Annotated in this window: 115 protein-coding genes, 4 tRNA genes and 3 rRNA genes (2 of these 122 running past the window's edge); 43 read left to right on the plus strand and 79 right to left on the minus strand. The window is 65.6% G+C overall.

Going from position 1 to position 111,676, the window contains the following annotated elements:
- The 14 genes from hflX to pbN1_RS05425 form a co-directional block, all read right to left on the minus strand.
- Positions 1 to 350: the 5' portion of a ribosome rescue GTPase HflX gene (gene hflX / locus pbN1_RS05360; protein WP_169201133.1), read on the minus strand. The gene continues 808 nt to the left of window position 1, outside the view; only the first 350 of its 1,158 coding nucleotides appear in the window; it begins with the start codon at positions 348 to 350; its stop codon lies off the left edge, out of view.
- Between the two features lie 44 nt (positions 351 to 394).
- Entirely contained in the window at positions 395 to 640 is a 246-nt protein-coding gene (hfq, locus tag pbN1_RS05365; protein WP_026295813.1) for an RNA chaperone Hfq, read from the minus strand.
- A 92-nt stretch (positions 641 to 732) separates the two neighbouring features.
- On the minus strand, positions 733 to 2,061 hold the full coding sequence (gene der / locus pbN1_RS05370) for a ribosome biogenesis GTPase Der (protein ID WP_169201132.1): 1,329 nt from the start codon (positions 2,059 to 2,061) through the stop codon (positions 733 to 735).
- Between the two features lie 14 nt (positions 2,062 to 2,075).
- Entirely contained in the window at positions 2,076 to 3,218 is a 1,143-nt protein-coding gene (gene bamB, locus pbN1_RS05375; RefSeq protein WP_169201131.1) for an outer membrane protein assembly factor BamB, read from the minus strand.
- A 3-nt stretch (positions 3,219 to 3,221) separates the two neighbouring features.
- A complete protein-coding gene (locus pbN1_RS05380; RefSeq protein ID WP_169201130.1) occupies positions 3,222 to 3,869 on the minus strand; it encodes a tetratricopeptide repeat protein in 648 nt (215 codons plus the stop codon).
- On the minus strand, positions 3,856 to 5,154 hold the full coding sequence (hisS, locus tag pbN1_RS05385) for a histidine--tRNA ligase (RefSeq protein ID WP_169201129.1): 1,299 nt from the start codon (positions 5,152 to 5,154) through the stop codon (positions 3,856 to 3,858). Before hisS ends, pbN1_RS05380 begins: the two co-directional genes overlap by 14 nt.
- 29 nt (positions 5,155 to 5,183) lie before the next feature.
- Positions 5,184 to 6,428 carry a flavodoxin-dependent (E)-4-hydroxy-3-methylbut-2-enyl-diphosphate synthase gene (ispG, locus tag pbN1_RS05390; RefSeq protein ID WP_169201128.1) on the minus strand — a complete coding sequence of 415 codons (1,245 nt, stop codon included), beginning with the start codon at positions 6,426 to 6,428 and terminating at the stop codon, positions 5,184 to 5,186.
- 6 nt (positions 6,429 to 6,434) lie between these two features.
- Positions 6,435 to 7,373, minus strand: a complete 939-nt coding sequence (locus pbN1_RS05395) for a RodZ domain-containing protein (protein ID WP_169201127.1) — start codon at positions 7,371 to 7,373, stop codon at positions 6,435 to 6,437.
- On the minus strand, positions 7,370 to 8,167 hold the full coding sequence (gene pilW, locus pbN1_RS05400) for a type IV pilus biogenesis/stability protein PilW (protein ID WP_169201188.1): 798 nt from the start codon (positions 8,165 to 8,167) through the stop codon (positions 7,370 to 7,372). Before pilW ends, pbN1_RS05395 begins: the two co-directional genes overlap by 4 nt.
- 2 nt (positions 8,168 to 8,169) lie before the next feature.
- On the minus strand, positions 8,170 to 9,300 hold the full coding sequence (gene rlmN, locus pbN1_RS05405) for a dual-specificity RNA methyltransferase RlmN (RefSeq protein WP_169117619.1): 1,131 nt from the start codon (positions 9,298 to 9,300) through the stop codon (positions 8,170 to 8,172).
- 87 nt (positions 9,301 to 9,387) lie between these two features.
- Positions 9,388 to 9,813, minus strand: coding sequence for a nucleoside-diphosphate kinase (gene ndk, locus pbN1_RS05410; RefSeq protein ID WP_169201126.1), 426 nt, complete (start codon positions 9,811 to 9,813; stop codon positions 9,388 to 9,390).
- Positions 9,814 to 9,944: 131 nt separating this feature from the next.
- Positions 9,945 to 10,838, minus strand: a complete 894-nt coding sequence (gene sucD, locus pbN1_RS05415) for a succinate--CoA ligase subunit alpha (protein ID WP_169201125.1) — start codon at positions 10,836 to 10,838, stop codon at positions 9,945 to 9,947.
- A gap of 11 nt (positions 10,839 to 10,849) precedes the next feature.
- Positions 10,850 to 12,010 carry an ADP-forming succinate--CoA ligase subunit beta gene (gene sucC / locus pbN1_RS05420; RefSeq protein WP_169201124.1) on the minus strand — a complete coding sequence of 387 codons (1,161 nt, stop codon included), beginning with the start codon at positions 12,008 to 12,010 and terminating at the stop codon, positions 10,850 to 10,852.
- Between the two features lie 248 nt (positions 12,011 to 12,258).
- A complete protein-coding gene (locus pbN1_RS05425) occupies positions 12,259 to 12,813 on the minus strand; it encodes a DUF2889 domain-containing protein (protein ID WP_169201123.1) in 555 nt (184 codons plus the stop codon).
- A gap of 269 nt (positions 12,814 to 13,082) precedes the next feature.
- Here pbN1_RS05425 and pbN1_RS05430 point away from each other — a divergent pair, with 269 nt between their 5' ends.
- Entirely contained in the window at positions 13,083 to 14,819 is a 1,737-nt protein-coding gene (locus pbN1_RS05430; RefSeq protein ID WP_169201122.1) for a type IV pilus assembly protein FimV, read from the plus strand.
- A 31-nt stretch (positions 14,820 to 14,850) separates the two neighbouring features.
- Here the strand turns inward: pbN1_RS05430 and pbN1_RS05435 are convergent, their stop codons facing one another.
- Positions 14,851 to 15,597: a Nif3-like dinuclear metal center hexameric protein gene (locus tag pbN1_RS05435; RefSeq protein ID WP_169201121.1), complete on the minus strand. Its 747-nt coding sequence runs from the start codon at positions 15,595 to 15,597 to the stop codon at positions 14,851 to 14,853.
- 74 nt (positions 15,598 to 15,671) lie between these two features.
- On the opposite strand from pbN1_RS05435, the gene pbN1_RS05440 reads away from it, so the two are divergent.
- On the plus strand, positions 15,672 to 16,835 hold the full coding sequence (locus tag pbN1_RS05440; protein WP_169201120.1) for a Do family serine endopeptidase: 1,164 nt from the start codon (positions 15,672 to 15,674) through the stop codon (positions 16,833 to 16,835).
- A 31-nt stretch (positions 16,836 to 16,866) separates the two neighbouring features.
- Here pbN1_RS05440 and tatC read toward each other — a convergent pair whose 3' ends face one another.
- The 10 genes from tatC to hisB form a co-directional block, all read right to left on the minus strand.
- Positions 16,867 to 17,658, minus strand: a complete 792-nt coding sequence (tatC, locus tag pbN1_RS05445) for a twin-arginine translocase subunit TatC (RefSeq protein ID WP_169201119.1) — start codon at positions 17,656 to 17,658, stop codon at positions 16,867 to 16,869.
- Entirely contained in the window at positions 17,655 to 18,158 is a 504-nt protein-coding gene (tatB, locus tag pbN1_RS05450; protein ID WP_169117628.1) for a Sec-independent protein translocase protein TatB, read from the minus strand. Before tatB ends, tatC begins: the two co-directional genes overlap by 4 nt.
- A 104-nt stretch (positions 18,159 to 18,262) precedes the next feature.
- Positions 18,263 to 18,493, minus strand: a complete 231-nt coding sequence (gene tatA, locus pbN1_RS05455; RefSeq protein ID WP_169117629.1) for a Sec-independent protein translocase subunit TatA — start codon at positions 18,491 to 18,493, stop codon at positions 18,263 to 18,265.
- An 11-nt stretch (positions 18,494 to 18,504) separates the two neighbouring features.
- A complete protein-coding gene (locus pbN1_RS05460) occupies positions 18,505 to 18,852 on the minus strand; it encodes a histidine triad nucleotide-binding protein (protein WP_169201118.1) in 348 nt (115 codons plus the stop codon).
- Between the two features lie 12 nt (positions 18,853 to 18,864).
- Positions 18,865 to 19,191 (minus strand): phosphoribosyl-ATP diphosphatase, encoded by a 327-nt coding sequence (locus tag pbN1_RS05465; RefSeq protein WP_053420000.1) that lies wholly within the window; start codon positions 19,189 to 19,191, stop codon positions 18,865 to 18,867.
- On the minus strand, positions 19,188 to 19,589 hold the full coding sequence (gene hisI / locus pbN1_RS05470; protein ID WP_169201117.1) for a phosphoribosyl-AMP cyclohydrolase: 402 nt from the start codon (positions 19,587 to 19,589) through the stop codon (positions 19,188 to 19,190). Before hisI ends, pbN1_RS05465 begins: the two co-directional genes overlap by 4 nt.
- A complete protein-coding gene (gene hisF / locus pbN1_RS05475; protein ID WP_169201116.1) occupies positions 19,586 to 20,344 on the minus strand; it encodes an imidazole glycerol phosphate synthase subunit HisF in 759 nt (252 codons plus the stop codon). The genes hisI and hisF overlap by 4 nt, the downstream gene beginning before the upstream one ends.
- Positions 20,344 to 21,093 carry a 1-(5-phosphoribosyl)-5-[(5-phosphoribosylamino)methylideneamino]imidazole-4-carboxamide isomerase gene (gene hisA, locus pbN1_RS05480; protein ID WP_169117633.1) on the minus strand — a complete coding sequence of 250 codons (750 nt, stop codon included), beginning with the start codon at positions 21,091 to 21,093 and terminating at the stop codon, positions 20,344 to 20,346. The genes hisF and hisA overlap by 1 nt, the downstream gene beginning before the upstream one ends.
- A 55-nt stretch (positions 21,094 to 21,148) precedes the next feature.
- On the minus strand, positions 21,149 to 21,787 hold the full coding sequence (gene hisH / locus pbN1_RS05485) for an imidazole glycerol phosphate synthase subunit HisH (protein WP_169117634.1): 639 nt from the start codon (positions 21,785 to 21,787) through the stop codon (positions 21,149 to 21,151).
- A gap of 42 nt (positions 21,788 to 21,829) precedes the next feature.
- A complete protein-coding gene (gene hisB / locus pbN1_RS05490; protein WP_169117635.1) occupies positions 21,830 to 22,417 on the minus strand; it encodes an imidazoleglycerol-phosphate dehydratase HisB in 588 nt (195 codons plus the stop codon).
- Positions 22,418 to 22,595: 178 nt separating this feature from the next.
- Here hisB and hisC point away from each other — a divergent pair, with 178 nt between their 5' ends.
- On the plus strand, positions 22,596 to 23,666 hold the full coding sequence (gene hisC / locus pbN1_RS05495) for a histidinol-phosphate transaminase (protein ID WP_169201115.1): 1,071 nt from the start codon (positions 22,596 to 22,598) through the stop codon (positions 23,664 to 23,666).
- Between the two features lie 107 nt (positions 23,667 to 23,773).
- On the opposite strand, the gene hisD is transcribed toward hisC, so the two are convergent.
- Positions 23,774 to 25,090 carry a histidinol dehydrogenase gene (hisD, locus tag pbN1_RS05500; protein ID WP_169201114.1) on the minus strand — a complete coding sequence of 439 codons (1,317 nt, stop codon included), beginning with the start codon at positions 25,088 to 25,090 and terminating at the stop codon, positions 23,774 to 23,776.
- Complete coding sequence (gene hisG, locus pbN1_RS05505) at positions 25,087 to 25,728, minus strand: ATP phosphoribosyltransferase (protein ID WP_169117638.1); 642 nt, start codon at positions 25,726 to 25,728, stop codon at positions 25,087 to 25,089. The genes hisD and hisG overlap by 4 nt, the downstream gene beginning before the upstream one ends.
- A 133-nt stretch (positions 25,729 to 25,861) precedes the next feature.
- On the opposite strand from hisG, the gene rnk reads away from it, so the two are divergent.
- Positions 25,862 to 26,257: a nucleoside diphosphate kinase regulator gene (gene rnk / locus pbN1_RS05510; RefSeq protein WP_169201113.1), complete on the plus strand. Its 396-nt coding sequence runs from the start codon at positions 25,862 to 25,864 to the stop codon at positions 26,255 to 26,257.
- Positions 26,258 to 26,287: 30 nt separating this feature from the next.
- Here rnk and murA read toward each other — a convergent pair whose 3' ends face one another.
- The 11 genes from murA to pbN1_RS05565 form a co-directional block, all read right to left on the minus strand.
- Positions 26,288 to 27,538 carry a UDP-N-acetylglucosamine 1-carboxyvinyltransferase gene (gene murA, locus pbN1_RS05515; RefSeq protein ID WP_169117640.1) on the minus strand — a complete coding sequence of 417 codons (1,251 nt, stop codon included), beginning with the start codon at positions 27,536 to 27,538 and terminating at the stop codon, positions 26,288 to 26,290.
- An 8-nt stretch (positions 27,539 to 27,546) separates the two neighbouring features.
- On the minus strand, positions 27,547 to 27,804 hold the full coding sequence (locus pbN1_RS05520; RefSeq protein WP_169117641.1) for a BolA family protein: 258 nt from the start codon (positions 27,802 to 27,804) through the stop codon (positions 27,547 to 27,549).
- A gap of 10 nt (positions 27,805 to 27,814) precedes the next feature.
- On the minus strand, positions 27,815 to 28,585 hold the full coding sequence (locus tag pbN1_RS05525) for an ABC transporter permease (protein WP_210147667.1): 771 nt from the start codon (positions 28,583 to 28,585) through the stop codon (positions 27,815 to 27,817).
- Positions 28,578 to 29,474 (minus strand): ABC transporter ATP-binding protein, encoded by an 897-nt coding sequence (locus tag pbN1_RS05530; protein ID WP_169201112.1) that lies wholly within the window; start codon positions 29,472 to 29,474, stop codon positions 28,578 to 28,580. Before pbN1_RS05530 ends, pbN1_RS05525 begins: the two co-directional genes overlap by 8 nt.
- Complete coding sequence (locus pbN1_RS05535) at positions 29,471 to 29,773, minus strand: STAS domain-containing protein (protein WP_169117644.1); 303 nt, start codon at positions 29,771 to 29,773, stop codon at positions 29,471 to 29,473. The genes pbN1_RS05530 and pbN1_RS05535 overlap by 4 nt, the downstream gene beginning before the upstream one ends.
- Positions 29,770 to 30,426 (minus strand): MlaC/ttg2D family ABC transporter substrate-binding protein, encoded by a 657-nt coding sequence (locus pbN1_RS05540; protein ID WP_169117645.1) that lies wholly within the window; start codon positions 30,424 to 30,426, stop codon positions 29,770 to 29,772. The genes pbN1_RS05535 and pbN1_RS05540 overlap by 4 nt, the downstream gene beginning before the upstream one ends.
- Positions 30,427 to 30,432: 6 nt before the next feature.
- Positions 30,433 to 31,272, minus strand: a complete 840-nt coding sequence (locus pbN1_RS05545; RefSeq protein WP_169117646.1) for an MlaA family lipoprotein — start codon at positions 31,270 to 31,272, stop codon at positions 30,433 to 30,435.
- Positions 31,273 to 31,297: 25 nt separating this feature from the next.
- Positions 31,298 to 31,765 (minus strand): outer membrane lipid asymmetry maintenance protein MlaD, encoded by a 468-nt coding sequence (gene mlaD, locus pbN1_RS05550; protein ID WP_169117647.1) that lies wholly within the window; start codon positions 31,763 to 31,765, stop codon positions 31,298 to 31,300.
- Entirely contained in the window at positions 31,762 to 32,556 is a 795-nt protein-coding gene (gene mlaE, locus pbN1_RS05555) for a lipid asymmetry maintenance ABC transporter permease subunit MlaE (protein ID WP_169201111.1), read from the minus strand. Before mlaE ends, mlaD begins: the two co-directional genes overlap by 4 nt.
- A complete protein-coding gene (locus pbN1_RS05560; RefSeq protein WP_425305767.1) occupies positions 32,553 to 33,380 on the minus strand; it encodes an ABC transporter ATP-binding protein in 828 nt (275 codons plus the stop codon). Before pbN1_RS05560 ends, mlaE begins: the two co-directional genes overlap by 4 nt.
- A gap of 148 nt (positions 33,381 to 33,528) precedes the next feature.
- On the minus strand, positions 33,529 to 35,499 hold the full coding sequence (locus pbN1_RS05565) for a monovalent cation:proton antiporter family protein (RefSeq protein WP_169201109.1): 1,971 nt from the start codon (positions 35,497 to 35,499) through the stop codon (positions 33,529 to 33,531).
- Positions 35,500 to 35,648: 149 nt separating this feature from the next.
- On the opposite strand from pbN1_RS05565, the gene pbN1_RS05570 reads away from it, so the two are divergent.
- From pbN1_RS05570 to pbN1_RS05595, 6 genes are all read left to right on the plus strand, one after another.
- A complete protein-coding gene (locus pbN1_RS05570; protein WP_169201108.1) occupies positions 35,649 to 36,644 on the plus strand; it encodes a KpsF/GutQ family sugar-phosphate isomerase in 996 nt (331 codons plus the stop codon).
- On the plus strand, positions 36,644 to 37,165 hold the full coding sequence (locus pbN1_RS05575; RefSeq protein WP_169201107.1) for a KdsC family phosphatase: 522 nt from the start codon (positions 36,644 to 36,646) through the stop codon (positions 37,163 to 37,165). Before pbN1_RS05570 ends, pbN1_RS05575 begins: the two co-directional genes overlap by 1 nt.
- 8 nt (positions 37,166 to 37,173) lie before the next feature.
- A complete protein-coding gene (gene lptC, locus pbN1_RS05580; protein WP_169201106.1) occupies positions 37,174 to 37,755 on the plus strand; it encodes an LPS export ABC transporter periplasmic protein LptC in 582 nt (193 codons plus the stop codon).
- On the plus strand, positions 37,752 to 38,324 hold the full coding sequence (gene lptA, locus pbN1_RS05585) for a lipopolysaccharide transport periplasmic protein LptA (protein WP_169201105.1): 573 nt from the start codon (positions 37,752 to 37,754) through the stop codon (positions 38,322 to 38,324). The genes lptC and lptA overlap by 4 nt, the downstream gene beginning before the upstream one ends.
- Positions 38,325 to 38,374: 50 nt before the next feature.
- The gene (locus pbN1_RS05590; protein ID WP_169201104.1) at positions 38,375 to 39,151 is read left to right on the plus strand and encodes an enoyl-CoA hydratase; all 777 of its coding nucleotides are present in this window, start codon (positions 38,375 to 38,377) and stop codon (positions 39,149 to 39,151) included.
- A gap of 352 nt (positions 39,152 to 39,503) precedes the next feature.
- Positions 39,504 to 40,064 carry a phasin family protein gene (locus pbN1_RS05595; protein WP_169201103.1) on the plus strand — a complete coding sequence of 187 codons (561 nt, stop codon included), beginning with the start codon at positions 39,504 to 39,506 and terminating at the stop codon, positions 40,062 to 40,064.
- Between the two features lie 142 nt (positions 40,065 to 40,206).
- Here the strand turns inward: pbN1_RS05595 and pbN1_RS05600 are convergent, their stop codons facing one another.
- The 9 genes from pbN1_RS05600 to miaB form a co-directional block, all read right to left on the minus strand.
- On the minus strand, positions 40,207 to 40,998 hold the full coding sequence (locus pbN1_RS05600; RefSeq protein ID WP_169201102.1) for a lysophospholipid acyltransferase family protein: 792 nt from the start codon (positions 40,996 to 40,998) through the stop codon (positions 40,207 to 40,209).
- Between the two features lie 8 nt (positions 40,999 to 41,006).
- Entirely contained in the window at positions 41,007 to 41,540 is a 534-nt protein-coding gene (gene gmhB / locus pbN1_RS05605; RefSeq protein ID WP_169201101.1) for a D-glycero-beta-D-manno-heptose 1,7-bisphosphate 7-phosphatase, read from the minus strand.
- 15 nt (positions 41,541 to 41,555) lie between these two features.
- Positions 41,556 to 43,643 (minus strand): glycine--tRNA ligase subunit beta, encoded by a 2,088-nt coding sequence (glyS, locus tag pbN1_RS05610; protein WP_169201100.1) that lies wholly within the window; start codon positions 43,641 to 43,643, stop codon positions 41,556 to 41,558.
- Positions 43,643 to 44,563: a glycine--tRNA ligase subunit alpha gene (glyQ, locus tag pbN1_RS05615; RefSeq protein WP_169201099.1), complete on the minus strand. Its 921-nt coding sequence runs from the start codon at positions 44,561 to 44,563 to the stop codon at positions 43,643 to 43,645. Before glyQ ends, glyS begins: the two co-directional genes overlap by 1 nt.
- 89 nt (positions 44,564 to 44,652) lie before the next feature.
- On the minus strand, positions 44,653 to 46,191 hold the full coding sequence (gene lnt, locus pbN1_RS05620) for an apolipoprotein N-acyltransferase (protein ID WP_169201098.1): 1,539 nt from the start codon (positions 46,189 to 46,191) through the stop codon (positions 44,653 to 44,655).
- Between the two features lie 38 nt (positions 46,192 to 46,229).
- Positions 46,230 to 47,078 carry a CorC family transporter gene (locus tag pbN1_RS05625; RefSeq protein ID WP_210147668.1) on the minus strand — a complete coding sequence of 283 codons (849 nt, stop codon included), beginning with the start codon at positions 47,076 to 47,078 and terminating at the stop codon, positions 46,230 to 46,232.
- Between the two features lie 49 nt (positions 47,079 to 47,127).
- Positions 47,128 to 47,586, minus strand: a complete 459-nt coding sequence (ybeY, locus tag pbN1_RS05630; protein ID WP_244857171.1) for an rRNA maturation RNase YbeY — start codon at positions 47,584 to 47,586, stop codon at positions 47,128 to 47,130.
- A gap of 2 nt (positions 47,587 to 47,588) precedes the next feature.
- On the minus strand, positions 47,589 to 48,560 hold the full coding sequence (locus pbN1_RS05635) for a PhoH family protein (protein ID WP_169201096.1): 972 nt from the start codon (positions 48,558 to 48,560) through the stop codon (positions 47,589 to 47,591).
- Complete coding sequence (gene miaB, locus pbN1_RS05640; protein WP_169201095.1) at positions 48,561 to 49,898, minus strand: tRNA (N6-isopentenyl adenosine(37)-C2)-methylthiotransferase MiaB; 1,338 nt, start codon at positions 49,896 to 49,898, stop codon at positions 48,561 to 48,563.
- A gap of 52 nt (positions 49,899 to 49,950) precedes the next feature.
- Between miaB and pbN1_RS05645 the strand changes: the two genes are divergently transcribed.
- A tRNA-Met gene (locus pbN1_RS05645) sits at positions 49,951 to 50,027 on the plus strand.
- 130 nt (positions 50,028 to 50,157) lie between these two features.
- Here the strand turns inward: pbN1_RS05645 and pbN1_RS05650 are convergent.
- Positions 50,158 to 51,498, minus strand: coding sequence for a Fic family protein (locus tag pbN1_RS05650; protein WP_244857172.1), 1,341 nt, complete (start codon positions 51,496 to 51,498; stop codon positions 50,158 to 50,160).
- A gap of 292 nt (positions 51,499 to 51,790) precedes the next feature.
- Complete coding sequence (locus tag pbN1_RS05655; protein ID WP_169201093.1) at positions 51,791 to 52,696, minus strand: LysR family transcriptional regulator; 906 nt, start codon at positions 52,694 to 52,696, stop codon at positions 51,791 to 51,793.
- Positions 52,697 to 52,849: 153 nt separating this feature from the next.
- Here pbN1_RS05655 and pbN1_RS05660 point away from each other — a divergent pair, with 153 nt between their 5' ends.
- The 4 genes from pbN1_RS05660 (at position 52,850) to maiA (ending at position 56,579) form a co-directional block, all read left to right on the plus strand.
- Positions 52,850 to 53,887 carry a cupin domain-containing protein gene (locus pbN1_RS05660; protein WP_169201092.1) on the plus strand — a complete coding sequence of 346 codons (1,038 nt, stop codon included), beginning with the start codon at positions 52,850 to 52,852 and terminating at the stop codon, positions 53,885 to 53,887.
- A gap of 27 nt (positions 53,888 to 53,914) precedes the next feature.
- Positions 53,915 to 54,625, plus strand: a complete 711-nt coding sequence (locus tag pbN1_RS05665) for a fumarylacetoacetate hydrolase family protein (RefSeq protein WP_169201091.1) — start codon at positions 53,915 to 53,917, stop codon at positions 54,623 to 54,625.
- A 107-nt stretch (positions 54,626 to 54,732) separates the two neighbouring features.
- Positions 54,733 to 55,929 (plus strand): 3-hydroxybenzoate 6-monooxygenase, encoded by a 1,197-nt coding sequence (locus pbN1_RS05670; protein WP_169201090.1) that lies wholly within the window; start codon positions 54,733 to 54,735, stop codon positions 55,927 to 55,929.
- 11 nt (positions 55,930 to 55,940) lie between these two features.
- Entirely contained in the window at positions 55,941 to 56,579 is a 639-nt protein-coding gene (gene maiA, locus pbN1_RS05675) for a maleylacetoacetate isomerase (protein WP_169201089.1), read from the plus strand.
- 63 nt (positions 56,580 to 56,642) lie between these two features.
- Here maiA and pbN1_RS05680 read toward each other — a convergent pair whose 3' ends face one another.
- Both pbN1_RS05680 and pbN1_RS05685 read right to left on the minus strand, forming a co-directional pair.
- The gene (locus pbN1_RS05680) at positions 56,643 to 56,891 is read right to left on the minus strand and encodes a hypothetical protein (protein WP_169201088.1); all 249 of its coding nucleotides are present in this window, start codon (positions 56,889 to 56,891) and stop codon (positions 56,643 to 56,645) included.
- 14 nt (positions 56,892 to 56,905) lie between these two features.
- A complete protein-coding gene (locus pbN1_RS05685; protein WP_244857173.1) occupies positions 56,906 to 57,757 on the minus strand; it encodes a LysR substrate-binding domain-containing protein in 852 nt (283 codons plus the stop codon).
- Between the two features lie 98 nt (positions 57,758 to 57,855).
- Here pbN1_RS05685 and pbN1_RS05690 point away from each other — a divergent pair, with 98 nt between their 5' ends.
- A complete protein-coding gene (locus pbN1_RS05690) occupies positions 57,856 to 59,052 on the plus strand; it encodes a YbfB/YjiJ family MFS transporter (protein ID WP_169201087.1) in 1,197 nt (398 codons plus the stop codon).
- 71 nt (positions 59,053 to 59,123) lie between these two features.
- Here pbN1_RS05690 and pbN1_RS05695 read toward each other — a convergent pair whose 3' ends face one another.
- From pbN1_RS05695 to ftsY, 4 genes are all read right to left on the minus strand, one after another.
- Positions 59,124 to 60,254, minus strand: coding sequence for a radical SAM/SPASM domain-containing protein (locus pbN1_RS05695; protein ID WP_169201086.1), 1,131 nt, complete (start codon positions 60,252 to 60,254; stop codon positions 59,124 to 59,126).
- A 76-nt stretch (positions 60,255 to 60,330) separates the two neighbouring features.
- Positions 60,331 to 61,233, minus strand: coding sequence for a permease-like cell division protein FtsX (ftsX, locus tag pbN1_RS05700; protein ID WP_169201085.1), 903 nt, complete (start codon positions 61,231 to 61,233; stop codon positions 60,331 to 60,333).
- Complete coding sequence (locus tag pbN1_RS05705; RefSeq protein ID WP_169201084.1) at positions 61,230 to 61,892, minus strand: cell division ATP-binding protein FtsE; 663 nt, start codon at positions 61,890 to 61,892, stop codon at positions 61,230 to 61,232. The genes ftsX and pbN1_RS05705 overlap by 4 nt, the downstream gene beginning before the upstream one ends.
- On the minus strand, positions 61,889 to 63,037 hold the full coding sequence (gene ftsY, locus pbN1_RS05710) for a signal recognition particle-docking protein FtsY (protein WP_169201184.1): 1,149 nt from the start codon (positions 63,035 to 63,037) through the stop codon (positions 61,889 to 61,891). The genes pbN1_RS05705 and ftsY overlap by 4 nt, the downstream gene beginning before the upstream one ends.
- A 140-nt stretch (positions 63,038 to 63,177) precedes the next feature.
- Here ftsY and pbN1_RS05715 point away from each other — a divergent pair, with 140 nt between their 5' ends.
- From pbN1_RS05715 to pbN1_RS05735, 5 genes are read left to right on the plus strand one after another with little or no spacing between them, the layout of a single operon-like run.
- Positions 63,178 to 64,551 carry a M16 family metallopeptidase gene (locus tag pbN1_RS05715; RefSeq protein ID WP_169201083.1) on the plus strand — a complete coding sequence of 458 codons (1,374 nt, stop codon included), beginning with the start codon at positions 63,178 to 63,180 and terminating at the stop codon, positions 64,549 to 64,551.
- A 1-nt stretch (position 64,552) separates the two neighbouring features.
- Positions 64,553 to 65,938 carry a M16 family metallopeptidase gene (locus pbN1_RS05720; protein WP_169201082.1) on the plus strand — a complete coding sequence of 462 codons (1,386 nt, stop codon included), beginning with the start codon at positions 64,553 to 64,555 and terminating at the stop codon, positions 65,936 to 65,938.
- Entirely contained in the window at positions 65,935 to 66,474 is a 540-nt protein-coding gene (gene rsmD, locus pbN1_RS05725; RefSeq protein WP_169201081.1) for a 16S rRNA (guanine(966)-N(2))-methyltransferase RsmD, read from the plus strand. Before pbN1_RS05720 ends, rsmD begins: the two co-directional genes overlap by 4 nt.
- Positions 66,471 to 66,962 carry a pantetheine-phosphate adenylyltransferase gene (gene coaD / locus pbN1_RS05730; protein ID WP_169117677.1) on the plus strand — a complete coding sequence of 164 codons (492 nt, stop codon included), beginning with the start codon at positions 66,471 to 66,473 and terminating at the stop codon, positions 66,960 to 66,962. Before rsmD ends, coaD begins: the two co-directional genes overlap by 4 nt.
- A 14-nt stretch (positions 66,963 to 66,976) precedes the next feature.
- The gene (locus pbN1_RS05735) at positions 66,977 to 67,231 is read left to right on the plus strand and encodes a YfhL family 4Fe-4S dicluster ferredoxin (RefSeq protein WP_041645708.1); all 255 of its coding nucleotides are present in this window, start codon (positions 66,977 to 66,979) and stop codon (positions 67,229 to 67,231) included.
- A gap of 80 nt (positions 67,232 to 67,311) precedes the next feature.
- Here pbN1_RS05735 and pbN1_RS05740 read toward each other — a convergent pair whose 3' ends face one another.
- A complete protein-coding gene (locus tag pbN1_RS05740; protein ID WP_210147669.1) occupies positions 67,312 to 69,288 on the minus strand; it encodes a dynamin family protein in 1,977 nt (658 codons plus the stop codon).
- A gap of 154 nt (positions 69,289 to 69,442) precedes the next feature.
- Entirely contained in the window at positions 69,443 to 70,258 is an 816-nt protein-coding gene (gene mutM, locus pbN1_RS05745; RefSeq protein ID WP_169203133.1) for a bifunctional DNA-formamidopyrimidine glycosylase/DNA-(apurinic or apyrimidinic site) lyase, read from the minus strand.
- A 195-nt stretch (positions 70,259 to 70,453) separates the two neighbouring features.
- Between mutM and pbN1_RS05750 the strand changes: the two genes are divergently transcribed.
- The 8 genes from pbN1_RS05750 (at position 70,454) to ychF (ending at position 77,160) form a co-directional block, all read left to right on the plus strand.
- Positions 70,454 to 72,175, plus strand: coding sequence for a tetratricopeptide repeat protein (locus pbN1_RS05750; protein WP_169203134.1), 1,722 nt, complete (start codon positions 70,454 to 70,456; stop codon positions 72,173 to 72,175).
- Complete coding sequence (locus tag pbN1_RS05755) at positions 72,172 to 72,756, plus strand: outer membrane lipoprotein LolB (RefSeq protein WP_211161487.1); 585 nt, start codon at positions 72,172 to 72,174, stop codon at positions 72,754 to 72,756. Before pbN1_RS05750 ends, pbN1_RS05755 begins: the two co-directional genes overlap by 4 nt.
- The gene (gene ispE, locus pbN1_RS05760; protein WP_169203135.1) at positions 72,738 to 73,592 is read left to right on the plus strand and encodes a 4-(cytidine 5'-diphospho)-2-C-methyl-D-erythritol kinase; all 855 of its coding nucleotides are present in this window, start codon (positions 72,738 to 72,740) and stop codon (positions 73,590 to 73,592) included. The genes pbN1_RS05755 and ispE overlap by 19 nt, the downstream gene beginning before the upstream one ends.
- 19 nt (positions 73,593 to 73,611) lie before the next feature.
- Positions 73,612 to 73,688, plus strand: a tRNA-Gln gene (locus pbN1_RS05765).
- A gap of 76 nt (positions 73,689 to 73,764) precedes the next feature.
- A complete protein-coding gene (locus tag pbN1_RS05770) occupies positions 73,765 to 74,715 on the plus strand; it encodes a ribose-phosphate pyrophosphokinase (protein ID WP_169203136.1) in 951 nt (316 codons plus the stop codon).
- Between the two features lie 79 nt (positions 74,716 to 74,794).
- On the plus strand, positions 74,795 to 75,400 hold the full coding sequence (locus pbN1_RS05775) for a 50S ribosomal protein L25/general stress protein Ctc (protein ID WP_169203137.1): 606 nt from the start codon (positions 74,795 to 74,797) through the stop codon (positions 75,398 to 75,400).
- 51 nt (positions 75,401 to 75,451) lie between these two features.
- Positions 75,452 to 76,072, plus strand: coding sequence for an aminoacyl-tRNA hydrolase (gene pth / locus pbN1_RS05780; RefSeq protein ID WP_169203138.1), 621 nt, complete (start codon positions 75,452 to 75,454; stop codon positions 76,070 to 76,072).
- A complete protein-coding gene (ychF, locus tag pbN1_RS05785; protein WP_169203139.1) occupies positions 76,069 to 77,160 on the plus strand; it encodes a redox-regulated ATPase YchF in 1,092 nt (363 codons plus the stop codon). The genes pth and ychF overlap by 4 nt, the downstream gene beginning before the upstream one ends.
- A 143-nt stretch (positions 77,161 to 77,303) precedes the next feature.
- On the opposite strand, the gene pbN1_RS05790 is transcribed toward ychF, so the two are convergent.
- From pbN1_RS05790 to pbN1_RS05805, 4 genes are all read right to left on the minus strand, one after another.
- Positions 77,304 to 78,104 (minus strand): peptidylprolyl isomerase, encoded by an 801-nt coding sequence (locus pbN1_RS05790; protein ID WP_169203140.1) that lies wholly within the window; start codon positions 78,102 to 78,104, stop codon positions 77,304 to 77,306.
- Positions 78,105 to 78,221: 117 nt separating this feature from the next.
- Entirely contained in the window at positions 78,222 to 78,623 is a 402-nt protein-coding gene (locus tag pbN1_RS05795) for a GtrA family protein (protein WP_244857174.1), read from the minus strand.
- Positions 78,620 to 80,266: a glycosyltransferase family 39 protein gene (locus tag pbN1_RS05800; protein ID WP_169203141.1), complete on the minus strand. Its 1,647-nt coding sequence runs from the start codon at positions 80,264 to 80,266 to the stop codon at positions 78,620 to 78,622. The genes pbN1_RS05795 and pbN1_RS05800 overlap by 4 nt, the downstream gene beginning before the upstream one ends.
- The gene (locus tag pbN1_RS05805; RefSeq protein ID WP_244857175.1) at positions 80,263 to 81,294 is read right to left on the minus strand and encodes a glycosyltransferase family 2 protein; all 1,032 of its coding nucleotides are present in this window, start codon (positions 81,292 to 81,294) and stop codon (positions 80,263 to 80,265) included. The genes pbN1_RS05800 and pbN1_RS05805 overlap by 4 nt, the downstream gene beginning before the upstream one ends.
- A 99-nt stretch (positions 81,295 to 81,393) precedes the next feature.
- Between pbN1_RS05805 and pbN1_RS05810 the strand changes: the two genes are divergently transcribed.
- Both pbN1_RS05810 and gluQRS read left to right on the plus strand, forming a co-directional pair.
- Positions 81,394 to 82,302, plus strand: a complete 909-nt coding sequence (locus tag pbN1_RS05810; RefSeq protein WP_169203142.1) for a ChbG/HpnK family deacetylase — start codon at positions 81,394 to 81,396, stop codon at positions 82,300 to 82,302.
- Positions 82,299 to 83,246, plus strand: coding sequence for a tRNA glutamyl-Q(34) synthetase GluQRS (gene gluQRS, locus pbN1_RS05815; protein ID WP_169203143.1), 948 nt, complete (start codon positions 82,299 to 82,301; stop codon positions 83,244 to 83,246). The genes pbN1_RS05810 and gluQRS overlap by 4 nt, the downstream gene beginning before the upstream one ends.
- 50 nt (positions 83,247 to 83,296) lie before the next feature.
- Here the strand turns inward: gluQRS and pbN1_RS05820 are convergent, their stop codons facing one another.
- The 6 genes from pbN1_RS05820 to pbN1_RS05845 all read right to left on the minus strand — a co-directional run bounded on the left by pbN1_RS05820 (position 83,297) and on the right by pbN1_RS05845 (position 88,025).
- On the minus strand, positions 83,297 to 84,007 hold the full coding sequence (locus pbN1_RS05820; RefSeq protein WP_169203144.1) for an SDR family oxidoreductase: 711 nt from the start codon (positions 84,005 to 84,007) through the stop codon (positions 83,297 to 83,299).
- 93 nt (positions 84,008 to 84,100) lie between these two features.
- The gene (locus pbN1_RS05825) at positions 84,101 to 84,334 is read right to left on the minus strand and encodes a DUF2789 domain-containing protein (RefSeq protein ID WP_169203145.1); all 234 of its coding nucleotides are present in this window, start codon (positions 84,332 to 84,334) and stop codon (positions 84,101 to 84,103) included.
- 118 nt (positions 84,335 to 84,452) lie between these two features.
- A complete protein-coding gene (gene clsB, locus pbN1_RS05830; protein WP_169203146.1) occupies positions 84,453 to 85,610 on the minus strand; it encodes a cardiolipin synthase ClsB in 1,158 nt (385 codons plus the stop codon).
- Positions 85,607 to 86,368, minus strand: a complete 762-nt coding sequence (locus pbN1_RS05835; protein ID WP_169203147.1) for an endonuclease/exonuclease/phosphatase family protein — start codon at positions 86,366 to 86,368, stop codon at positions 85,607 to 85,609. The genes clsB and pbN1_RS05835 overlap by 4 nt, the downstream gene beginning before the upstream one ends.
- Positions 86,368 to 87,471: a quinolinate synthase NadA gene (gene nadA, locus pbN1_RS05840; RefSeq protein WP_169203167.1), complete on the minus strand. Its 1,104-nt coding sequence runs from the start codon at positions 87,469 to 87,471 to the stop codon at positions 86,368 to 86,370. Before nadA ends, pbN1_RS05835 begins: the two co-directional genes overlap by 1 nt.
- Before the next feature lie 101 nt (positions 87,472 to 87,572).
- Positions 87,573 to 88,025 carry a rhodanese-like domain-containing protein gene (locus pbN1_RS05845; RefSeq protein WP_169203148.1) on the minus strand — a complete coding sequence of 151 codons (453 nt, stop codon included), beginning with the start codon at positions 88,023 to 88,025 and terminating at the stop codon, positions 87,573 to 87,575.
- 387 nt (positions 88,026 to 88,412) lie between these two features.
- On the opposite strand from pbN1_RS05845, the gene glnA reads away from it, so the two are divergent.
- From glnA to yacG, 11 genes are all read left to right on the plus strand, one after another.
- Positions 88,413 to 89,822 carry a type I glutamate--ammonia ligase gene (gene glnA, locus pbN1_RS05850; RefSeq protein WP_169203149.1) on the plus strand — a complete coding sequence of 470 codons (1,410 nt, stop codon included), beginning with the start codon at positions 88,413 to 88,415 and terminating at the stop codon, positions 89,820 to 89,822.
- Between the two features lie 132 nt (positions 89,823 to 89,954).
- Positions 89,955 to 90,431 carry a DUF4124 domain-containing protein gene (locus tag pbN1_RS05855; RefSeq protein WP_169203150.1) on the plus strand — a complete coding sequence of 159 codons (477 nt, stop codon included), beginning with the start codon at positions 89,955 to 89,957 and terminating at the stop codon, positions 90,429 to 90,431.
- 53 nt (positions 90,432 to 90,484) lie between these two features.
- Positions 90,485 to 91,552 carry a nitrogen regulation protein NR(II) gene (gene glnL / locus pbN1_RS05860; RefSeq protein ID WP_169203151.1) on the plus strand — a complete coding sequence of 356 codons (1,068 nt, stop codon included), beginning with the start codon at positions 90,485 to 90,487 and terminating at the stop codon, positions 91,550 to 91,552.
- Positions 91,553 to 91,595: 43 nt separating this feature from the next.
- A complete protein-coding gene (gene ntrC / locus pbN1_RS05865; RefSeq protein WP_169203152.1) occupies positions 91,596 to 93,023 on the plus strand; it encodes a nitrogen regulation protein NR(I) in 1,428 nt (475 codons plus the stop codon).
- A gap of 103 nt (positions 93,024 to 93,126) precedes the next feature.
- Complete coding sequence (locus tag pbN1_RS05870; RefSeq protein WP_169203153.1) at positions 93,127 to 93,936, plus strand: biotin--[acetyl-CoA-carboxylase] ligase; 810 nt, start codon at positions 93,127 to 93,129, stop codon at positions 93,934 to 93,936.
- Positions 93,933 to 94,661: a type III pantothenate kinase gene (locus tag pbN1_RS05875; RefSeq protein WP_169203154.1), complete on the plus strand. Its 729-nt coding sequence runs from the start codon at positions 93,933 to 93,935 to the stop codon at positions 94,659 to 94,661. Before pbN1_RS05870 ends, pbN1_RS05875 begins: the two co-directional genes overlap by 4 nt.
- A gap of 55 nt (positions 94,662 to 94,716) precedes the next feature.
- The gene (locus pbN1_RS05880; RefSeq protein WP_169203155.1) at positions 94,717 to 96,084 is read left to right on the plus strand and encodes a TrpB-like pyridoxal phosphate-dependent enzyme; all 1,368 of its coding nucleotides are present in this window, start codon (positions 94,717 to 94,719) and stop codon (positions 96,082 to 96,084) included.
- 57 nt (positions 96,085 to 96,141) lie between these two features.
- On the plus strand, positions 96,142 to 96,921 hold the full coding sequence (locus tag pbN1_RS05885; RefSeq protein ID WP_169203156.1) for an SPOR domain-containing protein: 780 nt from the start codon (positions 96,142 to 96,144) through the stop codon (positions 96,919 to 96,921).
- The gene (coaE, locus tag pbN1_RS05890) at positions 96,918 to 97,535 is read left to right on the plus strand and encodes a dephospho-CoA kinase (protein WP_169203157.1); all 618 of its coding nucleotides are present in this window, start codon (positions 96,918 to 96,920) and stop codon (positions 97,533 to 97,535) included. The genes pbN1_RS05885 and coaE overlap by 4 nt, the downstream gene beginning before the upstream one ends.
- A 117-nt stretch (positions 97,536 to 97,652) precedes the next feature.
- Complete coding sequence (gene zapD, locus pbN1_RS05895; RefSeq protein ID WP_169203158.1) at positions 97,653 to 98,408, plus strand: cell division protein ZapD; 756 nt, start codon at positions 97,653 to 97,655, stop codon at positions 98,406 to 98,408.
- 14 nt (positions 98,409 to 98,422) lie between these two features.
- Positions 98,423 to 98,620 carry a DNA gyrase inhibitor YacG gene (gene yacG, locus pbN1_RS05900; RefSeq protein ID WP_169203159.1) on the plus strand — a complete coding sequence of 66 codons (198 nt, stop codon included), beginning with the start codon at positions 98,423 to 98,425 and terminating at the stop codon, positions 98,618 to 98,620.
- On the opposite strand, the gene pbN1_RS05905 is transcribed toward yacG, so the two are convergent.
- The gene (locus pbN1_RS05905; protein ID WP_169203160.1) at positions 98,611 to 99,552 is read right to left on the minus strand and encodes a Nudix family hydrolase; all 942 of its coding nucleotides are present in this window, start codon (positions 99,550 to 99,552) and stop codon (positions 98,611 to 98,613) included. The two genes, yacG and pbN1_RS05905, sit on opposite strands and share 10 nt — an antisense overlap.
- 12 nt (positions 99,553 to 99,564) lie before the next feature.
- On the minus strand, positions 99,565 to 100,425 hold the full coding sequence (locus tag pbN1_RS05910) for an ATP-binding protein (protein ID WP_169203161.1): 861 nt from the start codon (positions 100,423 to 100,425) through the stop codon (positions 99,565 to 99,567).
- A gap of 370 nt (positions 100,426 to 100,795) precedes the next feature.
- Between pbN1_RS05910 and mltA the strand changes: the two genes are divergently transcribed.
- Positions 100,796 to 101,866 (plus strand): murein transglycosylase A, encoded by a 1,071-nt coding sequence (mltA, locus tag pbN1_RS05915; protein WP_244857176.1) that lies wholly within the window; start codon positions 100,796 to 100,798, stop codon positions 101,864 to 101,866.
- 52 nt (positions 101,867 to 101,918) lie between these two features.
- Here the strand turns inward: mltA and pbN1_RS05920 are convergent, their stop codons facing one another.
- The 10 genes from pbN1_RS05920 to rpsR form a co-directional block, all read right to left on the minus strand.
- A complete protein-coding gene (locus pbN1_RS05920; RefSeq protein ID WP_169203163.1) occupies positions 101,919 to 102,641 on the minus strand; it encodes a DsbC family protein in 723 nt (240 codons plus the stop codon).
- 15 nt (positions 102,642 to 102,656) lie between these two features.
- Positions 102,657 to 103,820, minus strand: coding sequence for a UbiH/UbiF family hydroxylase (locus pbN1_RS05925; protein ID WP_169203168.1), 1,164 nt, complete (start codon positions 103,818 to 103,820; stop codon positions 102,657 to 102,659).
- Positions 103,821 to 104,040: 220 nt separating this feature from the next.
- Positions 104,041 to 104,154: ribosomal RNA gene (gene rrf / locus pbN1_RS05930) — 5S ribosomal RNA — on the minus strand.
- An 88-nt stretch (positions 104,155 to 104,242) separates the two neighbouring features.
- Positions 104,243 to 107,128 (minus strand): 23S ribosomal RNA (locus tag pbN1_RS05935).
- Between the two features lie 271 nt (positions 107,129 to 107,399).
- Positions 107,400 to 107,475, minus strand: a tRNA-Ala gene (locus pbN1_RS05940).
- A gap of 11 nt (positions 107,476 to 107,486) precedes the next feature.
- Positions 107,487 to 107,563: transfer RNA gene (locus pbN1_RS05945), tRNA-Ile, on the minus strand.
- A gap of 72 nt (positions 107,564 to 107,635) precedes the next feature.
- A 16S ribosomal RNA gene (locus pbN1_RS05950) occupies positions 107,636 to 109,171 on the minus strand.
- The 16S, 23S and 5S rRNA genes sit together here with 2 tRNA genes alongside, the layout of an rRNA operon.
- A 360-nt stretch (positions 109,172 to 109,531) precedes the next feature.
- Positions 109,532 to 110,929, minus strand: a complete 1,398-nt coding sequence (gene dnaB, locus pbN1_RS05955) for a replicative DNA helicase (RefSeq protein ID WP_210147670.1) — start codon at positions 110,927 to 110,929, stop codon at positions 109,532 to 109,534.
- Positions 110,930 to 111,042: 113 nt separating this feature from the next.
- Positions 111,043 to 111,495 carry a 50S ribosomal protein L9 gene (rplI, locus tag pbN1_RS05960; protein WP_169199725.1) on the minus strand — a complete coding sequence of 151 codons (453 nt, stop codon included), beginning with the start codon at positions 111,493 to 111,495 and terminating at the stop codon, positions 111,043 to 111,045.
- 15 nt (positions 111,496 to 111,510) lie between these two features.
- On the minus strand, positions 111,511 to 111,676 hold the 3' portion of the coding sequence (gene rpsR / locus pbN1_RS05965; protein WP_053421062.1) for a 30S ribosomal protein S18. It continues 110 nt past the right edge of the window; the window shows 166 of its 276 coding nt (coding positions 111-276); its start codon lies beyond the right edge, outside the window; the stop codon is at positions 111,511 to 111,513.

Below are 111,676 nucleotides of genomic sequence, written 5' to 3' on the forward strand. Positions count from 1 at the left end.
CTGCGCGCGCGCTGCGCGAAGATGTCGAGGATCAGCGCGGTGCGGTCGATGACACGACACTCGAGCGAACGCTCGAGGTTGCGCTGCTGTGCCGGCGACAGCGCATGATTGAAAATGACGAGATTGGCGTCATGAACGCGCAACGTCTCGGCAATCTCGTCGACTTTCCCGCGCCCGGCGAACAACGCCGGATCGGGCTTCGCACGCCGCCCGCCGATGACCGCTTCGACACTCGCGCCCGCGCTGACGGCGAGCAGCCTGAGTTCGGAAAGGCGCTCGTCGAGTGCGCCCTGATTCAGATCGAGTTGAACAAGAACGGCCCGCTCACCGGCAGCAGGACGCTCAAACATGGAGACTCGACAAAGCCGGGAATGACCGCTCGATGGGTCGGGGCTCAGCTATTGCCGTCACCCGAATCCTGCTGCTGGATATTGACCGGACGTGCAGGCACGACCGTGGAGATCGCATGCTTGTAGACCATCTGGGTAACGGTGTTCTTCAGCAGAACGACGTATTGGTCGAAGGATTCGATCTGGCCCTGCAGCTTGATGCCATTCACCAGGTAAATCGCGACCGGCACATGCTCCCTGCGCAGGGTATTCAGAAACGGGTCTTGTAGAAGTTGCCCTTTATTGCTCATTTTAAAACCTCGAAACTCTATCTTCTTGTGAATGTAAAGGATTTTATGCTGCGCCGCAATATTGGCGCCGGCACATCCTCCCGGTGCGGAGCCTATTCTTTTCCTATAAACGGATTGTGCGCAGTACGGAATTGTATCCGCAACGGCGTCCCCTGCAGCTTGAACGCCTCCATGAAGGTCCGTTCGAGATAGCGCACGTACGAGGTCGGCACATGATCGAGTGCCGCGCCGTGAATGACGACGACTGGAGGATTGTTGCCGCCCTGGTGCGCATAGCGCATCTTCGGCCGGAAAACACCGTGGCGCGGTGGTGCCTGTTTCGCGAGCGCAGCCTGCATCGTGCGTGTGAGGCGCGGGGTCGACAGGTTGATCATCGCTGCGGCATAGGCCGCGTCGACCGACTTCATGACTGCGGCAACGCCCGCCCCCTTCAGCGCCGAAATGTAGTGAAAGCGTGCGAACGAGAGGAAATTGAGCTTGCGGGCGAGATCCTGCTTGATGAGCTCGCGGCGGTAGTCGTCGACGTCGTCCCATTTATTGACCGCGACGACCAGCGCGCGGCCCGCCTCGAGGATGAATCCCGCGATATGCGCGTCCTGGTCGGAAATGTCCTGCGATGCGTCGAGCACCAGGACGACCACGTTCGCCTGCTCGATCGCCTGCAGCGTCTTGATCACCGAGAACTTCTCGACCGCCTCGAAGACTTTGCCGCGCCGGCGCAGGCCGGCGGTATCGATCAGCGTATAGCGGCGCCCGTCCCGTTCGAACGGGATCGCGATCGCATCGCGTGTCGTGCCCGGCATGTCGAACGCGATGACGCGCTCCTCGCCGAGCAGGCTGTTGACGAAGGTCGACTTGCCGACGTTCGGACGGCCGACGATCGCGATCCGCGGCGTGCGCCCCTCGTCCTCTTCGGGCTCGACATCGGGCGGAAAGGCGCCGAGCACGAGGTCGAGGAGCTGTTTCACGCCCTCGCCATGGGAGGCGGAAACCGGCAGCGGGTCGCCGAGCCCGAGCGCATGGAATTCGGCCGCGACCATCGTCCGCTCCATGCCTTCCGACTTGTTGACGACGAGATAGACCGGGCGCCCGGCGCGGCGCAGGCGTGCGGCGATCTGCTCGTCATGAGGCGTGAGGCCGCTGCGGCCGTCGACCATGAACAGCAGCGCGTCGGCCTCGGCAATCGCCTGCTCGGCCTGCCGCGCCATCTCGTGCATGATGCCGTCCTTGGCCACGGGATCGAAACCGGCCGTGTCGACGACCAGATAATCGCGGTCGCCGACGCGGCCGATGCCGTAGTGGCGGTCGCGCGTCAACCCGGGCTGGTCGGCCACGAGTGCGTCACGGGTTTTCGTCAGCCGGTTGAACAGCGTGGACTTGCCGACATTGGGCCGGCCAACCAGAACTATTGTGGGTTTCAAGCGCTCATTCCCGCCTAGCGGACCTCAAAGACGCGGACGTTGCCGTCACGCGTCTGGATGACAAAACCCTGTGCACCGAAGCGGCGCGGATCGGCAACGATCGCGCTGTCGTCGGCGCGTGCTCGCGCCGCGAAGGCACCGCTCTCGCGGTCGAGCAGGTGCACGTAACCTTCCCTGTCGCCCACGGCGACGAAATTGCCCGCGACAAGCGGGCGCGACACCATTCGCCGCGCCAGCGCATCCTGTTTCCAGGCGCTCGCGCCGCTGCCGGCATCCAGCGCGTGGACCGCGTCCTTGTCGTCCGTGATGTAGACAAAGCGCGTGTCACGGTCCATGCCCGCGCTGCTCGAGAACTCGCGCGACCAGAGCGCGTTGCCGTTGCTCGCGTCGAAGCACGCCGCGCGTCCCTGGTAGGCCACCGCGCACACTTCCCGCCGGCCGAGCACCGGCGTTCCGACGACGTCGGCAACCCGCTCGAGCTCGGTTGCGCCGCGCGGTGTCGCCACCGTCAGCTCCCACATCGGCCCGCCGTTCGCGAGATTGACCGCGACCAGCTTGCCTCCCGGATAGCCGACGATCGCCACGCCGCCTTCGATCGTCATGCCGGCGAAACTGCGCAGCGCCAGCGGCGGCGTCGGCCGCTGGAACACCCAGCGACGACTGCCATCCCGGGCGTCGAGCCCGATCAGGCGGCTGTCCGACGCGCGCACGACCACGACCGCCTCGCCGACCGCGGGCGGGGCGAGGACCTCGACGCCTGCCGGAACTCGCCAGCGCGGCGCGCCGGTGGCGGCGTCGTACGCGACCACTTCGCCGCCGGTCGTCACGACGACGGCCAGGCGGCCGTCGCTGCCGACTCCCGCGGACAGGCGCTTGCCGACCTTCGCCGTCCACACGGCTTTTCCATCCTGGTAGCGCGCGACCGTGCCGTCATGCGCCGCCGCATAGACCTCCTCGCCGACGACGGCCGGCTGGAACACGTACGGTCCCGACGAGCCGATCTTCGCCTGCCACACCGTATGCAGCTCGGCCGAAGGCTTGAAGGCGACGAGTTGGGCCGGCTTGGGCGTCGACGAGGCAAAAGGATTCAGTGACGAGCAGCCGGCGGAAAGCGCGAGCGCGCCCACAAGCAGCAGGGTAACCAGAGGACGCGTCATCGCTCAGCCCTCCAGTGCCTGAAGCTTCACGCGGACCACTTCACGCAGCGTCTCGCCGCCTTCGGTGCCGCCCTGCGCAATCGCGTCCAGCGCACCCTGGTACGCGCTGCGGGCCTCGGCAGGCTTGCCGCTCGCCGCCAGCACGTCGCCGCGCAGATCGGCGAAACGCCCCTTCAGTGCCGCATCCGGCTCGGCTTGCAGCCGGGCGAGCGCATCGGCATGGGCGCCTTCGTCGAGCAACACGCTCGCGAGCCGCAGGCGCGCGATGTCCCGCAGTGCCGGATCGCTGCCGTGTTCCACCAGCCACTCGAGTTGGGCGCGCGCGTTCTTTCCCTCACCGGCGCTGAACTGCACGCCGGCCGACAGCAGCGCAGCCATTTCGGCATAGGCGGTGCCGGAGAATTTTTCGATGATCTGCCCCGCGGCCTCGCGGGCCTTCTGCGCGTCGCCTCGCTCGGCCGCCTGCTGCACGACAAAATACAGCGCGCCGGCCTCGCTCGCCTGCTTGTTCTGGTACCACCCGAAGCCCTGCCAGCCGACCGACGCGAGCGCCGCCGCTACCGCGAGCGTCGTCACGAACTTGCCGTACTGCGCCCACCAGGCCTTCAGCTCGGAAATCTGCTCCTGTTCTTCCAGGTCATAGACTGCCATCTTCTTCCTCATTTTCCGTGAACAGGCATTCGGCCACCGCATTGGCGAGACCGTTGAGCGCGACACGCTGCTGGCCGCCGGGGCCGCGCAACGGCTTGAGGCCGACTTCGCCCGTCGCCGCCTCGTCGTCACCGATCACGACCGCGACCGGTGCCCCGCTTGCGTCCGCTTTCTTCATCTGCGACTTGAAGCTGCCGCCGCCGCAATGCGTCAACACTGCGAAGCCGTGGCTGCGCAGGGCCTCGGCGGCGCGAAACGCGAGGCGCTGCGCCTGCTCGCCGAGATGGACGACGTACACGTCCGGCTGGGCCGGTTCGGCCTCGCCGCCGCTTTCGCGCCACAGCGCGAGGAGCCGCTCGATGCCCATCGCGAAACCGGCCGCCGGCGCCGGACGGCCGCCGAGCTGTTCGACGAGACCGTCGTAGCGGCCGCCCGCGCACACCGTGCCCTGCGCGCCGAGCCGCGTCGTGACCCACTCGAACACGGTACGGTTGTAATAGTCGAGGCCGCGCACGAGCCGGTGGTTGATGCGGTATGGAACGCCGGCGTCCTTGAGCAGCACCTGTACGCCATTGAAGTGCTTCAGCGAGTCCTCGCCGAGGAAATCGAGCAGCTTGGGCGCGTTATCGACGAGGTCCTGCAGTTCGGGGTTCTTGGTGTCGAGGATGCGCAGCGGATTCGTGTGCAGGCGTCGCTTGCCATCGTCGTCGAGGCGCTCGCGATGCCCCTCGAGGTACGTGACGAGTTCCGCCCGGTGGCGCGCCCTCTCGTCCGACGAGCCCAATGAGTTCAGCTCGAGTCTGACGTCCTCGAGCCCGAGGTCGTCCCACAGGCGCGCGCACATCAGGATGTGTTCAGCGTCGATGTCGGGTCCGTCGAAGCCCAGCGCCTCGACACCGATCTGGTGAAACTGGCGGTAGCGCCCTTTCTGCGGCCGCTCGTGGCGGAACATCGGGCCGTGGTAGTAGAGGCGTTGCGCGCCGGCGGACAGCATCTTGTGCTGGATCGCGGCGCGCACGCAGGATGCCGTGCCTTCGGGGCGCAGCGTCAGCTGTTCGCCGTTGAGCGCGTCCTCGAAGGAGTACATCTCCTTCTCGACGATGTCGGTGACTTCGCCGATCGCGCGCTTGAACAGCGGCGTCGGCTCGACGATCGGCATGCGGATCGGCCGGTAGCCGTAGCTGCGCAGCCAGTCCCGGACGATGTCCTCGAAATGCTCCCAGGCTTCGGCCTCGTCGGGCAGGATGTCGTTCATCCCGCGTACGGCCTGCAAGGCCTGAATCATCGGTTTTTTTTCTGTCATAAGCTGACGGTTCAGCCCGCCTTTTTCACGTATCGGGTGGCCACGTAGTCGTCGACGATGGCCTTGAATTCGGTGCCGATATTGTCGCCACGCAGCGTGACGGTTTTCTCGCCATCGACGAACACCGGTGCCGCGGGAGTTTCGCCGGTGCCGGGCAGCGAGATGCCGATGTTGGCGTGCTTGCTCTCGCCCGGCCCATTCACGACGCAGCCCATCACCGCGACGGTCATGTTCTCGACGCCGTCGTACTGCTCGCGCCACACCGGCATCTGGTCCCGCACATAGGACTGGATGCCCGACGCCAGTTCCTGGAAGAAGGTGCTGGTCGTACGCCCGCACCCCGGGCAGGCGATCACCATCGGCGTGAATGCGCGCAGGCCCATCGTCTGCAGGATCTCCTGCGCGACGACGACTTCCTGCGTGCGGCTGCCGTTCGGTTCCGGCGTCAGCGAGATGCGGATCGTGTCACCGATGCCTTCCTGCAGCAGTACCGCGAGCGCCGCGGTCGAGGCGACGATGCCTTTCGAGCCCATTCCCGCCTCGGTCAGCCCGAGGTGCAGCGGATAGTCGCAGCGCGCCGCCAGATCGCGATACACCGCGATCAGGTCCTGCACGCTCGACACTTTCGCCGACAGGATGATGCGGTCGCCCCCGAGCCCATATTCTTCGGCCTTCGCCGCCGATTCCAGCGCCGACACGACGAGGGCTTCGCGCATCACCGCGTTCGCGTCGCGCGGCTGTGCGAGCCTGGCGTTCTGGTCCATGACGCGGGCCAGCACCGACGGATCGAGGCTTCCCCAGTTCACGCCGATGCGCACCGGCTTATCGTAGCGGCACGCGATGTCGACGATCGCCGCGAACTGCGGGTCGCGTTTCGCGCCCGCGCCGACGTTGCCCGGATTGATCCGCAGCTTCGCCAGCGCCTCGGCGCAGGCCGGATGCTCGGCGAGCAGCTTGTGGCCGTTGTAGTGGAAGTCGCCGACGAGCGGCACGTCCACATTGAGCGCCAGCAGGCGGTCGCGGATATGCGGCACGGCCTTCGCGGCCGCCTCGTTGTTGACGGTGATGCGCACGAGCTCGGAGCCGGCGCGGGCGAGCTCGGCGACCTGCATCGCGGTCCCGAGCACGTCGACGGTGTCGGTGTTCGTCATCGACTGCACGACCACCGGTGCGTCGGAACCGATGCTGACCCGCCCCACCCTGACCTGCCGCGTCTTGTGACGGGCGAGTACTCCCGAAGAAGAATTCGTTGCCATTTCAGCTCACTTCACGGTCAGCTTTGCGACGCCGACGCGAATATGGGGAACAAGGTCCAGCGGCTGTCCGCGAAATTCCGTCGTGACCTTGTGCGCGTTGCCGACGACGAGTCCGAACGGCGGCTTGCCCTGGATCGTACGCGTGCTGCCCGCCGCATTGATGCCGGAAAAAATGATCGCGCCCGTCGCGTCACGCACCTCCACCCACGATTCACCGGCGAAACGGAACACGAGGTGCTCCACGCCCGGCAGTTCAGCAGGAACTGTCGTGGCCGCACTGCCTCCCGGAATGGAGGCGGGGGCGACTCCCGGCGAGGCCGCTGCGGCAGGCGCTTGCGGTGGTACATCGTCCGCCGCCACGCCATCCGCCGCCAGCGCAGCCGGCGAAGACACTTGCGGCGCCACGGCGGACTCGGCCGCCGGGGACGGAGGTTCGAGCGGCACCGGCGGCAGCGGCGTCGCCCCCCCTTCGGACGGCGTCAATTCGACCGTTGTGGTATCGGCGTCCGGCATCTGGAACCAGTCGAAAAACCACCCCGCGACGACCACGGCCAGCAAGCCGCCGGCAACCAGCGCCGCCGGCAGACGGGCGGAACGCGCCGCCCTGCCGCTCGGCATCACGCCCTCGGCATTCGACACCGGGGCGAGTTCGACCGGCATCGCAGCGGCGTTTTTTGCGAGGCCGGCGAGCAGCGCGGCCGGGTCGATCCCGAGGTACCGCGCGTAATTGCGCAGGAAGCCGCGAACAAACGCCGGTCCGGGCAGCAGATCGAAGCGCTCGGCTTCCATCGCCTCGATCTGCCTGGAGGTCAGTTTCAATGCGTACGCGACGTCGCCGAGGGTCTCGCCGCGGGCTTCGCGTGCGCGGCGCAGGATCTCTCCGACAGAAGCTGCAGCAGCCGGTTCGACCGGGGTCGCGCCCTCTTCACGATGAACGTCGTTCACTCGTAATTTCCCTGATTCATTGCCCGATGTTCCACGCTGTCGGCAAAACGGCCGCGCAGTTGCGCCGCGTAGCTCGACTCGGCCTCGCGGTTGCCGAGCCTGTGCTCGGTGCGCACACCGAGCCATACGGACTCCGCCGTCGGCTCGCTTTGCTGGTGCAACTGCACGAGATGGTTCCGCGCAAGCTCGTAGGCGCCACCGCGGTAGGCGATCGCGGCAAGGTGGTAGAGCGCCTGCGCGTTGGATGCGTCGAGCTCTATGGCGCGCTGGAACTCGGCCTCGGCCGCGGCCTCGTTGCCGCGCCGCAGGTGGCACAGGCCCGCGTTCGTGTAAGGCCGCGAGGGCGTGCGGTAATACGGGTTGCGCGCGGCGCGCGCGAGCCGTTCGAGCCCTTCCGCTTCCTGCCCCGACACGCACAGGAACCAGCCGTAGCTGTTGTTGAACTCGGGGTCGTTCGGCGCGCTCTGCAGCGCGCGCAGGAAATTGTCGCGCGCCGCGTTCCGGTCGTCGATGAACATATAGACGAGACCCATCAGGTGATACGCCGGCGAGTACGCAGAATCGCTCGCGAGAGCCGCCCGCGCCTCGTCGAGCGCGACCGCGTAGCGCCCGACCTGAAGATACGCCATGCCGAGATCCACGTGGACCTTGGCGCTCGCCGTCGCGGCATTCGTCACCGGCACTTCAGAGACCGGCCGCTCCGCCAGCGGGCGTCCGGCGCCCGATGGCGCCGCGCACGCAGCCAGCCCGAGCACGACAGCGCAGAGGAGCAGCGGCGCCGCGAACCAGCGCATCATCAGCGCCCCTCCATCGACTTCACCAGCCTGACCGTGCGCCGCGACCGGTCCTGCACTTGTCCCGCGAGCTGCCCGCAGGCCGCGTTCACGTCGTCGCCGCGCGTCTTGCGGGTCGTCGTGACGATGCCCGCGTCGATCAGGATCCCGCCAAAGCGCCGGATGCGTTCAGTCGAGGAACGATCGAAGCCGGAATTCGGGAAAGGGTTGAACGGGATCAGGTTGAACTTGCACGGCACGTCGCGCACCAGTTCGACGAGCGCGCGCGCATGCGCGTCCGAGTCATTGATGCCGTCGAGCATGACGTATTCGAAGGTCACGAAGTCGCGCGGCGCCCGTTCGAGGTAGCGCTGGCACGCCGCCATCAGCTGGCGCAACGGATATTTGCGATTGATCGGCACCAGGCGGTCGCGCAACGCATCATCCGGCGCATGCAGCGACACCGCCAGCGCGACCGGACATTCGTCGCGCAGGCGATCCATCGCCGGAACGATTCCCGACGTCGACACCGTCACGCGGCGGCGCGACAGTCCGTATGCGTGATCGTCGAGCATCAGCCGCAGCGCAGTGACGACATTGTCGAAGTTCGCGAGCGGTTCGCCCATCCCCATCATCACGACGTTGCTGATGACACGGCCGTTGTCGGGCTCGCCGTCTCCGTCCTTCGAACCTGCCGGCGACGCGCTGCCGCCGAGGAGCTTGTTCGCGAGCCACAGCTGGCCGATGATCTCGGCCGCCGAGAGGTTGCGGTTGAAGCCCTGCTTGCCGGTCGAGCAGAACGCGCAGTCGAGGGCGCAGCCGGCTTGCGACGAGATGCACAATGTGCCGCGGTTGGTCTCGGGAATGAACACCGCTTCGACCGCGTTCGCGCTGCCGACATCGAGCAGCCATTTGCGCGTCCCGTCGGCCGACACCGAATCGCGGATCGCGCAGGGCGCCCGGATGCAGGCCTCTTCGGCGAGCTTCGCGCGCAGGCTCTTCGCCACGTCGGTCATGTTGCCGAAATCGGTTTCGCCGAAACGGTGCATCCAGCGCATCACCTGACGCGCACGAAAAGGCTTCTCGCCCCGTTCAGCGAACCAGTTGACGAGACCGTCGACGTCGAAATCGAGCAGGTTGACCGGTGTAAGCATCTGTGTCCTGTACAGCTCCCATAATGCAATCGGCCCGCTATCGATGAAGATGCGCGGGCCGATGCGCGGGCTTTCCCCGTGAGGGGTTCAGCGGGTGTACACGTTCATGCCGGGAAAGAAGAAGGCAATCTCGACGGCGGCCGTTTCCGGCGCATCGGAACCATGGACCGCGTTTGCGTCGATGGATTCCGCAAAATCCGCACGAATCGTGCCGGCATCGGCTTTTTTCGGATCGGTGGCGCCCATCAGGTCGCGGTTCTTCGCAATCGCGCTCTCGCCTTCGAGCACCTGGATCATCACCGGGCCGGAAATCATGAAGGACACCAGATCCTTGAAGAACGGGCGCTCCTTGTGCACGGCGTAAAACTGGCCGGCTTCGCGCTCGGACAGATGCACCATCTTCGACGCGATGATCTTCAGGCCTGCATCTTCGAAGCGCTGGTAGATCTTGCCGATCACGTTCTTCGCGACGGCGTCGGGCTTGATGATGGACAGGGTACGTTCAATTGCCATGAAAAACTCCGGATGGACGATAAGCGAAAAAAAGCGCAGCGGAGGATTCTAGCAGTTTTTCCCTGCCGGCTCCCAGCAACGAAAAGCGCCGGTCCAGCCGGCGCTTTTCTACCGCTCGGGGCGAATCGTGCTTACAGCATCGCCTTCAGCAGCTTGGCCATCTCGGACGGATTGCGGGTCACCGTGAAGCCGCATTCTTCCATGATCGCGAGCTTGGCGTCGGCAGTATCCGCGCCACCCGAGATCAGCGCACCGGCGTGGCCCATACGCTTGCCGGCCGGCGCGGTGACGCCGGCGATGAAGCCGACGATCGGCTTCTTCATGTTGGCCTTGCACCACTGCGCCGCTTCCGCCTCGTCCGGCCCGCCGATCTCGCCGATCATGATCACCGCGTCGGTGTCCGGATCGTCGTTGAACATGCGCATCACGTCGATGTGCTTCAGACCGTTGATCGGGTCCCCGCCGATGCCGACTGCTGACGACTGGCCCAGACCGATCTCGGTCAGCTGTGCGACCGCCTCGTAGGTCAGCGTGCCCGAGCGCGACACGACACCGATGCGGCCCTTGCGGTGGATGTGACCGGGCATAATGCCGATCTTGATCTCGTCCGGCGTGATCAGGCCCGGGCAGTTCGGCCCGAGGAGCAGCGTTTCCTTGCCGCCGGCCGCAACCTTGGCCTTCATCCTGTTGCGCACTTCCAGCATGTCACGAACCGGGATGCCTTCGGTGATGCAGATCGCGAGGTCCAGATCCGCTTCGACCGCTTCCCAGATCGCCGCGGCGGCGCCGGCCGGCGGCACGTAGATCACGGAGACGGTCGCGCCCTGAGCTTCCTTCGCTTCCTTGACAGTGGCGTAGATCGGCACGCCTTCGAAATCCTCGCCGGCCTTCTTCGGGTTGACACCGGCGACGAAGCAGTTCGCACCGTTCGCGTATTCGCGGCACTTCGAGGTGTGGAACATCCCGGTCTTGCCGGTGATGCCCTGGGTGATGACCTTGGTGTCTTTATTGATGAGAATCGACATTCGATGGCTCCTTACTTGACGGCAGCGACGATCTTCTCGGCCGCTTCGGCCATCGTATCGGCGGCGATGATCGGCAGACCGGAATCCTTGAGGATCTGCTTGCCGAGGTCCTCGTTCGTGCCTTTCATGCGCACGACGAGCGGCACCGCCAGATGCACTTCGCGCGCGGCGGCGACGACGCCGGCAGCGATCGTGTCGCAGCGCATGATGCCGCCGAAGATGTTGACGAGGATGCCCTTGACCTTCGGGTTCTTGAGCATGATCTTGAAAGCTTCGGTGACCTTCTCGGTCGTCGCACCGCCGCCGACGTCGAGGAAGTTCGCCGGTTCGGCACCGTACAGCTTGATCGTATCCATCGTCGCCATCGCCAGACCGGCGCCGTTCACCAGGCAGCCGATGTTGCCGTCGAGCGAGATGTACGCAAGGTCGAACTTCGAGGCCTCGATTTCGGCCGGATCTTCTTCATCCAGATCACGGAACGCGACGATGTCGGGATGACGGAACAGCGCGTTCGAGTCGAAGTTGAACTTCGCATCGAGCGCCTTGATGTTGCCGTTGCCCTCGAGGATCAGCGGATTGATTTCCGCCAGCGAGGCATCGGTTTCCATGTAGCAGGTGTAGAGCTTCTTGAACGTGTCGACCGCCTTGTCGATCGACGCGTCGGGCACACCGATGCCCTTCGCGAGTTCGGTCGCCTGCGCGTCGGTCAGGCCGACGAGCGGATTCACGAACACCTTGATGATCTTCTCGGGGGTGTTGTGCGCGACCTCCTCGATATCCATGCCGCCTTCGGACGAGGCCATGATCGCCACCGATTGCGTTGCACGGTCGGTCAGCGCCGCGACGTAGTATTCCTTCTTGATGTCTGCGCCTTCCTCGATCAGCAGGCGGCGGACTTTCTGCCCCTCGGGGCCGGTCTGGTGGGTCACCAGTTGCATGCCGAGAATCTCGCCGGCGTGCTGTTGCACTTCATGGATCGACCGCGCGAGCTTCACGCCGCCGCCCTTGCCACGCCCCCCCGCGTGAATCTGGGCCTTCACGACCCAGACCGATCCGCCCAGCTGCTCGGCGGCCTTGACTGCTTCATCCACGGAAAAGCAGGGGATGCCGCGCGGCGTGACGACGCCGTACTTTCTCAACAGCTCTTTTGCCTGATACTCATGAATCTTCATGGTTGCCCTTCGATCGAAGACGCGACGCACAAGCGGCGCGAACAGGTTGATGGGACGCTTCGGAGCTTCGCTCCGCGACGGGCGCCGTCTCCCTCGTCCGACGCACGCCGCTGCCGACCGGACAATGCAGCCCGGCCCCGTCTCATGACTCGCCCCCGAAACGGGCGCGATCGCCGCAAGATCGCGGGATTATAACCGGAATTGCGCAGTGCGGAATTTCAGCCCGGGCTGCCCGTACCCGACAGGGATCACGGGTCGTTCGCCCGCCCCCGATGCCACTTCGGGTAGTACAGGCGCACGGTCTGCGTCGAGGTTTCCAGGGCGTGGCAACGATCGAGCTGGAACGGCTTCTCGTCCCCGTCCTCGTTGTCGCGGCGAAAAGTGGCCAGCGTCTGGATTGCGGCGGTCGGCAGGCTCAGCAGCAGCTCGGTCATGTGGGAGCAGCCGCGGACGTCGCTGAACATCTCGCTGACGGTCCGGCGAAAACCCCGCATCAGGTTCAGCCCGACCAGTTGCCGGTACGCGGGCGCAATGGTGTCGCAGCCCCCCGGGTACGGCACGCTGTCGGAACAGGCTTGCGCGTCGACGATCGTGAAATCGGCGTCGAGGGTAACCCGGACCCTCATCTCGTGGATCGCGTCGCCGGCCCGACGGACACCGGAAGCGAGCACGTAGTCGATCTCTTTCGTGTCCCGCAGGCACGCTTCGAGCTCGAGCATTCCGTCGTCGCGCCGATATCCCTCGACGCTTATCTGGCGCAGATGGACTTTCTGGCGGGGAGCACGCGGAGGAGGAAGAGGCATCTTTACGTACGGTAGCGTATGGGATGTCGATACTACCGTGAATTCCGAAGTCGTGGCTGGAGCGCCAACGTAGAATACGAACCCTGCCAGGCACCGACAACCCCGTCGCGAGGCGGAGAGCCGCAAACCAGATCGGGCGTTTTCCGAATTACTGCACATCCCCTGATGAATGCCCGCTCCCTGAACATGCAGACTGTTTAAAATGGCGCCACGAATTTGACACAAGATGTAACGCCATCCTGGGCCCCTGCGGCGTCGACGAGCCGACAATGAACAGAACCGCACACCTGGCCGCCTCCTTTTCCGTTGTGCTGAGCGTCACGGCGCTCGCGGCATCGCCGGGCATGGCAGCCGTCGCGCTCGGCGAGCCGGTAGCGTTGTCGGCGATCGGAGCACCGCTGCGGGTGGAGATCGCGATCGCTGGCGGGGAGCCGGCGCGCGCGGGCGAATGCCTGAAGCTGACGGCAGGCACGAGCGAAGACGGCGTGCCATGGGTACGGAACGGACGGATAAGCGTCGTCGGCCACGGTCGCGCGGCGCGGATTGTCGTGTCCGGGACGGCACCGGTCGTCGAACCGATCGTGAAACTCGGGATCGAGGATACGTGCGACGCGCACCTGCGTCGCGAATACACGCTGCTCCTGTCCTTCCCCGACTTTCCACCGGAGGCGCCGGCGGTTCCCGCGGGGATCGGACACGGCGCCGAAACGCGCCCGGCGGCGGCGCCAGAGCCCTCCGCCGTCAGGACGAAACCGCGCACCGTCCCGGGCGCCGGCACGTCGTCCGTGCAGCCTGCACGCTCGGCAAGAAAAACAACGCGAGCGCCCGTATCCGCCTTCGTCTCTGCCGCCGAAAGAGAACCGGTGCTCCGGCAAGAAGGTCATCCGCTTCCCCCCGGCACAGAGGTTCGCCATGGAGACGGCTTGCGCCTCAGCAGCGAACTCCCCAAAACGGAGCCGGCCAAGGCGGCAACGGATACCGGGCAGGATCAGTTGCAGCGCGAACAAAGCGCAATCAGCGCGATCGACCGGACGATCGTCGCCCAGCTCGAACTGAACGAACGCATCCGCCGGCTGGAGCAAATCCAGGCGGCGATGATGGAGCGAGTGCGCGCAACTGCGGACCCCGCTTCCCGAACGAGCGCAATCGCCCCCCCCGCAGTGACGCCGCCCGCGATGATGCCCGCCTCGTCATCGCGCGACTGGATCGTTCCGGCGACTGCGCTCGGCACCCTGTTGCTCGCCCTGGCCGGAGGGGGGCTGTGGCTGCGCAGACAGCGGGCGGAGGCCGCAAGCCGGTCCGGCAGGACACCGCTTGCGAACATCCCATCGCCTCCTGCCCTGCACAGGCGACTCGACGCCCCGTCCGCAACACGTGGCACTCCCGCCGCGCCGGCCCCGGCAGTACCGGGATTCCCGCTGTCTGCAGAAACCTCCGTCCCGGCTCGCCCGCCCGTTTCACTATCCGGGGCCCCGCGCCTGGAGCTCCCGGCGGCGGCGCTCCTCGTCGAGGACGATGCGGAAGAGCATGACTCGGCGATCGAGCTGGCTGAAATCATGATGGCTTTCGGCCGCGTGCAAGGGGCGGCCGAGACGCTCGCCGAGTTCATCCAGTCGAACCCGAAGAAAGCCATCACGCCGTGGCTGAAACTGCTCGAGGTGTATCGTGCCGCGGGATTGCGGCCCGAGTTCGACACGCTCGCGCGGCAGCTGAACAAGACGTTCAACGTCAAGGCGGTAACCTGGGACACATTCGACGAGGCGCGCCGGCCCACGAGCACGATCGAACAGATGTCCCACGTCATGAGCCGGATCCAGAACCTGTGGGGGAGTCGCGACTGCCAGGCCTACCTGGAGAACCTGCTCCGCGACAACCGCGACGGCATGCGGGAAGGCTTCCCGCTCAGCGTGATCGACGAGATCCTCGTCCTGGCAGGCGTTCTCGAAGAGCACCTCGGCCCGTATCAGCCGGACGTCCGGGCAAAGGAGCTATCCCTCTCGTCCTGACCCCGTGACCGCTGCGAACGGCGTCCGGCGATCAGACCGGATTGTCGAGATCGGCAAACCGGGCGTCGAGCCCGAAAACCTCGGACAGGTGCTGCGCGAGCGCGTGCACGCCGTAGCGCTCGGTCGCGTGGTGCCCGGCGGCGATGAACGCGACACCGGATTCGCGGGCAACGTGCACCGTCTGCTCGGAGATTTCCCCGGAGACATAGAGATCCGTCCCCGCGGCGATGGCCTCTTCGAAATAACTCTGGGCACCGCCGGTGCACCATGCCACCCGCCGGACGACGCGCTCGGGATCGCCCACCAGCAACGGCTCCCGGCCGAGCCTCGCAGCGAGCGAACGGGCGATATGGCCGGCGCTGTTCGGCTGCATCGGGGTTCCGATCCAGCCCAGCTCCTGATCGCCGAACCGCCCTTCCCCACGCCAGCCCAGCAGCTTGCCCAGTTGAGCGTTGTTGCCCAATTCCGGGTGGGCATCGAGCGGAAGATGATAGGCGAGAAGACTGATATCGTTGCGCAGCAGCCCGGCGAGGCGGCGCTTGCGGATCCCCGTGATGCGGCCGTCCTCGCCGCGCCAGAAGTAGCCATGGTGCACGAGCAGCGCGTCGGCGCCTTCGGCGACCGCCAGATCGACCAGTGCCTGGCTCGCCGTCACCCCGCACAACACCCGTCTCACCTCCGGGCGTCCTTCCACTTGCAATCCGTTTGGGCAATAATCCCTGAATCGCGCGACATCCAGCAGTTCATCCAGATGGGTTTGCAGCTCGATGAGTTGCATGCGGTCTCCGCTCACTGACTTGTCCGATTCCTCCGCGGGTAGCTGTCCGGCCGCTCGCGCATCAGAGCAACATTATGCGCCGCCTGTGGCTGATCTTCGCGCAGGCCGTGACGATCAGCGTCGCGGTGCTGTTTGTCCTCACCACCCTGAAGCCCGAGTGGCTCAAAGGTGCTGCGCCGTCCTCGGTGGTGGAAATCCTCGAAGCACCCGGCGCTGCCTCCGATTCGGTCGTCGTTGCCCCGGGTTCGTATGCAGAAGCCGCCAAACGTTCGATGCCGGCGGTGGTGCACATCTACACGACAAAGGACGTCGAGCGCCCGCGTCATCCGCTTCTCGACGATCCGATCTTTCGTCATTTCTTCGGCGAGCGCCAGGACAACGCGCCGCCACAGCGCGCCTCGGGGCTGGGCTCGGGCGTCGTCGCGAGCCCCGACGGATTCATCCTCACGAACAATCACGTGATCGAGGCCGCGGACGAGATCGAGGTCGCGCTCAACGACGGGCGGAAATTCCCGGCCAAGCTCGTCGGCCGCGACCCGGAGACCGATCTCGCGGTGCTGAAGCTCGAAGACAACGGAAAGCTTCCGGCGATCACCTTTGCAGCCACCGACGCCGTCGAGGTCGGCGACGTCGTGCTCGCGATCGGCAATCCGTTCGGGGTCGGCCAGACGGTGACGATGGGGATCGTTTCGGCGCTCGGCCGCAGCCAGCTCGGGATCAATACGTTCGAGAACTACATCCAGACCGATGCGGCGATCAATCCGGGAAACTCCGGCGGCGCGCTCGTCGACAGCCACGGGAATCTGGTCGGGATCAATACCGCGATCTACTCGCGCTCGGGGGGCTCGCTCGGTATCGGTTTCGCGATACCGGTCTCGATTGCGCGCAACGTCCTCGAGCAGATCGTTTCCACCGGCGAAGTGACGCGCGGCTGGATCGGCGTCGAGATACAGGAAATGACTGCCGAACTGGCCGAATCCTTCGGCCTGCCGAAGGCCGATGGCGCCCTGATCGCCGGGGTGCTGCGCGGCAGCCCCGCCGAACGCGCGGGAATCCGGCCGGGCGACGTGCTGCTCAGCGTCGATGGGACGTCAGTGCACGACCCCAGGGGAATGCTGGAGACCGTCGCGGCCCTGCCCCCGGGACACGAAGCCCGGTTCCGCATCCGTCGCCCGGCCGGCGAAGTCGATCTGAAAGTGCAGGTCGGACGCCGGCCGACACCACCGGCCGAGCGCTGATCCCGCTTGCGCGTCCGGCGGCAGCCCTTGCTTATTTCCTGTCCGGCTCCGGGGCTTCGATGCGATCGAGGCCCGGCTCGACTCGCGCAGGCTCTCCCGTTCCCGCATCGCGCTTGGCGACGAACTTCGCCAGCAGGATCCCGACTTCGTAGAGCAGGCACATCGGCACCGCGAGCATGAACTGCGACACGACATCGGGAGGCGTGATGATCGCCGCGATGACAAACGCGCCGACAATGACGTAGGGTCGGACTTCGCGGAGCTTGGCAATGCTGACCACCCCTGCCTTGACGAGCAGGATCACCGCCACGGGAACTTCGAACGTCAGGCCGAAGGCGATGAACAGGGTCATCACGAACGACAGGTACTGCTCGATATCCGGCGCGGGGACGATGCTCTTCGGCGCGAATTCGGCAATGAACTTGAAGACGGTACCGAACACGAAGAAATAGCAGAAGGCCATGCCGAGCAGAAACAGCAGCGTGCTGCCGAGCACCAGCGGCAGGCCGAGGCGGCGCTCGTGGGCATACAGTCCCGGGGCGATGAACGCCCAGGCCTGATAGAGCACGAAAGGCAGCGCCAGAACGAAAGACACCATCATCGTGACCTTGACCGGCACGAAAAACGGCGTGACCACGCCGGTCGCGATCATGTGCGTGCCTTCCGGCAGCGTATTCATCATCGGCCGGGCAAGCAGGTCGTAGATCTCGCCGGCCCAGGGCATCAGGCAGACAAACACCACGATGACCGCAACCATCGCCCGCAACAGCCGGTCGCGCAGCTCGACGAGATGCGAAATGAAGGTTTCCTGAAGCTCGCTCATGCTTTCTCCGCCCGCTGCCCGGGGACGGCAGCCGGCTCCAGGTCCCTGCCCGCCGAAGCGGAATCACCTTGCGGCGCAAGAGAGACGGGAGCAAGGGTCACCGGCGCTTCCACCGTGTGCGCGACCGGCCGGGTGCCGGAAGCAGCTGCCGGTTCGCCCGCCTCGGACCGATCGGCGACCGGCGCGGGAGCGGCGTCGAGCGTCACCCCGGCTTTCACCTCCGCGACGGTCTCATTCACGTCCGCCTCGATTTTCGCCGCCTCGCCACGCACCGATGATTCCAGTTCGCGTGCCTGTTGTTCGACCTGCTGCTGCAGCGCCTTGAGCTCTTCGAGCTGCATTTCACGCTGAATGTCCGACTTCACGTCCGAGACGTAACGCTGCAGCCGGCCCAGCAGGTGGCCCGCGGTGCGCGCCACCTTCGGCAGGCGCTCCGGGCCGACGACGATCAGCGCCACCACTGCGATGACGACAAGTTCCGAAAAACCGAAATCAAACATGATCTAGCTGGTTGTCCCGCCCGGATGCTTCGCTCGCGGATCGCGCCAAAACGAAGGGGCGCACTGCAGCGGCGCCCCTTTGAGCGGGTAAGTCCCGTGGGAGGTCAGTGGCTGACCTTGTTGTGGCTCTTGTCCGTCGCCTGCGCGTCGAGCGTGTCACCGCCGATCTTCTGCTGCACGTCGTCACCGGACTTTTCGGAATCCCGCATGCCGTCCTTGAAACCCTTGACCGCGCCACCCAGATCCTGGCCCACATTGCGCAGCTTCTTCGTACCGAAGACCAGCACGACGATCACCAGAACGATCAGCCAGTGCCAGATACTGAATGAACCCATTACTTCTCTCCTTAACGCCTCAACATTGCCGGAAGCACCTCCGGGCCGCCCACGATGTGGACGTGCAGATGATACACCTCCTGTCGTCCCACCCGACCCGTGTTGATGATCATTCGAAAGCCGTCGGCGCAACCTAGTTCCCCGGCGATCCGGGCAGATTCGGTCATCAACCGGCCCATCACCGCTGCGTGCTCCGGCCGCAACTCGGCCATCGACGGAATGTGCAGCTTCGGGATCACCAGGAAGTGAACCGGCGCGACAGGATGGATGTCGTGAAATACGAGGATGTCCTCGTCCTCGTGGATCTTCTTCGCCGGGATCTCGCCGGCCACGATCCTGCAGAAAATACAGTCGCTCATGGTTTGTTTGCCTCACGAAGCCGTGCGGGATTTCTTCTCGTCGATGCCAGAGACCCCTTCGCGACGCCGGAACTCCGCGAGCACGTCATCGACCGACAGGCCAAAATGAGTCAGCAGCACCAGCGAGTGGAACCACAGGTCGGTGACTTCCCAGACCACGTGGAGCATGTCCTTGTCCTTGGCTGCCATGATCGTCTCGGCCGCCTCTTCGGCGACCTTCTTGCAGATCGCGTCGGTACCCTTGGCATACAGGCTTGAAACGTAAGACGAATCCGGATCGGCTTTCTTGCGCTCGGCAAGGGTCGCGGCGACTCGGTGCAGCACTTCGATATCGATCATTTGTAGATATCCTTCGGATCTTTGACGACCGGATCGACAGCTTCCCATGAACCGTCGGCCAGGTAGCGCTGGAAAAAACAACTGTGGCGGCCGGTATGGCAGGCGATGCCGCCGACCTGCTCGATCTTCAGGAGGACGACGTCGCTATCGCAGTCGACGCGGATCTCCAGCACTTTCTGAACATGGCCGGACTCCTCGCCCTTGTGCCACAGGCGGCGGCGCGAACGCGACCAGTAGATCGCCTCGCCGGTTTCGGCGGTGCGCTGCAGCGCCTCGCGGTTCATCCATGCGAACATCAGCACATCCCCGGTCGCCGCTTCCTGCGCAATCACCGGCACGAGCCCCTGGTCGTCCCACTGCACCTCGTTGAGCCAGCGTACGGAATTCGGTTTGCTCACAATCTCACCTCGATGCCCCGGCTGCGCATCAGCTCCTTCGCTTCGCGCACCGTATGCTGCCCGAAGTGAAAGATGCTGGCGGCGAGCACCGCATCCGCACGCCCCTCGGAGACGCCCTCGGCGAGATGTTCGAGCGTCCCGACACCGCCGCTGGCGATCACGGGAATCGGCACTGCGTCGGCGACCGCGCGCGTCAGTGCGAGGTCGAAACCGATTTTCGTGCCGTCCCGATCCATGCTGGTGAGCAGGATTTCACCGGCGCCGAGCGCGGCGACCTGCTGCGCCCATTCGACTGCGTCGAGCCCGGTGTTGTTGCGCCCGCCGTGCGTGAACACCTGCCACTTGCCGGGCGCCGTCTGTTTCGCATCGATCGCGACGACGATGCACTGGCTGCCGACCTTGCCGGCGGCCTCGGCGACGACCTGCGGGTTATTCACCGCAGCAGTGTTGATGCTGACCTTGTCGGCGCCGGCGTTCAGCAGCCGGCGCACATCCTCGACGGTGCGCACGCCGCCACCCACCGTCAGCGGGATGAAAACCTGCTCGGCAACCCGTTCGACGACATGCAGGATGATGTCGCGAGCATCCGAGCTGGCAGTGATATCGAGAAAGGTGATCTCGTCGGCACCCTGCTCATCGTAGCGGCGCGCGATTTCGACCGGATCGCCGGCATCGCGCAACTCGACGAAATTCACCCCCTTGACGACGCGCCCCGCACTGACATCGAGACAGGGGATGATGCGTTTGGCAAGCATCAGGCTTCGCCGCCGTTGAGTTCGTCGGCACGCGCCTGTGCGGCGGCAAAATCCAGCGTCCCTTCATAGATGGCACGCCCCGTGATCGCGCCCATCACGCCTTCGGCTTCGACCGCGCACAGCGCGTCGATGTCCGCGATACTGGCAATGCCGCCGCTCGCGATGACCGGAATGCGCAGCGCCTGGGCAAGGCGGACGGTGGCTTCGACATTGACGCCCGAAAGCATGCCGTCGCGGCCGATGTCCGTGTAAATGACCGCTTCGACCCCGTAGTCCTCGTATTTCTTCGCCAGGTCGACGACGTCGTGGCCGGTCATCTTCGACCAGCCGTCGACGGCGACCTTGCCGTCCTTGGCATCCAGGCCGACGATGATGTGACCCGGAAACGCACCGCAGGCGTCATGCAGGAAGCCCGGATTCTTCACCGCGGCAGTGCCGATGATGATGTACGAAATGCCGTTGTCGAGATAATGCTCGATCGTGTCGAGGTCGCGGATGCCTCCGCCGAGTTGCACCGGAATGTCGTCGCCGACCTCATCGACGATCGAACGGATCGCGGCGCCGTTCTTCGGCTTGCCGGCGAACGCACCGTTCAGATCGACCAGGTGCAGGCGTCTCGCCCCCTGCTCGATCCAGTGCCGAGCCATCGCGGCAGGATCCTCGGAAAATACGGTGGCATCGTCCATTTCGCCCTGCTTCAGGCGTACACAATGGCCGTCCTTGAGATCGATAGCGGGAATCAGCAGCATACGGGGGATGGGGTCAATATCAGAAGTGGATGGGAAACGGCAAGGGCCAGACGAGTCAGGGCGCCCAGGAAATGAAATTCGCAAGCATTTTCAGGCCCGCCTGGGCGCTCTTTTCCGGGTGGAACTGAACCGCAAAGATGTTAGCCCGGGCGACTGCACTGGTAAACCTTATCCCGTAGTCGCTTTCGGCGGCGACCAGCGCCGCGTCGGCTGGCGCGACGAAATAGCTATGGACGAAATAGAAACGTTCGTTGTCCGGAATCCCCTCCCACATCGGATGAGGCTTGCGCTGGCGCACTTCGTTCCAGCCCATGTGCGGCACTTTCAGCCGGCTGCCGTCGGCGGCGACCATCTTCGCGTCGGGGAAGCGAACCACGCACCCCGGCAGGATTCCCAGTCCGGGCACGTTGCCTTCCTCGCTGTGCTCGAACAGCATCTGCTGGCCGATGCAGATGCCAAGGAAAGGCTTCGACGCGGCGGCGGCCTTGACCACGTCGCGCAGTCCGCGCAGGTCGAGTTCGCGCATGCAGTCGGGCATCGCGCCCTGCCCGGGGAACACCACTCGTGCGGCGGCGGCCACGACGGCCGGATCGGAGGTCACGACCACCCGCTTGTCGGGCGCTATATGTTCGATCGCCTTGGCAACCGAGCGCAGATTGCCCATGCCATAGTCGATGATGGCTACGTCGCTCATCGCGGAATCGCTCGTATCGTAATCAGATGAATCGGGAAGGAATCAGAGTGCGCCCTTGGTCGAGGGGATCGCTCCCGCCGCACGCTCGTCGCGTTCGGCCGCCATCCGCAACGCACGCCCAAAGGCCTTGAAAATCGTTTCGCACTGGTGGTGGGCATTGTCGCCGCGCAGGTTGTCGATATGCAGCGTCACGCCGGCGTGATTGACGAAACCCTGGAAAAATTCGCGCGCGAGATCGACATCGAAGCTGCCGATCCGCGCCCGCGTGTAGCTGACAAAATAGTGCAACCCGGGGCGTCCGGAAAAATCGACGACAACGCGCGACAGCGCTTCGTCGAGCGGCACGTAGGCGTGACCATAGCGGCGGATACCCCGCTTGTCGCCGAGCGCCTTGGCGAAAGCCTGCCCGAGCGTGATGCCGACATCCTCGACGGTATGATGGTCGTCGATGTGTGTATCGCCTTCGGCCCGGATATCGAGATCGAACGCGCCGTGGCGGGCGATCTGGTCGAGCATGTGATCGAGGAACGGCACTCCGGTGGCGAGAGCGGCCTTGCCGCTGCCATCGAGGTCGACGCGCGCGATGATCCGGGTTTCGAGGGTGTCGCGAGTAACTTCGGCTTGCCGCATGGGAGTGTGAACGATAATGAAAGGATCGGATGCCGGCAGGCATCGTTCTCGCGTCATGATACCATCGCCCGCGAGTCGCGCTGCAATGCTGCCGTTCCGGTACCTGCGCGGGCGCGCGGCATGCGGGGCGCACCAGCGATCCCCGTCCCTTTCCGGTCCGACACACCCTGATCCGCTGATGAGCCAATACTGGAGCGCCGTCGTCCACGGCCTGACCCCTTATGTCCCGGGCGAGCAACCCAAGCTCGCCAACCTGGTCAAGCTCAACACCAACGAGCATCCGTACGGGCCGTCGCCCCGCGCGATCGCGGCGATCCGCGCCGAAGCGTCGGACGCATTGCGGCTCTACCCCGATCCGCGCGCCGACCGGCTGAAGGCGGCGATCGCGGCGCGCTTCGGCGTCGAGCCGCGCGAGGTGTTCGCCGGCAACGGCTCGGACGAAGTGCTCGCGCACGCGTTCATGGCGCTGCTCAAGCACGAGCGTCCGCTCCGCTTTCCGGACATCTCGTACAGCTTCTACCCGGTCTACTGCGGCCTGTACGGCATCGCGTTCGAGACCGTGCCGCTCGACGACAACTTCGCGATCCGCCCGGCCGACTACCTGCCGCACGGCCCGGCCGCCGCCGGCGGCATCATTTTCCCGAACCCGAATGCACCGACCGGCCGGCTGATGCCGCTGGCCGACATCGAACGCATCGTCGCGGGCAATCCGCAGTGCGTCGTCATCATCGACGAAGCATATGTCGACTTCGGCGGCGAATCGGCGATTCCGCTGGTGCGGCACTATCCGAACCTGCTCGTCGTCCAGACGCTGTCGAAATCGCGTTCGCTCGCCGGCCTGCGCGTCGGCTTCGCGGTGGGCCATCCGGACCTGATCGAAGCGCTCGACCGCGTCAAGGACAGCTTCAATTCCTATCCGCTCGACCGGCTCGCGATCGCCGGCGGCGTCGCCGCGATCGAAGACGAAGAGCACTTCCAGCGCACTCGCACGGCGGTGATCGCCACCCGCGACCACCTTTCAGCGGATCTCACGTCGCTCGGCTTCGACGTGCTGCCATCGGCCGCGAACTTCGTGTTCGCCCGACATCCGCGGCGCGATGCCGGGGAACTCGCCGCGGAGCTGCGCCGACGCGCGATCATCGTGCGGCACTTCCGCCAGCCGCGGATCGAGCAGTTCCTGCGGATTACGGTCGGCACCGACGAGCAATGCACCGCGCTCGTCGAGGCGCTGCGCGACATCCTGCAGTAGTTCAACGAGGCGGGGCAAGCGGCCCTGCCGCAGCGCGTTGCCGCTCGCCCCGGAAGCCGGCTTCGAGAGTCGCCGGCCCGGCCGACGGCTTTTGGCCCGCGGTGCGGCTACCGATCGCGCAGCCGCATCTCGGCCGAGCGCGCATGCGCCTGCAGGCCCTCGCCGCGAGCGAGGATCGACGCCACCCGGCCGAGGGTCTGCGCACCGGCTTCCGAAATCTGCACGATGCTGGTGCGCTTCTGGAAATCGTACACGCCGAGCGGCGACGAAAAGCGCGCGCTGCGCATCGTCGGCAGAACGTGGTTCGGTCCGGCGCAGTAATCGCCGAGCGCCTCGACCGACCAGTGCCCGACGAAGATCGCACCGGCATGGCGGATGCAGCCGATCCATGGCTCGGCATCGTCCACCGACAGTTCGAGGTGTTCCGGCGCGATGCGGTTCGCGATCGCGCAGGCTTGTTCGAGGCTGTCGACGTGAATCAGCGCACCGCGGTTCGCGAGCGACGCGGCGATCGTCTCGCGGCGCGGCATCGTCGGCAGCAGGCGATCGATCGATGCGGCAACCGCGTCGATGAAATCCGCGTCCGTGCACAGCAGGATCGACTGCGCGAGTTCGTCGTGCTCAGCCTGCGCGAACAGGTCCATCGCGACCCAGTCGGCGTGGCCGCTGCCGTCCGAGATGATCAGCACTTCAGACGGACCGGCGACCATGTCGATGCCGACGGTGCCGAACACGCGGCGCTTCGCCTCGGCGACATAGGCATTGCCGGGGCCGACGATCTTGTCGACCTGCGGCAGGGTCTGCGTACCGTACGCGAGTGCGGCCACCGCCTGCGCGCCGCCGACCGTGAATACGCGGTCGACGCCGGTAATCGCGGCCGCGGCGAGCACCAGCGGGTTCTTCTCGCCGTTCGGCGTCGGCACGACCATGATCAGCTCGCCGACACCGGCGACCTTGGCCGGAATTGCGTTCATCAACACGGAACTCGGGTACGACGCGCGCCCGCCCGGCACGTACAGGCCGACGCGGTCGAGCGGCGTGACTTTCTGGCCGAGTCGGGTGCCGTCGGCTTCGACGTAATCCCAGGATTCGGCGCGCTGGCGTTCGTGATAGACGCGCACGCGGTCGGCCGCGAGGCGCAGCGCCTCGCGCTGCTCGATGGTGAGACTGTCGAGCGCCGCCTTCAGCTCCGACTTCGGCAGTTCCAGCTGCGCCATCGACTTCACGTCGAGATGATCGAAACGCCGCGTGTATTCGAGCACCGCCGTATCGCCGGTAGTGCGCACTGCGCACAGGATCTCGCTGACCGCAGCGTCGATGCGCGCGTCCGCGCTGCCTTCGAATGCGAGCAGCGCGTCGAGCGTCGTCAGGAATTCGGGTTCGCGCGCGTCGAGGCGGCGGATCGCCGCAGCCGGGGCAGTCATTTCACGGCTCCTGCAAAGGCCTCCAGCAGCGGCTGGATGAGTTCGCGCTTGAGCTTGAGCGAAGCCTGGTTGACGATCAGGCGCGAGCTGATCGGCATGATTTCCTCGACCTCTTCGAGATTGTTCGCGCGCAAGGTACCGCCGCTCGACACGAGGTCGACGATCGCATCGGCGAGGCCAACGAGCGGCGCGAGCTCCATCGAACCGTACAGCTTGATCAGGTCGACGTGCACGCCTTTCGCGGCGAAATGCGCCTTCGCGCTGTTGATGTATTTCGTCGCGACGCGGATCCGGCCGCCGGGTCGGGAAGCCGCAGCGTAATCGAAGCCTTTGCGCGTCGCGACGCACAACCGGCATTTGGCGATATCGAGGTCAAGCGGCTGGTACAGCCCGGCGCCACCGTGCTCAAGAAGGACGTCCTTGCCGGCGATGCCGAGGTCGGCGGCGCCATACTGCACATAGGTCGGCGTGTCGGTCGCGCGTACGATGACGAGGCGCACGTCCGGGCGGTTGGTGTCGATGATCAGCTTGCGCGAGGTTTCCGGATTGTCGGCAGGTACGATGCCGGCCGCCGCGAGCAGCGGTAGCGTTTCCTCGAAGATGCGGCCCTTCGACAGGGCGAGGGTGATGCTGGACACAGACGGCGCCTCGGAAGAAATCGGGCCGACATTGTAACCCGGCACGCCTTCTGTTAGCCTGCAGCGGTTGGCTGAACCGCGCGGCGGTTCGGCCATTTTTACTTTTTCCACCAACGATTTGAGGTGAGATGAGATGAAACCCGAGATCGTGATCTCTTCAAGCGACCTGGAGCGCCTGGAGGGGCTGCTGTTCTCGCCCGCCGCTCGCAACCGTGGCGACCTGAATGGCCTGCGCGATGAACTGGAGCGCGCCGTGGTGCGCGAACCGGAGGAGATGCCGGTCGACGTGATCACGATGAACAGCCGGGCGCGCTTTCGCGAACAACCCAGCGACCGGGAATACGAGCTGACTCTCGTCTATCCGGGCGATGCCGGGCAGGGTCCCGGCAAGGTGTCCGTATTCTCGCCGGCTGGCAGCGCGCTGCTCGGCCTGTCGGTCGGCCAGGCGATCGACTGGAAGACCGACGACGGGCGTTCGATCCACCTCGAAGTGCTCGAAGTCCGACAGCCGGAAGCCGCCGGACACTGAGCTGCCGGGCCGCACCGCCGCGCCTGCCGCTCAGGCGACGCGGCGCACGCGCGCGCCGAGCGCGGCGAGCTTCTCTTCGAGCCGCTCATAGCCGCGGTCGAGGTGGTAGATGCGCTCGATGACCGTTTCGCCCTCGGCGACGAGGCCGGCGATGACGAGGCTCGCCGAGGCGCGCAGGTCGGTCGCCATCACCGTCGCCCCCTGCAGCCGCTCGACCCCCTGCACGACAGCGGTATTGCCGTCGATGCGGATGTCGGCGCCGAGGCGCTGCAACTCGACGGCATGCATGAAGCGGTTCTCGAAGATCGTCTCGCGGATCATCGCCGCCCCGCTGGCGACCGCGTTGATCGCCATGAACTGCGCCTGCATGTCGGTCGGGAACGCCGGGTACGGCGAGGTGCGAATATTCACCGCGGTCAGGCGCGCCGGCGCCTTCAGGCGGATCGCGTCGCGCTCGGCGACGACATCGCAGCCGGCGTCCATCAGCTTGTCGACGACGGCGTCGAGATACGCGGTCGACGTACGGGTCAGGCGGATCTCGCCGCCGGTCGCGGCCGCCGCGCACAGGTAGGTGCCGGTTTCGATGCGATCCGGCATGATGCGGTGCGTCGCGCCGTTGAGGCGCTCGACGCCGCGGATGCGGATCACGTCGGTGCCGGCACCGGAGATGCGCGCTCCCATCGCGACGAGGCAGTTCGCCAGATCGACGACTTCGGGCTCGCGCGCGGCGTTCTCGATCACCGTTTCGCCGTCGGCGAGACAGGCTGCCATCATCAGGTTTTCGGTGCCGGTGACCGTCACCATGTCGGTGAAGAGGCGCGCGCCGCGCAGGCGCGGCACGACCGCGTGCACGTAGCCGTGCTCGACCGTCACCTGCGCACCCATCGCCTGAAGGCCCTTGATGTGCTGGTCCACCGGGCGCGCGCCGATCGCGCAGCCGCCCGGCAGGCTCACGCGCGCCTCGCCGCAGCGCGCGACGAGCGGCCCGAGCACGAGGATCGACGCGCGCATCGTCTTGACCATCTCGTACGGCGCGACCGGATTGTCGATCGCGGACGCGTCGAGCGTGACGGTCGCATTGTCGCGGCTGACCTTGACGCCCATCTGCCCGAGCAGCTTCAGCAGGGTGTCGATGTCGTTCAGCTGCGGCACGTTCGTGAACGTCATCGGCTCACGGGTCAGCAGCGCGGCGCACAGGATCGGCAAGGCCGCGTTCTTCGCGCCGGAAATCGCAGTCTCTCCGGCCAGGCGCACGCCGCCTTCGATCAGTAGCTTGTCCATCGCGTCGCTCAGAACCCGAGTCCGCCGCGCACTTCGGCCCACTTGGCGGGCGTGAAGGTCTGCAGCTGCAGCGCGTGGATCTCGTTGCCCATCAGCTTGCCGAGGGTCGCATACACGGCCTGGTGCTGGCGCACCTTCAGCTTGCCCTCGAATTCGGCGCTGACGACGATGCCGGTGAAGTGGACGCCATCGTCGCCCTGGACTTCGACGAATTCGCAGGGCATGCCCTGCTCGATCAGTCTCTTGATTTCGCTTGCTTCGAACATTTTGATTTCCTCAGGCGCGCAGCTTGTAGCCCCGGGCGAGCATCGCCAGGGTCAGAGCCGCAAGTAACATCAGACAGACACTAACGACACCCAGGCTCAGCCACGGCGACACGTCGGACTGGCCGAAAAAGCCGTAGCGGAAACCGTCGATCATGAAGAAGAACGGGTTGGCGTGGGACACGTCCTGCCACAGTTGCGGCAGGGAATGCAGCGAATAGAACACGCCGGACAGCATCGTCAGCGGCATGATCAGGAAGTTCTGGAAGCCGGCGAGCTGGTCGAATTTGTCGGCCCAGATGCCGGCGATGACGCCGAGCGAAGCGAGGATCGCGCTGCCCATCAGTGCGAACGCCAGCGCCCAGCCCGGCGCGGCGATCGACAGATCGACGAACGGGATCGACACCAGCAGCACGCCGGCGCCGACGAACAGCCCGCGCAGCATCGACGCGATCACGTAGGCGGCATAGAACTCGCGGTACGACAGCGGCGGCAGCAGGACGAAAATGATGTTGCCGGTGATCTTGCTCTGGATCAGCGACGACGAGCTGTTGGCGAACGCGTTCTGCAGCAGCGACATCATCACCAGCCCCGGCACGAGGAACGCCGTGTAGGCGATGTCGCCGTAGACGGTGACGTGGCGGTCGAGCACGTGCGAGAAGATCAGCAGGAACAGCATCGCGTTGATCACCGGCGCCAGGACGGTCTGGAACGCGACTTTCCAGAAGCGCAACACTTCCTTGTACAGCAGCGTGCGAAAACCCGCGAGGCGCGATTCAGGCACGGTGCATGACCTCGACGAAGACCCGTTCGAGATCGGCTTCGCCGAGCTGCATCTCGACGATCCGCCCGCCTGCTTCGCGCAGGCGCGCGAGCGTCGGTTCGAGCTCGTCGTAGGTGTCGAGCGCGAACTCCGCCCAGCCGCCTTCGGCGAGCGCCGCGCCGAGGCCGCTGGCGATTTCGGGACGCTCGAGACGCACGCGCAGCGAATGCGTCGCGAAACGCCGCAGCAGGTTGTCGGTCGTGTCGAGCGCGACGACGCGACCCGCCTTCAGCATCGCGATGCGTCCGCACAGCGCCTCGGCCTCTTCGAGGTAGTGCGTCGTCAGCACGATCGTATGGCCGTCGCGGTTCAGCTTGCGGATGAACTGCCACAGGCCCTGGCGCAGTTCGACGTCCACGCCGGCGGTCGGCTCGTCGAGCACGATCACCGGCGGCCGGTGCACCAGCGCCTGGGCAACCAGCACGCGACGCTTCATGCCCCCCGACAACATGCGCATGTTCGCACCCGCTTTCGCGGTCAGGTCGAGGCTCGCGAGAATCTCGTCGATCCAGTCGTCGTTGTGGCGGATGCCGAAGTAGCCGGACTGGATGCGCAGCAGCTCGCGCACCGTGAAAAACGGATCGAATACCAGCTCCTGCGGCACCACGCCGAGCTTGCGGCGCGCATTGCGGTAATCGGACACGACGTCGTGGCCCATCACTTCGAGCGTGCCGCTGTCGGCGCGCACCAGCCCCGACAGGGACGAGATCAGCGTCGTCTTGCCGGCACCGTTCGGGCCGAGCAGGCCGAAGAACTCGCCGCGGTCGACCTCGAGGTCGACGCCGGCGAGCGCCTGCACGGCGCCATACCGCTTCGTCGCCGAAACAATGCGGATCGCCGGCAGGCTCATTGAGTCGATGCAGCCGGGGCTTGCGCCGGCAACAGCTCGTCGACGCCGTACAGCGCGGCGAGGCTGCGCAATCCCGCGGGGACGCCGCTCAGCGTCATCCGGTGGCTGGCGCCACGGGCCGCCCGCAGCCAGTCAAACAGCAGCGCCAGCGCCGCGGAATCGGCTGCGGTGACGCCGGACAGGTCGACCGTCAGGTCGCCGGCCGCGGCCTTCGCGCGCCCGGCCTGCACGAACCCGTTCACGGTCGTCATCGTCAGCGGTCCGTCGAGCCGCAGCACCCCGGTCACGTTGCCGTTCATGAACGCTCGGCGGGGCCGCTCAGTTCCTGCGTCTTGGCATGCAGGGAACGGATCAGCCCGTCGATGCCGCCAGCGCGGATTTCCTGCGCGAACGTGCCGCGATAATTCGTCACCAGGCTGACGCCGGCGACGACGACGTCGAACACTTTCCAGCCGCGATCGGTCTTTTCGAGCACGTAGTCGATGTTGATCGGCTGCGCCCCGGCCTGGCGGACCTCGGTCTGCACACGCACCGTGGTATCGGCGGCGCCGAACCGCGCCGGCTTGTATTCGATGACCTGGTTGCGGTACTGCGTCAGGGCATTGGAATAGGTGCGGACCAGCAGCGTGCGGAACACGTCGACCAGTTCCTTCTGCTGCTCGGGAGTCGCCTGGCGCCAATCCTTGCCGACGGCGAGCATCGTCATGCGGCGGAAGTTGAAGTGCGGCAGCACTTTTTCCTCGACGAGACTGACGACGCGGCCCGTATCGCCCGCCCGGATCGCGTGGTCGTCGCGAACGATCGCCAGCACGTCGCTGCTCACGTCACGAACCAGCGCGTCGGGAGCAATCAGCGCAGCCGTGGCTCGGGCACCGGGCGGCGTGACGGGGTCGGCCGCCATACTCGCGCCGATCGACAGGAACAGACACAGAGAAAGGAAGAGTTTTTTCATCTTGTATTACCTTGTGGCCGGGCGGTCACCACCGGATCCGGCGCTCGCCTGCTGAAATTCGTCGACATTCGTCGCTGCCGCGACACCCTTGGCGGGCCCATGCGGCGATGCGGCACCGTCACCCCCGTTGAAATCCTCGTATTCCTGCGGCGGGCTCCCGTCATGGACCCGGTAGCGACGCTGCTGCAGGTAGAAGTCGCGCGCATAGGAATACTTGTCGAGGGTGCCTTCTTCGAGCGTCTTGTCGATGCCGAGCAGGTTCGCCCGGCCATGCACGAGACGCAGCACGGTCAGGCTGTTGCGCGCCGCGACGTCGCTCACGCCCCAGACATTGTCGCCGTACAGGTCGATCGGCAGCACGGCGGCGTCGCGCACCGTGCGCGGACCGAAGAACGGCACGACGAAATAGGCGCCTTCGCCGACTCCCCAGCGCCCGAGCGTCTGGCCGAAATCCTCGTCGCTCTTGGGCAGTCCGAACTCCGACGCGACATCGAAGATGCCGAGGATGCCGAGCGTCGAGTTCAGGCCGAACCGGGCACCGTCGGACAGGCCTTCCCTCAACTTGCCCTGCAGCAGGTTATTGACGCCGTTCCAGACGTCGCCGACGTTGCCGAAGAAGTTGCCGACGCCGGTGCGTACGGGCGTCGGCATCGTCGCATCGTAGGCCTCGGCGACCGGCCGGATCGCGGCGCGGTCGACCGTTTCGTTGAAACCGAACATCGCGCGGTTGTAGCGCTCGAGCGGATCGTCCGGATTCGCGACCCGCGTCGTGCAGCCGGCGGCGAGCGTCAGGCAGAGCGCGATCGCCGCGAGCGTCGTGGGCCGGGGGAAGGGATTGTTATTCATTTTTGTTCGATGCAATGCGGCAGGGTCAGTTCGCCGGAGCCTCCGCTGCCTTGTTGAACAGGAATTGCCCGATCAGCTTTTCGAGCACCACGGCGGACTGCGTGATCTGCACGGCCTCCCCGCTCTTCAGCATCTCGACGTCGCCGCCCGGCTCGAGCCCGAGGTATTGCTCGCCGAGCAGCCCGGAAGTCAGGATCGTCGCGATCGTGTCGCGGGGGAATTGAAACCGGGTATCGACCACGAAAGTCACTTCGGCGCGATAGCTGCCGGTATCGAAGCCGATGTTCGTCACGCGCCCGACGACGACCCCCGCGCTCTTCACCGGCGCCCTGACTTTCAGGCCGCCGATGTTGTCGAACTGCGCCTTGAGGACGTAGGACTCGCTGAAATTGGCGCTCGCGAGATTGCCGACCTTCAACGAAAGGAACAGCAACGCAGCCATGCCGATGACGACGAAGAAACCGACCCACAGGTCGAGCGTTGTACGGCTCATGACTGGCCTCTGAACATGAAGGAAGTAAGCACGAAGTCGAGCGCCAGGATCGCCAGCGCGGAACTGACGACGGTGCGGGTGATCGCACGCGAGACACCTTCGGCGGTGGGCGTGCAGTCGTAGCCTTCGAACACCGCGATCAGCGACACCGCGGCACCGAAAACCACGCTCTTGATCACGCCGTTGACGACATCGAAGCGAAAATCGACGGCCGCCTGCATCTGCGACCAGAAAGCGCCTTCATCGACGCCGATCAGCACGACGCCGATCAGCCAGCCGCCGAACACGCCCATCGCGGAAAAAAGCGCGGCGAGCAGCGGCATCGAGATCACGCCGCCCCAGAAGCGCGGCGCGACGACGCGGGCGATCGGATTGACCGCCATCATGTCCATCGCCTTGAGTTGCTCGGTCGCTTTCATCAGGCCGATCTCGGCCGTCACGGCCGAACCGGCGCGACTCGCAAACAACAGCGCGGCGACGACCGGCCCCAGTTCGCGCGTCAGCGACAGGGCCACGAGCACGCCGAGCGCATCGCCGGAGCCGAAACGCTGCAGCGTCTCGTAGCCCTGCAGTCCGAGCACCATGCCGACGAAAAGCCCAGACACGATGATGATCAGCAGCGACAGCACGCCGCTGAAATAGACCTCGCGGATCGTCAGGTGCACGCGTAGCAGCGACTGCCCGGAATACAGCAGCAGCAAGCCGAAGAAGCGCGCCGCGAAACCGAGCCGCCACACTCCGTCGGTGACGGCGCCGCCGAGCCGGCGCACGAGACCCGCCAGGCCGTTCATGCCGCACCCCGCCCCAGCAGGCTGTGCGCAAGAGGCTCGGCCGGATAATGGAACGGCACCGGGCCATCGGCCTCGGCATGGATGAACTGCTGCACGAAAGGGTCGGTCGACGCGCGGATCTCGTCGGGCGTGCCATGCGCGACGATGCGTCCTTCCGAGATGAAATAGACGTAATCGACGATCTGCAGCGATTCGAGGATATCGTGGGTGACCATGATCGTGCTTGCCCCGAGCGCATCGTTGAGCCGGCGGATCAGCTGCCCGATGACCCCCAGCGAGATCGGATCGAGACCGGCGAACGGCTCGTCGTACATGATCAGCATCGGGTCGAGCGCAATCGCGCGCGCAAGCGCGACACGGCGTGCCATGCCGCCCGAGAGCTCCGCGGGCTTCAGCGTCGCCGCACCCCGCAAGCCGACGGCATTGAGCTTCATCAGCACGAGGTCGCGAATCAGTTCGGGCGGCAGGTCGGTATGTTCGCGCAGCGGGAACGCGACGTTGTCGAACACCGACAGGTCGGTGAATAGCGCGCCGAACTGGAACAGCATCCCCATGCGCCGGCGCAGCGCATAGAGCTCGCGGGTCGACAAGCGCGCCAGATTCTGGCCCGCGACGTTCACGATCCCGCCGCTGGCCCGCAACTGCCCGCCGATCAGGCGCAGCAAAGTCGTCTTGCCACAGCCGCTGCCGCCCATGATCGCCACCACCTTCCCGCGCGGGATATCGAGATCGATGCCGCGCAGGATGACCCGCTCGCCGTATGCGAAGCGAACGTCCTGCAACTGCACGAGGGTGGCGGAGGATTCGGATGACAAGCGAGGCAGCCAAAAAAATCTTGTGGAAACACAGACTAACGCATCAGGGACGAGCGGCACTTCACCAAGATCAAGTGCTTCAGCGCATCACCCCGTGCATCGTCAAACGGCGGAGTTTAGCAGAGCACGGACGGCCGCAGGGGCACCCGAGAGGCGCTCAGACCCCTCCGAGCAGGCGGCGCTCGGCCTGTTCGAGATTGGCCTGAATGCCGATCAGGACGACGACATCGCCTTCCTCCAGCTGCGTTTCCGGCCCCGGCGACAGCCCCCGGATGTTCCGCCGGCGCACCGCCGACACGCCCACGCCGAGCTCGCCGAGCCCGATCGCACCGATCGTCATGCCGACTGCGCGGGCGCCGCCCGGCAGCGTCACCGAGCGCAGGCGCGCCTCGTTCGCGTCCGGCCCGTCCGCCGCGTCGCTGGTGCCGTGGAAGAAGCCGCGCATCAACGCGTAGCGCTGGTTGCGGATGTCGCGGATGCGCCGCACGATGCGGTTGAGCGGCACGCCGATCAGCGCCAGCGCATGCGAGGCGAGGATGATGCTGCCTTCGAAAGCCTCCGGCACCACTTCGGTGGCACCTCCTTGCGACAGTCGCGCCATGTCCTTCTCGTCGCTGGCGCGCACAACAATCGGCAGATCCGGCCGCAGCAGGTGGGCGCGATGCATGACCCGCAGCGCAGCTTCGACTTCGCCGAACGAAATCACCAGCGCACTCGCCCGCATGATGCCCGCGGCCATCAGCGTTTCGTGACGCGCCGCATCGCCATACACGACGGTATCGCCGGCCGCACCCGCCTCGCGCACGCGCTCCGGATCGAGATCGAGCGCCACGTAGCTGACGTTTTCCTGCTCCATGAAACGCGCCATGTACTGCCCGCTGCGCCCGTAGCCGCAGACGATGATGTGTTTGCTGGTGTTCATCGTCTGGGCAGCGACGCGCGTCAGCTCCATCGAGCGCAGCAGCCATTCGGAGGCGACGAAACGCAGCACCAGCCTGTCGCTCAGCTGCACGATCAGCGGCGCAACGAGCATCGACAGCACCAGCGCGGCAACCGTGATCTGCAGCAGTGCCTCCGGCATCAGGCTGACATCGTCGATATGCGAGATCAGCACGAAGCCGAACTCGCCGCCGGCGCACAGCCACAGCGCCGTGCGCAGCGCGGTGCCGCTCGACGAACCGAAGGCTCGCGATGCCGCGAAGACGATCGCCCCCTTGAATACCAGCAGCGCCACCAGCAGTCCCAGCACCGCCACCAGGTTCGCCACGATCAGCCTGACGTCGAGGAACATCCCGACGGTGACGAAAAACAGGCCGAGCAGCACGTCGCGAAACGGCTTGATGTCCTCCTCGACCTGGTAGCGGTACTCGGTTTCGGAAATCAGCATGCCCGCCAGGAACGCCCCCAGTGCCAGCGACAATCCCACCGCGGCGGAAAGCCACGCCAGCCCGAGCGTGATCAGCAGCACGTTGAGCATGAAGAGTTCGCCCGAGCGCCGCTGCGCGACGACGGTAAACCACCAACGCATCACGCGCTGGCCGACGACGAGCACCAGCGCGAGCAGCACTGCGGCCTTGAGCGCCGCGATGCCGAGCGTCCCGGCGAGTTCCCCGGCCGGCTGCGACAGCGCGGGGATGAGGATCAGCAGTGGCACGACGGCAATATCCTGGAACAACAGCACACCGATCGTTTCCCTGCCGTGCGGCCGGTCGAGTTCGAGGCGGTCGGACAGCAGCTTCGAGAGGATTGCCGTCGAGGACATCGCGAGCGTCGCGCCGAGCGCGAAGCTCGCCCTCCACCCGAGCCCGAAGATCGCCCCGGCCAGCATCGTAAACAGCAACGATCCGAGCACCTGCGCCGCGCCGAGCCCGAACACGATGCGTTTCATCGCGAACAGCCGCGGCAGCGAGAACTCGAGTCCGATCGAGAACATCAGGAACACCACCCCGAACTCGGCCAGATGGCTCGCGCCGTCCGAGGCTTCGACCAGGTCGAGCGCATGCGGACCGACTCCCGCGCCGACGAGCAGGTATCCGAGCACCGGAGGCAAGCTCAGGCTGCGAAAAACCGCGACCACGACGACGCAGGCCGCCAGGAGCAACAGGACCAGCTCGAGCGTGTTGTGCATGAATGAGGGTGATGGGTGGAATGTGCACGATGCGGGGCCGCTCGGCCCGTCTGCTATACTTCGCAGCTTCGATTTGCGCCGCCGGGCCTGCTGTTCGCCGCCGGTTTTCCGGCCGTCTCGTGCGTCAGAGTGTAACCGCTTCGAACCCTATGAACCCAGTCCCGCCCGCTCTCTCCCATGAAGCCCGCTGCGTCGTGCTCGCCCGCCGGGTGCTGCACATCGAAGCCGCCGCCGTCGCGGCGCTCGCCGAACGTCTCGACGCAGATTTCGAGCGCGCCGTGCAGCTGATCCTGCAGCGCCACGGCCGCGTCATCGTCACGGGCATCGGGAAATCCGGCCACATCGCGCGCAAGCTCGCCGCGACGCTCGCGAGCACCGGCACGCCGGCCTATTTCGTGCATGCGGCGGAAGCGGCGCACGGCGACCTCGGCATGATCACCGCCGAAGACGTCGTCATCGCGCTGTCGAACTCCGGCGCCAGCGAGGAGCTGCTGACGATCGTGCCGCTCGTCAAACGCCAGGGGGCGAAGCTGATCTCGATGACCGGCAAGCCGGATTCGCCGCTCGCGCGCGAGGCCGATGTCCATCTCGACGCCGCGGTCAGCGAGGAAGCCTGTCCGCTGAACCTCGCCCCGACCGCCAGCACCACCGCGGCGCTCGCGCTCGGCGACGCGCTGGCGGTTGCGCTGCTCGATGCGCGCGGCTTCGGCGCGGACGATTTTGCCCGCTCGCATCCGGGCGGCAGCCTCGGCAGGCGCCTGCTCACGCATGTCAGCGACGTGATGCGCGGCGCGGACCGCGTTCCGCAGGTCCCGGAAACCGTCCCGATGACCTCGGCCCTGCTCGAAATGACGCGCGGCGGCATGGGCATGACGGCAGTCGTCGACGCCCGCGGGGCGCCGATCGGCATCTTCACCGACGGCGACCTGCGCCGGGCGCTCGAGCGCGGCTGCGACGCACGCACCGCGACGCTTGCCGAAGTCATGACACGCGCGCCGCGCAGCATCGGCCCGGACGCGCTCGCCGTCGAGGCGGCCGAAATCATGGAACGGCTGCGCATCAGCCAGCTGCTCGTCGTCGGCGCCGACGGCACGCTCGCGGGCGCGCTGACCACCCACGACCTGATGCTCGCGAAGGTGATCTGATGCCGGCCTGCGAAAATGCCTCGCGCATCCGCCTGATGGGCTTCGACGTCGACGGCGTGATGACGGACGGGAGCCTGTATTTCACGCCCAACGGCGAAGAGCTGAAAGTCTTCTCCAGCCTCGACGGCCACGGGCTGAAGATGCTGCAGAGCGCCGGCATCGAAGTTGCGATCATCAGCGGGCGCAGCTCGCGCGCGCTCGAGCTGCGGGCGGCGAACCTCGGCATTCGCGAGTTGCACATGGGCGTCGAGGACAAGCGCGCCTGCCTCGACGCGCTGCTCGCGCGCCGGAACATCCCCGCCAGCGAAGCCGGCTACATGGGCGACGATGTCGTCGACCTGCCGATCCTGCGTGCGTGCGGATTTTCGGCCACCCCGTCCGACGGCCACGAATTCGTCCGACGGCATGTCGGCTACGTCGCGAGCAAACCCGGCGGGCGCGGCGCGGTGCGCGAAGTGTGTGACTACCTGCTGGCCGCACAGGGCAGGCTCGAAGCGATGCTTTCGGCCTATCTCGCCTAAGGCCGGCGATGCGCCCGTCGATCCTGCAACTCTATCCGGTCGTCGCGCTCGTCGTGCTGGCCGGTGCGACCCTGTGGCTCGAGCGGGTCACCCGCGGCGAGGACGGCGCGGTCCGCACCGAACAGCGACGCGACCCGGACTTCATCGCCGAGCAGACGCGGCTGGTCAGTTTCGGCGCCGACGGGCAGCAACGCTACGAACTGCTCGCCGACCGGATCACGAACTACCCTCTGTCGGGCATCACCGAACTCGATCATCCACGGCTGCGCTACGATTCCGAAGGCCGCGAACTGCGCATCACGGCAAAGTCCGGCGAGATTCACGAAGGCGGCAGCGAAGTGCTCCTGAGCGGCGACGTGCGCGTACACCGCGCGGCAACCGTCGGCAGCCCGGCGATGAGTTTCGCTTCCGAGACCCTGAAAGTCTGGCCCGACGACGAGCGCGCCGAAACCAGCGACCCCGTCATCCTCACGCAAGGCAAGACGACCGCGCACGCCGGCGGGCTCAGGTCGGACAACATCTTCGGCACCCTCGACCTGCTCGGCGGGGTCACCGTTCTCATGCCACGCACATCGCGGACCCCACCATGAAGCACGTCCCTGCACTCGCCTTCCTCGCGCTCGGGCTCGTTGCCGCACTGCGGCCGCTGCCGGCGCTGGCGGAACTTGCCGACCGCGAAAAGCCGGTCAACATCGAGGCGAACCACCTGACGGTCGATGACCGCAACAAGGTGCACGTCTTCGAAGGCAACGTCGTCCTCACGCAGGGTTCCCTCGTCATCAAGGGCGATCGGCTCGTCGTGACGCAGGGCCCGGACGGTTTCCAGACCGGTGTGGCCACCGGCAGCGACAAACGGCCCGCGACGTTTCGCCAGAAACGCGAAGGCAGCAACGAGTTCGTCGAAGGCGAGGCCGAACGGATCGAATACGACAGCCGGGCGGAGCGGGCGCGCCTTTTCAATCAGGCGCGTGTCGAATCCGGCGGCGACGAAGTGCGCGGGCATTACATCGAATACGATGCCCTGAGCGAGAAATACTTCGTCACGAACCAGCCGGGCACCAGTTCGGCAACGGCCGGCGACTCACGCGTGCGGGCCGTCATCCAGCCGAAAGGCTCGGCCGCGGAGCCGGGCAACGAAGCGCCGCAAAAACCCCAATAACACCCCAATAACACCCCCAGCAAAGCCTCAATCACCAGGAGATGAGACGCATGAGTTTCCAGAACATCCTCGTTGAAACGCGTGGCCGGGTCGGCCTGATCACCCTTAATCGCCCGAAGGCGATGAACGCGCTCAACGACCAGGTCGTCGATGAAATGTGGGAGGCGCTCGACCACTTCGAGGCCGACGAGGGAATCGGCGCCATTGTCATCACCGGCAGCGAGAAAGCCTTCGCCGCGGGCGCCGATATCGGCGCGATGGCCAACTTTTCGCACATGGACGCCTACAAGGGCGACTACATCACGCGTAACTGGGAACGCGTCAAGACCTGCCGCAAACCGGTCATCGCAGCGGTCGCCGGCTTCGCGCTCGGCGGCGGCTGCGAACTGGCGATGATGTGCGACATGATCATCGCCGCCGACAACGCGAAGTTCGGCCAGCCCGAAATCAAGCTCGGCATCCTGCCCGGCTCGGGCGGCACGCAGCGCCTGCCGCGCGCGATCGGCAAGGCGAAAACGATGGACATGTGCCTCACCGCGCGGCTGATGGGGGCCGAGGAAGCGGAACGTTCGGGACTCGTCGCCCGCGTCGTGCCGACCGACAAACTACTCGATGAAGCGCTCGCGGTCGCCACCGAGATCGCCAACTTCTCGCTGCCGGTCGTGATGATGATCAAGGAATCGGTCAATCGCGCCTTCGAAGGCAGCCTCAATGAAGGCCTGCTGTTCGAGCGCCGCGTTTTCCACGCTGCGTTCGGCCTCGACGATCAGAAGGAAGGGATGGCAGCCTTCGTCGAGAAGCGCAAGCCCGACTTCAAGCACCGCTGACCTTGCCGCACCGCCGCATCCCGTCGGCGGTGCACCATACCCTCATCATTCTCAAGTCACTTTTGCCGTGATGTTGCAATTGCAACATCACTGTAATTTCCGTACCTGCTTTCCGCTCTAAAACTCATCGCATACATTCTGAAACATTATTAAAAAACCGCACCTTGCAGCCATTTTTCGGCCTTGTCCTGACAGCCCTGAAAAATATTCCGTAAGTATTGTGCAGCGCACAAAAAAAACGCTTGACAAGGGGCTCGCCATCCCTATAATCCAAACCATGTTGCGACGCACCAAGCGGACCGAAAGAGTTGCGGAGCAGATCATTGAAACACTACCCTCAGGAGATGAAAAAATGTTTGCTACCCCCGAGCAGTTTGCTGCGACCAACAAAGCCAACGTCGAAACCCTGCTGACCCTGGCCAACAACGTTTTCGCCAGCGCCGAGCGCCTCGCCGCCCTCAACCTGAACACCGCCCGTTCGATCCTCGAAGACAGCATCGCCAATTCGAAGGCCCTGCTCGGCGCGAAGGACGTGCAGGAACTGGTGAGCCTGCAGGCCACCCTGGCCCAGCCGCTGGTCGAAAAGGCCGTCGCCTACAACCGCAGCGTCTACGAGATCGCGTCGCAGGGTCAGGAAGAAGTCTCGAAGCTGGTCGAAACCCAGATCGCCGAACTGAACAAAAACCTGTCGTCGGTGCTCGACAAGGCCGCAAAATCCGCTCCGGCCGGTTCCGACGTTGCCGTTGCCGCCGTCAAGTCCGCGATCGCCGCCGCAAACAGCGCCTATGACAGCGTCAGCAAGGCCGCCAAGCAAGTCGCCGAGATCGCCGAAGCCAACGTGGCTGCCGCGACCAACGCCACCGTGAAGGCCGTCAGCGCCTCCGCGAAGGCTGGCGCCAAGAAGGCCGCCTGATACGCTTCGGCTCACACCGAATCAAAAAAGCCCCGCTCGCGGGGCTTTTTCCATTTCAGCGGCAGGCCGCGGGGGTGTTCACATCAAGCGGGCCGCGACCCGAATGGGGCGCGACCGTCGAAGCGGACTGACCGAGGAAGTTTCAACTCTCGCCAGAGCCCCGGCGCGCCGCTGCGACGACGCCGCTGCCCGGCTCACCGCCGCGTTTCGCGCCGGCTGCATAGTGATGCGGGAACAGCCGGTGCATCTCCGCCTCGATCCACGCCTCGGCACGGGCATTGACCTCGTTCGCGTCGAGCCCCTCGGGTCCGATCGCCGGCCCGATGCTGACGATGATCTCGCCGGGATATTTCAGGAACGCGTTGCGCCGCCAGAACTCGCCGGCGTTGTGGGCCACCGGCACCACCGGCACGCCCGCCTTCTGCGCCAGCCACGCCCCGCCCGGCTTGTAGCGCCGCGTCGTGCCCGGCGCGACGCGCGTCCCCTCGGGGAATACGACAACCCAGAAGCCTTCTGCCAGGCGCGCCCGACCCTGCTCGACGACTTGCGTCAGCGCGTCCTTGCCAGCCGCCCGGTCGATCGCGATTCCCGGAATCTGCGCGAGCCCCCAGCCGAAGAACGGCACCTTCAGCAACTCGCGCTTGAGCACGAAACACAGCGGCGGGAAGATCACCTGCAGCGCCATCGTTTCCCACGCCGACTGGTGCTTCGACAATATCACCGCCGGTCTGGCAGGAATGTTGTCGCGCCCGAGCACGCGGTAGCGAATGCCGAGCAGGTGCCGCACGAACCACATCACGAGCGGCGCCCACGAGGTGATGATGCGATGGCGCACGTGCGGTGGAAGCGGAAACGTCAGCATGCCGAAGATCGCGTAAGGCGGCGTGACGATCGCGAGGACGATCGCAAACAACAGGGAGCGCAGGACGATCACGGTTTTCTTTATGCAGTGAGGTCAGCGACGACCGTGGCGAGATCGGGATAGATCAGCGTTCCTTCGGGCAGCGCAGGATCGTCGCGCGTCTTGAGCCCCTTGCCTGTCAACACGAGGTAAGGCTTGCAGCCGACCTCCAGGCCGGCCTGGAGGTCGCGCAGACTGTCGCCGACCGAGGGCACGCCGGCCAGCGTGACGTTGAAGCGCTCGGCGATCTGCAGGAACAGACCGGGCTTGGGCTTGCGGCAGTTGCACGTGGAGTTCGCCGCATGGGGGCAGAAAAAAATCGCGTCGAGCCGGCCGCCGACCTGCGCAAGGCTCTTGACCATTTTCTCGTTGATCGCGTTGAGCGTGTCCATGCCGAACAGCCCGCGGCCGATGCCCGACTGGTTCGATGCGACGATGACGCGCCAACCCCACTGGTTCAGGCGTGCGATCGCCTCGAGCGAGCCGGGGATCGGCTTCCACTCGTCGGGCGACTTGATGAACTGGTCGGAGTCATAGTTGATGACGCCGTCGCGGTCGAGAATGATCAGTTTCATCGCGATCGGGCGCCTTTACGCGGACAGCCGCGACAGGTCCGCAACCTGGTTCATCAGACTGGCGAGCTGGCGCAGCAGCGCGAGGCGGTTCTGGCGCGTGAGCGGCTCCTCGACCATCACCATGACGTCGTCGAAGAAGGTGTCGACCGCCGCGCGCAGGCCGGCGAGTGCGCACAGCGCATCGGTGTAGTCCTCGTTCGCGACGTGCGAACGCACCAGCGGGGCGACTTCGACGACGGCATGGAACAGCGCCTTCTCGGCCGGCTCCTGCAGCAGCGCGACGTCCGGTTCCGGCAGCTCGTCCTCGGCTTTTTTCAGGATATTGACGATCCGCTTGTTCGCCGCGGCGAGCGCCTCGGCTTCCGGCAGTCCGCGGAACACGCGCACCGCGTCGAGTTTTGCCGGGACGAGGTCCATGCGTGTCGGGCGCAACGCGAGCACCGCGTCGACGACGTCCACCGCATGGCCCGCGTCGCGCAGCAGGTTCTTCAGGCGTTCGAACATGAAGTCCAGAAGCTGCGACTCGAAATCCGTGGCGGTCAGCAGACCCGGCCCGAAGCCTTCTGCGGCATCGGCAACCAGTGCGGCGAGGTCGAGCGGCAGCGGCGTCTCGATCAGGATGCGCAGCACGCCGAGCGCCGCGCGGCGCAGCCCGAACGGGTCTTTGTCGCCGGTCGGCAGCTGGCCGATGCCGAAGAAGCCGACGAGCGCGTCGAGCTTGTCGGCGAGCGCGGCTGCGCACGCGGTGTTGCCCGAGGGCAACACGTCGCCGGCGAAGCGCGGCTGGTAGTGCGACTGGACGGCATCGGCGACGACTTCGCCTTCGCCGTCGTTGAGCGCGTAATAGCGCCCCATGATGCCCTGCAATTCGGGGAACTCGCCGACCATGTCGGTGACGAGATCCGCTTTGGCGAGACGCGCCGCGCGCGAGGCGGCAGTGACGTCGCCGTGCAACCGACCGGCGATCCGCCCGGCGAGGCGATCGAGGCGTTCGACGCGCTCGAACTGGCTGCCGAGCTTGTTGTGGTAGACAACCGGGGCCAGGCGCGGCAGACGGCTCTCGAGCGTGTGCTTGCGGTCCTGCTCGAAGAAGAAGCGCGCATCCGACAGGCGCGGGCGCACGACGCGCTGGTTGCCGGTGACGATGTTCGACGGGTCGGCGAGGCGCATGTTCGAGACGATCAGGAAGCGATTCAGGAGCTTGCCGGCAGCGTCGAACAGCGGAAAGTATTTCTGGTTCGCGCGCATCGTCAGGATCAGGCATTCCTGCGGCACGGCGAGGAACTCGGCTTCGAACTCGCCGGCGTAGACCGTCGGGTGCTCGACGAGTGCGGCGACCTCGTCGAGGAGGTCCGCATATTCGCCGAGGCTCGCGCCCTGCTCCCGCGCGCTCGCGACGAGCTGGCGCTCGATGTCGGCGCGACGTTCGGCGAAGTCCGGGATCACCTTGCCTTCGGCGAGCAGCGTCGGTTCGTAGGCCTCGGCGGTTGCGAGCTCGATCTCGCCGCGGCTCATGAAGCGGTGGCCCATCGTCACACGACCGGCATCGAGGTCGAGCACGCGGCCCGGCACGACACGCGCGCCGTGCAGCATCGCGAGTTTGTGCACCGGCCGGACGAACTGCGCGTCCCCTGCGCCCCAGCGCATCAGCTTCGGAATCGGCAGCGCCCTGACCGCGTCGTGCACGATCGCCGCGAGCACGTCGTCGAGCGCCGCGCCCGGCTCGAGGCGCGTATAGAACAGCGCCTCGGCCTTGCCGTCGACGCGTCGCTCAAAGCTCGCGACGGCCTCCGGCGCGATGCCCTTCGCCTGGAGCTTCTTCAGCAGAGCCGGCGTCGGCCGACCTTCGGCGTCGAGCGCGACCTGCACCGGCATGATCTTTTCGGTGACTTCGCGGGATGGCGCGGCGGTGCGCACGGCCGGCACCGTGATCGCGAGCCGGCGGGGCGCGGCGAACCAGCGGAACGGCTGGTCTTCCGCGACGAGACCGCACGCCTTCAGCCCCTCGTGGATGCGGGTGGCGAAAGTCTCGCCGAGACGCGGCAGCGCCTTCGGCGGCAGCTCTTCGGTCAGCAGTTCGACGAGCAGGGTCGCGGTGGTCATCACGCCACCTCCTGCGAAGGATTCTGATTCAGCATCGGGAAACCCAGACTCTCGCGGGATGCGAAATAGGCCTGCGCGACCGCGCGCGACAGGTTGCGGATGCGGCCGATGTAGGCGGCGCGCTCGGTGACCGAGATTGCGCCGCGCGCGTCGAGCATGTTGAAGCTGTGCGCCGCCTTCAGCACCATCTCGTAGGCCGGCAACGCGAGGCCGGCTTCCATCAGCCGCTTTGCTTCGGCCTCGTAGTTGCCGAACAGCGAGAACAGGAAATCGACGTTCGAATGCTCGAAGTTGTATTTCGACTGCTCGACCTCATTCTGGTGGAACACATCGCCGTAGGTCACTTTCGAGCCGTCCGGATACACCGCCCAGACGAGGTCGTAGACATTCTCGACCCTCTGCAGGTACATCGCGAGCCGTTCGAGGCCGTACGTGATCTCGCCGAGCACCGGCTTGCAATCGAGCCCGCCGACCTGCTGAAAATACGTGAACTGCGTGACTTCCATGCCGTCGAGCCACACTTCCCAGCCGAGCCCCCACGCGCCGAGCGTCGGGTTCTCCCAGTCGTCCTCGACGAAGCGGATGTCGTGCGCATTGGTGTCGATGCCGAGCGCGCGCAGCGAGTCGAGGTACAGCTCCTGGATGTTCAGCGGCGACGGCTTCAGCACGACCTGGAACTGGTAGTAATGCTGCAGCCGGTTCGGGTTCTCGCCGTAGCGCCCATCCTTCGGCCGGCGCGACGGCTGCACGTACGCGGCATTCCACGGTTCCGGGCCGATCGCGCGCAGGAAAGTCGCGGTATGCGAGGTGCCGGCGCCGACTTCGAGATCGTAGGGCTGCAGCAGCACGCAGCCGCGGTCGCCCCAGTACTGCTGGAGCGTCAGGATAACTTGCTGGAACGTGGGTCTATGCGGGGACATGGTCTCGGACGGCAGGGGAGGCGGCCGGCGGGCCGCGCTGCGAACGCAAAGAAGCGGATTTTACTGGCATTCGCCGACACCGGCGACGTTTAGTCTCGTTTGCACGGGAATTGTTGCTGTGCAGCCTGGCCGGACGCCATTTTCGGCGCGTCGACCGGTTGCCGCCGGCGCGCCCCGACAACCCCCGCACCGACCGCGACCAGGGCCAGCAGCAGCGCCGCGCGGTCGCCCCAGCGCGCATACGGCGTCAGCCCTTCATAGCCCTGTACCGGGACGCGCAGCGCCCCTTGCGTGAACGGCGGCAGCACGCCCGAAACGCTGCCATCCGGCCGGACCACCGCGGTCATGCCGGTGTTCGTCGAGCGCAGCATCGGCCGACCGGTTTCGAGCGCCCGCATGCGGGCGATCTGCAGGTGCTGCGGCTGCGCGAACGAATCGCCGTACCACGCGAGGTTCGAGATGTTCAGCATCAGCGACGCTTCCGGCAGGCTGCGGATCAGCTCGCGGCCGAAGAGGTCCTCGTAGCACACGTTGACGGCGACGCGCTGCCCCCCGAGCTTCATCGGCGCCTGGTCCGGCGCGCCGCGCGTCTGGTCGGACATCGGGATATCGACGAGGTCGTAGAACCAGCCGAACAGCGGCGGCGAATATTCGCCGAACGGCACGAGATGGCGCTTCGCGTAGGTCTGGCTCGGGGATGCGCCGACGCTCAGCGCAGCGTTGTAGATGCCGCCCTGCGCATCGCGCAGAAAGACGCCGAGCACGAGATCGCCGCCTCCCGCCCGGGCGTCGCGGGCGAGTTCGTCCAGGTAGCCCGCCGGCAGGCGGTCAGCCAGCAGCGGCAGCGTCGTTTCGGGCAGCACGACGAGATCGGCCGCGTGCTCGCGTGCGAGCCGGGCGTTGGTCTGCAGCCAGTCGGCGAGACGTTCCGGGCGCCACTTCAGCCCCTGCTCGATGTTCGTCTGGATCAGCGCGACCACCACCGGTTCGCCGGCCGGCACCGTCCAGCTCACCTTGCCCAGCTGGTGACCCGCGACACCGACGACGACGATGACGGCCCAACCCGTCGCCGACGGGCCCACCTTCATCCACGCGGTCAACGCGACGAGGGACGCGACGAGCGCGAGCAGCATGCCGACGCCATAGACGCCGAGCACCGGCGCGAAGCTCGCGAGCGGGCTCGGCGGTGTCTGCGAATAGCCGATCGCCAGCCACGGAAAGCCGGTGAAGAGCCACCCGCGCAGCGCCTCGCCGAGCGTCCACAGCCCGGCGAACAGCGCGGCCTGGCGCAACGCAGCGCCGCGGCGAAAATGCACAAAGAGCGCTGCGGCAACCGCCGGAAACAGCGCGAGATAGGCGCAGAACAGCGCGATCGCGAGGCCGGCCAGCGGCACCGGCATGCCGCCGTACCGGTTCAGCGCAACGTACAGCCACGACACGCCGCCAACGAAGGATGCGAACCCCCACGCCCACCCGATCAGGAAGCCTGCGCGAGCGCCACGCACGCCGCGCAGCAGGCGCGTCAGCAGCGCAAGGCTGACCTGCCCGAGCAGGAAATACTCGAACGGCGCGAACGCGAACACTGACACGCCGCCCGCCAGCGCCGCGAGCACCACGATCCGGACCATCAGCGCTCAGCCACCGCGTTTAGTGTGAAACACACGCATCACGCCTGTCTCGCGTCCGCGACCGGCATCGCATGCTCGACGAGCAGCGTATACACCCGCCGGCTGTCCGCGCGCAGCACCTGGAACTTCATGTCTGCGAGGATCACCGTGTCGCCACGCTGCGGCAAGCGGCCCAGGGCGCGGATCACCAGGCCGCCGATCGTGTCGACGTCGGCGTCGCTGAAATTGGTCGCGAAAGCGGTGTTGAAGTCGGCGATCTCGGTCGTCGCCTTGACGCGATAACGCCCGTCCTGCATGAGCCGGATGTTGTCGCCGTCGAGGTCGCTGTCGTATTCGTCCTCGATTTCTCCGACGATCTGCTCGAGCACGTCCTCGATCGTCACGAGCCCCGCGACGCCGCCGTATTCGTCGACGACGATCGCCATGTGATTGCGGCTAACGCGGAAGTCGCGCAACAGCACATTGAGGCGCTTGGTCTCCGGCACGAACACCGCCGGCCGCAACGCATCGCGCAACTCGAACTCCTGCCCGACGAAATAACGCAGCAGGTCCTTCGCGAGAAAGATGCCGACGACGTCGTCCTTGCTTTCACCGACGGTGGGGAAGCGCGAATGGCCGGTCTCGATGACGAAGCTGGCGATCTTGTCCATCGGGTCGTCGACTCCGATCACCTCCATCTGCGAACGCGGGACCATCACGTCGCTGACCTGCAGGTCGGACATCTGCAGCGTGCCCTCGATGATCGAGAGCGCGTCGGCATCGAGCAGGTTGCGTTCGAACGCCGAGTGCAGCAGCGCCATGAGTTCGCCACGGTCTTCGGGCTCGCGCGACAGCAGCGCCGAAAGCCGTTCAAGCAATGTAAGGGGTTTACCGGGGAGACTGTCCATGGAGTCGGTATAGTCGAGAATGCACGCTCAGGCGTAAGGATGGCACGCCTCAGGCGTAAGGGTCCGGATAGCCGAGCGTTGCGAGCACGCGGGTTTCAAGGGCTTCCATTTCCTCGGCCTCGTCGGACGCTTCGTGGTCGAACCCCTGCAGGTGGAGCATGCCGTGCACGATCAGGTGCGCGAAATGGGCCTCGAGCGGCTTGCCCTGCTCGGCCGCCTCGCGCGCGACGACGGGAACGCACAGCACCAGATCGCCGGCCAGCCGCTCGCCTTCGTCGTAGACGAACGTCAGCACGTTGGTCGCGTAATCCTTGCCGCGATAATCCCGATTGAGGCGTCGTCCTTCCGCTTCGCCGACGAGGCGGACGGTCACCTCGGCGTCGCCACGCAAGGCGGCGAGCGCCCAGCGCCGGACGAGCGCGCTGGCGGGCGAACGGGCACGGTTCTCGGCCCCGATCGCCCGTTGCACCGACAGTGCGAGGCGAGACGGCGCAGTTTCGGTGTCCACGCTCACGGTTTGCGAGCGAGCGCAGCCTGGGCGTCGCGCGCGGTCTGGTTGTCGTAGGCCTCGACGATGCGCGCGACCAGCGGATGGCGCACGACGTCTTCCTTCTGGAACTCGGTGAAGGCGATGCCGCGCACCGTCGCGAGCACTTCGCGCGCTTCGAGCAGGCCGCTGCGGTTGCCGCGCGGCAAGTCGATCTGCGTCAGGTCGCCGGTGACGACCGCCTTCGCGCCGATGCCGATGCGCGTCAGGAACATCTTCATCTGCTCGGGCGTCGTGTTCTGCGCCTCGTCGAGGATGATGAAGGCGTGGTTCAGCGTGCGCCCGCGCATGAACGCGAGCGGCGCGATCTCGATGCTGCCGCGTTCGAAGAGCTTGGCGACGCGATCGAAGCCCATCAGGTCGTACAGCGCGTCGTACAGCGGCCGCAGATACGGGTCGACTTTCTGCGCGAGGTCGCCGGGCAGGAAGCCCAGGCGCTCGCCCGCCTCGACCGCGGGGCGCGTCAGGATGATGCGCTCGACCAGCTGGCGCTCGAACGCGTCGACCGCGCTCGCGACTGCGAGATAGGTCTTGCCGGTGCCGGCCGGGCCGATGCCGAACGTGATGTCGTGCGCCTGGATGTTGCGCAGGTAGTCGATCTGACGCGGCGTGCGCCCGTGCAGTTCGGTCTTGCGCGTCAGGAGCGCCGGCGCCGGCTGGTCCGACTGGCGGCGGTTCGCGAGCTCGATCAGCCCGAGTTGGATGTCGTCGACCGAGAGGTGCTCGTCGGCCTGCTCGTAGAACTCGCGCAGCGCCTTCGCCGCGAGTTGCATCTGCGCGGGACTACCCTGCAGCGTGAAACATTCGCCGCGACGCGCGATCGTCACGTCGTACGCCGTTTCGATCTGGCGCAGGTTCTCGTCGAGCGCGCCGCACAGGTTGGCAAGCCGCTCGTTGTCGACCGGCTCGAGGACCACTTCCGTCGGACGCCCCATTCAACTCTCCGTTGTAACGATTTCGCCGCGCAGGCTGTGCGGCAGTGCGGCAGTGATCGTCAGGTCGACGAACTGCCCGATGAGACGCGGATGGCCGACGAAATTGACGACGCGGTTGTTGCCGGTGCGCGCCGCCAGTTCACTCGCGTCCTTGCGCGACAGTCCTTCGACGAGCGCGCGCTCGACCCGCCCGACCATCGCCTGGCTGATCGCCTGCGCCTGTTCGTCGATGCGCTTCTGCAGCCGCGCGAGCCAGCGCAGCTTGGTTTCCTGCGGCACCGGGTCTGCCAGGTCAGATGCCGGGGTGCCGGGCCGCGGGCTATAGACGAAGCTGAACGACGCATCGAAACCGACTTCGTCGATGAGCTTCATCGTCTTCTCGAAATCCTCTTCGGTTTCGCCGGGGAAGCCGACGATGAAGTCCGACGAGAGCGACAGGTCCGGCCGCGCCGCGCGCAGCTTCCTGACCACCGACTTGAACTCCAGCACCGAATAGCCGCGCTTCATCGCCGCGAGGATGCGATCCGACCCCGACTGCACCGGCAGGTGCAGATGGCTGACAAGCTTCGGGGTCTTCGCGTACGCGTCGAACACGCGCTGCGTCATCTCGCGCGGGTGCGAGGTCGTGAACCGCAGGCGCTCGATGCCGGGGATCTCGGCGACGCATTCGAGCAGGAACGCGAAATCGCCCTGCTCGCCGCCGCCGCGCGTGATCTCGCCGCGCCACGCGTTGACGTTCTGCCCGAGCAGCGTGACTTCCCTGACGCCCTGCTCGGCGAGTCCCGCGACTTCGGCGAGCACGTCGTCGAGCGGCCGCGACACTTCCTCGCCGCGCGTATAGGGCACGACGCAGAACGTGCAGTACTTCGAGCAGCCTTCCATGATCGACACGAAGGCACTCGCGCCCTCGACGCGCGCCGGCGGCATGTTGTCGAATTTCTCGATCTCGGGGAACGAGATATCCACCTGCGAGCGGCCGCTGTGGCGGCGTTCGGCGATCAGCTGCGGCAGGCGATGCAGCGTCTGCGGACCGAACACGATGTCGACGTAGGGCGCGCGCGCGACGATCGCATCGCCTTCCTGGCTCGCGACGCAACCGCCGACGCCGATGATCAGGTTCGGGTTCGACTGTTTCAGATGCTTGACGCGACCAAGGTCGTGGAACACGCGCTCCTGCGCCTTCTCGCGTACCGAGCAGGTGTTGAAGAGGATTACGTCCGCCTCTTCCGGGTTGTCGGTCTTCACCAGCTCTTCGCTGGCGCCGAGCACGTCCGCCATTTTGTCGGAATCGTACTCGTTCATCTGGCACCCAAAGGTGCGGATGTAGAGTTTCTTCATCAGCGCGTCTTGACGCCTCGTTTCCCAAACCTATATATTAGCAGGCTCGAGTGGTGATGTAGCTCAGACGGTTAGAGCGATGGATTCATAACCCATAGGTCGGCGGTTCGATTCCGCCCATCACCACCACCAAATTCAAAGGGTTGCAGCGATGCAGCCCTTTTTCATTTCCGATCGGGGTAGCACTGGAGTGCCCACACCGATTTCAACATCAACACTCTACCTGCGACTACTGCCCGAACGGATTCAAATCCGACGGTCAGCGGTTTGCTTTGCTCAGAGATTCAATACGTTTATTCAAGTCCGCGACCGGATAGAAGACGAACGCATTGCCCTGCTTCGCCTTCTCCAGCAAACCGAGGATTTCGAGGTCGAGGAGATCGGCGCGGGCGGTTTGATAGACGACATTGTGCACGCTTTGATGCTTTGCAACGCGGTACGCCTCGCCTGGATGCCTGAGCGCATGGGTCAGCAGGGCAAGCTGCCGGTGGTTCAATGCGCTGCGAAGTATGCCGCCACTCGCCAGCATGTTCGCTGCCTCCTTCTGCTCCTGGGTCTTGCGGGCAAGATACTCGTGCAGCGCAAGTATCGAACGCCGGATGATATCGAGCTGATGCAGAACGAAGTAGGTCGTGTCATTACGGTCGGTTTCGGTGTGCAGGTAGGCCTGCACGTACTGCCGCGGTGCACGTCGCAGGAACTGGGAGATCGACAGGAATTCCATCAGCCAGTATCCGCTGCGCGCCATCGACCAGTAGAAAAGTGCCCGCGCCGTGCGGCCGTTGCCGTCGGCGAAGGGGTGGTCGTAGCCGATCATGAAGTGCAGGAGAATCGCACGGACGACGGGATGAACGAAGGGCGAAGAGTCCTCAGCCGCATTCGCGAAGGCGCACAGGCGTTCAAGGCGCTCCGGCAGTTCCTTGTAGCTCGGCGGTTCGTGCAGCAGCGCACCATCTCGGTTATCGACGACATTCACGTCGTCAGCCACGCGCAGCCGCCCTGCATCGACGGGGTCGTCGAGCGTGTCGCGGGTGAGCATCCGGTGCAGTTCCAGGACACGGTCAGGCGTAATCGGTTCCGAGCGCAGGCTTCGGATGTGCTCCATTGCCTGATAGTTGTTGAAGATCATCGCCTCGCTTCGATCGCGCGGCTGACGCCCCTCCCGCAGCATGGCTTCGGCAACGCGGCGCGTCGTCGAGGCCCCTTCGAGCTGACTGGAGGTAATAGACTCCTCGATCAAGGAGTGCAGGAGATAGCGCTCGCGATTTTCGTGGATCGGCGCCGCCTCCGGTGTGCGTATCTGCCCCGCGGCATCCCGATCGATGTGATGGAGATGGATCAGTACCGGCTCGGGGGTTGCAAGCATGAAGGGGGTGCCGGCCTTGTCGATAAACGGCAGCTTCTGCAGCATTGAACGACGCGCTAACCAGACCGATAGCCACCACTCTTCGGTAGACAGCCCACTGGGCGGATTCCTGTGGCGCAACTCGTCCCAATGGAGGTACTTCCCGTCGGGCAAGGGCGACGTGTGGGTCAGGACGCGAGACAGGCGTTCCGGCCCGACCCGGCTCATCAGCTTCTCGGTACCCGGAGGGTTCATGGGGAGTTTCATGTGTACTAATATTTTTAATAATTAGTACACTTTAGTACACGACAGCCCGAATGCTCCATAGTCGCCTACTAAAAACCAAATAAATTAGTACTCGTTAGTAGACACGCCCCGTGGCGCGATGAGCCCGCTCCGAACCCACCATAAAGCGTGCAGCGCGACGCATATGAATGCATTGGGCTCGCGCACGAAAAGATCATTCAATTCAAGCACGCGGAGCGGTGAAATCCAGCTCTTGTGACCGAGCTGCGGCCGCGAATCGTCGCCCCGCGCACCCGCTTTCTCACGGCGCGAGCGGCGTCGACAGCAGCTCCTGGATCAGCGCGCGCAGCCAGCGGTTGCCTGGATCGTTGTTGTAGCGCTCGTGCCAGTGCTGCTTGACGGCATATTCGGGCAGCGGGAAAGGCACCGGGTACACGCGCAGCCGCTCCTCGTCGGCGAGCAGTTCGCCCAGGCGCTGAGGGATCGTCACGAGCAGCGCGGTGCGCTCGACGACGTAGGCGATGCCGACGAAGCTCGGGATGCGCAGCACGACGCGACGCTTGATGTCCTGGCGCGCGATCTCGCGGTCGATGATCAGGTGGCCGGTGCCGGAAGTGCTGACGACGGCGTGCTCCTCGGCTTCGAACTGCGCCAGCGTCAGGCCGCCGCGAATCCGCGGGTGCGTCGCGCTCGCCATGCAGACGTAGTGCTGCCGGAACAGCGCCTGCTGGTAGAAGCCGGCCTCGAACTGCGGCATGAAGCCGAGCGCGACGTCGACCTCGCCCGACTCGAGCATGCCGGCGGTGTTCGCCGAGAGATTCGCGATGTCGATATGGATGCCGGGCGCGACGGTGCGCAGCCGTTCCCACAGTCGGGGCAGCAGCACGAGCTGGCTGATGTCGGTCATTGCGATGCGGAAAGTGCGGCGAGCCCGCGTCGGATCGAATTCGGCGCGATGACCCGAGGCGGCCGCAACCGCCGCGACGGCAACGCGTATCGGCTCGGCCAGTTCCTCGCCGAGCGGCGTCGGCTCCATGCCCGCCGAGGTGCGCACGAACAGCGGGTCACCGAAATGCTCGCGCAGCTTGCCGAGCGCGATACTCACCGCCGGCTGGCCGAGCCCGAGATTCTCGGCCGCGCGGCTGACGCTGCGCGTCTTGTAGATTTCGTCGAAGACGCTCAACTGACGAATTTCCAGAGTTCCCATGGCTCACTCTATTCCATTTTCGAATGAAAGGCATTCGATACAACGAATGGATTGAATGTCTGCCGTTCAGTACATTTCGCCCATCGATGACAATTTGTTGATATAGGTCAAAAGAAATGATCGAAAATCGATATCCACAGGAGGAGTGCAATCATGTCGGAACTCGGAACCCTTGAAGATCTGCCGCTCGATTACCGGCAGGCGCTGGCCGCGCAGAACCTCGTGCCGCTGTGGCCGAGCCTGCGCGCGGTGCTGCCGCATGGCCAGCCCGGCCCACGCACCCGCGCGACGATGTGGTCGTACGAGAGCCTGCGGCCGCTGCTGATGCAGGCCGGCGAGCTGACGCCGATCGAGAAGGCCGAGCGCCGCGTCCTCGTGCTCGCGAACCCCGGCCACGGCCTCGAGAAGATGCAGGCGAGTTCGAGCATGTATCTCGGCATGCAGCTCCTGCTGCCGGGCGAATGGGCGCCGGCGCACCGGCACACGCCGAACGCGGTGCGCATGATCGTCGAGGGCGAAGGCGCCTACACGACGGTGAATGGCGAGAAATGCCCGATGCAGCGCGGCGACCTGATCCTGACCCCGACCGGGCTGTGGCACGAGCACGGCCACGACGGCGACCAGGCGGTGGTGTGGCTCGACGTGCTCGATCTGCCGCTCGTCTACTATATGGAAGCTTCCTACGCGGTCGAGGGCGAGAAGCAGGACGTCGCACCCGGCCAGCGCGACCGTGAATACCTGCGCGGCGGTGTCGTGCCGAGCCCGGTGTTCACCCGCGGCACGTCGGCCTATCCGATGCTGCGCTACCCGTGGGCCGAAGTCCGTGCAGCGCTCGAAGCGCTCGCCGCTGAGCGTCCCGACATCGACGCGGTGCAGGTCGCGTACGTGAATCCCGAAGACGGCAGCGACTGCCAGAACATCCTCGGTTTTTCGGCACTGATGCTACGCCCGGGCGAGACGCTCGCGCTGCCGCAACGCTCCCCGGCGATGGTGTTTCACGTCATCGAGGGCGGCGCGGCGGTTGCCGCCGACGACGCAAGCTTCACGCTCGCAGACGCCGATACCTGCTGCGTCCCCGGCTTTGCGCGCGTGACGCTGAAGAACCGCTCCACGACCGAACCGGCGTTCATCTTCATCGCCGACGAAAGCCCGTTGCACCGCAAGCTGGGACTCTACGAAGTCCGCGCGTAACCGCCCCCTGCCCCAGGAGAGATCACGATGAACCAGTCCGAATACGTTTTCACCCCGCCGCCGGTCCACTCGCTGCCGATTCGCGACAACGACGCCCGTTTTCCGATCAACCGCCTGTTCTTCGTCGGCCGCAACTATTACGCGCACTCGGTCGAGATGGGGAACCCGGTCAACAAGGCGACCTCCCGACCGTTCTACTTCACCAAGGCACCTTCGACACTGACCGAATCCGGCGCGACCGTCGCGTATCCCCCCGGGACGAAGAACTTCCACTATGAGATGGAACTCGTCGTCGCGATCGGCGCGCCCGGTTTTCGCGTCGCCGAAACCGATGCGGAAAAGCTCATCTACGGCTACGCCTGCGGCCTCGACATGACGCGCCGCGACCTGCAGCTCGTCGCGCGTGAGCAGGGACGCCCGTGGGATCTCGGCAAGGACGTCGAGCAGTCATCGGTCGCCTCCGAAATCGTGCCGAAGGGCGACCTCGGCGTCGTCGCGAAAGGCGCGATCGAGCTCGCAGTCAACGGCCAGACGAAGCAGTCGTCCGACGTGTCGTTGCTGATCTGGAGCATCCCCGAGATCATCGCCGACCTGTCGCAGTTCTATCACCTGCAGCCGGGCGACCTGATCTACACCGGCACGCCCGAAGGCGTCGGCGCAGTCAATCCGGGCGACCGGCTCACCGGGCGGATCGACGGCATCGGCGAAATCAGCCTCGTGATCGGCCAGCCGGAATAAGAGAAAGAGAGCAAAAAGACCGAGAACCGCTTTCGGACCGGGAACAGCCGGACCGGAACCTGCGGGCCGCAGAGAACGGCCCGCGCATCGAGACAGAGGAGACGGACATGAGCGAGCAACTTCCCGTAATCGTTGCCGGCGGCGGCATCGGCGGCCTGGCCGCGGCACTGGCGCTGGTGCGCCAGGGGTTTTCGGTCGAGGTGCTGGAGCAAGCAGCCGAGATCGGCGAGATCGGCGCCGGCATCCAGCTCGGCCCCAACGCGTTCCATGCCTTCGACGCTCTGGGCGTCGGCGACAAGGCGCGCACCCGCGCAGTCTATACGGACGAGATGGTGATGCACGACGCGCTCGATGAGAGCCTCGTTGGCCGCATCCCCACCGGCGAGGCGTTCCGCAAGCGCTTCGGTAATCCCTATGCCGTCATCCATCGCGTCGATGTGCACTTGTCGCTGCTCGAAGGCGCGCAGGAGACCGGCCGCGTCGAATTCCTGACGTCGACCCGCGCCGAGCGCATCGAGCAGGACGACAACGGCGTAACGGTGTTCGACCAGCATGGCAACGCCCACCGCGGTATCGCGCTGATCGGCGCCGACGGCGTGAAGTCGGCGGTGCGCGCGCAGTACGTCAATGACCCGCCACGCGTCACCGGCCACGTGGTCTACCGCGCGGTGATCGACAAGAAGGATTTCCCGGAAAACCTGCAATGGAACGCCGCGAGCATCTGGGTCGGCCCGAACTGCCATCTCGTGCATTACCCGCTGCGCGGCGGCGAGCAGTACAACGTCGTGGTGACCTTCCACAGCCGCCAGCAGGAAGAGTGGGGCGTCACCGAAGGCAGCCGCGAGGAGGTGCAGAGCTATTTCCAGGGCATCTGCCCGAAGGCACGCCAGCTGATCGACCTGCCCAAGAGCTGGAAGCGCTGGGCGACCGCCGACCGCGAGCCGATCGGCCAGTGGTCGTTCGGCCGCGTCACGCTGCTCGGCGATGCGGCGCACCCGACAACGCAATACATGGCCCAGGGCGCGTGCATGGCGCTCGAAGACGCCGTGACGCTCGGCGAAGCGCTGCGTGTCCATGACAATGACTTCATCCGGGCTTTCGACCTGTACCAGCGTTCGCGCGTCGCCCGCACCGCGCGCATCGTGCTGTCGTCGCGCGAGATGGGCCGCATCTACCACGCCAAGGGCGTCGAACGCCTGGTGCGCAACGACCTGTGGAAAGGCCGCACGCCGGAACGCTTCTACGACGCGATGGAGTGGCTGTACGGCTGGAACGTCGATAACTGCCTCGCCGCGACGGCATGAGGGGACCGGCGATGCAACTCTACAACTTCTTCCGCAGCGGCACTTCGCACCGTCTGCGCATTGCGCTGAACCTCAAAGGGCTCGACTACGACTACGTCGCGGTCGACCTGCGCACCGATGAACATCTCGGCGCGCAGTTCACCGCGCTGAACCCGCAAGGGCTGGTGCCGGCGCTCGTCGACGGCGAGCTGACGCTGATCCAGTCGCCGGCGATCATCGAGTGGCTCGAAGAGCGCTACCCGACGCCCGCGCTGCTGCCGTCCGATGTCGACGAGCGGGCGCGCGTGCGCGCACTGGCCGCGATCGTCGGCTGCGACATCCACCCGATCAACAACCGGCGCATCCTCGAATACCTCCGGAAGACCCTTGGCTGCGACGAGGCGGCGGTGTTGCGCTGGTGCGCGACGTGGATCTCGGCCGGTTTCGACGCGCTCGAGGCGCTGCTCGCGGCCGACAAGTCGCGCGGGCAGTTCTGCTTCGGCAATGCGCCGACGCTCGCCGACGTCTATCTGGTGCCGCAAGTCGAGAGCGCGCGTCGCTTCAACGTCGATCTCGGCCCCTACCCGAATATCGTCGCCATCGACCGCCGCTGCGGCGAGTTCGACGCCTTCCGCCGCGCAGCCCCGGCCGTGCAGCCGGACGCGAAATGAAAGTCTGCAAAATCAAACACAATTCTTAATTCAGGATTTTTTCCGACTGCCATGCCGGCATCCTCAAGAAGCTCGAGCAGTTGAACGAACTGCCTGCGCTGCTCGAGCCGGCCGCGCGCGCGGGACATCGCGGCAAACGCGCTGGAATTCTTCCGCGAGGCGATTTTCGAGCACCATCTCGACGAGGAGCGCGAGTTTCTCCCGCTGTCGCAGGCGATCCTCGGCCGCAACGCCAGCCACCTGGCCGCGCTCGGGCTGTCGCTGCACATGCGCCACGCGCTGAAGAAGCCCGTCACTACATTTGAAGCGCATCGGCGCCGCCGACATCAGGGCGCCCCGCCGGCGAGCGCCGCCGCGAGCGTCGTCAGCACCACCTGCGGCGGCGCGTCGCGACGGCGAACCATCCCGGTCGGCACGCGGCCGACGTCCGTCGGCAACGGCTCGATCACGAGTTCGGCGGCGAGCGGCGAGCGCTCGACGACACGCCGCGGCATCAGCGTCCAGCCCAGCCCGACCGACACGCAGCCGAGGATTCCTTCGAGCGTGCCGAATTCCATCACGTCGGCGCACGCCTGCCCGCTCGCACGCTGCCAGGCAAGCGCCCGGGCACGGTACGCGCAGCCTTCACGGAAAATGATCAGCGGCAGCGCCTGCGGGCCGGCGCCGTCGGCGCACACCTGCACGAGTTCCTCGACGACGAGTTCGTCAAACTGAAGATCGGGGTGCTTCACCGGTCCGGCAACGAACGCGCAGTCGAGCTTGTGGTCGAGCACCTTCTCGGTCAGCGCTGCACTGGTGTCCGCCTGCACCCGCAGCTCCAGCCCCGGATGTGCGGCGCGCACGGCCTTCAGCCCCGCGGGCAGGTGCAGCGCGGCGAAAGTCTCCATCGTGCCGATCCGCAATTCCCCCGCGCTCTCGCCGACCTGCCGCATCGCTGCGGTCGTCTGGCGTTCGAGCAGCAGCATCCGGCGCGCGTATTCGAGCAGCACGCGGCCGGACGGCGCGAGCTCGATCCCGCGCCCCTTGCGGAAAAAGAGCTCGGTCCCCAGCTCTTCCTCGAGCCGGCGGATCCGGCTGGTGACGTTCGACTGCACGGTGTTGAGCTTGCGCGACGCAGCGAGGATGCCCCCCTCCTCGACGACGGCCTGGAAGGTCCGCAACGCGACAAGTTCCATCATCTATCTCCAAAATAGAATTTTTCGTTCAGAACAAATCGTTTGTTTCGATAGATTATCCTGTCTATCGTGTCTGATCGGAAGAACTGACGAGCCCCCGGATGAACGAACAGAAAGAACGGATCAAGATTTTATGCGCAGGCATCTTCAGCCTGATTCTCGTGCTCGGTGTCGCGCGTTTCGCGTATACCCCGCTGCTGCCGCTGATGCAGCAGCAGGCGGGGCTCGGGATCGCCGAGGCCGGCTGGCTGGCGGCCGTCAACTACGCCGGCTATCTGTGCGGCGCGGTGCTCGCCGCGATGATCAGCGACCTCGTGCTCAAGGACCGCCTGTACCGGATCGGGATGGTCATCGCAGTCCTGAGCACCGCGATGATGGGCCTGACGACCGACTCCACCGTCTGGGCGGTGTCGCGCTTCGTCGCTGGGCTGAGCAGCGCCGCGGGCATGCTGTTCGGCACCGGGCTGATCCTCAACTGGCTGATCCGTCACAACCATCGCAGCGAACTTGGCATCCACTTCGCCGGAATCGGCCTCGGCATCGCCGGCTGCGCGGCGGCCGTCGCGCTGATGAGTTCGTGGCTCGACTGGCGCGAGCAGTGGTTCGCGTTCACCGCGTTCGGCTGCGTGCTCCTGGTCCCGGCGCTGCGCTGGCTGCCGCCACCCGATCGCAGCGCGGTAACGAAGAGCGGCGAGGTCATGACCGACCGGCCGCCGACTGCGCTGTTCATGCGCCTCTTCATGGTCGCGTACTTCTGCGCGGGGATCGGCTACGTCGTCAGCGCGACCTTCATCGTCGCGATCGTCGACCAGTTGCCGGGACTCGCCGGGCGCGGCACGCTGGTGTTCCTCGCGATCGGCGTCGCCGCGGCGCCGGCCTGCATCGTCTGGGACTTCGTCGCGCGCCGCACCGGGGACCTCAACGCGCTGATCCTCGCGGCGGTGCTGCAGATCGGCGGCATCCTGCTGCCGCTCGCCGGCGGCCTTCCCGCGGCACTCGCCGGCGCACTGCTGTTCGGCGGCACCTTCATCGGCATGGTCAGCCTCGTGCTGACGATGGCCGGCCGCTACTACCCGACGCGACCGGCGAAAATGATGGGCAAAATGACTGTTTCGTACGGCATCGCGCAGATCATCGCCCCGGCGCTGACCGGCTGGCTCGCGGGCTCGCTCGGCAGCTACGCCGCGGGACTGTACCTCGCGGCCGCGGCGATGGTCGTCGGCGTCGTCCTGCTGCTGGTGCTGAAAGCGGTCGAAAGGCGCGAAGCCGCGGGGGCCGTGCCGGCCTTCGAAGCCTGACGCGGGACCGGGCCATTCCGTCCAGCATGCCCCCGGCAGGCTTCGCGAGGCGGCCGAGGCGGCGTACTACGCTACGGCATCACTTCAACGTAGTCGTAGATCTCGCAGTCGGTGATCTCGCGCCGTACCGCAAGCGGTGCGTTCGCGAACCACGCGTGCGGGTTGCGGCGGTCGATCTCGGCGCCCATGAACTTCACGAGTTCGCAGATCGGCTCGACGACCTGCTCGCGGTACGGTGCGTCGTCGAGCACGTAGCCGACGTAGAGGTTCTTCATGCAGTTGCGGCGGCAGAACGCGAGCGCCTCGCACGACTCGCACGGCATCGCCGGCGTCGGCTGCAGCGGGCTCGCCTTCAGCCAGTTCGCGACGAGGTCGCCCTGCTGCATCTCGGGACGGTGCGTCAGGTCCGGGCACGGGAAGATGCGCCCGTCCGGCAGGATGTTGAGGATATGCGTCGACGCGCGGCATTGCGACAGTCCGCTGCACGCTTCGCGAGCGCGCGACGGCAGCACCTTGTTGCGCACGGTGCCCATCAGCGGAATGAACGGGTACAGCGCGGGTGAAGCGAAGAACTTGTCGATCAGCAGCGAGAGCGCTTCCTTCTTGCGGGGCATGGCTTCAGCATCGTAGAAGCCTTCGGCCTGCGTGAACTGCCAATACACGTAGTCGAAGGCCGGCAGCAGGCTGTCGAGCTCGTCGAAGCTGATGTCCGGGTGTCCCCACGTCACGCGCGCGGTCAGCTTGCCGCCGAGCTTCGGCCGGATCTTTTCGATGTTCGCCGTCACCTTGCGATACACGCCGCGGCCACGGTAATGGTCGGTCGTGTGCTCGGCGCCATCGACCGACACGAGCACGTTCGACAGCTTCGTGAGCACCGCCTCCGGCAGCCGGTGCAGCAGCGTGCCGTTGGTCTGCAGCTGGAAGCGGAAGGTCGGGTGGCGTTCCATCAATGCGGCCATGAACGGGATGTTCAGCGTCGGCTCGCCGCCGTAGAACGTGACGTAGATCTCCTTGTCGGCCAGATGCGTCGCGATGAAGGCGTCGAGCGTGTCGAGTGAATACGCGACCTTGCCCTGCGAGCCGAGCACGTCGCCGACCGCAATCGAGCAGTACGAGCACTTCAGGTTGCAGGCGAGCGTCGTGAAGATGTTGAGTTCGACGCGGTTGCCGACGATCGGCCGGCGCAGTTCGGGTGCGTTCATGATTTGTCGTGCGTGAGCTGAGGGAAATGTTTCCGCGGCGGGCGCGGATTATAGCCGCAGCCCGCCGCCAGGAGCCTTACGTCAGGCGTTCGGCAAGATGGCGGCGTACCGAGATCGCGCTGCCGAGCCAGCCGAGGAACGCGGCGAAGCCGAGGATCGCCGCGCTCTCGCGCAGGCCCGGCCCGCTCAGCGTGAACACCGCACCGTAAGTCTCGGCGAGACTCGCAACCGGCCCGCCGAGCGCCTGCACGGTCGCCCACACGGTCGCCAGCGCGACGCCGCCGCCGAGCAGGCCCTGCAAAGTGCCGAACCAGTAGAACGGGCGGCGGATGAAGCGGTCGGTCGCGCCGAGCAGGCGGCTGACGTCGATCTCGTGACGCTGCGTGAGGATCTGCAGCCGGATCGTGTTGAACGTGACGATGACGAGCGCGAAGCCCAGCAGCCCGGCGAGCAGCAGCACCGCGGACTGCCCGAGCCCGAGCAGCGCATGCAGGCGCTTGACCCACGCCGAATCGAGCTGCACGTGGGCGACGCCCGGCCACGCCGCAAAGCGCGCGTGCAGCGCTTCGTACGCCGCCGGATCGTCGCTGCCCGACGTGACGATGAACGCGTCGGGCAGGGGGTTCGACGTCAGGCCGCCGAGCACGTCGCCAAGGCCGCTGTGCTCGAGTTGCCGCAGCGCCTCGTCCTTGGGCACATGGCGGTAGCCGGCGAGCTCGCCGTCGGCGCGCAGCCGCTTCTCGATCGCGGCGATGTCGGCGTCCGACGCGTCCTGCGCCATGAACACGCTGATTTCAGGCGTTCCGGAGACGCCGCGCGCGAGCGACGCGACGTTGTCGAGGAGCAGGTAGCCGGCCGCCGGCAGCGACAGCGCGATGCCGACGACGAGCGCCGACAGCAGCGTTCCTAGCGGTTGCGCGACGAGGCGCCGCAGCGCCAGCGCGAACGCGCGCAGATGCAGCGAAAACCAGTTCATCATGCCGCGGCCTCGATAAGCAGGCCTTTGCCGAGCACGATCCGGCGCGGCTGGTGCTTGGCGAACAGGCGATCGTCATGGGTCGACACGAGCACCGTGACGCCCGCCGCGTTGAAGGACTTGAAGAGGGTCGCGATCTCGGCCGCGTAGGCGGTATCGAGGTGCGCGGTCGGCTCATCGGCGATCAGGATCGAGGGCCGGTTGACGATCGCTCGCGCGATCGCGACCCGCTGCTGCTCGCCGCCGGACAGCCCGGCCGGCATTTCGCGCTCGCGCCCTGCGAGGCCGACGCGGTCGAGCGCAGCGGCGACGCGCTTTGCCGCATCACGCGGCGGATGGCCGGTGATCACAAGCGGCAGCATCACGTTGTCGAACACGTTGCGGTCGTACAGCAGCCGGCTTTCCTGCAGCACGAGCCCGAGATTGCGGCGCAGGTACGGAATCGCGCGCCGCCGCAGGCCGGACACGTCCTGGCCGCTGATGCGCACCGTGCCCGAGGTCGGGCGCTCGATCGCGGCGATCAGTTTCAGCAGCGTGCTCTTGCCCGCGCCGGAGTGCCCGGACAGCACCGCGAGTTCGCCGGCAGGGATCTCGAAGCTCACGCCGGCGAGTGCGGTGTAGCCGCCGGGATAACGCTTCACGACCTCTTCGAAAACGATCATGCCGCGCTGCCGGCTCCGTTCGTATCGAACAGCGCGTCGACGAACTCGCGCGCCTTGAACGGCTGCAGGTCGTCGATCCCTTCGCCGACGCCGATGAAGCGCAGCGGCCGCGGGTACTGCCGTGCGATCGCGGCGACGACTCCGCCTTTCGCGGTGCCGTCGAGCTTCGTGACGACGAGGCCGGTGACGCCGATCGCGCTGTCGAAAGCCTTCACCTGCGCCAGCGCGTTCTGGCCGATGTTGGCGTCGAGAACGAGCAGCACTTCGTGCGGCCCGGTCGGGGAAGCCTTCGCGATGACCCGTTTGACTTTCGCGATCTCGTCCATCAGATGCAGCTGCGTCGGCAGCCGCCCCGCGGTGTCGGCGAGCACGACATCGATGCGGCGTGCCTTGGCCGCGTTGATCGCGTCGAAGATCACCGCCGCCGAGTCGCCGCCGTCCTGCGCGATGACGGTGACGTTGTTGCGCTGACCCCACGTCATCAGCTGTTCGCGCGCCGCGGCGCGAAACGTGTCGCCGGCAGCGAGCAGCACGCTCCTGCCCTGCGCCTGGAAATATTTCGCGAGCTTGCCGATCGAGGTCGTCTTGCCCGAGCCGTTCACGCCGGCGATCATGATGATGTAGGGACTGTGGCCGGACACGTCGAGCGGTTCCTCGAGCGGCAGCAGGATCGCGTGCAACTCGTCGGCGAGCGCCTTCTGCAGCTGGTCGGCAGTCTCGAGCCGGTCGCGCTTCCAGCGCTTGCGCAGTTCGCCGAGCAGGTGCTGCGTCGCCTCGACGCCGCAGTCGGCCATCAGCAGCGTCGCCTCGAGCTCCTCGAGCAGCTCCTCGTCAATCTTGCGCCGGCCGAAGAGGCTCGCGAGCCCCCCGCCGAGCTGCTGGCGGGTACGGCTGAGTCCCGCCTTGAGCCGCTCGGACCACGAACGTTTCGCGGCCGGCCTGGCAATCTCCGCGGCGAGCGGGAGGGGGGCTTCAAAGGGAGCTTCAAAGTCGGGACCGGCTTCGGCCGGTGGCGCCGGCCGCACCGCTTCGGCGATCGGTTCGGCCTGATCGAGCGCGGGCTCCGCGGCCGGGATCTCGCCCGGCTGCGCCTTGTCTTCCACCGCGTTGGGCTTCGCGGGCTTTTTTTTCAGGAAACCAAACATGGACATTCGGGTCTGTTGTGACGTTTGAACTTCGGCGGCGCCGAAGTCCCAATAACGCTAAGATGCGGCTGCACGTTCGAGCGGCGCCGGGTTTCGTCCGGGCCGCGAGCCGCGAATTCTACCAGATGCAGGACATCTCCATGTTTCGCCAGAACTTTCCCCGCATCGCCCTGCTTACCGCCGCGCTGTTCGCCGCGGCCGGGCCGCTTCACGCGAATCCGTTCGAAACGACCCTCGACAACGGCATGCAAATCATCGTCAAGGAAGACCGCCGCGCCCCGTCGGTGGTTCATATGGTGTGGTACGACGTCGGCGCGATGGACGAACCCGAAGGCGTCTCGGGCATCGCGCATCTGCTCGAACACCTGATGTTCAAAGGTACGGAAAAAGTCGGCCCGGGCGAGTTCAACAAGCGCGTCGCGGCGATCGGCGGGCGCGACAACGCCTTCACGTCACGCGACTACACCGCGTATTTCCAGCAGATCCCGCCGGCGCAGCTGGGCGACATGATGATGCTCGAAGCGGACCGGATGGCGAACCTGAAGATCACCGATCCGCTGTTCGCGCCGGAGCTCGACGTCGTCCGGGAAGAACGGCGCCTGCGCACCGAAGACGAACCGCGCGCGCTGGTGCATGAGCAGCTGATGGCCACGGCGTTCCAGGCCAACCCGTATGGCCGTCCGGTCATCGGCTGGATGACCGACCTCGACACGATGACGGCCGAGGACGCGCGCACCTGGCACAAGAGCTGGTACGCACCGAACAACGCGCGCCTCGTCGTCGTCGGCGACGTCGACCACCAGGCGGTGTTCGACCTCGCCCGCCGCCACTACGGCGCGGTGGCCGCGCGCGAACTGCCGAAGCGGCGCATCACTCCCGAACCGGAGCAGCTCGGCCCGCGCCAGAGCGTCGTCAGGGCGCCAGCCGAACTGCCGTACGTCACGCTGGCATGGCGCGCGCCGACGCTGCGCGATCCGGCGAACGACCGTGACGTGTATGCGCTGCAGGTGCTCGCGGCGGTGCTCGACGGCTATGACGGCGCGCGCCTGCCACGCCGGCTGGTGCGCGAGACTCGCGTCGCGGTGTCGGTCGGCGCCGGCTACGACGGCACCGCGCGCGGCCCGTCACTGTTCACGCTCGACGCCGCTCCCGCGGCGGGCAAGACCGTAGCCGACGTCGCCGCGGCGCTGCGCGGCGAGATCGCGCGCATCCAGAAGGAAGGGATCGCCGAGGACGAGCTCGATAGGGTCAAGACGCAGACCATCGCCGGCGAAGTCTACAAGCGCGACTCGCTGATGGGGCAGGCGATGGAGATCGGCTTCCTTGAGGCGAGCGGCCTGTCGTGGCGTGACGAGGCGGCGCTGCTCGAAGGCGTCCGGCGCGTCACCGCCGCCGAGGTCCAGGCGGTCGCGCGCAAATATTTCACCGACACCACGCTGACCCGGGCACAGCTCGACCCGCTGCCCGTTTCCGCCGGACAGCCTCGCCCCGCGACGCCGGCGACGAGGCACTAGCATGAATCCGACCACCCTGATTCGGAAGATCGCCCCTGCCCGCGCGGCGCTGTTCGCGCTGGCGGCCTTCGCAAGCCTCGGCACGGCGATCGCCGGCCCGAACATCCAGCACTGGACCGCCCCGACCGGTGCACGCGTATTTTTCGTCGAAAGCCATGCGCTGCCGCTCGTCGACGTGCAGGTCACGTTCGCCGCCGGTGGCGCGCTCGACCCGGTGGGCGCCGCCGGCGTCGCGAGCCTGACGCGCAGCCTGCTCGATGCGGGCACGGAAAGCCTGAACGAACAGCAGATCGCCGAACGGATCGCCGATAGCGGTGCCCGCATCGGCGGCGGCACCGACAAGGACATGGCCAGCCTGTCGGTGCGCACCCTGTCGAGCGAGGCCGAGCGCGAAGCGGCCATCGGGCTCGCCGCGCGGCTGCTCGCGAAGCCGACATTCCCGGCGGAGATCCTCGAACGCGAGCGGGCCCGCAGCATTGCCGGCCTGCGCGACGCGCTGACGCGCCCGGACACGCTCGCCGCACGCAGCTTCACCCGCGCGATCTATGGCGATCACCCGTATGGCCGGCTCGTCACCGTCGAATCGCTGCGGCGCATCAAGCGCGACCAGATCAAAGCGTTTCATAAGGCGCACTACACCGCGCTTGCGGCCAGTGTCGCGATCGTCGGCGACGTCAGCCGCGACCAGGCCGAACGGATCGCGGTCCGCCTCACCGAAGCCCTGCCCGCCGGGACGCCGCCTGCCCCGCTGCCCCCGCCGCAGCTTCCGCCCCGCCTGATCGAACATATCGAGCACCCCTCTGCGCAGGCCCACATCCTCATGGGGATGCCGGGAATCTCGCGCGACGACCCGGATTATTTCCCGCTGGTCGTCGGCAACTACGTCCTCGGCGGGGGCGGTTTCGTGTCGCGGCTGACGAAGGAAGTGCGCGAAAAACGCGGCTTCGCGTACAGCGTCTTCAGCTCGTTCCAGCCGCAGCGCGTCGCCGGACCGTTCGAAATCGGACTGCAGACGCGCGGCAGCCAGGCAAAGGAGGCGGGGCAGGTGACGCAGACGGTACTCGACGAATTCATCGCCGCCGGCCCGACCGCCGAGGAACTGCAAGCGGCCAAGGACAACCTCATCAACGGCTTCGGCCTACGGCTCGACTCGAATCGCAAGATCCTCGACTACGTGTCGATGATCGGCTTCTACGGCTTGCCGCTGGACTGGCTCGACACCTATCCGGAGCGCGTCGCCGAAGTCACCGTCGAGGCCGTGCGCGACGCTTTCTCGCGCCGCATTCGTGACGAGCACCTTGTGACAGTGGTCGCCGGCGGCAACGGCGACGTGGTCGCCAACGGCGGCGAACGTGTGCCGGCGGCCAAGGCGGAACCTTCCAATTGAGCCGGGTGCGCATCGTCGGCGGCGCGTGGCGTTCGCGCCTCATCGACGTCGCGAAAGTCCCCGGATTGCGGCCAACTCCCGATCGCGTGCGCGAAACGCTGTTCAACTGGCTCGGCCAGGACCTCACCGGCCTGACGTGCCTCGATCTCTTCGGCGGCTCGGGCATCCTCGGCCTCGAGGCGGCTTCGCGCGGGGCGTCCCGCGTGACCATCGTCGAGCACGACGCTCGCGCATTTGCCGCATTGCGACAGGCGACCAGGGCGCTCGCCGCGGAGCAGGTAGAGGTGATCCGCGGCGATGCGGTAAGATTCGCGCAAACGGCGTCGGAACGGTTCGACGTGGTATTCCTCGATCCACCCTACAATCAAGGCTGGCTTGAGCGGTTGGAACCCTGGCTCGACCGGGTTCTGAAGCCGGACGGCTGGCTCTATGCGGAGTCGGAAACGCCGGTAGGCGGACTTGGCGCCTGGCGGACGACGAAGCAGGGTCGCGCCGGCCAAGTCCATTTCCATCTCTTGCAAGGGAGGCAAGAATGAAGGAAGGGGTCGCGATTTATCCGGGGACGTTCGATCCGTTCACCCGGGGCCACGAGGATCTGGTGCGCCGCGCGTCGCTGCTGTTCAACACGGTCGTCGTCGCGGTCGCCGAGAGCCACGGGAAGGCACCGATCTTCACGCTCGACGAACGTGTCGAGATCGCCCGCGACGTGCTGGCGCCGTTCCCGAACGTCGAAGTCACCGGCTTCGACGGGCTGCTGATGGATTTCCTGCGGCAGCGGGACGCGCGCCTGATCCTGCGCGGGCTGCGGGCGGTGTCCGACTTCGAGTACGAATTCCAGATGGCCGGGATGAACCGAAAGCTGTTTCCCGACGTCGAAACGGTGTTCCTGACGCCGGCCGAAGAATACATGTTCATCTCGGCGACGATGGTGCGCGAGATCGCCCGCCTGGGGGGCGATGTCAGCAAGTTCGTGCAGCCTGCCGTGAATGAACGGTTGCTGCAGAAAGTGTCTTTGAAGCGATAGCGAGGAAGTAAAAGATGGCTCTGATGATTACGGACGAATGCATCAACTGCGATGTGTGCGAACCGGAATGTCCCAATGGCGCGATCTACCAGGGGGATGAGATTTACGAGATCGACCCGAACAAATGCACCGAGTGCGTCGGCCATTTCGACGAACCGCAGTGCCAGCAGGTCTGTCCGGTCGACTGCATCCCCATGAACCCGGATGTGGTCGAAACGAAGGAGCAACTGATGGAGAAGTTCGTCCGCCTGACCAGCCAGAAGGTCTGAGCAGGCGCCCCGCACACTGCGGGGATCGGACAAGCGAAGCGCACCCGAAGGTGCGCTTTCTTTTTTCCGGACTCGGTCGCTCAGGCGGCGCAGGAAACCGGCCCGCCTGAGCGGGCGGACATCCCCGACGCCGGCGCGCCGAGCACCGCGTGGATCGCCGCCTCGAGTCCGGCCAGTTCGTCGAGCTGCGCGAGCATCGCGGCCTCGGCCTGTTCGAGCTCGGCGATCCGCTCTTCGAGGGTGTCGGTTGCCTGGTGGATGCGCTTGACGCTTTCGAGCCGGCGCTTGAGCTGGAACTGGTATTCCCGCACCTGCGTCTCGAGCGGCGACATCACCGCCCGCAGCCAGCGCTCGACGTCCCGGTTGGCGACTTCGAAGGTGCGCCGCGCCTGGACCGCGACCGTTTCGAAGAACCGCTGCGTCAGCGTGTGCTTTTCGGTCGTCACGAGCGTGAGCGCGGTGTTGATCTGGCGATTGAACGCGGCTTCGAGCCGTTCGAGTTCGCGCTCGTAGCGCAACGTCGAGAACGCCTCGGGCGCGGCCAGCTTGAGTCCGTGCTCGACGCTGAAACGCTTGTACATGCTATCGAGCATGCGCGTGATCTCGGCGATCTCGCCAGCCGATCGCGCGAGGCTGCCGCGCAGGTTTTCGAAGAAACCTTCCATCGCCGCGCTCAGGCCTTTCGAGAACGTGGACTCGAGCATGGCTTCGCGGGTGCGGCGCGTCTCGTCGCGCAGCATGTCCATGCCCAGGTGGGCGAGCAGGTTGTTCGTCAGGTTCGAAAACACGCTGCGCACCGCGTAGTACTTCTGCAGCCCTTCCTCGAACTCGGTCTTTTCCGAGCGGATCTTGCGCATCATGTACTCGATGACGCTCTGGTTCTTGCCACGCAGATCGGTGAGTTCGTGCAATTGCTCGCGCAGCCCGGAAAGCCGCGCACCGAGGAGTTCGCGTGCCTGCAGGATCAGGTCGCCGGTTTCGCCGAGGGCGCCGTCGCGGACGATTTCCTGCTTCGTCGGCAGCAGCTCCTCGCTGAGCGCGCGCTCCAGCGCGCCGAGGCGGCTGCGCTCGAGCAGCGCTCCGTCATCGCGGATCCGCGCGACCAGCCCCTTCTGCGCCGACACGGGGAAGACGCTTCCCGCAGGCACGTCCAGCGTCTCCGCGACCGAGCGCAGCTGCCGGTCGATTTCCTCGTCGATGCGGGCCTCGTCGCGCAGGCCGTCCCACAGGCCGTCGATCTTGTTCAGCACGACGAGCCGCCCCCTCCTGCCCCCGCCCGACCCGCCGCGCACGTATTCGCGCCACACCGCGAGGTCGCTGTGCGTGACGCCGGTATCGGCCGCGAGGATGAACAGCACTGCGTGCGCATTCGGCAGCAGCGACAGCGTGAGTTCGGGCTCCGCACCGATCGCGTTGAGTCCCGGCGTGTCGAGCACGACCAGGCCCTGTTCGAGCAGCGGGTGCGGAAACTGGACCACGACGTGCCGCCAGCTCGGGATTTCGACCAGGCCGTCGGTGCCGGCCTTGAGCCCGTCCGCGCTGTCCGGGACGACCTCGAAGCCCAGCTGCCGCGCCTCAGCGGGCGACACCCGCTCGGTGTCGCCGACACGCGAGAATCCCTGCTGCAGACTGCCGACCGAGCTGATGTCGAGCGGCAGCACGAGCCATTCCTGCGCGAACCGCTTGAGCTCGCTGACGCTCGCGTGCGTCGCCCGGGTGCGGATCGGCAGCAGACGGATCTCGGGGCGCGCGTCCGCGCTCCATTGCAGTTCGGTCGGACACATCGTCGTGCGGCCGGCGCTCGACGGCAGCACGCGGTCGCCATAGCCGGAGAAAAAGAGCGCGTTGATCAGTTCCGACTTGCCCCGCGAAAACTCGGCGACGAAGGCGACCGTGAGCTTGTCGTCGCGCAGGCGTTCGAGTACACACTGCAGCCGCAGGTCGCCCTGCGCATCGCCGATTTCGTTGTGCGACAGCCATTGGCGCAAGCGGCCGATGGCCGAAGAGGCGCCGGCGCGCCACTGGCTGTAGGCCGAGAATTGGTCAACCAGGCTCATGTCGGTCTCGCTCGCACGCGGAGGGCTGCCGCGTAAAAATTACACACGGCGCCAGCATAACCCCGATTCCCACACCATCCAATTTGGGACCGGCGCAATGTAACGGCTGTATCACGCCGGTACGCTCTACCGGGGGAGGTTTCCCCGGGACCGCTCAACGACGCTGGCAGCGCGGGCAGAAAAAAGTCGAGCGCTGGCCGGTCACGACCCGGCGAACCGGCGTTGCGCACACCCGGCACGCCAAGCCTTCGCGTCCGTACACGAAGTACTGCTGCTGGAAATACCCGGCGCGCCCGTCCCCGCCGACGAAGTCCCGCAAGGTGCTGCCGCCCGCGTCGATCGCCGCGAGCAGCGTTTCGCGCACCGACGCGGCAAGGCGCGCGAGGCGCTGAGGCCCGATCGCGCCGGCCGGTGCGAGCGGATGGATGCGGGCACGGAACAGGCTCTCGGACGCGTAGATGTTGCCGACCCCGACGACACGGTGCGCATCCATCAGCGTCTGCTTGATCGACATCCGCACTCCTCGCGTCGCCTCATGCAGCCAGGCGCCGGTAAAACCGCTCTCGAGCGGCTCGCGCCCGAGCGCCGCGAGCAGCGGGTGGGACAAACCGTCGCCCGCATGCCACAGCACGAGGCCGAACCGGCGCGGATCGCGCAGCCGCAGCGCCGCGGCGCCGAACACCAGGTCGACGTGATCGTGCACGCCGGCGGGCTCGTCAGCCGACACCACCCTGAGGCTGCCGGACATGCCGAGATGCACGAGGACGCTGCCGTGCGGAAAATCCAGCAGCAGGTATTTCGCGCGGCGCCGGACGCCCTGCAGTCGCTCGCCGACGAGCGTTTCCGCGAGATCCGCGGGCACCGGCTGGCGCAGCCGCGGATTGCGCACTTCGAGCGCGGTCAGCGTCCGCCCGGCGACGAGCGGGCGAATGCCGCGGCACGTGATTTCCACCTCCGGCAATTCCGGCATCGGCAACCCTTCTTCGAATTCCTCACACAAGCGGCGTGCTTGCTCATGCGAGGTGAAACTGCATAACATGGGGCGAACGGAATCGCCTCCGGCCCTTCTAATCCACGACCACCTCGTTGGCGGACCCCAGCATACAGCCGGATACGGCAGCTTGCAGCGTCCGCGGCTTCACGGAATCCCCCTCGGGCATCAACCATGAATCGCACACTCTCCCTGCTCACTGCCGGCCTCGGGCTGGCGATCGCATTTGCGTTCCCGGCATTCGCCCAGACGGTCAACACCGCGGCCAACGCCCCCTCGACGGCGGCGGCCGACGTTCCCGGGCAGACACTGACCGCGCAGATGCTGTACACATTCCTGCTGGCCGAAATTGCCGGGGCCCGCGGCGAAATCGGCGTCTCGGTGCAAGCCTACCTCGATCTGGCGCAACGTACGCGCGACCCGCGCATCGCGCGGCGCGCAGTCGAAATCGCGCTGTTCGCGCGCGACCTGTCCGCCGCCACCGAAGCTGCCAGGATCTGGATCGACGCCGAGCCCGAGTCTGCCGAAGCCCGGCGCGTGATGGCCGGGATTCTCGCCGGCGGCAGCGGGCAGCTCGAGCAGGTGCAAATCCAGCTTGCGCGCCTGCTGGCAGAGTCGCCGGACCAGATCGAAAACCACCTGATGGGGCTCAACCGCGCGTTCGCGCGCATCGGCGACAAGCAGGCGGTCAAAGGCATCGTCGACCGCCTGACCGAACCGTACCTCGACCTCCCCGAGGCGCAGTTCGCCCGCGCGCAGGCCGCGATTGCGGCCGACGACGCGATCGCATCGTTGGCCGCAATCGACCTCGCGCTCGGGCTTCGCCCGGACTGGGAGCTTGCGATCCTGTTCAAGGCGCAGCTGCTGGCGCAATCCGACTCGCCCGACGCGGCGCTGCAGCTCATCAAGGAGCACATCGACCGCCACCCCGAGAGCCAGAACGCGCGCGTCGCCTACGCGCGGGGCCTCGTTTCGGCGCGCCGCTTCGAGGCGGCACGCGACGAGTTCCGCAAGCTCCTCGACAACGCGCCGAACGATCGCGACCTGATGTACGCGACTGGCCTGCTGTCGGCCCAGCTCGACGATTTCGACGCCGCGGCGCCGCTGCTCGAGCAGGCGCTGAACGCCGGCCATCCGGAGGCGGACGGAATCCGCCTCAATCTCGGCCAGATCGCCGAACGCCGCGAGGACAGCGAGGGCGCAATGCGCTGGTACCGCGCCGTCGAACCCGGGCGCCACCACGCCGATGCCCAGATCCGCATCGCGGCGCTGCTCGCGCAACAGGGGAAACTGCAGCAGGCACGCGAACACCTGCAGTCGGTGCAGGGCGGACACGACACGATCAAGCGGCTGCGGCTCGCCGAGGCGCAACTGCTGCGGGCCGAAGGGCGCGAAGCCGAAGCGCTCGAACTCATCGACGGCGAACTGCGCAAAGCCCCCGAAGACCCGGACCTGCTCTACGAGTCGTCGATGCTCGCCGAACAGCTCGGCCAACTCGACGTCATGGAAGGGCGCCTGCGCAAGCTCATCGCACTGCAGCCCGACCACGCCCACGCCTACAACGCACTCGGGTATTCGCTGGCCGACCGCGGACTGCGCCTCGACGAAGCCGAAGCGCTGATTGCCCGCGCGCTGGAACTAACGCCCGGCGATCCCTTCATCCTCGACAGCATGGGCTGGGTCAACTTCCGGCAGGGCGACGCGGCCACGGCGCTCGCACATCTCGAAAAAGCCTACAGCCTGCGTCCCGACCCCGAAATCGCCGCCCACTTGGGCGAGGTATTGTGGAGCCTGAACCGCCAGGCCGACGCCACGCGGATCTGGAACGAAGCCTTGCAGGCTCACCCCGACAGCACGGTATTGAAGAACATCATGCAGCGTTTCGGCCAGCGATGAACCGGCCTCTTGCAGGGTTTGTGGCGATCGCGGCGCTCACGACCGTCGCGCTGACCGGCTGCGCGATCCAGCCCGCCCCGCCGGCGGCGACAGTCGCGCCGCGGCCGATCGCCTCCGCGTTCGAACTCGAAGGCCGCATTTCGGCGACCGACGGCGAGCGCGCCGCGAACGGCGGGTTGCAGTGGTTTCATTCGCCGGCCGTGGATGAATGGACCGTCCTGAGCCCGCTCGGCCAGATCGTCGGCCAACTCGTCACTACCGCCAAAGGCGCCCGGCTGCGCACCTCGGACGGTCGCGTCGAGCACAGCGACGACGCCGCCGCAATGCTGCACCGATTGCTCGGCGTCGCCGCACCGCTCGACGGGCTCGCCTACTGGGTGCAGGCGACGGCACGCCGCGGCGCCCGGGTGCTCGACATCGACGAGCGCGGCCGGCCGGCCCGCATCACCGACGCCGGCTGGACAATCGACTACGTCGAATATGCCGGCGCTGCGGTCGACGCGTTGCCGCGCCGGATCGATGCCCACTGGGGCGACGCCCGTATCCGGCTTATCATCGACCAATGGACACCGCTGAATTGACCCGGCTCGCCGATTGCCCGGCGCCGGCGAAGCTGAACCTCTTCCTGCATGTCATCGGGCGCCGTCCGGATGGCTACCACCTGCTGCAAACGGCGTTCCGCCTGCTCGACTGGGGCGATGCGCTGTCGTTCGACCTGCGGCACGACGGCGTCGTCGCGCGCGTCACCGACCTTCCCGGCGTTCCCGCCGAGCATGACCTCGTCGTCCGCGCCGCGCGGCTGCTGCAGTCGTACACCGGCTGCCGGCTCGGCGCCGACATCCGCGTCGACAAGCGGCTGCCGATGGGCGGCGGCCTCGGCGGTGGCAGCTCGGACGCCGCGACGACGCTGATCGCGCTGAACCGTCTGTGGCGCACCGGCGTCCGCCGTGAAGAGCTCGCCGCGCTCGGGCTGCGGCTCGGCGCCGACGTCCCGTTTTTCATCTTCGGCCGCGACGCGTTCGCCGAAGGCGTCGGCGACGAACTGCAGCCGCTCGACCTCCCGCCCGCCTGGTACGTCATCGTCGCGCCGCCGGTCACGGTACCCACCGTGGAAATTTTTGCAGCAGGGGAGTTGACGCGGGATACCGAACCCATCAAAATTACGGACTTCGCAGCGAGCACCACTCGTAACGATCTGCAAGCAGTGGCCTGCAGCCGTTACCCCGAGATCGGTGCAGCAATCGACTGGCTGGCGCAGTTTGCGCCGGCGCGAATGACCGGTTCGGGCGCCTGCATATTTGCACAGGCGGCAAGCGAAGACGATGCCCAACGCATCGTCGCAAGCTGTCCCCGACCCTTTCGGGCATGGAAGGCGCGCAGCGTGATGCAGCATCCGCTTCGTGACTGGGTCGATTGAGCGGGCGAAAAGGTTTTACTGGGGAGTCGCCAAGTTGGTCAAGGCACCGGATTTTGATTCCGGCATTCGAAGGTTCGAATCCTTCTTCCCCAGCCAGTAAATTACGGGCAGGCCGCGCGCCTGCCCGTATCGTTTTTATCGTCGCCATTCTATCGGCATCGGAGTTTCGGACATGGCCTACGGCAGCCTGATGGTCTTCACCGGCAACGCCAACCCCAAGCTTGCCGCGGACGTCGTGCGCAGACTGGGCATTTCGATCGGGGCGGCCACGGTGGGCCGGTTCTCCGACGGTGAAGTCAATATCGAACTGCTCGAGAATGTCCGCGGCAAGGACATCTTCGTCCTGCAACCGACCTGTTCGCCGACGAACGAGAACCTGATGGAACTGCTGGTCCTCGTCGATGCGCTCAAACGCGCGTCCGCAGGCCGCATCACCGCCGCGATCCCCTACTTCGGCTACGCCCGCCAGGATCGCCGCCCGCGTTCGGCGCGCGTGCCGATCACCGCCAAGGTCGTCGCCAACATGCTGCAGGCCGTCGGTGTGCAGCGCCTCTTGACGATGGACCTGCACGCCGACCAGATCCAGGGCTTCTTCGACATCGCGGTCGACAACGTCTATGCCGCGCCGGTGTTGCTCGCCGACCTCGACAAGCAGAAATACGACGACCTGCTGGTCGTGTCGCCGGACGTCGGCGGCGTCGTGCGTGCCCGCGCATTCGCGAAGCGCATGGAATGCGATCTGGCGATCATCGACAAGCGTCGCCCGAAGGCGAACGTGTCCGAAGTCATGAACATCATCGGCGAGGTCAAGGACCGCACCTGCGTAATCATGGATGACATCGTCGACACCGCCGGCACGCTGTGCAAGGCCGCGACCGCGCTGAAGGAAAATGGCGCCCGCCGCGTCCTGTCGTACTGCACCCACGCGGTGCTGTCCGGTTCAGCGGCGGCGCGCATCGCCGATTCCGACCTCGACGAGCTGGTCGTCACCGACACCATCCCGCTGCGCGACGACGCCAAAGCCTGTCCGCGCATCCGCCAGATCTCGGTCGCCTCGCTGCTCGCCGACACCGTGCTGCGGATCAGCAACGAGGAATCGGTCAGCTCGCTGTTCATGGAATGAATTTTCGCCGCCGGCACGAGCCGGAGGCCCAACCCATCCGTCTGGTCGCGGGCGGATCGTTTCAACCAGGAGTCACACAATGCAAATCGTATTCAAGGCCACCCAGCGCGTGGAACAGGGCACGGGTGCGAGCCGCCGCCTGCGTCGCGCCGGCCAGATCCCCGGCATCATCTACGGTGCCGACGCCGATGCGCAAGCGATCACGGTCGACCACAACGAGCTCTACCACCTGCTGAAGAAGGAAGCCTTCCACGCTTCGGTGCTGGCGATCGACGTCGAAGGTGCAAAGCAGACCGTCGTGCTGCGCGACGTCCAGTGGCATCCGTACAAGCAGCAAGTGCTGCACCTCGACTTCCAGCGCGTCGATGCGAGTCACAAGCTCCACCTGAAAGTGCCGCTGCACTTCATCAACAACGATACCAACCCGGCGGTCAAGCTCGGCGGCTGCATGATCTCGCACACGATCACCGAACTCGACGTCGCGTGCCTGCCGGCGAACCTGCCTGAATTCATCGAAGTCGACCTGCAGACGCTCGAAGCCGGCCAGTCGATCCACGTCTCGCAGCTCAAGCTGCCCGAAGGCGTCGAGGTCGTCCACCATGGCGAAGGCGACCCGGTCGTCGCGACCGCGCTGACCGTCAAGGGCGGCGCGGCCGAGGCCGCCGAAGGCGAAGCCGCGGCCTGAGGCTGCGACTTCTCGTTCGCAGCCCGCCGGGATCATGGGGACACCGATCCGATGAGCGCCGCAGCCCCGCGCCTCGTCGTCGGCCTCGGCAATCCCGGCGCCGAATACACCGAAACCCGGCACAACGCCGGGTTTTGGTTTTGTGAGCGGCTCGCCGACAAGCTCGGCGTACGCTTCAACCACGAGTCGCGTTTTCATGGCTTCGTCGCCAATGCACGCGACGCCGGCGTGTGGCTGCTGATGCCGCAAACCTATATGAACCGCTCGGGCCAGGCCGTCGGGGCGCTCGCGCGCTTCTACCGCATCGCACCGGCCGAGATCCTCGTCGTGCATGACGAGCTCGACGTCCCTCCGGGCCAGTTGCGCCTGAAATTCGGCGGCGGACTCGGCGGCCACAACGGCCTCAAGGACACGTCGGCCCACCTGAACACCAACGATTACTGGCGGCTGCGCATCGGTATCGGCCATCCCGGCGACCGCAACGAAGTCGTGAATTACGTGCTGAAATCCGCGCGTCGCGAAGAACAGGCGCAGATCGACGAAGCGCTCGACCGCGCGCTGGCCGCGTGGCCGATGATCGCACGCGGCGAATGGAACGCCGCCACCACCCGACTCAACGCCCGCCCGGCCGCGCCGAAGCCGGCGAAACCCAAGGACGAATCGCGCCCATGAGCCTCAAATGCGGAATCGTCGGCCTGCCGAATGTCGGCAAGTCGACCCTCTTCAATGCCCTGACGAAGTCCGGCATCGCCGCCGAAAATTATCCGTTCTGCACGATCGAGCCGAACGTCGGCATCGTCGAAGTGCCCGACGCGCGGCTCGACGCGCTGTCCGAAATCGTCAAACCGCAGAAGGTGCAGCCCGCAATCGTCGAGTTCGTCGATATCGCGGGCCTCGTCGCTGGGGCGTCGAAAGGCGAAGGCCTCGGCAACCAGTTCCTCGCTAACATCCGCGAGACCGACGCGATCGTGCATGTCGTGCGCTGCTTCGCCGACGAGAACGTCGTGCATGTATCGGGCAGCGTCGATCCGATCCGCGACATCGAAGTCATCGACACAGAACTCGCGCTCGCCGACCTGGCGACCGTCGACAAGGCGCTCGCCCGCTACAAGCGTCCCGCCGCCGCCGGCGACAAGGACGCGAAGGTCCTCGTCGCGGTGCTCGAGAAATGCATCGCACAACTCGACCAGGCGAAGCCGGTGCGCGCGCTCGACCTCGCGAAGGACGAATGGGCGAGCCTGAAGCCGTTCTGCCTGATCACCGCGAAGCCGGTGCTGTATGTTGCGAACGTCAAGGAAGGCGGCTTCGAGAACAACCCGCACCTGGACGCCGTCGTCGCGCACGCCGCCGCCGAGAAAGCTGAGGTCGTCGCGATCTGCGCCGCGATCGAAGCCGAGATCGCCGAACTCGACGACGCCGACAAAGCGGAATTCCTCGCCGACCTCGGCCTCGCGGAGCCGGGCCTGAACCGGCTGATCCGCGCCGGCTACAAGCTCCTCGGCCTGCAGACCTACTTCACCGCCGGCGTCAAGGAAGTGCGCGCATGGACGATCCACGTCGGCGACACCGCGCCGCAGGCGGCCGGCGTGATCCACACTGATTTCGAACGCGGCTTCATCCGCGCCCAGACGATCGCGTTCGACGACTTCATCGCGTACAAGGGCGAACAGGGCGCGAAGGAAGCCGGCAAGATGCGCGCCGAAGGCAAGGACTACGTTGTCAAGGACGGCGATGTGCTGAATTTCCTGTTTAACGTCTGAATCTGGGCTGCAGGATCAGGGCATCCCGCAGCACCCCGATAAACCCCGTGAGTTTGTGTGATTACGGGGTTTTCTCGCATGACATCCCACGACATCAAGCCGACGATCCTGCAGGCCACCGGCAGCTTGCATCCCGGCTCGTGTCACTCGACGGGAAGGCCGGGGCCGGCGGGCCTGGGTCCCTGGTCGCCCAGATCGATGCCGACGATTTGTGCCTGACCGATCAACTGCGCGACATACTGCTGATACGTCAATTGTTCCAGACGACCGGTCAGGTAATCGCGAATCCTGGTCTGTACCGCTTCGAAGGGCAGCGCTTCGCCGAGCGCGAGGCGGTCGATCATGACGATGTGGTGACCGAAGCGGGTCTCGACCAGCTGGGGCAATAGCCCGGTCTTGCCGAAACTGACGAGGGCCACCCAGAATTCCGGGACCACCGCACCCTCCGAGATCTGGCCCAGCGCTCCGCCGATCCTGGCACTCGTGCAGCACGATTCCTCCCCGGCAACCCGTTCGAACGCTTCCGGATTGTTCTTGAGGTGGAACAGCGCGCGCTCTGCCTTCTGTGCGGTTGCCCTGTCGTCCCCGTCGGGTGTGGTGTCGAAAAGGATGTGGCGGACTTCGAAAAGATCGCCGCTGCGGAATCTTTGCCGGTTGGCGTCGAAATAGCGGCGGATTTCCTCGTGGGCGACCGGCTCCAGGATGACCTCGCGTTCCAGCAGTTTTTCGACTGCTGCCTCCTCGTTGTCGGCCTCGATCCCGACGGTCGCGGCGCGCTGGCGCAGCAGCGTGCGCACTACCAGCGAGCGGGCGGCCGCCTGCCGGGGATTGGGCGCGTCCGGGAACTGGGCCATGACTGCGGTGATCGTCTCTTCGCTGATACGTTCGCCATTGACGGCGATCGCCTCGGGGCCATTTCTGTAAAAGGTGACAATGTTGTCCATGGTGTTTGCGGCCAAGGGGGGTTGAAGGATGTCGCGGCGCCGGAGGGCACGGGCAGGAGAGGGGTTGAAGCGTTGAAAATCAGCGTTGAAATCCTGGGCAAGCTGCCGGAGTCGTGTTCAGCGCTGCGACGAGTGTGCGCCAAACGTCCATAGCGCGTTGCCGACATAATGCCAGCCGAGCAGCAGACCGGTCGTCACGACTTGCGCGAGCAGGTAATGCATCGCGAGGAGATCGGTTAGAGCGTACATCAGCAGCGCGTTCCAGAGCAGCCCGATGCCGGCGACGGCGAAAAAACGCGGCAGCGCCTCGACGTGCGCGCGCTCGGAGCGGAACACGAGCCTGCGGTTCATCGCGTAATTGACCAGCGCGCCGAGCACGAAACCGGCCACCGAACCCACGACCGGCTCCGCGCCCGCGACTTCGACGAGCGCCAGCAGCAACGAGTAATGCGCCAGCGTACCGAGCGCGCCGACCATTGCGAAGCGCAGGAAGCGGCCGAACCGGAAGGTGGCGCTCACTGCGGCTCCCGGTCGGCTCCGGCCAGCAGGCGCCGGTCGCGCACGACCGCGAGGGTCACGCCGTCGCGCACGACTTCGGCGACGACCCTGCCCTTGACCGCCGTATCGCAGTTCATGTGCGTCGCCGCGAGGAAGAAGTCCGCAACGCGCCAGTCGCGCGTCACGTCCAGCCCCGGCGCGAGCCATTCCGCCCCTTGCAGCGATTCGGCACACACCGCGACGCTGTAGCGCCGCCCAGCCGTGCCTTCGCGTGCGACATAGGCATTGAGCAGGCCGGCCGCTTCGCGCAGGCTGCTCGCCCAGTAGTCCTGTTCCCAGCGCCCGGCGCCGCCGCCCGGACCTCCGGCGAAACCGTTGTAGAACACGTATTCATACGGGTGCAGGCGCGCCAGCGTCACGACATGGGCGAGCGCCAGCAGCACGCAGCCGGCCGCGGCAAGCCTTCGCGCGCGAGGCAAACGGGCTGCACGCCGCCATGCATGCTGCAGGCCGACAGCACCGAGCACCGCGAGCGGCGGCAGGACGAACGTGAAGTGGCGGATGCCGTTGTAGAGCGGCGGCGCGGCAAGCAGCGTGTACGCGAGCGGGAATCCCGCGGCGAGCGCGACCGGCAGCCAGCGCAGCGCCGCGCGGCAGCCTTCCGCGGAGCGCAGCGACGGCAGCGCGCGCAGCGCGCCGAGCAGCGCGAACGCGACGCCGAGGAGGAACAGCTCGGGCAGGCGCACGAGCAGATAGCTCAGCAGGTAATGGCCCGGCACTTCGCCGTTCTTCATCACGACGCCGGCGAGGATCGTGTCGAGCTGGAAGGCGAAATGCGAGAACGTCGTCATCGCGCGAAACAGGTTGCCCGGCGACATCACCGCCCACGGCCAGAAGATGCCCATCAGCACGAACGCGACGAGCCCGGCGGGCAGCAGCGCGATGACGGCCCGGCCGAGAATCGCAGCCCGTTCCGTTCGGTCCGTGCCGCCGGTCCACGCCGCGCCCAACACCGCGACGCCGAGGTAGAACACTGCGAACACCGCGCCGACACGCAGCCCGAAGGCGCAGCCGATCGCGACGCCGAGGCCGAGCACGTCCGCGCGGCGGATCGCCGGCAGGCCGATCGTGAAGCGGGTCGTGAAATACAGCGCCCACACCATTGCGGCAGCGAACGGCACGTCCTTCGTGTGCGTGAACATCGCCCCGGACCACGCGCCGGTCAGCAGCAGCAGCCCGAGCGCCGCGAGCGCCGCGCGTTCGCCGGCCAGCAGGCGCGCCAGCAGCCAGGTGCCCACCAGGCCGGCGAAACCGAACACGGCCGACAACAGGTGGCGCAGATCCCACACACCGATCGGCACGACGCGCTCGAGCGTGGCTGCGATCAGGTCGAACAGGCCGCCGTAGAGGTACAGGTTCTTGTAGGCGAATGCGCCGCGATCGGCGAAGCCCGAAGCGTAGAAATCGACGAGCAGGCGGCCGTAGATATGCTGCACCTCTTCGTCGTTGCTGATGCCGTGCCGGTCGAAGGTGAGCACGATGAACAGGGCGGTCGCCGCGAGCAGCAGCAGCGCAAGGCGCCGCGCCGACGCCGGCGAGAGCGCCACGGCAGCGGCACTCGTTCGCAAACCGGCATCGAACGCGACTTCACCCGGGCGAGTCACCGTTCGTCCTCGTCGAAACCCAGCTTCTCGGCCACGAGGTACAGCGGCCGCGCCTTGACCTCGGTAAAAATACGGCCGACGTATTCGCCGAGCACGCCGAGGCTGATCAGCTGGATGCCGGACAGGAACAGCACCGCCACCATCATTGACGCATAACCCGGCACATCGATGCCCCAGATCATCGTCCGCACGACAAGCCAGCCGCCGTAGAGCCCCGACATCGCCGCCATCACCAGCCCGACCAGCGACCACACGCGCAGCGGCAGCGTGCTGAACGCCGACAGGCCGTCCGCCGCGTAGCTCAGCAGCCGCAGCAGCGACCACGCCGAGGCCCCGGCGGCGCGTTCGGCCGGATCGAACGGGATTTCTTCTTGGTGGAACCCGACCCAGCTGGTGATCCCTTTCATGAACCGCGTACGCTCGGGCATGCTGTTGATCGCGCGCACAACCGCGTGGTCGAACAGCCGGAAGTCCCCGCCCCCCTCAGCGAGCGCGACTTCGGACACGCGCTTGAACAGGCCGTAGAAGCCGCGCGAGAGCTGTCGCCGCAGCCAGGGGTCGGTGTCGCGCGAGCGGCGCACTGCAGTGACCATCTTCGCGCCGGCCCGCCACCGCGCGAACATCTCCGGAATCAGCTCCGGCGGATGCTGCAGGTCGCCATCCATCAGCACCACGACGTCGCCCGTCGCCGCGCGCAGACCCGCCGCCATCGCCGCCTCCTTGCCGAAGTTGCGCGCGAAGCGGATCGCGCGCAACGCGGGATCCGCTTCGCACAGGGCGGCGACCTCGGCAAAAGTCGTGTCCCGGCTGCCGTCGTCGATGAAGACGATCTCGTGGCCGGCGAGGGGCAGGGTCTCGAGGACCGTCGCCAACCGCGCGTGCAGTTCGCCGAGCGAGCCGCTCTCGTTATACAGCGGGATCACCACCGACAGCCTCGGCAGCGTCGGCGAAAGGCGTGGGGGCAGCGGCGTGGACGCCGGAACGGCGGGGGCATCGGGACGCGGATCGCGCAGATCGGGGCGGGGCACGGCTTCACATTCGAAAAAATCTCCGGACGCGGAGATAACCGAGAGTAAACGTCGCCGGCCCTTCGCGCGTTGACGGCCCGTCCGCGATAAAGTCCCGCCATGCCACACCTTCCCGAAACCCGCCCGATCATCGTCTGCGCCGACGACTTCGGCATCGCGCCGGGGGTCAGCGACGCGATCGTCGAGCTGATCGCCGCGGGCCGCTTGACGGCGACGAGCTGCATGACCGGCCTGCCCGACTGGCGACGGCGCGCACCGACGCTGCAGCGGGTCGTTCTCCGCAACCCTGCCGACGTCGGTCTGCACCTGACGCTGACCGACCACGCCCCCGTCAGCCGCGCAAGCGGACTCGCGCGGCAAGAAGGCCGTCTGCCGACACTCAGCTACCTGCTGCCGCGGACGCTCGCCGGCGTCGTGCGTCGCGACGCGATCGCCGACGAATTGCGCGCGCAGCTCGACGCGTTCGAGGATATCTGGGGCGGCCCGCCCGCTTACGTCGATGGTCACCAGCACGTGCATGTGCTGCCGGTGGTGCGCGAAGTGCTCGTCGAGGAACTGTGCCGGCGCTATGCGCCGAATACCGTGTGGGTGCGCGACTGCGTCGAGCCCTCGGCACGATGCCTGCGCCGGCGCGTCGCGCTGCCCAAAGCGCTGTTCATCAGCCGCCTCGCGCTCGGCCTGCGCCGCCTGCTGCGTGACTATGCCGTGCCGGCGAACGACGGCTTTGCCGGCCTGCACGATTTTTCCGGACGCCGTCCGTTCGGCGCGCTGATGCAGCGTTTTCTCGACACGTCCGGACCCCGTCCGCTGCTCCACGTCCATCCCGGCCGTGTCGATGCGACGCTGCGGGCCTGCGACAGCCTGACGGCGCCGCGGGAGGTCGAACTCGCCTATCTCGCGTCCGCGCAATTCCCGCACGATCTCGCCGCGGCCGGCCTTCACGCGGGGCGCTTTGCGGACTTCGCTGCATCTCCCGCCACAAGGATGGCGCTGCCGGCCGGCACATGATCGACGCCTCACCTCCGTATGTCGGCCGCTTCGCACCATCCCCGAGCGGGCCGTTGCATTTCGGCTCGCTGGTCGCGGCCGTCGGCAGTTTTCTCGACGCCCGCGCGCGCCGCGGGCAGTGGCTGCTCCGCATCGAGGACGTCGATACGCCGCGTACCGTGCCCGGCGCCGCGCAGGACATCATCGCGACGCTCGAGCGTTTCGGCTTCGAATGGGACTTCGAACCGGTGTGGCAGAGCGCGCGGCTCGACGCCTACCGCGACGCCTTCGAGCGCCTGAAAGCCGCGGGACACGTCTTCCCGTGCGCCTGCACGCGGCGCGAGATGGCCGATTCCGCGCTCGCGCGCGACGGCTCGCGCCTCTACCCGGGCACCTGCCGCAACGGCCTGCCGCCTGGGCGCAGCGCCCATGCGTGGCGCGTGCGGGCACAGGGAAGGATCGTGTTCGCGGACCGCATCCAGGGACGGCAGGAGGAGGATCTCGCGACCGAGGTCGGCGATTACGTGGTGCTGCGCGGCGATGGCCAGTTCGCGTACCAGCTCGCGGTGGTGGTCGACGATGCGGCGGCGGGCGTGACCGACATCGTGCGCGGCGCCGACCTCCTCGGCTCGACCGGGCGCCAGATCCATCTGCAGCATCTGCTCGGCTACCCGACGCCGGCCTATGCGCATCTGCCGGTCGTCGTCAATGCGGCGGGCGAGAAGCTGTCGAAGCAGACGCTGGCCGCACCGGTGGCGGCGCTGTCGCCGGCCCGCGCGCTGCTCGCCGCGCTCGCCTTTCTCGGCCAGAATCCGCCACCCGCGCTCGGCCATGCCTCGTTGCGCGAGATATGGAAATGGGCCGCGGCGCACTGGTCGCTTGCCGACGTACCGCGGCGGCTGCAGGCGGAAGCGCCCGACACCTTTTCCGGCCTGGCACGCCAAAACCCGAACCCCACGCATTGAAAATCACAGCGACCCGGACATGACCGGCGACCTCGCGCCCGCGCGAAGCCTCACCACGGAATCGGCTGCCGGTCGCGGAAGAAACCGCCGGTAGGCCCGTCGTCGGGCAGAGTCGCCAGCCACACGACGCTGTCGATGCCCTCTTCCGGCGAGCGCGGCGCTTCGGCACCGCCGAGGTCAGTGCGGCACCAGCCTGGACAGACAGAATTCACCTTGATCCCGTACTCGGCCATTTCCGTTGCGAGGATGCGCGTCAGTGCGTTCAGGGCCGTTTTCGAGATGCGGTACGCAGGCGCGCCCGCCTCCATTTCAGCGAGTTGCCCCATCCCCGACGCGAGATTGACGACCCGCCCCGCGCGACTCGCGCGCATCAGCGGCAGCAGCGCCTGGGAGACGCGCAACGCGCCGAACAGGTTGGTCTCGAGTGTCGCGCGAAGCGTATCGATGGGCAGCTCGAGAATGCTCGTCGAATAACGGTCGAGGAGCACACCGGCGTTGTTGATCAGCACATCGACGCGGCCGAAGCGTTCCGCGATCCAGTCGCGCAGCGCGCCCACGGACGCATCCTCGGTCACGTCTAGGCGACAGGTTTCCAGCGAATGGCCGCTCAGCTCCAGCTTCGAGCACAACGGCGCAAGATCGGCCGGATTGCGCGCCGTGGCAATCACCAGGTGGTCCGGCATCGTTGCCAAACGGTAGGCGGCAGCGCGGCCGAGCCCGCGGCTCGCGCCGCTGATGACCGAGATAGTGCGGCTTTCCATGATCCAGCTCCTGCTCGCCGACGTCGATCGTCATTCGCTCTCGGCCGGGGCTCCGGCACGGGGCGCGCGCACGGCCAGGCGTGAGGTCATCGCTCAGGATCGCAGGCTCAGATTGAGCTGATCGACGACCTCGGCCCAGTCCGCGTCGTCACCGATCTCCTCGCGCAGGAAGGCTGCCTGGGCAGGCGTCCAGAATGGCGCATCGGCGAGCGCGACGTTTTCGGGGAGCGGTGAATGGCTTGCGATGAATCGTTCGATCGACGCCTCGTCGGCGGGCAAGCCGAGCTGGGCGAACAGGTTGCTCAGCGAGTGGGTCGGGAGTTCCATCGCAAACCTCCTTGTTGTCGGAGAAATCACTTCGCGCGGCGATCGCGCCAAAGGCGCTTCTCAGCCTTTTATAGAGTGTCTGCTCCCGCACGAGTTCATGCCGGGCGGCGGCCGGATCTCAATGTTTGCCGCCGTAGCCGGCCACCCCGATTGCCAGGCGCACCAGCTGGTACGAAATCCAGCTGGTCACGCGGCGCAGCATCGGCAGCCGGCGCCAATCCTCGCGGCGCAGTTCCCGCGCACCGCTGGCAATCGCCCGCTGGAGGCTCGCATCGAGCTCGGTCGCGAAAAGGACGTCATCGATGACGACGTTGGCTTCGCGCGCGAGCAGCAGGCTGAACGGGTCGATGTTGCTCGAACCGACCGTTGCCCAGCGCCGATCGACGACCGCGACTTTCGCGTGGAGATGGCTGTGGTGATATTCGAACAGGCGGATGCCGCGCCCAAGAAAGAACGGATACAGCGCACGCGTCGCATGACACAGCATCGGGTGGTCGGACACGCCCTGCAGCAGCAGCGACACGCGCACTCCGCGCTCGGCGGCATCGACCAGCGCCTGGCGGAAACGCCGGCCGGGGAAAAAATACGCGCAGGCGATCAGCACCTCGGTGCGTGCGCTGTCGATCGCCTCGAGATAGGCATCCTCGATGTCGCGCCGGCGCCGCAGATTGTCGCGCGTGACGAACGCGGCGCGCACCGTTCCGGCAGGCTCGGTCTTCGCCGGGACGAGCAGCGGGTCGTGCAGCCGGCGACCGAGCCTCGCCCACGACACGAGCCGCCACAGGCGGTGCATCGACTCGAGTATCGGTCCGAGCAGCGGCCCTTCGACGCGCACTGCATAGTCGAAGCGCGGGCGTTCGAGCAGGCCGCCCTGCAGGTCGTCGATGATGTTTATGCCGCCGACGAAGGCGACCGCCCCGTCGATGACGGCCAGCTTGCGATGCATGCGGCGCAGCCGGTGTCGGCGCAACGCCAGCGTGCGCAGCTCGCGGCGGTAGATCATCACCCCGACGCCGTCCGGAATCAGTTCGGACATCAGGGTCCGGACGAATTCGCGCCCGCCGAACCCGTCGACCAGCAGGCGTACCGCGACGCCGCGCACCGCGGCACGCCGAAGCGCGGCGGCGATCAGGCTGCCGGTCGCGTCGTTCTCGAAGATGTAGGTTTCGAGAAAAATTTCCTTCTGTGCGCCGTCGATCGCCTCTTGCAGTGCGGGGAAGAAGTCTCCGCCATTCGCCAGCAGCGTGATCGCGTTGCCGGGGAGAAACTCCGTCACCCGCCGAACTCCAGGTCTGCAGTGAGCGCGGCATGATCGGAAATTCGCGACCACGGCAGGCCGCAATGGACCTGCGCCTGGCGGACGCGGAAACCGCGCACATAGATCCGGTCGAGGCACAGCACCGGCACGGTGCTCGGGAAACTGCGCGCCGGTTCTCCGCGGCCGCGGTCGAACGCTTCGCGCAGGCCCAGCCTGCGGGCGAGCAACTGGTCGGCGCGGTTGCGCCAGTCATTGAAATCGCCGGCGATGATCAGCGGCGCACCGTCGGGAGCGACTTGTTCCATCCGCTCGGCAAGCGCCCCCATCTGGCGGCGCCGGCTGCCGGCCATCAGGCCCAGATGCGCGCACACGCAATGCACCGGCTCGCCGATGCCCGGCACCTGCACTTCGCAGTGAAGCAGCCCGCGCCGCTCGAAGCGGTGGTCGGACACATCCTGGTTCGTCGAGGAGACGATCGGATAGCGGCTCAGGACCGCGTTGCCGTGATGCCCGTGGTCATAGACCGCATTGCCGCCGTAGGCGAACTGGCTCCACACGTCCTCGGCCAGGAATTCGTGCTGCGGCGAGCCCGGCCAGTTCGGATGGAGGTTCGCGTGCCCCAGGTGCAGGCCCTGCACTTCCTGCAGGAACACCACATCCACGTCGAGGCTGCGCAGGCGTTCGCGCAGTTCATGCACCACCATGCGGCGATTGAACTGCGAGAATCCCTTGTGGATATTGTAGGTGCAGACGCGCAGGGCCGGCACCGTGTCCATCACGACACCGACAGCATCCGGTCCAGCGCGACCTTCGCGAGCTGCGCTTCGTGCGCCGGCACCCGGATGTGGTTGACGACGTTGCCGTCGGCGAGGTTTTCGAGCGTCCAGGCAAGATGCTGCGGGTCGATGCGCTGCATCGTCGAGCACATGCACACCGTGGGCGCCATGAACTGGACGATCTTGCCTTCGGATTTGACTTCCCCGGCAAGACGGTCGACCAGGTTCAGCTCGGTGCCGACGAGCCAGTGCGTGTTCGGCGCGCCGGCCTTGATCGTGTTGATGATGTATTCGGTCGAACCGACGTAATCGGAGTTGATGCACACTTCGAGGCTGCTCTCCGGATGCGAGATCACCAGGCCTTCCGGATGCTGCATGCGCCAGCGCCGGATATGGCTTTCCTGGAACATCTGGTGCACCGAGCAGTGCCCTTTCCACAGCAGGATCTTCGCGTTGCGGATCTGCTCCGGCGTCAGCCCGCCGTATTCGAGGTCCGGATCCCAGACCACCATCTCGTCGAGCGCAATGCCTTTCTTGTAGCCGGTCCAGCGCCCCAGGTGCTGATCGGGGAAGAACAGCACTTTCGGCCGCTGCGCGAACGCCCAGTCGAGGATCGTCGGCGCGTTCGTCGACGTGCACACGATGCCGCCGTGCTCGCCGCAGAAGGCCTTCAGGTCGGCCGCCGAATTGATGTAGGTGACCGGCGTGATCAGTTCGTCAGGCGCACCACCCAGCACTTCCGCGAGTTCGCGCCAGCAGCGCGTGACCTTCGCCAGGCTCGCCATGTCGGCCATCGAGCAGCCGGCGGCCAGGTCGGGCAGGATCGCCTTCTGGTGCGGCTGCGACATGATGTCGGCCACTTCAGCCATGAAATGCACGCCGCAGAACACGATGAACTCGGCGTCGGTCTGCGACGCGAGACGCGACAGCTTCAGCGAGTCGCCGGTCAGGTCCGCATGCTGGTAGACGTCGGCGCGCTGGTAATGATGGCACAACAGCACTGCGCGGTCGCCCAGCCGCGCACGGGCGGCGCGGATGCGGGCCTGCGCCTCGTCGTCCTGGAGTGTGTTGAAACGATCGAAACTGATGGGGGCAACTTGCATCATTCGGTATCTCTTTCGTATCTCAATCGGTAGCAATGTCGTTCAGACCACGGCAGCCCGCACGGGTTGCCGGGCGCGGCGCCGTCAGGCCGCGGACCAGATCAGCTCTGCCGCCACGGCAGGCCGGCATGGCGCCAGCCGCCGATGCGGTTGCGCCGGCCGTTCGCGTCGAGGTCACCCTCGAAACCTTCCAGGACGTTGTAGCACTCCGGATAACCCGCCTCGGTCGCTGCGCGCGCCGCCTTGTCGGAGCGGCCGCCGGAGCGGCACATGAACATCACCAGCGCCTCGGGATCGACTTCACGTTTCAGCTGCGCAAGGAAGTGCGGATTCACCTGGTTCCCCGGATAGCTCAACCACTCGATCTCCACCGCACTGGGCACGCGGCCGACCCAGTCCCACTCGGCACGCGTACGGACATCGACGAGCCGCGCCCCCGGCGCCAGTTGCCAGACTTCGTATGCCTCGGCCGGCGTCAGCGCGCCCGCGTACGGCAAATTCAGCTCCTGCGCGCGGCGCTGCGCGAGCCCGAGCAGATCAGTCAATTTCCCCATTGCCGTCATCCGGATAGATAAGTCGGAGAAGTATATCGCTCCGCTCGCGGCCCGCCCAACAGCACGCGCTTTCCCGCTCCCCCTTCCCGCGCGGGAACCGGGAATGTGCAGGCACTGGCCATTTTGCCGACGCAGCACCATGATGGTGCACATGCCTCGCACAACACCCCGATATGGTGCATCCAGCCGGCAAATTTCCTCGCTCCCCGCGATCGCACATGAGGCATTCCGATTCGTACGGTAATGAGGGTAACGCTCCAGCGCCGCCCTCTTGCCTTGTGGCACAATGCCGGACACGCCAAAACAGCATGGCACGGATGCTGCTTATTGCCGCGCAACGGAAGTTTCACCGTTAATCGCTATCGCCCGATCTGACCAGGAGTGAATATGAACGCCCAAGAAGTCATGAAGATGATCCAGGAGAACGAAGTTCGCTTCGTCGACCTGCGCTTTACCGATACCCGCGGCAAGGAGCACCACGTCGGCCTGCCCGTTTCGGCGTTCGAGGAAGACCATTTCGAGCACGGCCACCCGTTCGACGGCTCGTCGCTCGCGGGCTGGAAAGGCATCCAGGCTTCCGACATGATCCTGCTGCCGGAAGCAGGATCCGCGTACATCGACCCGTTCTTCGACGAAACCACCGTCGTGCTGACCTGCGACGTCATCGAACCGTCCGACGGCAAGGGCTACGATCGCGACCCGCGCTCGATCGCAAAGCGCGCCGAGGCCTACCTGAAGAGCACCGGCATCGGCGACACCGCGTTCTTCGGCCCCGAACCCGAGTTCTTCATCTTCGACTCGGTCGAATGGTCGGTCGACATGTCGGGGGTCTACAGTAAGATCATCTCCGAAGAGGCCGCATGGTCGACGGCCGACAAGTTCGAAGGCGGCAACACCGGTCACCGCCCGCGCGTCAAGGGTGGCTACTTCCCGGTCCCGCCGGTCGACAGCCTCAACGACATCCGCGCCGCGATGGTGATTGCGCTCGAAGCGTGCGGCGTGCCGGTCGAAGTGCATCACCACGAAGTCGCGAACGCGGGCCAGTGCGAGATCGGCACCAAGTTCAGCACGCTGACCAAGCGCGCCGACTGGACCCAGGTCCTGAAGTACATCGTGCATAACGTCGCGCACCAATATGGCAAGACCGCCACCTTCATGCCGAAGCCGATCGTCGGCGACAACGGCTCGGGCATGCACGTGCACCAGTCGATCTGGAAGGACGGCCAGAACCTGTTCGCCGGCAATGGCTACGCCGGCCTGTCGGAGATTGCGCTGTACTACATCGGCGGCATCATCAAGCACGCCCGCGCCCTGAACGCGATCACCAACCCGGGCACCAACTCGTACAAGCGCCTGGTGCCGCACTACGAAGCGCCGACCAAGCTCGCCTACTCGGCGCGCAACCGCTCGGCCTCGATCCGCATCCCGTATGTCGCCAACCCGAAGGGCCGCCGCATCGAGGCGCGCTTCCCGGATCCGCTGGCGAACCCGTACCTGTGTTTCTCGGCGCTGATGATGGCCGGTCTCGACGGCATCCAGAACAAGATCCACCCGGGCGATCCGGCCGACAAGAACCTGTACGATCTGCCGCCGGAAGAAGATGCGAAGATCCCGACCGTCTGCACCAGCCTCGACCAAGCGCTCGAGTACCTCGACAAGGACCGCGAGTTCCTGACGCGCGGCGGCGTGTTCTCGAACGACTTCCTCGACGCGTACATCGCGCTCAAGGGCGAAGAAGTCGATCGCATGCGCATCACCACCCACCCGGTCGAGTTCGACATGTACTACAGCCTCTGATCTGCGCATTACCGGGTTCACGGGAGGGACGGGCATTGCCCGTCCCTTTTTTATGGGGTCTAATCGCCGCCATCCGCCGGTGATCTTCCCGCCCGGCCCATGCCTCTCCCAAGGGATCTCGTGCCAGCCCTCATGCTTGACATCCGCATTTTCCCCACCGTCCTGATCCTGATCGTCGCCGCGCCCGCGCAAGCGAGCGTCTATAAATGCGTCGACAGCAGCGGCAGCGTCACCTACACCAATGACAGCACCTTCGCCCGCGGCTGCAAGGAACTGAGCGAAGACCAGCCCGTCTCGTCGATCCCCGCACCGCCCCGCGCCCCCGCCTCTCAGCCGCGCACGACGCCGAACGATTTCCCGCGCGTCGCCCCCGAAGCGCAGCGCGCCCGCGACGACACCCGGCGGCAGGTGCTGGAGAAGGAGCTCCTCGCCGAGGAAACGGCGCTCGCCGAAGCCAGGAAAGCGCTCGCCGAGCAGGAGGCGATCCGACTCGGGAATGAGCGCAACTACCAGAAGGTGCTCGACCGGCTGCAGCCCTACAAGGACAAGGTCGAACTCCATCAGCGCAACGTCGATGCACTGAAAAAGGAAATCGGCAGCCTCAAATAGCGAAAGGTCTGGCGCGTTTTTTGCGAGACATCATCGGACTCCCCAGGACGCTTATGCCCGACCTACATCGCCCCTCGAACATCGGCCCGTTCGCCGGCCTGGATCTGCTGTCTTCGGCGATCGTCCTCGTCGACGCCGATCTTGTCATCCGCTACCTCAACCCGGGCGCCGAGAACCTCTTCGAGGTCAGCCAGCGCCGTCTGCTCGGACAGCCGTTATCGACGCTGCTCGGCGAACCGCCCGGCCTGACTGCGGCGCTGCAGAATGCGCTGCACAAGAACTGGAGCTACACGGGCCAGAACCTGAAGATCGCACGCTCCGACGCAGAGCCGCTCCACCTCGATTGCACTGTCAGCCCGGCCGAAGCCGTGGGCGTTCGCCTGCTGCTTGAGTTCCGCCCGATCGACGCCCAGCTGCGCGTCGCACGCGAAGAGCAGCTCCTGCAACAGCAACAGGCGAGCCGCGAACTGATCCGCAACCTCGCGCACGAGATCAAGAACCCGCTCGGCGGCATCCGCGGCTCGGCGCAGCTGCTCGAACGCGAACTGGCTGACCCGCAGCTGCGCGAATACACCGAAGTCATCATCGCCGAGGCCGACCGGCTGCAGGACCTGATGAGCCGCCTGCTGACCTCACACTGCATGATGCGCCCCGGGCAGCTCAACATCCACGACGTGCTCGAACGCGTACGGCGCCTGATTCTCGCCGAGTTTCCCGAACTCGCGGTGCGGCGCGACTACGATACCAGCCTGCCGGAATTCACCGCCGACCGCGAACAGCTGATCCAGGCAATCCTCAACATCGTTCGCAACGCCGCCCAGGCGATGGAAGGCCGCGGCGAAATCCGGCTGCGTACCCGCATCGCCCGGCAGGTCACCCTCGCGAAGCGACGTTTCAAACTGGCACTGGAATTGCAAGTGATCGACAACGGCCCCGGCATTCCGGAGGAGATCCGCGACAAGATCTTCTATCCACTGGTCTCGGGGCGGGAAGGCGGGAGCGGACTGGGCCTGTCGCTAGCCCAGAGCTTCATTGAGCAGCATCAGGGGATGATCGAGGTCGACAGCCGTCCCGGGCGGACCTGCTTCACCATCCTGCTGCCGATTACCGACCGTGCGTGAAGATTACGATCAGGCGCGGTCGCACCAAAAAAGTGCATAACTGATGAACACCGTCTGGATCGTAGATGATGACCGCTCCATCCGCTGGGTGATCGAAAAAGCCCTCAGCCGCGAAAACATTTCGTACCGCAGCTTTGCGTCGGCGAGCGAAGCGCTCACGGCGTTGGAAACAACCCCCGAGCCGCCGAAAGTGCTGGTTTCGGACATTCGCATGCCCGGCGAATCGGGGCTCGGGCTGCTGCAGCGCGCCAAGACCCTGTATCCGCAACTGCCGGTCATCATCATGACCGCCTATTCCGACCTCGAAAGCGCGGTCTCGGCGTTCCAGGGCGGAGCGTTCGAATATCTGCCCAAGCCGTTCGACGTCGACCAGGCGGTGGCCCTCGTGCAGCGCGCGATCGCCCAGAATGCGCACCAACAGGGCGCACAGGAGGAGGCGACCGTCGCGCCCGAGATCCTCGGCCAAGCACTTTCGATGCAGGAAGTGTTTCGCGCGATCGGTCGCCTCGCGCAGTCGCACGCAACGGTGCTGATCAACGGCGAATCGGGCACCGGCAAGGAACTGGTGGCGCGCGCGCTGCACCGCCACAGCCCGCGCCGCGACGCTCCGTTCATCGCGATCAACACTGCGGCGATCCCGCGCGATCTGCTCGAATCGGAGCTTTTCGGCCATGAGCGCGGCGCCTTCACCGGCGCCGCCGCGCAGCGCCGCGGGCGTTTCGAACAGGCCGACGGCGGCACGCTGTTCCTCGACGAGATCGGCGACATGCCGGCCGAACTGCAGACCCGTCTGCTGCGGGTGCTGTCGGACAACCATTTCTACCGCGTCGGCGGACACCAGCCGGTCCGCGCCAACGTGCGCGTCATCGCCGCCACCCACCAGCATCTCGAAGACCGCGTGCGACAGGGACTGTTTCGCGAGGATCTGTTCCACCGCCTCAACGTGATCCGCCTGCGCCTGCCGCCGATGCGCGAGCGCCGCGAAGACATCCCCATCCTGGTGCGTCATTTCCTGCAGAAGAGTGCACAGGATCTCGGCGTCGAGCCCAAGCGCATTTCCGAACCGGCGCTGAAGTACCTGCAGGCCCTGCCTTTCCCCGGCAACGTCCGGCAGCTCGAGAACCTGTGCCACTGGCTGACGGTGATGGCGCCGGGACAGACGATCGAGGTCGCCGACCTCCCGCCCGAAATGCGCGACCGGCCCGATCGCGAGATGCCCGTCGCCTGGGTCGATGGACTCGCCGTCGAGGCGGACCGCCTGATCGCGACTTCCCCCGGCGAGGTGTTCGACCGCCTGACACGCGAATTCGAACGCACCCTGATCCGCCGCGCCCTGACAGCCACCGGCGGGCGGCGCATCGACGCGGCGCTGCTGCTCGGCATTGGCCGGAACACGATCACGCGCAAGATCCAGGAACTCGGCATGGAGGACAACCGGCGTCCGCCGGCCAACGAAGACGCGTCCAGCTAACGCGTGAGACCGACGAACTCCCGGGCGACTGCGCACCACGCTCGTGCGCGGCCGCCCAATATCGGATAATGCCGGCTTTCACCCACGACACGGGAAAACCGGCTTGACTGCCCCGACCACTGAACCGCCCTTCACTACCGCAGCGATCGCTGCGCTGCTCGGAACGCTCGCGACCGCGTTCGACGTACGGTTGCTATCCGAATGCGCCTCGACGAACAGCGAACTCATCGATGCGCCACCCACCAACGACGGCCGGATCGCCGTCGTCGTCACGGATCGCCAGACGGCCGGTCGCGGACGGCGCGGGCGGCTATGGCAGTCCTGGCCCGGCGGCAGCCTGACCTTCTCGGCGCTGTGGCGCTTTCAGCCGGGCGCGCCGGTTCCCGCCGGGCTGTCGCTGGTGGCCGGTCTTGCCGTCGTCCGGGCGCTCGAGAAGCTCGGCGTCGAGGGGCTGCAGCTGAAGTGGCCGAACGACGTGCTGGTCCATGGCGACAAGCTCGCCGGCATTCTCGTCGAACTGCTGCCCGGCCGCGGCCGCACCCCGGCAGCGGTTGTCGGAATCGGCCTGAACCTGCGGCTGCCCGCCGGCGCATCGATCCCCGACCAGCCAGGCGTCACCGATCTTGCCGCGCACCTCGCCGAGCTGCCGGATCGCAGCGCGCTGCTTGCTTCGCTACTCGCCGAATTGCACGCGCTGTTCGAGACCTACGCCGCGGCCGGCTTCCCGGCGCTGCGCGGCGCCTGGCAGCAACGCAACGCGTTCGCCGACCTGCCGGTGCGCGTCAGCGGCGAGGGCCGCGAACTTGACGGTATCTGCGCAGGTGTTGACGAGGACGGCGCGCTGCTGATCCGCAGCGACGATGGGTTGGTGCGCATCCTCTCCGGCGAGGTGTCGCTGAGAGTGCGCCGGTGATCCTGCTGATCGACGCGGGCAACACCCGCATCAAGTGGGGCGTGATCCGGGGAGAGGCCTGGATCGGCGAAGGCGCTCTTGCCCACCCCGAAATCGCCGCGCTGAGCCACATCGCGGCGGCTCATCCAGGTCTGCGCCGGATCGTCGGCACGAACGTCGCCGGCCCCGGCATCGCCGCCGCAATCACTGCCGCATTGCGCGGTGTCGGTACCGCGCCGCAGTGGATCCACGCGTCGGCGGAACGCTGCGGCGTGCGCAACCGTTACGACAATCCCGCACAGCTCGGCGCCGACCGGTGGGTCGCGCTGATCGGCGCCCGCGCGCTGCACGGCGCGGCCTGTCTGGTCGTCAACGCCGGCACGGCGACGACCGTCGACATCCTCGCCGCGTCGGGCGACTTCGACGGCGGAATCATCCTGCCAGGCGAAGACCTGATGCGCCGCGCGCTCGCCGGCAACACCGCCCAGTTGCCATTTGCCGAAGGGCGCTATGTCGGGGCGCCGCGCAATACCGCCGACGCGATCGTTTCCGGCTGCCGCAACGCGCAGGCCGGAGCAATCGAACGCATGTTCCGCCAGATCGCGCACCTGCCCAGCGCCCGCTGCCTGCTCAGCGGGGGCGCCGCGCCGCGGCTCGAAGAACTGCTTGGCATCCCGTTTTCACACGTCGACAATCTCGTCCTGAAAGGGCTCGCAGTCGTCGCGCGCGAGGACGCAGCGGCATGAACGCCCCTCGCAACAATCCGATATTCCCTTCTGTGCATTCAACGGAGCAGACAACGTGACCGAACCGACCCGCATCCTGCTGGAAGAAAACGAGATCCCGACGCACTGGTACAACATCGTCGCGGACATGCCGAACGCGCCGGCGCCATCGCTCGCCCCGGACGGCAAGCCGGTCAGCCCGGAGCAGATGATGGCGATCTTCCCGGCGCAGATCCTCGAGCAGGAGATGAGCGCCGCGCGCTGGATTCCGATCCCCGACGAAGTGCGCGAGATCTACAAGATCTGGCGCCCCAGCCCGCTGATGCGGGCGGTGCGGCTCGAACGGGCACTCGGCACCCCGGCGAAGATCTTCTTCAAAAACGAAGGCGTCTCGCCGGCAGGTTCGCACAAGCCGAACTCGGCGGTGCCGCAGGCCTTTTACAACAAGCAGGCCGGGATCAAGCGCCTGGCGACCGAAACCGGTGCGGGCCAGTGGGGTTCGTCGATCGCCTTCGCCGGGCAGATGTTCGGCCTCGAAGTGCGCGTCTACATGGTGAAGGTCAGCTATCACCAGAAACCGTACCGCCGGCTGATGATGCAGACGTGGGGTGCCGAGGTGTTCGCCAGCCCGTCCGAGCTGACGCAGACCGGGCGCGACGCCCTTGCGAAGGACCCGGACAACCAGGGCTCGCTCGGCCTCGCGATCTCGGAAGCGGTCGAGGAAGCCGCTGGCCGCAGCGACACGAACTACACGCTCGGCTCGGTGCTCAACCACGTGCTGCTGCACCAGAGCATCATCGGCCTCGAAGCAAAAAAGCAGTTCGACAAGATCGGCCTCTATCCTGACATCGTCCTCGGCCCCTGCGGCGGCGGTTCGAGCTTCGGCGGCATCGCGTTCCCGTTCCTCGCCGACAAGGCGGCCGGCGACAAGCGCGCGCAGAATCTGCGCTGCGTCGCGGTCGAGCCGAACTCCTGCCCGACGCTGACGAAAGGCCAGTATGCCTACGACTTCGGCGACGCGTCCGGCTTCACGCCGATGATGAAGATGTACACGCTGGGCCACGATTTCATGCCCCCAGGCATTCACGCCGGAGGCTTGCGCTACCACGGCGACTCGCCGCTGGTCTCGCAGCTCTACCACGAAGGGCTGCTCGAAGCCGTCGCCGTGCCCCAGCTCGCGACCTTCGAGGCCGGCGTGCTGTTCGCACGCACCGAAGGCATCATTCCCGCGCCGGAGTCGTGCCACGCCATTCGCGCCGCGATCGACGAAGCCATCCAGTGCAAGGAAACCGGCGAACCCAAGACGATCCTGTTCAACCTGACGGGCCACGGTCACTTCGACATGAGTTCCTACGACCGCTATTTCTCCGGCCAGCTCGAAAACTACGATTACCCGGCCGAAGCGGTCGCGGCGTCGCTTGCGCACCTGCCGAAATTCGGCTGAACAGGCGGCGAGCGATGACTTCGCGGGCACTCCGGTAAGCTTGCAGCCATGCCCGCAATGCGCCTGATTTTCGTCGTCCTGATCCTGTTGAACCTGCTCGCCTTCGCATCGACGCGAGGCTGGCTCGGCGCCGCCGCGCCCGACGGCGAACCCGAGCGGCTCAGCAACCAGCTCAACCCCGGCCGCATCATCCTGCACCCGCTGCAGCCGGCAAGCGATGGCGCGCAGGCGAATGCAGCCGAAGCCGAGCCGGCGGTCCCCGCGCCAGCCATTCCGCCATTCACCGCACCGGCCGCCGAATCCTCACCGGCCGAATCCCTGCTCACCCCCGATCAAGCCGCACAGCCCGATGTTGCGTCGGTATCGGTAGAAACGCCCGTCGAACCGCTGGCGTGCGTCGCATATCGCGGTCTCGCGGCAAGCCAGGCCGATGCGCTCGCCACGGAGGCGCAAGCGGTGACCGGGCTGCAAATCGACCGCACCACAACCAGTGCTCCGAGCGCATGGTGGGTGCGCATCCCTCCCGAGGGCGGCCGCGATGGCGCCGAACGCAAGGTGGCCGAGCTGCGGGCGCTCGGCATCCGCGATTACTTCATCCTCCACGAGCCGGGCCCGAACCAGTTCGCGGTTTCGCTGGGCCTCTTCAAGACCGAAGCCAAAGCGCAGCAGCATCTCGCCTTTCTTCGCACCAAGCGGGTCCGGGGCGCGGGCGTCACACCCCGTCACGCCGCCGTTTATCGCATCGAGATACGCGGCCCCTCGGGCGCACTTGCAACTTTCGACAAATCCCGCGGCGCCGCTCAGGCTGGCGCCGCCAAGACCGGATGCAATCCATGAATTCCCATCACTTTCTGGTCGGCCTGACCGGGGGCATCGGCAGCGGCAAGAGCGCAGCCGCGGATCGTCTCGCCGAACTCGGCGCTGCGGTGATCGACACCGACCTGATCGCCCATGCGCTCACCGTGCCCGGCGGCGCAGCCATCGAACCGATCCGCAAGGCATTCGGCAACGACGTCATCACCGCCGATGGCGCGCTCGACCGCAAGGCGATGCGGGATCTCGCCTTCAGCGACCCGCAGGCGCGCCGGCAACTCGAAGCGATCATCCATCCGGCAATCCGCGCCGAGAGCGATCGCCAGATTCGCGAGGCCCGCGGCCCGTACGCCGTCCTCGTCGTGCCGCTGCTGATCGAATCGAACTCGTACCGCGAACGATACGACCGCATCTGCGTCGTGGATTGCCCGGTCGATGTGCAGATCGCCCGCGTCATGACCCGCAGCCATTTGCCCGAAAACCAGGTTCGCGCGATCATCGCCGTCCAGTCGAGTCGTGAAGAAAAGCTCGCCGCGGCGGACGACGTGATCGACAACAGCGGCGATCGTGCGTCGCTTTATGCGCAGGTCGACCGCCTGCACGCCCGGTATCTCGCCGCCGCGCGGGCGACAAACTGACCTCCGGACCGCTGCATCTTGCGCCCGACGAAGAGTCTGGCCGGACGGCCGGGGTTCGGGGGCTGTGCTATCATCCGGCGCTCCAGCCGGGAGCCCCTGGCTTTGTGGGCGCAACCGGTGATTAGCTACGAATATCCTCTGAACGAGCGTATCCGGACGCTACTGCGCCTCGAGGACTTGTACGCCAAGATCGCCCACTTCCTGGGCGGCGACGCACCGCAGGACCATCACGTCGCGCTGCTCACGCTGTTCGAGGTGCTCGAGGTCGCCGGACGCGCCGACCTGAAGGTGGACCTGGTGCAGGAACTGGAGCGCCAGCGGCAGATCCTGATCTCCTTTCGCCACAATCCGGAGATCTCCGAACAGGCACTGTCCGGGGCGCTGTACGAAATCGAGCAAGCGTCGTCGTCGCTGCTCGCAATGGCGGGAAAAATCGGGCAGTACCTGCGGGAAAACGAGTGGCTGATGGCGATCCGCAGCCGCGCGTCGATCCCCGGCGGTGTTTGTCAGTTCGACCTCCCGTCGTACCATTACTGGCTCAACCGCGACCCCGAGCAACGCCGCGGCGATCTGGAAGGCTGGCTCCGCCCGATGATCCCGATTCGCGAAGGCCTCACGATCGTGCTTCGTCTGCTGCGCGCGAGCGCCCAGCCTGAAACGCAGCTTGCGCGCGGCGGCACGTATCAGCTGACGATGGGGGGGCGCGGCGCGCAGATGCTGCAGTTGCGGCTCGCGCCCGTGGAAGCGGTCGTGCCCGAGATCAGTGCCAACAAATACGCACTCAATGTCCGCTTCATGCTGTCCGAGACGGTGGTCCGCCCACGGCTGGCTGAACGCGACATTCCGTTTGAAATCACCTTCTGCAGTCTCTGACTGCCCTGCGAAACATGGCCAAGGTGCGAATCGTCAGCTGCCCACAATGCGGGGCAAAGGTAAAGTGGTCGGCCGACAATCCTTTTCGTCCATTCTGCTCCGAGCGCTGCAAGCAGATCGATCTCGGCGCCTGGGCGTCGGAGAACTATCGCGTGCCGGTGTCGACGCGGCCCGATAGCGAGGATCCGCCGGATCAGTCCCATCAGGACTGAAGCCAGGCGCCCCGAATCGCTGCGATCCCGTGCGCGCCGGCGCTGCGAGCAGAATCCATGTCGGCCTCCACGAGCCCGCCGAGGGCGAGCACCGGAATCGGCAGATCGCGGACCAAGTCCGCAAAAGCGCGCCACCCCAGCGCCTCGCGGTCCGGGTGCGTGAGCGTTGGCCGCACCGCGCCGAGCAGCGCGTAGTCCAACCCCAGCTCGGCGGCTCGTTCGAGTTCGGCACGGCAATGGCACGACGCGCCGACCCACTCGAAGGCGGGCCGCGCCGCCGTCCGCCCAAGTTCGGTCGCCGGAAGATGCACACCGTCGGCGCCGAGTTTGCGCGCGAGTCCGGAGTCCTGATTGATCACGACGAGCGCGCCGTATTCCCGCGCGCGACGGATCACTGCGCCGGCGAACGACGCCAGTTCATCGCGCGGCATGCCGGGCTCGCGAACCTGGATCAGCCGCAGGCCGCGCTCGAGCGCAGCCTCGAGACGGGTGAGCTGCGCCTCGGTGCCGATGTCAACCGCGTGCGTGATCCCCATCCGTCGCGGCAGGCGCAGCGCCTTCAGGATCGGACCGTTCGCCGGCAGCATCGGGCCCACCCCGGGCCGGTCGGCATGCTCCCACGACAATGCACTGTGCACATGGTCGTTGATCTCGCCGTCCCAGCTCGTAACCTCGAAGAAATGCAGGCGCACGTGCGCGTGCTCGTACCGATGCTCGCGCGTGACCCACGGCCGGATCGACGTCACGCAGATCCCGAGTTCCTCGTCGAGCTCGCGGATTAGCGCCTGCTCTGCGGTTTCGCCCGCCTCGACCTTTCCTCCCGGAAATTCCCAGTAACCCGGATAGAACGTGTTGGGCGCGCGCTGCCCCAGCAGAAAACTCCCGTCGGCCCGCGTGATCACTCCGGCCGCGACATCCACCCGCTTTTTCATCGATGATTTCCGCTATTCGAAGCGCCCGGCGTGGTCGCGGGCAAATTGCCAAGCGACGCGGCCCGAACGCGAGCCGCGCAGCAACGCCCACTGCAAGGCTTCCTGGCGCGCATTTCCGATCGCCTCGCGATTCAGGCCGAATTCCTCGAGCCAGTGCGCGACGATCGCCAGATACTCGTCCTGGCTGAACGGGTAGAACGAAATCCACAGCCCGAAGCGCTCGGACAGTGAAATCTTCTCCTCGACCGCCTCGCCGGGATGCACTTCCCCATCGACATGCCGCGCCTGGAGGTTTTCGTCGTGGTATTCGGGCATCAGATGCCGTCGATTGGACGTTGCATAGATCAGCACATTGTCCGGGACCGCCGCGACGGAACCGTCGAGCACGCTCTTCAGCGCCTTGTAGGCCGGCTCGGCCTCTTCGAACGACAGGTCGTCGCAGAACAGGATGAATCGCTCCGGACGGCCCGCGACCAGTTCAACGATGTCCGGAAGATCCATCAGGTCCTCCTTGTCGACCTCGATCAGCCGCAGCCCGCGGTCCGCATACGCATTCAGCAGCGCTTTCACCAGCGACGACTTGCCGGTGCCGCGCGCGCCGGTCAGCAGCACGTTGTTGGCGTGCCGCCCTTCGAGGAACTGGCGCGTGTTCTGCTCGATGCGGGCCTTCTGGTCGTCGACATCGCACAAGTCGGCGAGACGGATCCCGTGAGGGCGGATGACCGGCTGCAGGCCGGGACGAGCGTTTCGCCTGCGCCACAAGAACGCCGTCGCAGCCGACCAGTCGGGTGCGGGTGCTGGGCCCGGCAGCAACTGATCGAGCCGGTCGATAAGCTGTTCGGCCCGCGCCAGCAGCTTGGCAACATCATTCATCACGATCCTCACTCGGACGGTTACTGCGTTTCGGCCAGGTCGCCCAGACGATGATGAGCAACAGCGCCAGCGCAACGCCCGCTTCCAGAAAAATCACCCACATCCTGCTCTCCTGCCCGAACCGGGTTGTCGGCCCGGTATACTTGCCGGCTCGGCCGCAAGTCTACCTGATCCCGCCCCCATGAAACGACGCGCCTCACTTTCCCCGGTCCGTGCTCTGCTGGCCGTTGCGATGCTGGGTCTGCTTTCCGCATGCGGAACGCGCCCACCCTCGATGACAACACCTTCCGGGCCGGCGCGCGTCGTGCGCACGTGCCCGCCCGCCCCGGCATGTCCCGCCTGCCAGGCCTGTCCCGGTGATGCGCCCGCGATGACCCTGCCGCCCGCCGCTCCGGCCGAGCCTCTGCAGCGGGTCGACTGGAGCGAACTTCCCGGCTGGGGCGAAGACGACCATGCTCGTGCCTGGCCGGCGTTGCGCGAGTCGTGCAACGCCATCGCGCAGCAGCCGCGATGGCAGGCGATGTGCGAGGCAGCCCGGGCGCTCGGCGACGCTCCCCCTGCCGCCTCGGTTCGTCGCTTCCTCGAAGCCCACCTCGAACCTTGGGCGGTCCTAAATCCCGACGCAACGCGAAACGGTCTCATCACCGGCTATTACGAACCCCTGATCCGGGGCAGCCGCACGCGTTCCGAACGTTATCCGTGGCCGATCCATAGCGTTCCGCACGACATGCTGACGGTCGACTTCGGTGACCTGTATCCGGACCTGAAGAATTTTCGCCTGCGCGGGAGGATCGTCGGCAACAAAGTCATCCCTTACTGGACCCGTGCCGATATCGAGCGCATGCAGGACCGCGCGCCCGCCCCGACACTGCTCTGGGCAGCCGATCCGATCGATCTGTTTTTCCTGCAGGTACAAGGATCCGGGCGGGTGGAACTGCCCGACGGGGCGAAAGTGCGCATCGGCTACGCCGACCAAAACGGTCATCCGTACCAGTCGATCGGACGCTGGCTCGTCGCCCAGGGTGAGCTGCCGATCGAGAAAACCTCGATGGAGGGCATCAAGAATTGGGCGCGCGCAAACCCGCAACGCCTGTCGGAACTGCTGAACACCAATCCGAGCTACGTCTTCTTTCGCGAATTGCCGGCCCGCGGAGGAGGGCCGATCGGCGCGCTGGGGGTTCCGCTGACCGACGAACGCAGCGTCGCGGTCGATCCGCGCACCATTCCGCTCGGCGCGCCGGTGTACCTTTCGACGACCTGGCCGCTATCGGACCGCCCGCTGCAGCGACTGATGTTCGCCCAGGACACCGGTGGGGCGATCAAGGGGGCCGTGCGCGCGGATTTTTTCTGGGGATTCGGACCGGAGGCGGGAGTGCAGGCCGGCCGGATGCGCCAACAAGGACAATTGTGGGTACTGCTCCCGCGAAGCTCCCGGCCTTGAACCGCGCACTGCATGCAGCGCAGAAACATTCCGCGCTGCGGGCGATTTCCGCCTATTTCCCGACTTCCAGCAGCGCCTGCTCCAGCTCTGCCGCCGGGAGATAGCCGCCCAGCCGTCGTCCGTCGGCAAGGAACATCGTCGGCGTTCCATTGATCCTGAGTTTCTGCCCGAGCGTGACGTTGCGCTCGACGACGGAACTGTCGCAGCTCGCCGACGCCGGCACTTTCGCATTCAGGATCCAGTCGCTCCATGCCTTCGCCCGATCCTCGGCGCACCAGATATTGCGTGATTTCTCGGTTGAATCCGGGCTCAGGATCGGATACAGGAAGGTATAGACGGTGACGTCCTTCAGTTGCGCCAGTTCCTTGCCAAGGCGCTTGCAGTACGCGCAATTCGGATCTTCGAACGAGACGATGACGCGCTTGCCGCTTCCCCTCACGTGCTTGATCGCCTGATCGAGCGGCAGCGTGCCGAAGTCGATCGCCGAAAGCTGCGTCATCCGTGCCTGAGTGATATCGCGTCGCGTCTTGGTGTCGATCACCCTGCCGTCAATCAGGAAGCTCACCTTTTCGTCCGTATAGACGATTTCTCCGCTCTTCAGAACGACCTCGTAGAGCCCGCCGTACGGAATCCTGGCCACCGACTCGACGACCGGGGAGCCGACAAATCCTTCCACGGCCTTGCGCACGCTCCCTTCGTCGGCGTGGGCGAGGCCCAGCGACGCCATGCCAACAAAAGCGGCCACCAGGACCGGACGAAGTGCACGTTCGAACATCGGTATCTCCAGAAATCAGAATCGTCCGCCGGCGGCATACCGCACCAGCGCGTGTCGTACGACCGGCAGCCGGTCGGTGAGGTTCATTCCCACGTTGCGTAGCACCGCTAATACCGGGTTCGCTGTTCCGAACAGGCGGTTCAACGCGTGAGTCGTGTATTGAAGCAGAAACGGTTCTTCGGCCCGCTGACGCGCATACGAGCGAAGGAGGGAGATTTCACCGGGATCCCGCCACTGCGGCAACCCGTTCAGCAGGGTCGCGAGCGCCCGGGCGTCCTTGAATCCGAGATTGATGCCGTGCCCCGAAAGAGGATGGATGGCATGTGCCGCATCGCCGAGGACAGCGATCCTCGGTTTCACGGTCGTATCGACCCGCATCAGGCGAAGCGGAAATCCGGCAGCGGGAGTTTCGAGTTCCAAGCACCCCAACTCACGGCTCGCCGCATCGGCAACGCGTCGGCACAAGGAGTTGGCGTCGAGTTCGAGCAGTTCCTCGGCGTACCTGGTGCGGGCGGACCAGACCATCGACACCATTTGCCCGGGCAACGGGAGCAACGCGAGAATTCCGTCCGGCCGGAACCACTGGTACGCCACATTGCGGTGTCCGCGCGCACAACGAAAATTCGCGACAACACCGACCTCATCGTAAGGGGTGAAAGCCGTCGCAATGCCTGCTTGCTGACGAACCCACGAATTGACCCCGTCCGCGCCGACAAGGAGGCGTGCATGCGCCTGTCTGCCGTCGGAGAGTCCCACACTGACAGAAGCGGCATCCTGCGAGAGGCTGACCGGGGAAATGCCGCAGAGCAGCGTCACATTGTGCTGCCGGCGCATCGTCTCCCACAACTCGCGGTGGAGGCGTCCCGACTCGACGATCCATGCGAGTTCCCGCAGCCCGCTTTCATATGCCGAAAATTCGAGGCTGCCACCGGCGTCCCCTCGTATCGACATCGCGTGCACCGGATTGATGCGTGAAGCATCGAGATGCTGCCATGCCCCGATTTCCCGAAGGAAATTCTCGTTCTCCGGACTGACCGCATAGATCCGCGAATCCCAGCCCGGAACATCTACCGGAAGATGCGTCTCGACTACAGCGATCCGCAGACGGCTCGCGCGCAGCGCAACGGCCAAGCTCGCACCGGCGAGCCCTCCTCCGACAATGGTCAGATCGAAATCCATGAATCCCGGCTTTTCGGAAAGAACGTGATTCTGCCGCAAGGCGATCGACAAGTCACGTCAGCACCGGCTCGCGGAGCGAAAGCAGAGCGCTCACGTCATCCACGGGAAACACAGAATGACGATGCGCTTACGCCCGAGAGGCGGGAGGGGGGGTTTTGGCGGTTGCCATCAAAAAAGCCGCCTTCCTGGCTGGGAAGGCGGCTTTTCGGGCAATGGGGTAGTCTGACGATGACCTACTTTCGCACCCGGATTGGGCACTATCATCGGCGCGGTCCTGTTTCACGGTCCTGTTCGGGATGGGAAGGGGTGGTGCCAGGATGCTATGGTCGTCAGACTGTAAGGGGTAACAAAGCGGGGAAGCAAAGTGTGTGGGGGGTGTGATGCGTATTGGGTGAGTTGTCGCGGTGTTGATCCAGGGTTATAGGATCAAGCCTCACGGGCAATTAGTATCGGTTAGCTCAACGCATTGCTGCGCTTCCACACCCGACCTATCAACGTTGTGGTCTTCAACGACCCTTCAGGGGGCTCGAGGCCCCGGGGAAGTCTCATCTTGAGGCGAGTTTCCCGCTTAGATGCTTTCAGCGGTTATCTCTTCCGCACTTAGCTACCCGGCGATGCGACTGGCGTCACAACCGGTACACCAGGGGTGCGTCCACTCCGGTCCTCTCGTACTAGGAGCAGGTCCTCTCAAACTTCCAGCGCCCACGGCAGATAGGGACCAAACTGTCTCACGACGTTTTAAACCCAGCTCACGTACCACTTTAAATGGCGAACAGCCATACCCTTGGGACCGGCTACAGCCCCAGGATGTGATGAGCCGACATCGAGGTGCCAAACTCCGCCGTCGATGTGAACTCTTGGGCGGAATCAGCCTGTTATCCCCAGAGTACCTTTTATCCGTTGAGCGATGGCCCTTCCATACAGAACCACCGGATCACTATGACCTGCTTTCGCACCTGCTCGACTTGTCGGTCTCGCAGTCAAGCCGCCTTTTGCCATTGCACTATCAACACGATGTCCGACCGTGTCTAGGCGACCTTCGTACTCCTCCGTTACCTTTTGGGAGGAGACCGCCCCAGTCAAACTGCCTGCCATGCACGGTCCCCGACCCGGATTCACGGGCCAAGGTTAGAACCTCAACGACACCAGGGTGGTATTTCAAGGTTGGCTCCACGAGAACTAGCGTCCCCGCTTCACAGCCTCCCACCTATCCTACACAAGTCCCGTCAAAGTCCAATGCAAAGCTACAGTAAAGGTTCATGGGGTCTTTCCGTCTTGCCGCGGGGAGATTGCATCTTCACAAACATTTCAACTTCGCTGAGTCTCAGGAGGAGACAGTGTGGCCATCGTTACGCCATTCGTGCAGGTCGGAACTTACCCGACAAGGAATTTCGCTACCTTAGGACCGTTATAGTTACGGCCGCCGTTTACCGGGGCTTCGATCAAGAGCTTGCACCCCATCACTTAACCTTCCGGCACCGGGCAGGCGTCACACCGTATACGTCCACTTTCGTGTTTGCACAGTGCTGTGTTTTTAATAAACAGTCGCAGCCACCGATTCTCTGCGGCCCCTTCGCCCTTCGGATGTACTCCTACAAGCTAATGGGGCATACCTTCTCCCGAAGTTACGGTATCAATTTGCCGAGTTCCTTCTCCTGAGTTCTCTCAAGCGCCTTGGTATTTTCTACCTGCCCACCTGTGTCGGTTTGCGGTACGGTCGATTCTGGACTGAAGCTTAGAGGCTTTTCCTGGAAGCATGGTATCAACCACTTCGGGCTCAAAGAGCCCTCGTCATCACGCCTCAGCTTAATCCCCGCGGATTTGCCTACGGGGCACGCCTACACGCTTAAACCGGGACGTCCAACACCCGGCTGGCCTAACCTTCTCCGTCCCCCCATCGCATCCAGAACCGGTACGGGAATATTGACCCGTTTCCCATCGACTACGCATTTCTGCCTCGCCTTAGGGGCCGACTCACCCTGCGCCGATGAACGTTGCGCAGGAAACCTTGGGCTTTCGGCGAGGGTGCTTTTCACACCCTTTATCGCTACTCATGTCAGCATTCGCACTTCCGATACCTCCAGCATCCCTCTCGAGACACCTTCGCAGGCTTACGGAACGCTCCCCTACCATCTCTTGCGAGATCCGCAGCTTCGGTTCATGGCTTGAGCCCCGTTACATCTTCCGCGCAGGACGACTCGACTAGTGAGCTATTACGCTTTCTTTAAAGGATGGCTGCTTCTAAGCCAACCTCCTAGCTGTCTGGGCCTTCCCACTTCGTTTCCCACTTAGCCATGTATTTGGGACCTTAGCTGGCGGTCTGGGTTGTTTCCCTCTTGTCCCAGGACGTTAGCACCCCAGGACTGTCTGCCGTATATCACTTTGCGGTATTCGGAGTTTGCTATCGCGGGGTAGATCGCAGTGACCCCCCCAACGATTACAGTGCTCTACCCCCGCAAGTGTCCGTACGACGCACTACCTAAATAGTTTTCGGGGAGAACCAGCTATTTCCGGATTTGTTTAGCCTTTCACCCCTATCCACAGCTCATCCCCTAATTTTTCAACATTAGTGGGTTCGGACCTCCAGTGCGTGTTACCGCACCTTCATCCTGGCCATGGATAGATCATCCGGTTTCGGGTCTACGCCCAGCAACTCAATCGCCCTTGTCAGACTCGGTTTCCCTACGCCTCCCCTATTCGGTTAAGCTCGCTACTGAACGTAAGTCGCTGACCCATTATACAAAAGGTACGCAGTCACCCCCTGACGGAGGCTCCCACTGTTTGTATGCATGCGGTTTCAGGATCTATTTCACTCCCCTCCCGGGGTTCTTTTCGCCTTTCCCTCACGGTACTGGTTCACTATCGGTCGATCACGAGTATTTAGCCTTGGAGGATGGTCCCCCCATCTTCAGACAGGATTTCTCGTGTCCCGCCCTACTTGTCGCACGCTCAGACCCGCCAGCTACTTTTCGCATACGGGACTATCACCCTGTATCGTCGGACTTTCCAGACCGTTTTGCTAAGTAATTGGTTTAGTCGTGCAGGCTCATCCCCGTTCGCTCGCCACTACTTGGGGAATCTCGGTTGATTTCTGTTCCTGCGGCTACTTAGATGTTTCAGTTCGCCGCGTTCGCCTCCTCAGACCTATGGATTCAGTCTGGGATACTCCAAAAGGAGTGGGTTTCCCCATTCGGACATCGGGGGATCAAAGCTCCATTGCCAGCTCCCCCCCGCTTTTCGCAGGCTTGCACGTCCTTCATCGCCTGTGATCGCCAAGGCATCCACCACATGCACTTAGTCGCTTGATCCTATAACCATGGACCCTGTCACCAGGGCACCACCGCCATAGACGAACTCACGCTTGTGCTCGCCGCCCCCCGCCGCTGGTTCAAAGCGCGGAGGACCGCAAAAAAATGCAATCACACCAACCCATGCAACAGCCCGCCTTGCGGCCAACTGTCGCACACTTTACTTCTTCCACTTTGTTAAAGAACGCAGCCTCAAAAACCTGCCAAGGCCTAAGCCCTGCGGACACCATCCGCACGGCTTAGCCCTTCGACGCCTGCCCACCCCAAACGCTGGTGGAGGATGACGGGATCGAACCGTCGACCCCCTGCTTGCAAAGCAGGTGCTCTCCCAGCTGAGCTAATCCCCCGCTTGATCGCTTGGTGGGTCTGGTTGGGTTCGAACCAACGACCCCCGCCTTATCAAGACGGTGCTCTAACCAGCTGAGCTACAGACCCTCATGCCTCGAGGCTCTTTGCCTGAACAACCGATAAGTTGTGGATACTGGGCCGCCGCGGCCTCATCTCTTGAAAGGAGGTGATCCAGCCGCACCTTCCGATACGGCTACCTTGTTACGACTTCACCCCAGTCATGAATCTCACCGTGGTAAGCGCCCTCCCGAAGGTTAAGCTACCTACTTCTGGTGAAACCCACTCCCATGGTGTGACGGGCGGTGTGTACAAGACCCGGGAACGTATTCACCGCAGCATGCTGATCTGCGATTACTAGCGATTCCGACTTCACGTAGTCGAGTTGCAGACTACGATCCGGACTACGATCGGCTTTGTGGGATTGGCTCCGCCTCACGGCTTGGCAACCCTCTGTACCGACCATTGTATGACGTGTGAAGCCCTACCCATAAGGGCCATGAGGACTTGACGTCATCCCCACCTTCCTCCGGTTTGTCACCGGCAGTCTCGTTAAAGTGCCCAACTCAATGCTGGCAATTAACGACAAGGGTTGCGCTCGTTGCGGGACTTAACCCAACATCTCACGACACGAGCTGACGACAGCCATGCAGCACCTGTGTCCTGGCTCCCGAAGGCACTCCTCGATCTCTCAAGGATTCCAGGCATGTCAAGGGTAGGTAAGGTTTTTCGCGTTGCATCGAATTAATCCACATCATCCACCGCTTGTGCGGGTCCCCGTCAATTCCTTTGAGTTTTAACCTTGCGGCCGTACTCCCCAGGCGGTCGACTTCACGCGTTAGCTGCGTTACTCAGAAAGTTACCTTCCCGAACAACTAGTCGACATCGTTTAGGGCGTGGACTACCAGGGTATCTAATCCTGTTTGCTCCCCACGCTTTCGTGCATGAGCGTCAGTATCGGCCCAGGGGGCTGCCTTCGCCATCGGTGTTCCTCCACATATCTACGCATTTCACTGCTACACGTGGAATTCCACCCCCCTCTGCCGTACTCTAGCCGTGCAGTCACAAGCGCAGTTCCCAGGTTAAGCCCGGGGATTTCACACCTGTCTTACACAACCGCCTGCGCACGCTTTACGCCCAGTAATTCCGATTAACGCTCGCACCCTACGTATTACCGCGGCTGCTGGCACGTAGTTAGCCGGTGCTTCTTCTGACAGTACCGTCATCCAGGCACGCTATTCACGCGCCCGATTTCTTTCCGTCTGAAAGAGCTTTACAACCCGAAGGCCTTCTTCACTCACGCGGCATGGCTGGATCAGGCTTGCGCCCATTGTCCAAAATTCCCCACTGCTGCCTCCCGTAGGAGTCTGGGCCGTGTCTCAGTCCCAGTGTGGCTGATCATCCTCTCAGACCAGCTACGGATCGTCGCCTTGGTAGGCCTTTACCCCACCAACTAGCTAATCCGACATCAGCCGCTCCAATCGCGCGAGGCCCGAAGGTCCCCCGCTTTCCCCCTCAGGGCGTATGCGGTATTAGCTACGCTTTCGCGTAGTTATCCCCCACGACTGGGTACGTTCCGATGCATTACTCACCCGTTCGCCACTCGCCGGCAGGCCGAAGCCCCCGCTGCCGTTCGACTTGCATGTGTAAAGCATGCCGCCAGCGTTCAATCTGAGCCAGGATCAAACTCTTAAGTTCAATCCAACAAAGTACTCAAAATCATTACTGACTCGTGAGCACTCAATCTTTGCAATGCCAAAACTGCCCGAAGGCAATTCTTCACCGCAGCAACCCAGTACCCACACTTATCGGTTGTTCAACTTTTTAAAGAACCGCTGCGATGCAGCGAGAAAGAGATTCTGACCAACTTTGCTGCCGCTGTCAACCCCCTCCGATCCCTTTCCTGCCAACCGGGGAGACTCCCTCTACCGCCACCTCGCACCGCACCGCACTGCCAAAACCCCCGGTGCCGCGAAGAGGGGCAAATTATAGACATTACACTTGGCCTGTCAAGCACCTTCTCACGCATCGCGCAAAATGCACCCTGCACCCTGCGACTCAATACGATGATCCGCCAGCGTAGTTCTCGAACCGTGTGCATTCGCCGATGAAAGTCATGCGTACCGTTCCGGTCGGCCCGTTACGATGCTTGCCGATGATCAGCTCGGCCGAACCCTTGTCCGGGGAATCCGGATTGTAGACCTCGTCGCGGTAGATGAACATGATGATGTCGGCATCTTGCTCGATAGCGCCGGATTCACGCAGATCGGACATCACCGGGCGCTTGTTCGGGCGCTGCTCCAGGCTGCGATTGAGCTGCGACAGCGCGATGATCGGTACGTGCAGTTCCTTCGCGAGCGACTTGATCGAACGCGAGATTTCGGAGAGTTCGGAGGCGCGATTGTCGGTGTCCTTCGTGCCGGTCATCAGCTGGATGTAGTCGATGACGATCAGGCCGAGCTTGCCGCACTGGCGCGACAAGCGGCGCGCGCGAGCGCGAAGATCGATCGGGTTGAGGCCCGGCGTCTCATCGATGAACAGCGGCGCGTCGTAGAGCTTGCCCATCGCCGCCGTGAGTCGCTGCCAATCCTCGTCGCCGAGACGGCCGGTACGGATTTTCTGCTGGTCGATTCGCCCCACTGATGAGATGAAACGTGTCGCGAGCTGCGTGCCCGGCATTTCCATCGAAAAAATCGCGACAGGCAGACGACAGTCGACGGCGACATGCTCGGCGACGTTCAGCGCGAAAGTTGTCTTGCCCATCGCGGGTCGGCCCGCGACGATGATCATGTCGGACGGCTGCAGGCCGGAAGTCTTCTCGTCGAGGTCGATGAGGCCGGTAGGCACCCCGGTCACCTCGAGCGGGTTGTCACGGTCGTACAGCTCCTGGACGCGGTCAACGACCTGCTTCAGGATCGGCTGGATCGACACGAAGCCGCTCGCGTGGCGTGCGCCGGCCTCGGCGATCTCGAAGACCTTGGCTTCGGCCTCGTCGAGCAGTGTCTTCGCATCCTTGCCGGAGGCGCTCAACGCGCTGGCGGCAATCTCATCGCCAACGGCGACCATCTTGCGCAGGATCGCGCGCTCGCGGACGATTTCCGCGTAGCGACGGATGTTTGCCGCAGACGGGGTGTTGTTCGCGATTTCCGCGAGGTATGCGAGCCCGCCCGCCTGCTCGGCTTCGCCGTTCTTTTCGAGCGACTCGAAGACCGTCACGACGTCCGCGGGTTTCCCCAGGTCGATCAATCGGGAGATGTGACGGTAGATGCGGCGATGGTCGTCCCGGTAGAAATCCACCTCATTGACGAGATCCGCGATTCGCTCCCAGGCGGCGTTATCGAGCAGAATTCCGCCGATCAGCGACTGTTCGGCCTCGAGCGAATGCGGCGGGAGCTTGATTGCGGAAATCTGCGGGTCGCTCGGACTATCGGAAAAGCGTCGCTTTGAAGTGGCCATCGGGGGCACCGGTCCTTGCGAAAAAGGGAGAAATTCTAGCGAAGCGGGGACGACGCTGAAAAGCAAAGGGGCTGCCGAAGCAGCCCCTTCAGGATCAGACTTCCTGCCGCAGCTTACTGCTGTTCGCCCAGCACCGAAACGGTGATCGGCACAACGATATCCGAGTGCAGCGCGACATCGATCTGGGAATCGCCGACCTGCTTGATCGGACCTTCCGGCATGCGCACGGCGCTGCGCTCGATCTTGAAGCCCTGCGTTTCAAGCGCATCGACGATGTCGATGTTGCTGACCGAACCGAACAAGCGTCCGTCCATGCCGGCCTTGCGGGTGATCTGCACCATCAGGCCTTCGAGCTTGGTGGCGATCGCCTGGGCTTCGGCCAGCTTCTCGGCGTGAGCGCGTTCGAGTTCGGCGCGCAGCGCCTCGAACTGGGCCATATTGGATTGCGTCGCGCGCTTGGCCTTGCCTTGCGGGATCAGGTAGTTGCGCGCGTAGCCGTCCTTGACCTTGACGACGTCGCCGAGCACGCCGAGGTTAGCCACTTTTTCGAGCAGAATGATTTGCATGTCCGATCTCTCCTCTTACTTGTGCAGATCGGTGTAGGGCAGCAGCGCGAGGAAGCGTGCGCGCTTGATCGCGGTCGACAGCTGACGCTGGTAGCCGGCCTTCGTGCCGGTGATGCGGGCTGGCATGATCTTGCTGTTTTCGGTGACGAAGTCCTTCAGGATATCGACATCCTTGTAGTCG

The sequence above is a fragment of the Aromatoleum bremense genome (assembly GCF_017894365.1).
In the GTDB taxonomy this organism is placed as follows: Bacteria; Pseudomonadota; Gammaproteobacteria; order Burkholderiales; family Rhodocyclaceae; genus Aromatoleum; species Aromatoleum bremense.

Coding starts and splice junctions, on each gene's coding strand:
- lnt (WP_169201098.1), bottom strand. CDS start 46,191: ATGGTCCGGATCGTGGTGCTCGCGGCGCTGGCGGGCGGCGTGTCAGTG.
- rlmN (WP_169117619.1), bottom strand. CDS start 9,300: ATGCTTACACCGGTCAACCTGCTCGATTTCGACGTCGACGGTCTCGTC.
- hisS (WP_169201129.1), bottom strand. CDS start 5,154: ATGATTCAGGCCTTGCAGGCCGTACGCGGGATGAACGACATCCTGCCC.
- tatC (WP_169201119.1), bottom strand. CDS start 17,658: ATGAGCGAGCTTCAGGAAACCTTCATTTCGCATCTCGTCGAGCTGCGC.
- pbN1_RS05590 (WP_169201104.1), top strand. CDS start 38,375: ATGAGTTTCCAGAACATCCTCGTTGAAACGCGTGGCCGGGTCGGCCTG.
- pbN1_RS05425 (WP_169201123.1), bottom strand. CDS start 12,813: ATGCCTCTTCCTCCTCCGCGTGCTCCCCGCCAGAAAGTCCATCTGCGC.
- pbN1_RS05790 (WP_169203140.1), bottom strand. CDS start 78,104: ATGGACAACATTGTCACCTTTTACAGAAATGGCCCCGAGGCGATCGCC.
- glyS (WP_169201100.1), bottom strand. CDS start 43,643: ATGACCACCGCGACCCTGCTCGTCGAACTGCTGACCGAAGAGCTGCCG.
- pbN1_RS05670 (WP_169201090.1), top strand. CDS start 54,733: ATGAGCGAGCAACTTCCCGTAATCGTTGCCGGCGGCGGCATCGGCGGC.
- pbN1_RS05705 (WP_169201084.1), bottom strand. CDS start 61,892: ATGATCGTTTTCGAAGAGGTCGTGAAGCGTTATCCCGGCGGCTACACC.
- tatA (WP_169117629.1), bottom strand. CDS start 18,493: ATGGGTTCATTCAGTATCTGGCACTGGCTGATCGTTCTGGTGATCGTC.
- pbN1_RS05660 (WP_169201092.1), top strand. CDS start 52,850: ATGTCGGAACTCGGAACCCTTGAAGATCTGCCGCTCGATTACCGGCAG.
- ispG (WP_169201128.1), bottom strand. CDS start 6,428: ATGGCAACGAATTCTTCTTCGGGAGTACTCGCCCGTCACAAGACGCGG.
- pbN1_RS05770 (WP_169203136.1), top strand. CDS start 73,765: ATGGCCTACGGCAGCCTGATGGTCTTCACCGGCAACGCCAACCCCAAG.
- pbN1_RS05695 (WP_169201086.1), bottom strand. CDS start 60,254: ATGAACGCACCCGAACTGCGCCGGCCGATCGTCGGCAACCGCGTCGAA.
- pbN1_RS05460 (WP_169201118.1), bottom strand. CDS start 18,852: ATGAGCGACTGTATTTTCTGCAGGATCGTGGCCGGCGAGATCCCGGCG.
- bamB (WP_169201131.1), bottom strand. CDS start 3,218: ATGACGCGTCCTCTGGTTACCCTGCTGCTTGTGGGCGCGCTCGCGCTT.
- miaB (WP_169201095.1), bottom strand. CDS start 49,898: ATGAAGAAACTCTACATCCGCACCTTTGGGTGCCAGATGAACGAGTAC.
- pbN1_RS05885 (WP_169203156.1), top strand. CDS start 96,142: ATGCGCCTGATTTTCGTCGTCCTGATCCTGTTGAACCTGCTCGCCTTC.
- pbN1_RS05540 (WP_169117645.1), bottom strand. CDS start 30,426: ATGAAAAAACTCTTCCTTTCTCTGTGTCTGTTCCTGTCGATCGGCGCG.
- rnk (WP_169201113.1), top strand. CDS start 25,862: ATGAAACCCGAGATCGTGATCTCTTCAAGCGACCTGGAGCGCCTGGAG.
- pbN1_RS05735 (WP_041645708.1), top strand. CDS start 66,977: ATGGCTCTGATGATTACGGACGAATGCATCAACTGCGATGTGTGCGAA.
- hisA (WP_169117633.1), bottom strand. CDS start 21,093: ATGCTGCTGATTCCCGCTATCGATCTCAAGGACGGCCATTGTGTACGC.
- pbN1_RS05905 (WP_169203160.1), bottom strand. CDS start 99,552: ATGAAAAAGCGGGTGGATGTCGCGGCCGGAGTGATCACGCGGGCCGAC.
- hisF (WP_169201116.1), bottom strand. CDS start 20,344: ATGCTTGCCAAACGCATCATCCCCTGTCTCGATGTCAGTGCGGGGCGC.
- pbN1_RS05820 (WP_169203144.1), bottom strand. CDS start 84,007: ATGGAAAGCCGCACTATCTCGGTCATCAGCGGCGCGAGCCGCGGGCTC.
- pilW (WP_169201188.1), bottom strand. CDS start 8,167: ATGCGCTGGTTCGCGGCGCCGCTGCTCCTCTGCGCTGTCGTGCTCGGG.
- pbN1_RS05715 (WP_169201083.1), top strand. CDS start 63,178: ATGTTTCGCCAGAACTTTCCCCGCATCGCCCTGCTTACCGCCGCGCTG.
- gluQRS (WP_169203143.1), top strand. CDS start 82,299: ATGATCGACGCCTCACCTCCGTATGTCGGCCGCTTCGCACCATCCCCG.
- coaD (WP_169117677.1), top strand. CDS start 66,471: ATGAAGGAAGGGGTCGCGATTTATCCGGGGACGTTCGATCCGTTCACC.
- pbN1_RS05575 (WP_169201107.1), top strand. CDS start 36,644: ATGCCGGCCTGCGAAAATGCCTCGCGCATCCGCCTGATGGGCTTCGAC.
- mlaD (WP_169117647.1), bottom strand. CDS start 31,765: ATGAGCCGTACAACGCTCGACCTGTGGGTCGGTTTCTTCGTCGTCATC.
- lptC (WP_169201106.1), top strand. CDS start 37,174: ATGCGCCCGTCGATCCTGCAACTCTATCCGGTCGTCGCGCTCGTCGTG.
- ispE (WP_169203135.1), top strand. CDS start 72,738: ATGGACACCGCTGAATTGACCCGGCTCGCCGATTGCCCGGCGCCGGCG.
- pbN1_RS05685 (WP_244857173.1), bottom strand. CDS start 57,757: ATGATGGAACTTGTCGCGTTGCGGACCTTCCAGGCCGTCGTCGAGGAG.
- lptA (WP_169201105.1), top strand. CDS start 37,752: ATGAAGCACGTCCCTGCACTCGCCTTCCTCGCGCTCGGGCTCGTTGCC.
- pbN1_RS05655 (WP_169201093.1), bottom strand. CDS start 52,696: ATGGGAACTCTGGAAATTCGTCAGTTGAGCGTCTTCGACGAAATCTAC.
- glyQ (WP_169201099.1), bottom strand. CDS start 44,563: ATGTCCCCGCATAGACCCACGTTCCAGCAAGTTATCCTGACGCTCCAG.
- mutM (WP_169203133.1), bottom strand. CDS start 70,258: ATGCCGGAATTGCCGGAGGTGGAAATCACGTGCCGCGGCATTCGCCCG.
- pbN1_RS05535 (WP_169117644.1), bottom strand. CDS start 29,773: ATGAACGGCAACGTGACCGGGGTGCTGCGGCTCGACGGACCGCTGACG.
- pbN1_RS05910 (WP_169203161.1), bottom strand. CDS start 100,425: ATGAATGATGTTGCCAAGCTGCTGGCGCGGGCCGAACAGCTTATCGAC.
- pbN1_RS05650 (WP_244857172.1), bottom strand. CDS start 51,498: ATGAACCCTCCGGGTACCGAGAAGCTGATGAGCCGGGTCGGGCCGGAA.
- gmhB (WP_169201101.1), bottom strand. CDS start 41,540: ATGAAACTGATCATTCTCGACCGCGACGGCGTCATCAACTATGACTCC.
- pbN1_RS05440 (WP_169201120.1), top strand. CDS start 15,672: ATGCGCCGCCTGTGGCTGATCTTCGCGCAGGCCGTGACGATCAGCGTC.
- pbN1_RS05750 (WP_169203134.1), top strand. CDS start 70,454: ATGAATCGCACACTCTCCCTGCTCACTGCCGGCCTCGGGCTGGCGATC.
- pbN1_RS05740 (WP_210147669.1), bottom strand. CDS start 69,288: ATGAGCCTGGTTGACCAATTCTCGGCCTACAGCCAGTGGCGCGCCGGC.
- pbN1_RS05520 (WP_169117641.1), bottom strand. CDS start 27,804: ATGTTCGAAGCAAGCGAAATCAAGAGACTGATCGAGCAGGGCATGCCC.
- pbN1_RS05835 (WP_169203147.1), bottom strand. CDS start 86,368: ATGGACACGGTGCCGGCCCTGCGCGTCTGCACCTACAATATCCACAAG.
- murA (WP_169117640.1), bottom strand. CDS start 27,538: ATGGACAAGCTACTGATCGAAGGCGGCGTGCGCCTGGCCGGAGAGACT.
- pbN1_RS05635 (WP_169201096.1), bottom strand. CDS start 48,560: ATGGGGCGTCCGACGGAAGTGGTCCTCGAGCCGGTCGACAACGAGCGG.
- sucC (WP_169201124.1), bottom strand. CDS start 12,010: ATGAAGATTCATGAGTATCAGGCAAAAGAGCTGTTGAGAAAGTACGGC.
- pbN1_RS05435 (WP_169201121.1), bottom strand. CDS start 15,597: ATGCAACTCATCGAGCTGCAAACCCATCTGGATGAACTGCTGGATGTC.
- dnaB (WP_210147670.1), bottom strand. CDS start 110,929: ATGGCCACTTCAAAGCGACGCTTTTCCGATAGTCCGAGCGACCCGCAG.
- pbN1_RS05690 (WP_169201087.1), top strand. CDS start 57,856: ATGAACGAACAGAAAGAACGGATCAAGATTTTATGCGCAGGCATCTTC.
- pbN1_RS05855 (WP_169203150.1), top strand. CDS start 89,955: ATGCTTGACATCCGCATTTTCCCCACCGTCCTGATCCTGATCGTCGCC.
- ychF (WP_169203139.1), top strand. CDS start 76,069: ATGAGCCTCAAATGCGGAATCGTCGGCCTGCCGAATGTCGGCAAGTCG.
- pbN1_RS05380 (WP_169201130.1), bottom strand. CDS start 3,869: ATGGCAGTCTATGACCTGGAAGAACAGGAGCAGATTTCCGAGCTGAAG.
- maiA (WP_169201089.1), top strand. CDS start 55,941: ATGCAACTCTACAACTTCTTCCGCAGCGGCACTTCGCACCGTCTGCGC.
- tatB (WP_169117628.1), bottom strand. CDS start 18,158: ATGTTTGATTTCGGTTTTTCGGAACTTGTCGTCATCGCAGTGGTGGCG.
- pbN1_RS05680 (WP_169201088.1), bottom strand. CDS start 56,891: ATGCGCTTCAAATGTAGTGACGGGCTTCTTCAGCGCGTGGCGCATGTG.
- mltA (WP_244857176.1), top strand. CDS start 100,796: ATGACCCTGCCGCCCGCCGCTCCGGCCGAGCCTCTGCAGCGGGTCGAC.
- sucD (WP_169201125.1), bottom strand. CDS start 10,838: ATGTCGATTCTCATCAATAAAGACACCAAGGTCATCACCCAGGGCATC.
- yacG (WP_169203159.1), top strand. CDS start 98,423: ATGGCCAAGGTGCGAATCGTCAGCTGCCCACAATGCGGGGCAAAGGTA.
- ftsY (WP_169201184.1), bottom strand. CDS start 63,037: ATGTTTGGTTTCCTGAAAAAAAAGCCCGCGAAGCCCAACGCGGTGGAA.
- pbN1_RS05530 (WP_169201112.1), bottom strand. CDS start 29,474: ATGAGCCTGCCGGCGATCCGCATTGTTTCGGCGACGAAGCGGTATGGC.
- rplI (WP_169199725.1), bottom strand. CDS start 111,495: ATGCAAATCATTCTGCTCGAAAAAGTGGCTAACCTCGGCGTGCTCGGC.
- hisD (WP_169201114.1), bottom strand. CDS start 25,090: ATGACTGCCCCGGCTGCGGCGATCCGCCGCCTCGACGCGCGCGAACCC.
- pbN1_RS05845 (WP_169203148.1), bottom strand. CDS start 88,025: ATGGGGAAATTGACTGATCTGCTCGGGCTCGCGCAGCGCCGCGCGCAG.
- pbN1_RS05545 (WP_169117646.1), bottom strand. CDS start 31,272: ATGAATAACAATCCCTTCCCCCGGCCCACGACGCTCGCGGCGATCGCG.
- coaE (WP_169203157.1), top strand. CDS start 96,918: ATGAATTCCCATCACTTTCTGGTCGGCCTGACCGGGGGCATCGGCAGC.
- glnL (WP_169203151.1), top strand. CDS start 90,485: ATGCCCGACCTACATCGCCCCTCGAACATCGGCCCGTTCGCCGGCCTG.
- pbN1_RS05430 (WP_169201122.1), top strand. CDS start 13,083: ATGAACAGAACCGCACACCTGGCCGCCTCCTTTTCCGTTGTGCTGAGC.
- pbN1_RS05665 (WP_169201091.1), top strand. CDS start 53,915: ATGAACCAGTCCGAATACGTTTTCACCCCGCCGCCGGTCCACTCGCTG.
- glnA (WP_169203149.1), top strand. CDS start 88,413: ATGAACGCCCAAGAAGTCATGAAGATGATCCAGGAGAACGAAGTTCGC.
- pbN1_RS05920 (WP_169203163.1), bottom strand. CDS start 102,641: ATGTTCGAACGTGCACTTCGTCCGGTCCTGGTGGCCGCTTTTGTTGGC.
- hisC (WP_169201115.1), top strand. CDS start 22,596: ATGAGCCAATACTGGAGCGCCGTCGTCCACGGCCTGACCCCTTATGTC.
- hisH (WP_169117634.1), bottom strand. CDS start 21,787: ATGAGCGACGTAGCCATCATCGACTATGGCATGGGCAATCTGCGCTCG.
- pbN1_RS05595 (WP_169201103.1), top strand. CDS start 39,504: ATGTTTGCTACCCCCGAGCAGTTTGCTGCGACCAACAAAGCCAACGTC.
- pbN1_RS05810 (WP_169203142.1), top strand. CDS start 81,394: ATGCCACACCTTCCCGAAACCCGCCCGATCATCGTCTGCGCCGACGAC.
- pbN1_RS05775 (WP_169203137.1), top strand. CDS start 74,795: ATGCAAATCGTATTCAAGGCCACCCAGCGCGTGGAACAGGGCACGGGT.
- pbN1_RS05570 (WP_169201108.1), top strand. CDS start 35,649: ATGAACCCAGTCCCGCCCGCTCTCTCCCATGAAGCCCGCTGCGTCGTG.
- pbN1_RS05625 (WP_210147668.1), bottom strand. CDS start 47,078: ATGGACAGTCTCCCCGGTAAACCCCTTACATTGCTTGAACGGCTTTCG.
- pbN1_RS05720 (WP_169201082.1), top strand. CDS start 64,553: ATGAATCCGACCACCCTGATTCGGAAGATCGCCCCTGCCCGCGCGGCG.
- pbN1_RS05825 (WP_169203145.1), bottom strand. CDS start 84,334: ATGGAACTCCCGACCCACTCGCTGAGCAACCTGTTCGCCCAGCTCGGC.
- pbN1_RS05565 (WP_169201109.1), bottom strand. CDS start 35,499: ATGCACAACACGCTCGAGCTGGTCCTGTTGCTCCTGGCGGCCTGCGTC.
- hisB (WP_169117635.1), bottom strand. CDS start 22,417: ATGCGGCAAGCCGAAGTTACTCGCGACACCCTCGAAACCCGGATCATC.
- pbN1_RS05925 (WP_169203168.1), bottom strand. CDS start 103,820: ATGGATTTCGATCTGACCATTGTCGGAGGAGGGCTCGCCGGTGCGAGC.
- hfq (WP_026295813.1), bottom strand. CDS start 640: ATGAGCAATAAAGGGCAACTTCTACAAGACCCGTTTCTGAATACCCTG.
- mlaE (WP_169201111.1), bottom strand. CDS start 32,556: ATGAACGGCCTGGCGGGTCTCGTGCGCCGGCTCGGCGGCGCCGTCACC.
- ndk (WP_169201126.1), bottom strand. CDS start 9,813: ATGGCAATTGAACGTACCCTGTCCATCATCAAGCCCGACGCCGTCGCG.
- pth (WP_169203138.1), top strand. CDS start 75,452: ATGAGCGCCGCAGCCCCGCGCCTCGTCGTCGGCCTCGGCAATCCCGGC.
- pbN1_RS05755 (WP_211161487.1), top strand. CDS start 72,172: ATGAACCGGCCTCTTGCAGGGTTTGTGGCGATCGCGGCGCTCACGACC.
- nadA (WP_169203167.1), bottom strand. CDS start 87,471: ATGCAAGTTGCCCCCATCAGTTTCGATCGTTTCAACACACTCCAGGAC.
- ntrC (WP_169203152.1), top strand. CDS start 91,596: ATGAACACCGTCTGGATCGTAGATGATGACCGCTCCATCCGCTGGGTG.
- ftsX (WP_169201085.1), bottom strand. CDS start 61,233: ATGATGAACTGGTTTTCGCTGCATCTGCGCGCGTTCGCGCTGGCGCTG.
- pbN1_RS05465 (WP_053420000.1), bottom strand. CDS start 19,191: ATGATCGATATCGAAGTGCTGCACCGAGTCGCCGCGACCCTTGCCGAG.